This is a genomic window from Paenibacillus sp. FW101-FHT12H11 (genome assembly GCF_058790355.1).
Window position 1 is genome coordinate 576,715 of the sequence record NZ_JBYTCO010000002.1, and the last position, 115,343, is coordinate 692,057.

Consider the following 115,343-nt stretch of genomic DNA (forward strand, 5'->3'; position numbering starts at 1 on the left):
GCCAGCACGAAGCCAAGGAGGCTGTGCTGGATTATAAACTGCTCGGCAGCCAAGATGGTCTCAGCTTGATCCAAATCAAGCTGCATACCGGGCGGCCGCATCAAATCCGCGTGCAGATGGCCGCCATCGGCTGCACCCTGTACGGCGACCAGCGCTACGGCAGCGCGGTCAACAAACCCGGCCAGCAGCTAGCGCTCTGGGCGACGGCTCTGTCCTTTGAGCATCCAACACTCAAAGAGACGATGCGCTTTCGGTCGCTGCCGCCTGTGCAGCGGCCATGGAGTGAATTTACAATCCCAGAATTGTAAATTCAACCCCAAACGGGAGTCGTTACTGCAATTAGTTAGCGACTTTCCCCAACAAATAAATAAGCAGTTTCTGATTATGGGCGGAAACGCGGCTCAGGTAAGTGTCCAGCAGTTGTTCACGGACTAACGTACCTCGCTCGCATTCCGCTTTTCCTTTGTCTGTTACGTGCACCCACACGATACGGCGATCTTTCTCATCCCGCACCCGTACGATTAATTCACTTTTCTCCATACGATCTAATAGCGTTGTAACCGCTGCAGGTGTTGTAGATAGATATTCGATTAGATCTGAAGGCTTCATACGCTCGTTCGTCATAAGCAATTCTAATACGTTAAGTTGCCCTTCTGTAATCGTAGGTGCTAATCCTACTTCCATCTGGCTCTTCAATTCCTTAGACAATTTCAGCCACAGCTTTCCAAACTCATCGGAATACAACCTCACATCAACTCGCTTCCAACATCTACTATAACGCAAGTATAGCACGCATTTTCACTGGTTAAAAGGTTAATGCCGTTAATACTTTCCTACAAAAGCTGCACATTTCCAGGACATGCTGTGGCATGTTGTCGAGCCATCCACAACTTTGTCCGAACTTGAAGAATACCTCCACTTCTTTTTAACATTCCGCCCACATCTTACATATACTGTGAAGCAGTTAGATTAGCAGATCACGCTAAGGAGTGGTTCAAAGTGGACGATTGGAAAATGGAGCTTGGCAAAAAGGCACTTGAGGCCGGCATGCTGAAAGACCCACAGTGGCTGGATCGATTAGACGAACCGATGCCCCTGTGGGTCTTATTAGAGTTAGCTTTTATGCTGATGGAGAAACTGGATCCACCTACGGTCAGTTATGACTGAGGGAACCGCAGCACATCTATAATGGATTCTGTTTTGGTAACAGGGATAAGCTGTTTGCCTTGCGCTTTACGATCTTCCAGTGGCGCTGTCTCCGTCGAGAAGCGAAGCTTCTCTCCATTACTCATCACGGCAGTAATCTGATAATCCATTTTCACAATGAATGTTCGAATTAAACCTGTTCCATTCGGTCTCACGCGCTTGCCTTCTTTAAACTCAAAGGTGAGAATACCTTTTCCTCCACGCCCCTGAATTGGATAATCGACGACAAGGGACCGCTTGGCATATCCGAGGTCGGAGATGACGAGCACTTCCCCCTCATCCCCATAAATCCACTCAGCCGAGACGACATCATCGTCATCTTTGAGTTGGATGCCGCGCACACCCGCGGCTGCACGGCCCATCGGGTTTACTTCTTCCTCGCGGAAGCGGATGCTCATGCCCAGTTTCGTGACTAGCAGGATTTCCTTCGTGTTATCGCTGAGATGCACATGAAGCACTTCATCTTGCTCAGCAAGCTTACAAGCAACAAGTCCATTGGAGCGATTCGTCATGTACTCTTTGAGCTCCGTACGCTTCACTTGGCCCTTGCGAGTGACGAACACAAGTGATTTCGTTGGATCTTCAAAACCTTTGACCGGAATCACATTAACGATGCGGTCTTCTTTGGCGATTGGAATGACATTGACGATCGCGGTACCATTTTCTTTCCATTTGTACTCTGGCACTTGATGGACGGGCAATAAGTAGTACTGGCCTTTTTTCGTGAAGATCAGCAGGCTCTCAATCGTATTCACGTCCAGCAAGAAGCGTAAATAGTCGCCTTCCTTGAGACCTGTATTTTCCAGTTCTCCGCCAGATCGTGTAAACGACAGCTTGCTAGTACGTTTCAAGTAGCCTTCGTTAGAAAGGGTGACGAACACGTCTTCCGGATTGACGAGCACTTCCAGATTAACTTTCAGCTCCTCAACCTCGCCTTGAATCGCTGAACGGCGCTCAATGCCGTATTTCTTACGGATTTCGCCCATTTCATCTTTAATGACACCTAAGAGCTTTTTCAAGCTGCCCAAAATGCCACGCAAATAAGCAATTGTTTTTTCAACATCTTTCAACTCTTTTTCAAGAGTTGTAATTTCTAAATTCGTTAACCGGTATAATTGCAAGACGAGAATGGCGTCCGCTTGACGCTCAGTAAATCCAAATTTCTCCATCAGGTTGTTTTGTGCATCCTGCCGATTTTTGGACGCTTTGATTGTTGCGATTACTTCGTCCAAAATGTTAAGCGCTTTGACTAGCCCTTCCAGCACGTGAGCGCGGTCTTCCGCTTTCTCAAGCTCATATTGCGAACGGAACGTGACAACTTCCTTTTGATGCTCAATGTAAGCTTCCAGAATTTCGCGAATGCCCAATTGGCGCGGCGCTTTATTAACAATCGCCACCATATTGAAATTGTACGTGACTTGCAAGTCCGTCTTCTTCAACAAATAAGCTAAAATCCCTTGCGCATCCGCATCCTTTTTCAGTTCAATGACGATCCGTAATCCGTTACGTCCGCTTTCGTCCCGAACCTCCGCGATACCCTCGACTTTCTTCTCAAGACGGATGTTTTCCATTGCCGTTACAAGGCGCGCTTTCACGACCTGATACGGAATTTCCGTGATCACAATTTGTTGTCTTCCGCCGCGCATGTCTTCGATCGCTGTTTTGGACCTTATGTAGATCCGGCCTTTGCCAGTGCGATAAGCTTCACGAATCCCCTCTTCACCCATAATAATCCCGGATGTAGGGAAGTCAGGACCTTTAACGATGGTCATTAACTCTTCAACTGTCATCTCAGGCTTATCGATCATCGCTGTACAAGCATCAATAATTTCACGCAAGTTATGCGGCGGAATTTCAGTCGCAAAACCTGCCGAAATGCCGCTTACGCCGTTCACAAGCAGATTCGGATAACGCGCTGGGAGCACAACGGGCTCTTTCGTGGAGTTATCAAAATTATCTTTGAACATGACGGTACGTTTCTCAATATCACGAAGCAGTTCCATCGCAATTTCTGAGAGCCTTGCTTCTGTGTACCGCATCGCTGCCGGCGGATCATCATCTAGAGATCCCCAGTTTCCATGGCCATCCACAAGTGTATGACCCATCTTCCAAGGCTGTGCCATACGAACCATACCATCGTAAATAGAGGCATCTCCATGGGGATGATAGTTCCCCATCACATCGCCGACCGTTTTTGCGGACTTGCGGTACGGTTTATCAGGGGTATTCCCTGAGTCGTACATCGCATACAATACGCGTCGTTGTACAGGCTTTAAGCCGTCCCTGACATCCGGGATCGCGCGATCCTGGATAATGTATTTGGAATAACGCCCGAATCGATCGCCAACGATCTCTTCCAGATAGGCCGGTAAAAATTCTTCTAAAATACCCAACTTTCAGTCACCACTCTTTTTGGTCTACTCTACATATTCGGTAAAATCGACGTTCTCGATAATCCAACGTTTACGCGGATCCACTTTATCGCCCATTAAGGTTGTTACTCGGCGCTCCGCTTTCGCAGCGTCTTCAATCTGAACCTGCAGCAGTTGCCGACTCTCCGGATTCATGGTTGTTTCCCATAACTGCTCCGGATTCATCTCGCCAAGTCCTTTGTACCGCTGTAACTCGGTATTCTTGCCAAGCTCTTTCACAACTTGCTGCAATTGGTCGTCGGTCCATGCATATTTATAACCGCCATTTTTGCCTTTTCTTGTCACTTTGTAAAGCGGCGGCTGCGCAATGTACACCTTGCCTGCATCAATCATAGGTTTCATGTAGCGGTAGAAGAACGTCAGAAGCAGCACTTGGATATGTGCTCCGTCAGTATCCGCATCCGTCATAATAATGATTTTACCGTAGTTCATTTCTTCAACTTCGAACTCAGAGCCGACTCCTGCTCCGATTGCCGCAATAATCGCTTTATACTCGTCGTTTTTCATAATATCGAGAAGCTTTGCCTTTTCAGGGTTCATTGGCTTCCCTTTTAGCGGCAGAATCGCTTGATGCTTGGAGTCGCGCCCTTGTTTCGCGGAACCTCCCGCAGAATCTCCCTCAACGACGAATAATTCATTGCGCTGCAAATCCTTGGATTGCGCAGGAGTTAGCTTGCCGCCAAGGTTAGAGCTCTCGCTTTTCCCTTTTTTCCCGCTGCGAATCTCTTCTCTGGCTTTACGAGCAGCTTCACGGGCTTTAGAAGCTTGAACAGCCTTCTTCAGCATCATCTGCGCGATTTGCGGATTTTCTTCCAGAAACACCGTCATCTTGTCCGAAACAACCGCATCCACCGCACTTCTTGCAATAGCGCTTCCAAGCTGGTCTTTGGTTTGACCGACGAATTCGACATCGCCCATCTTGATATTGATTACGACCATCATACCTTCTCTTAGGTCGGTACCGTCAAGGTTTTTCTCTTTCTCTTTGAGAATGCCCGCTTTACGTGCATATTCATTCATGACCCTTGTATAAGCCGTTTTAAAACCCGTTTCATGCGTACCGCCGCCGCGGGTCGGAATTGCATTCACGAATGAGGCGATCGTTTCTGTGTAGCCATCATTGTATTGAAGAGCCACTTCCACTTCAATTTCGTCCTTCTCAGAGGCAAAATGAATAACGGGATGAAGCACCGTCTTCTCTTCATTCAAGAATTCAACGAATTGGCTGGCGCCGCCTTCATACTGGAATGAATCCTGTTTATCCGTGCGCTCATCTTTTAAATTAACCTGTAACCCCGAATTCAAGAAAGCAATCTCTTGCAAACGCTCGGATAAAGTATCGTATGAAATGGTAGTGCCGCCTTGGAATACGCGTTTATCCGGCTTGAACGTAACTTTAGTCCCTGTCCGGTTCGTATTGCCGATCACTTCAAGCTTCGTAACCGGTTCACCCACATGCTCGACACCAGCATCATCGACCCAGTATTCAAAGCGCATTTTGTGCACTTTGCCGTCACGGTAAATTTCAACTTCCAGCCACTCGGAGAGGGCATTCGTAACCGAGGCACCAACGCCATGCAGACCGCCGGACTTCTTGTATCCGGAGCCTCCGAACTTGCCGCCGGCATGAAGAATCGTATACACTACCTGCGGCGTAGGAACTCCAGTCTTATGCATACCTGTCGGAATCCCCCGACCGTTATCTTGCACCGTGATGGACTGATCTTTATGTATGGTCACACTGATTTTGGAACAGTATTTGGCAAGATGTTCATCTACCGCATTATCGACAATTTCCCAAATCAAATGGTGCAAACCGGAAGAACTCGTGCTGCCGATATACATCCCTGGTCGTTTACGAACAGCGACAAGCCCTTCCAGTACTTGAATATCATCGACATCATAATCCGATGTTGGGGCTTTTCCATTAGCAAATTCTAGTTGCTCAGTCATTGAAGCCCTCCTTTTTCTAATATAGGGTTCTTTGATAGGAGTTTCGCGACTCCAAGTATCTTGTTAATTCAATATATCCTTGCGGGAGAAAACAGTAAAGGAAACAATCAGCGAAATCGCGGCCCAAACACTTAATACACTTAACGAGAAGGCCAAATCCATACCTTTTATCGGCGGCAGACCTCCTGTAAGATATTTGGTTAAGTCCAAGTTGACCATAAACAAATACTTCGCTGTTTCCCAAGATGACACCATGTTCGAAAGAATCGTCCCCGAAATTAAGACTGCGAGCATGACCCCCATACCGGCAGCTGTTGATCGAATGAGAACAGAGATCATTAACGACATCAGTGCGACGACTAATGCCGAAAACCAAACTAATCCAAACTCCATCAAGAGGAAGAACCATTGATCAACCGCTCTTACCAGGCTGAAGTCCACATCCGTGCCATTGATCTGAATGCCTGTAAAAATAGGCATCGTCCATCCGTTATAGCCGAAAACAAGGCCAGAAATCAAGTAACACAGCACGCCGGTTGAAAGAACCGTAAGCGAAGTAAAGAAAATAACAGTAATTAATTTGCTCAATAGGATTTTCCATCGCCGGACCGGTCTTGTCAACAATAATTTAATAGTCCCCGTAGAATGCTCGGATGATACGATATCTGCCGAAATGACCATGATGATCAGCGGAATGAATAAAGAGACGGCATTTTTGACAAATTCACGCGTGAAAGTAACGGCATTAGGCGAGCTCGGATCGACATCTTGATCCAGATAATAATTAGCAATCTGAATCTGCACTTTAAGCTGCTGCTTCCATTCGTCTGGCGTACGTGCAGAGCTTAAACGCTTTTCCCAGTCAATAATTTTCTGGCGCTGATCCGCCTTCCAGTCTGTCGTACCAAATTGCTTTTGTGTATTTTGAGCCACTCGCATTTGTGCATAAGTAAACATAGGAATAAGGGCAAGCAGGATCAGGATGATCACATAAAATCGTTTTTTCTTGATCATTTTGATGCATTCATTTTTGACGAGTTCATACAGAATACGCATTTCTTTCACCGTCCCCTATTGTATGGTTTCACCCTCGGTTAGGCTCAAGAACAAATCTTCCAGCGTTGGGTTCTTGATTTCTACAGCGTAGAGGCTAATTCCTGCTTCCATCAATTGCCTACTTATTTGCGGGACATGCTCTTTATCCATCTGGGTAACAATTTGTCTCACTGAATCATGTGTATGCGTGGGATCATCTTGGCCAATTTCCTCAATCGCGTTCACAAGTGGAGACGCATCGAGAAGCCCCTCAGCCTTATCGGCCGGAGACACGGACCAAACCACTTTGCCGCCTTGCGCTATCAACTCATTCACCGCTCCTACTTGAATGACTTGGCCATGGCTAATAATCGCTACACGGTCACACATTTGCTGAATCTCGCTTAATAGATGGCTGGAAACAAACAAGCTCAATCCATCAGCCGCCAAACGCTGAATAAATTCCCTCATTTCCTTGATTCCTTGCGGATCAAGTCCATTGGTAGGCTCGTCCAAAATTAACAAGCTAGGCCGCCCAAGAAGCGCTTGCGCGATACCAAGCCGCTGCCTCATGCCAAGGGAGTAGGTACGAACTTTATCATGAATTCGCCCATCCATCGAAACAATTTCAACAACCTCATGAATTCTCTGCTCGTCAACATCCGGCAGCATTCTTGCAAAATGCTCGAGATTTTCCCATCCCGTTAAGTACGAATACAACTCCGGATTCTCTACAATGCAGCCAACATGACGCATGGCTTGATTGTGCTCCTTGCGAACGTCAAATCCACAAATGTGAATCGTCCCTTCCGTAGGCCGAATCAGATCAACAAGCATTCGAATGGTTGTTGTTTTCCCGGATCCGTTAGGCCCTAAGAAACCGAAAATTTCACCGGCATAGACATCAAAGGAAATTCCTTTGATAATCTCTTTATTTTTAATTTGTTTTCTCAAATTTTTCACGGATAATACGGTATCAGGAACGATTACTGCTTCTGTCACTTTGCCTGCCCCCATTACTTCAGAATTTGTAAAATTCGATCTGCAATCCGCTCATAACCATCCGCATTAGGATGAAAATGATCAGCCGAAGACAAATATTTAATCAAATTTTGTTCAAACAAATCATAAGTTGGGACAATCACCATTTGTGGATAACGATTGATCATTTCGAAAACGCCATTATTCCAGCGCTGCACAATAAGCGAACCTTCCTGTTTCGGATCCATATCTAAAAATGGATGATATAAGCCTACGTACATCACGGTTGCCTTTGGGTTGGCCTTATTAATCGCCTCGAGAATTTTCTGCACTTTATCCAGCGCCGGAGCCACACGACTTACCGCTGCCTCAGGGTTGAACTCTGTCTGATTATCCCCTTGGAAAAGTCCGTCTCCACCTGCAAAAATATCATTTCCGCCGATAGTAAGCAAGATAATATCTGCCTGCGCAAGCGCATCCTGTGTCTTCTTTAGCGCCAGATCAGCTAGCAGTTGGTCGCTCTTATAGCCTGGAATGGCTAAATTATTAAGCACAAATACCGGTTTGCCCGTTTCCTTCTCCAGCTTTTCACGGACGCGGCCCACATAACCTTGGCCTGTATTGTCACCCGTTCCTGCCGTTAATGAATCGCCGAGCGCTACAATTTGCAGCTTTGCTTTGCTTTCAATCATCGATTCCTTCTTCGGAGCCTCTGTCGCCAATTGAAGCGACCCGGAAGCCTTCGGAAACCATATCTGATTCGCCGCGTAAGCAAACCCTACAGCGAAAACAATCGTCGTAATAGATGCGGTTAAGCCAATTGTTCCCCATATGAAGCGAGATGATCTCAAAAATGTCCCCTCCTGCGAATAAATGGCATAATTCATACTAAGAGTATAGCTTCTAGAATAAATTTGCAAACGCTGTAAAAAGACAGTGCCAAAAAAACGATCATATGTTCGTTTGGATAGTATAACATATTTCGCCATAATTCAAACAGCCTCAATTATTTTTTGGTTTGTGTGTTTGATGATTTCCCCTAAGTAGAGACTCCAGGTCCGTTATGATCTGGCTTTGCGGAATTTTCCTCTAGACTTTGTGTGTTTGGTAAGGTGGAAGGTTGCAGATTGGTGAGTAGATCGGTTGGATTGTGGAATGTAGGTAAGCAGCTTGATTTTCTCGGGCTTTGTATTGTGCAAGTGCCTCTGCAAAGGTTAGAGGGGAACAACAGGGCGCTATTTCTTGGAAAATACACGTTTTCCGAGTAAGAAGGGAATTGTGGTCCTCTATTCCACCAATTTCGGCCGAAATTGCTGTCACGGTTCAAAGATAAGACCCTGTAATTCCGCTCATCGAGGAATCTGAATGATATCCTCGAAATAGAGGACTCCATTTCCGCTATGATTTAGCTTAGCGGAATTTTACGCTAAACTTTACGTTTACAAAACTCTAACGGACTCAGCTGCCGCTATTGGTTACTTTTAGAGTTAATTTGGACTTTAACGGACACTGATGACCTTAATCATCTTGAAACTAACTGAAACCACTGTAAATTCGTTAAATAACAGCTCCTCAGTCCGTTAGATTTTCAAAATGGGCAAATTGGGCCGATTAGCGGCTTGTGAGTCCGTTAGCAGCAGATGTAAAGCAATTGAAGAGGGTTGCAGGCATACACCTTTCCCCCACTTTTAGCAAAAAAAATAAACCTAGCGGCAAGAACATCACCGCCAGGTTTATGACTAAACAGCATCCTGCAAAAACTTATACTGCGCTTGAATCAAGCCGTAATAAATTTTCTGCTCCTTCATCAATTCATCATGATTGCCGATTTCCATCATGCGGCCATGATCCAGCACGACGATTTTGTCCGCGTTGCGAATCGTAGAAAGCCTGTGCGCCACGATGAAGGAAGTCCGCCCGGCAAGAAGCGTTTTGAGGGCTTCTTGGATTTTCAGCTCCGTATCCGTATCGATACTGGCCGTCGCTTCGTCCAGAATAAGCACTCGTGGATTCGCAAGCAGTGCCCTCGCAAAGGAAATCAACTGGCGTTGCCCCATGGATAACACATTTCCGCGCTCTTGTACCTCCGTGTCATAGCCATTCGGCAAGCCGACGATAAAGTCATGCGCATGAACGGCTTTAGCAGCCAGTTCAATCTCTTCGTTCGTTGCATCCAACCGACCAAAACGGATGTTATCTCGAATCGTGCCCGAAAAAATAAACGTATCCTGCAGAACGACGCCAATTTGGGAACGCACGCTTTGAATCGTAACATCGCGAATATTAGTGCCGTCAATCAGAATACGTCCCTCTGTAGGATCATAGAATCGGCAAAGCAGATTCATAATGGTACTTTTACCTGATCCTGTGTGCCCAACTAACGCAATAGATTGCCCTGCATGCACATCCAGATTGAAGCCTTTTAAAGCCGGACGACCAGCCTCGTACTCGAATACGAGATTTTCAAACTTCACATTCCCTTTGATGTTAGGCAGGTCTTTCGCGTCTTCAAGCTCAGCGACAGAAGGCTTTTCGTCGATAAATTCGAAGATCCGCTCGGCAGAAGCCATTGCAATTAGCAGTTGCGAATACATTTGACCCAGGCGCGTAATCGGCTCCCAGAAATAACCTATGTAAGTAGCGAAAGCAACCAATAAACCGACTGAAATTTCCTCCGTTTGGATCAAATAAGCACCCATCCAGAAGAGAATACAGTATCCAATTGCTCCTGTAATCTCGATGAGAGGACCGAACGTCTGATTGAGCATCGAAGCGCGATTCCAAGACAAACGGTTAACCATATTCATTTTGGTGAAAAACTGAATATTTTCTTTTTCCTGCGAATAAGCTTGGGTGACCCGTATCCCTTGAATACACTCATTCAAATGGGCATTCAGCCGCGATTGTTTCATCGTTACATCTTGCCAGGCATGGCGAATTTTCTTGCGCAGCTTGGTAGAAATCATGAACATGATCGGAACCGTTACAATAATGGCAGCCCCTAATTTAAAATTAAAAGTCAGCAAAATAATAATGATCCCAACAAGCTGCACGACGTCAATCAACAGGTTGACGACCCCGTTTGTAAACAAATCTTGTAGTGAGTTCACATAATTCGTTACACGAACAAGAACAGATCCTGCTGGACGTGTATCGAAGAATCGGAACGACAGCTTTTGAATGTGGCTGAACAAATCGTGCCGCAAATCGTAAATGACGCGTTGTCCAATCATATTCGTATACTTAATTCGGAACGTGTTTGCCAACCATTGGATGATATATACGCCAAGCATGACACCGACGATGATTAGCAGCAAGTTCGTATTTTTAGGTACAATAGCATTATCAATCGCTTCTCTGATCAGTAAGGGGACTGTCAGTTTAGTGATAGCTCCAACCAACATCATAATAATGATAATCGGGAGCATTTGTTTCTTATAGGGCTTCATATAACTGAATAAACGTTTCAATTGACCCCAATCGAAGGGCTTATCAATCAACTCATCATCCTGGTAGACAAATCGTTGCCCGACTTGAGAATCTTCGTTCTTGGCAGCCGCCTCGGCTTGATTCGATTTCGTACTCAATGTGCTAACCTTCTTTCTTGCAAAGAGGAATGGTTTCGCGCTGTCGCATCTAATTCACTATCTTTGGCTGCAGCAACTTGATCATCTTCAGTCGCTTGCTTAGGTTGATCCGCGTATTGAATATCGTAAGTTTGACGATAAAGGCCTTCCTGCTGCAGAAGCTCGTGATGTTTGCCTCTTTGAACGATTCGTCCTTTATCCAAGACGATGATTTCATCAGCATGCTTCAAGGAAGAAATCCGATGCGCAATAATAAATGTCGTTCTTCCCTTCATGACTTCGCTAAAGCCTGCTTGGATCTCGTGTTCTGTTTCCATATCAACAGCGCTCGTTGCATCATCAAGCACCAGGATTTTGGGATCTTTGATCAGTGCTCGAGCAATGGCAATACGCTGTTTTTGACCGCCTGATAAGCCTAATCCGCGCTCGCCGACAACGGTATCATAGCCTTCCGGCAGCTCAGAAATGAAATCATGCGCTTTAGCCAGTTTCGCTGCTCGAATAATTTCATCCATCGTAACATCTTTGCGTCCATAAGCGATATTGTTAAGAATAGTGGAAGAGAATAAGAACGTTTCTTGGAAAACGGTTGCAATCTGGCTGCGATAGCTTTCAATCTCAAGCGAACGAACATCTTTGTCGTCCAGCATGACTCGGCCGTCTTTCACATTGTACGCTCTCATCAGCAGTGAAATCACCGTCGTTTTACCTGAACCCGTGCTGCCTAGAAGCCCGATAACTGAGCCTGCCGGAGCATCCAAATTGAAGTCATATAAAGCTGGCTGCTTTTCGGGATAAGCAAATGTCACATTGTCGAAACGCACATGCCCTTTCACTTGGCTGCTTGTTACAACGGCTGCATCCGCTTGATCTTTCACATGTAAATATTGATGCAAAATATCGAGAATTTTCTCGCCAGAAGCTTTCGTATTCGTGAAGTTGTTGATATGGAAACCAAGTCCCCACATCGGTCCGATGATGTACCAGATTAAGCTGAAGCAAGCAACCAGCTCACCTAGGGAAATCGTATCCTGGATGACCATGTAACCCCCAACGCCAAGCAGCATAACGACGCTCAGATTCGCCAGAATTTCCATGATCGGAAAGTACTTCGCCCAAATCCCGGAACTTTCAATATTCATCGCCTTGTAGTCCTCGTTACGGGCTGAAAACTTAGTCACCTCATGAGCTTCACGCGCGAACGATTTGACAGTCCGAACCCCTGTGATGTTCTCTTGTACCGCGGTTGTCATCGAACTAAGTGATTGGCGCACCATCCGGAATGCGGGATGAATTTTGCCTTCAAAACGAATGGCTGTAAACGCCAGAAATGGCATCGAAATCATGGTCAGTAAAGCTAACTTCCAATTAATGGAGAACATCATGCTCATACCGAAAATCAACATTAGTAGAACGTTTAATAGTTGAGCGAAACCAAATCCGATGAATTGCCGAATTGCTTCCAAATCAGCCGTCAATCTGGACATTAAGTCCCCTGTTCTTGCTTGATCGTAGTACTGAAAGGATAAGTACTGCAGCTTGTTATAAAGCGCATTCCGCAAATGATACGCAACCCGGTTGCCCAATCGGCCCCCTAGCAAGCCATGCAGGAATTGAAACATCCCTTTCATAGAAACGACAATCACAACAATAATGGCTAATTTCGGAACGAGTTCAAATTGCTTTTTTGCGATCACGTTATCGATGAGATACCGGAGTAAATTCGGATAAACGAGACCTAATGCAGTTGCTAGGGCTAAACATAGAATGGCTCCAAAAAACAGTTTTTTCTCTGGCCAAAAATAGGGCTTCAGTTGCCTGAATACATCCACTTTGGTGACCCCTCCTCAAGAAGGTGAATTTGGAAAAGCTAGGTAAGCGTTTTAATACTTAATGAATCTTAACACCATCCCTATATGCGGGCAATCAGAAGAATGCGTGATATATTCGCTTAAAAGCCCATAACTTCACAAAAACGTGCAGGAATCCACCCTATTCTTTAAAATCATCCCAATAACCATCAATGTAAGCCTTTACATAGCGGTACGTGAAAAAGGGCTGATCACGTTCAATTGAACATGACCAACCCTATTGTTTAAATGTTAAACAAACGACTTTAATTGATGCTGTTTGGATATTAGTTCGTTCAAATCAATCTTCATTTCAAGGGCATCGCGCATCCCTTCAGCGTGCTCATTCAGCTGCCCAAGCAGCTGATTTTTCTGTTTCAGCAACCAATTTTCGAGCTGATTGGCATATGCCTCTTCAAGCTCTGCAGTTTGAAGCTCAACAAACTGAGCAACCGGCGCCGTCATCCGATTTTCCAAATCTGCTCTCAGCTTGCTTTTGCCATCCCCTTCAAAAAATTGCTTCGGATTCTTGAAATGACTTTGCAGCAATTTAAGTGAGATCTCAGGCGCTTCCATTTTGGAGCTGATTTCAGGCGTAACAAATGTGTTGGATTCGTATGAACCGCTCTCGAAGCCATCCATAACTTGGCGAAGCTGCTCTTCCCAACGTTTAACACGATTTCCGGATATCAGATTCATCCGGTTCTCAACACGCAGCGTCGTAGCAAGCACTTCTTGCGAAAGATCATAACCAATCATGCGCAGCAGCTCACCCCAGGCCGACTGGAGCGCTTGCTTCGGATCTCTGGCTTCCTCACGGAACGTGGAAGGATTAAAGGCGTAATTGTACAATTCACCAAACCGGTACATCGTACGCTGCTTCACATAATACAGAAGTTCCTGAATCTCTTTCTTCAATTCTTTGAGCTCCGTTTCGAAAAGCGTACGCTCAAGCAGCTCAGCACACTCCCGCTCAGACTGCTCCAGCTTCCTAAGCTGCTGCTTCCGCTGTTCTTCCCCTGTTTGCGCACTCTCGAGCCATTGCTGCATTGTGGCAATCGCGCGGTGCAGCTCCAGATTCGCTGAGTGTATCGCAACATCGCTCAGTTCATTGAAAGTAAACTGCACAAACTCACCTTCAAACGGACGAATGCCCGACTGCGCGACAAGCGCTTCGTTCCCGTTAATTTTCCCTTCTGCCGCTAAATAACTGGATATCGGATAAATCCGCGGATTGCGGATACCGTGCTGCAGAAGATTTGTTTCCACATGGGTCATCACACCTTGCAATTCTTCCGGGCTTGCTGCAAGATCGGCGGCATTTACGATGAAGAACATTTTATCCATTTCAAAGCTGTCTTTGACACGTCCAAGCTGTAAAAGGAACTCGCGATCCGCCTGCGAGAACGCGTGATTATAATAAGTCACGAAAAGAATGGCATCGGCATTTTTAATATAATTAAAAGCAACGCCGGTATGGCGGGCATTAATGGAATCTGCACCAGGTGTATCAACGAAAATAATGCCTTGTTCCGTCAAGGGATTCGAATAGTATAATTCTATAAATTCAACAAAACAAGACTTTGACTCGTCGGCGACGTAACTTGGAAACTCCTCTTTGGTAATTTTCAGCTCCGTGCCCAAATGATTCTGCGCCAGCTGCCAGCCTTTCTCGACGGCTTTAAGGAAGGAATAATGCGGTTTTCCTTTGGCGGTTACGTCAGCTGGCGAAAGAGCGCCTATACGTTTCAATGAGGACGCCATATCACTAGCTTGCACGCCTAAAATTTCAAGTGAATACAGGACGTCCTGAAGAATCGCGTCCGCTTTCTTCATCTTCACCTTGGCCGTACCATGCGGCCAGCCCTCTTGCGGCGGCATAATTTTATTAATGGCCGCCGTCGTCGGGTTCGGCGAGACCGGCAGCACTCTTTCACCAATCAGAGCATTGGCGAAAGACGACTTGCCGGCGCTGAATGCGCCGAACAGCGCAATTGTGAACGTCCGCTGACGCAGACGTTCCGATTTCTCGCGCATGGCGCGCGCGATCGACCGCATCGACGGCAGTCCGTCGATGATGTCCGAAGCCGCCAGCAAGTCCGCGGCTTTGCGCTCCATGCGCCTGCCGTGTTCACCTGAGGTGAACGCGGTCGGCGCGGATGCCGCTGCCTCCACAGGGGCAGCGGCTGAAGGCCCTGCGGCCGCCGATGCTGTCGCAGCGGCCTGCAGGATCTTATCCATGGAGGTGACATGCAGCCCCCCGCTCAGCGGGGTGGCTGCTTGCTCCTCCATGGGGGTGTACTGCTGCGCGTCCGGCAGCGCCGGCGCAGCTGGTCTTGCCCAGCTCGCCATGCGCAGCAGCTGGGCCGTTGCGGCCGCCTCGGCTTCCTCGAGGCGGCGCAGTTCGCGGGCAGCGCCGAGGCGGCTGCCCAGCGCTTCCAGCTCGGCCGCAAGCGCAGCGGCGGCTACGGCACCGTGCTCGCTGACAGCAGCCGCGATCAGGTCGATCACCGCAAACGCCTGTTTGCGGTACTGCTGTTTAATATCCGACGCAACTTGCTTCATGAAGTTGAGCGTGTATTCGCCCCCGAATGTGGCGCCAGCATTCACTTGCGCTGCAAGCCACTCTGGCGTGACTTCCACGCGCAATGCTTCAATCTGAGCCAAGAGACCCGCATCATGCTGCCCTTGATTTTGCGCAGCTTTCTTCAAAGCGTCCCGCAGATGCCAATCCAGCTGTGCTTCCACCTGCTCCGATAAATCCGCTTGAAACGCGCTCAGCCGTTTCTCCGTTTCCAGAGCCGTCTGTGCCGCTCTGGAGAAGAATCCTACCTTGAACCCGGGCTTGCGGCTCTCTAAATACGCATGAGCCTGATCACGGGTCAAAGCCGGTGTAATGTTGGCATTTTCAATGATTGTGCCAACTTCCTTACGCAGCTGTGCCGTCAATGCTTCCGGCAGTCCCTTCAAGATCGTCAGCTCCTGCTGCTTGGCAGTCGCCAGCGCCTCAACCTCCTGCACATCGCCTTCCTGGCTGATTTGCTCCATAAGTTCAGCCTTCTGCGGCTCATGCTGCTCAGCCAGCCATTTGCCATGTTCGTCGGCAAGATAGCGTGCAGAGGCGTCAATGCTGAAGCTGCGCAGCTCGTCGCCACGTTCAATCAAGCGGCTTAATAACCATTGCAGCTTTCCATACTCATTATGAGGATGATTCGGCTCTTTCATGGTGACAAAAAGCAGATCATCCGGCACGATCCCCCAGTTCAAGAAGGCTTGTTTCGTCCCCTCTTGATACTGCGAAAATGGCAGTTCCCATTCTTTGTGCTTATCGATCATATTGACAATGAGATAGAGCGGTTTGCCCCACTCCTTCATTTTCTTCGTAAACGCAAGATTCACTTCGGACTGTACATGATTGTAATCCATCACATAAAACACGACATCCGCCAAGTGCAGCGCAGACTCCGTAGATTTATGGTGGGCATCGTCCGTCGAATCAATCCCTGGCGTGTCTAACAGCGCTGTATGTTCACCCAGAAAAGCAATGGGATACGATATTTCCACCGTTTCAATATCTGTGCCGTTCACACAATAAGCTTCAAGCTCATCGAGAGGGATCGTATTCGTCTTCCCTTGGAGACTTGCATGTCGATGTGTAACATGAGCGCCAGGTGCCCCATTGCGGATACTCACGATATTAGCGCTCGTTGGTATCGGGGAGGACGGCAGCAGCGGATGCCCGCATAGCTGGTTAATTAAGGTTGATTTCCCCGCTGAAAAATGGCCGCAGAAAGCGATGTTCATTCTGCCTGAATCAATCTTTGCTAGCAGTTGCCCCAGCTTACCAGCATTATCCAGATCCCCTGTTGTTTGCAGATTTACCTGCATCTTCTTGATTGCATCCGGCATGACCGAGATGTTTGTATCGATTGCTTGCGTCATTCGTCCGTTCCGCTCCTTATTTACCGGTCTTCTATCCAATCCTATATCTATGAGGATACAGAAAAAAATCTCCCAGAGGGAGATTTAATTTTTTAGGACATAACCACTTTTTCTTTTTCAGGCAAGAAAATTTCAAAAACATCGCGATGCTGCAAGATCGTAATATCCGATTCTTTAACTTTCATCACAACAACCTCAGTTTTTGTTTTCATCTTGTCTATGTAATTCTGAGGAACTTCACCTGATTCACTGACTGTAATGCCTTCAATGACTTTTTCCTCATTATCGGCTAATGGAGTATTAATCACTTGTTCGAAAATATCAGAGAATTGTTCAAAGCTATTGGTATATACGGCGATGCATTTCATTTAAATCCCATCCTTTGTCTGCATATCATTTGTTTGTAATAGTTTTCCTAGTTGAGCTTGGTTTCATACGTTTCTTACCCTCGCGACAGTTATCCAAAAGAGGACATACCTCGCATTTCGGGTTCTGCGCTTTACAATGATACCGGCCAAAAAAGATCAGTCGATGATGGGTTTGTGTCCACTCTTCTCGTGGAACCTTCTTCATCAGCTTCTTTTCTACCTCAAGCACCGAATCATCGATGCCCGCCAATCCCAATCGCTTGGATACGCGCTCTACATGAGTGTCAACGGCAATGGCAGGTACTCCAAAAGCATTGGAGACAACGACGTTTGCCGTCTTTCGGCCTACACCAGGCAGCTCGACTAAGTGTTCGTGCTTCTCTGGGATCTCACCATCAAACTTGTCCAGTAATAACCGGCACAGTTTTTGAATATTGCTCGCTTTATTTCGAAATAGTCCAATCCGTCTGATGTCTTGCTCCAGTTCCTCCAACGAAACGGCCAAGTAATCTTCGGGGCGCTTATATTTCTGAAATAAATCCAATGTCACCTTATTTACGGTTTCATCAGTGCATTGCGCGGATAGCAAAACAGCAATCGTTAATTCAAAAGGATTACTGTGACGCAGCTCGCAATGTGCATCCGGAAATAGTTCGCCAATCGTATCCAAAATATGCCTTACTAACTTCTGCGTCATGTCTTTGCTTCCTTAGGGTCGTAATATTCTTCAGTTTAGCGAATTGTGACGTTAGAATCAATGCTTGTGAGCGTCAAAATGCGAACATTTTCTAAAAAATTGCCATATTTATTTTAAAAATCATAAAAAAACCGTCTGAAGCAGGAGACTAGCTCCTACGATACAGACGGATGTGACGATAATTTTGTTCAATTCTTACTTCTCAATCTCAACGATTTTATTATCCAGCACATAGATTGTGATGATATCACCGGATACGAATGAAGATGGACCCACTATGTCTGTTCCTTTATGATAATAAGCTCTTGGGTAAAGGCTGTAAGAAGTCTTATCTCCAGCAGAAGTCGCTTTCAAATACATTTGATTAACAACTGAGCTGTAGTTATCAACTTCTCGTTTTGCGGTAGTGGCCACTTGAATCACCAGCTTATCGCTGGCATCTTTCATGACTTGTACGCGATCGCCAACTTTAATGGAGGCGAAATTATAATCCGATCCGCCGTTCAGCTTCACACCGAAATTGGTACCTGCATTGATGACTTGACTTTTCCCAGTAAAGTCTTGAACAGTCAACGAGGAGCTTGCTGCATTCACAGCTGTTACTTTGCCGATTACAGGAGTTGCAATCTCAGCTCTGACAACTTTTGAACCATTGAATGAAAGCTTCACATAATCATCTAATACAAAGTCATTGATCGAACCTGTGCTTTGATCCGGTTTCACAATTGGTACACCATCAAGTGAAATGACATACTGGGAATTCGAATCATCCGACACGGTAATTTGGTTGGAATTCATATTTGTAATAACCGTTTTGTACATAGCTGTTTTACTAGTTGTAATTTTAGTCACGATACTTTGATCGAAGCTAATTTGTAGGGAGATTGTGTCTCCTACTTTTAGATCCGAAAGCGTACTGTTTGGCTTATTCGCCAGTTCCACGACAGGTGCATACTGCAGCTTAAACGACAAGCTTTGACCGCTGTCTGTTTTTAACGTAATATCGTTCGTTTGCAGGTTTAATTGTGTAATTTGTCCGTTTAGCTGTGTGGACATCTGAACTTGTGTAACCTTTTTCTGTGCAACCAGCAAATCTACATATTTGCCTACTGTAAATGTGCCGCTAAAGTTAGATAAAGGAAGCTTCATACCTGCATATGAAATCGACACGCTATCCGTCAAAATATACGCATGAGGCTCACCTTTGTTATCGATAACCGAAAGCAGCTTCAAATTTTGATCATAGCCAACTATTTTAGCAAAATATAAATTTTCAATAGAGCGATTTGCAACTGTAATCAACGTTACTTTATTATTTAGAACTTCCAGTTTCAACTGATCGCCAGCAGCAAGATCGTAAATACTTGCGTTCGTTACTCCATTGATCACGACTTTCACATTCTCCGACAATTCATACGCATCAACAGGTTTACCCGTCGTTTTATTAATCAATAAAGTCGATTTATCTTCAGAAAACTCCTTAAAAGTTCCCTCAATACTTACACCGACATCCGCTTGCTTCTTAACAGAAATCTTCACTACTTCACTGTTCTTAATCGTATATTCGACGACATCGCCAATATGCAGAGAATTCAGATCCGCCAAGCTGTTATCCGTAGAAGTAATAATTAAAGCAGAAGAGAAGCTGTATGATTCAGGTTGACCTGACTCTGTATCCAGCAGCGTAATTTGTGCCGCATCTTTGTTCAGGTTTTGGATTGCTCCATTTGCCGTTTTGTTAACCGGCACTTGTTTAACGATGATAGACGTGTATTTGTCTGTGTTGACAATTTTGCTTTTACGCAATTGAATGGTGCTGCCGGTTACAATGTCCCCAAGACTGAGTCCGCGACCTTCCGTATCCGTTACGGCTACATCCGAAGCCAAATCATAGCTTTCAAAATCATCCAATGTCGCTTTCATCGTGCTCATGTTTAATTTGAGCAATTTGCCCTCTTTAATGTCCATCTGCAATTCGTCTTTAATGATTTCAACATAGTAAGCAACGCCATTTACTTCAACGATTGAAACTTCATAGGTTTCTTGAAGTTCTTTCGGGTCAATTGCCGTATCGTTTTTGTTTCCGTAGAAGACAGTATTTGGCGAGATCTTGTATGTACTTGTATTACCCTCTTTGTCCATTAGTCCAATGGTGCCGCTTGTGAGGGTGGTCAAGTATCCTTTTTTCGCATGTGCAGGCAAAGATGTCAATTCTTTCTGCGAGCGGCTAAGGAATGCAGCCATCTGAGCACGGGTTACTGCGCCTTTCGGCTGGAAGGTCCCGTCTTCAAAACCATCAACAACTTTCAACGCTACCGCAGCATTTACATATCCAAGTGATGTAGCGCTAATGGAGCTGTTATCGTTAAATGTCGTTTGCGTCTCGGATAAGCTTTGGGCAAAAGCGCCTTTGCCGATCGCACGAATAACGATTTCTGCTACCCATTCTCTTGTTGCCTTGCGTTGTCCCCAATTCTCTTTGGACTTATCGCTCGAGCTTCGCTCTTTCTCTTCTTCGTTCGTAATTAATCCTTTTTGAAGCGCGACAGCTACATAATTCCTAGCGTAACTATCAACAAGCATAAAATCAGGGAATACAGTTGTAGATGTCATGTTATTGACTTCATCCTGCAACCCCATCATGCGGACTGCCATAATCAGTACGTCCTGTTGGGAAACCGAGTTTTCAGCGCGGTAGGCACCATCTTCATAACCTTCAATGATTCCTTCGAGAGCCAATTTTGAAATATGGCGAATTCCCCAATAATCTGATTTTACATCCGGGAACGAAAGTTTTACGCTATTTTTGGATGTTCCACTCGTGGAATCAGCGGCCAGAACCGGTGTTCCAGCTAAACTTGTAACAATTAAAGAACTTAAGATTGCGCTTGCCAACTTCTTATTTCTCATCTCTAAATTAACTCCTCTGCTCTTCCATTTAATTAGGTCGTTTGATTGGGTAGGGAAGCTCCAGATGCCCCATTAAGCTGTCTACTTGTTTGCCATCCTTCAGGACGTATAAAGCTTTCACTTCCGGAAATTGAAAAACCGTTTTTTTCAGGGCTTGCAAAAACATTTCTTCCCCAGGGGCGCCCAATTGCGTTTTGGGACCAAACGTCAGGTCCACTTTCAATTCCCCTTTGGTTTTATCAAAGGCTGAACTTGTAAACTTTAAGTCGTCAAATAAAGGAATGGCTTTAGGATCATCGCTCTTCTTAAGAGCGTTCAAGGCTGCACCATACACATCTGCATCCTTTTTGTAAGTGATCGTAACTTCTTTCTCTACAAGCTTCATTTCATCTTGATCGCTATAGTAAGCCTTGATCTTTTTGTGCAGCTCAGGTTCAGGTGTCGGAGTCGCCGCAACTGTTGGCGCAGGACTTTGAACCGTTGACGTTGAGATTGGGTTCGTTGATGTCTGCGGTGCAGAACCGCTTACCAACTGATTCTTTTGACCGCAGGCAGTTATAGACAATGTAATGGCACTCACAAGAAGTGCCCCTTGAATAAAGCGTCTTGTTTGGGTCATTTCACACACTCCTTCGCGTTTTGCATAGCAAAACTAGCATCGTAGCCTAAATTTAGAGTTCTTACCTCCTACTTGAGGTTCAAGTATTCTTTGATAGCAGCAACGAGAGCAGAGGCTAATTTGTCTTGGAACGCATCCTTGTACATCGCACTTTCATCGTTCTTATTAGACAAATACCCTACTTCCAGCAGAACAGCCGGCATGGTCGTTTTCGTGATGACTCTAAAATCAGCTTCGCGTACTTTGCGATCAGGAAACCCTGTTGCCGGAATCGCATATTTGTGAATGACATTCGCAAAAGCTGCGCTTTCCGGTCGGTTATAATACGTTTCTGTACCGGATACCGTAGCCTTGGCACTGTTACCGTGAATAGATAAGAAAAGGTCCGACTGAATGTTATTGGCAAAAGATACCCGGTCATCCAGCGGTATGAACGTATCATCAGAACGAGTCATCAAAACATTAAGACGCTTGTCCTGAAGGAGAAGCTGCTCTACTTTCTTCGCCATAGATAGTGTAAAATCCTTCTCATGTCTGCCAGTTATGGATAATGCGCCAGGATCATTGTCGCCGTGACCCGCATCAATTACGACAGTTAACTGATGTTCGGCAATTGTCGCTTTCCACTGATTAGGCAGCTTGGTAGGCTGAACCTTATAATCAGCAGTACTTTTCAAATCCAGAATAACTCTTACAGTAGCCGGATTATCGTTAAAATTGGAAAAGCGAACTTTCTCCACCAGCGGATGCTTCGAACTCAGCTCTCCCGCATTTTTGACCAGCAGTTTCTTGAGAGGCTCATCCAACACTGTGTTAGGGAAATCCAATACAATCCGATTGGGATTGGCTAATTTCATTGATGTCGGTACAAGCGTGCCGTCTTTGGCCGTTACCGTTAGCTCCTTATCGGTCAACACGATAGATTGCACCAGATGGACATTCGGATCCGGTATGTTGGACCCAGTTCCAGTTCCAGTGCCTGTACCTGTACCACTCCCAGTCTCTGTACCGTCTCCTGGTTTGACTGGATTTGTTGGTGTTGTTGGATTGGTAGGTGTTGTTGTTGGCGGCGTTGTTGGTGTCTTGCCATCTACGACATCAACTGGACCTGTTACTGGCTTGGAATCGCTATCGTCTTTTTTGAACATATGTACGGAAGAAGTGGATGCGTCCCATGTAAATTCAATACCCATTTGCTGTCCAATGAAACGGAGCGGCAGCATCGTATTGCCTTTATCAATGATCGGAGCAACCTCCATGACTTCCTTTTTGCCTTTAATCAACGCTGTTTTGCTATTGATCGTCAATTGAATGTTCACATCGTCTTTGACGATGGTTACTTTGCTCGTGGCCTCATCCCAAGTTACCTTAGCGCCAATTTCTTCAACAATAATGCGCACGGGTACAATTGTATTTCCACTAACAATACGAGGTTGAACTTCACTCGAAACCAATCTTTTCTCATTCATAAAAAGCTTAATCGCATTAGACGCTTCCGCCCCCAATGCCGTAGTAGGCAGCAGCACAGAAATCAGCAACATGAAACAAAATGCAGGAATTTTCATCATTCACCTCTATATATTGTCGGAATTATAGTCGTAATCACAAAAATGAGAACTCTGTCTCTCAAAACCTAGCAGCAATTGTCCTTTATCTCAAATTAGTCACTTAGCCCGACAGCAAAACCCCCGTCCGTTCGACAATCTAGTAATCTATTAGACGTATCAAACTACCAAAAGTTGCATAAAAAATTAACAAAAAAAAGACACATCCCATGGGGTCCCCATAGAGATGCGTCTTCGACCCGAACTTATTTATAAGCCAAACGCTTTGCGTGAGCTTGCTCGTAAGCCGTAATTTTGTCTTCATGCTGGAGTGTTAAACCGATATCGTCCAAACCTTGCAGCAAAAACTGACGACGGTGCTCGTCGATGTTAAAGCTAATTTCCAATCCATAGTCGTCTGTAAGCTTGTTGTTTTCCAGATCAACATTTAGCTTGTAACCTTCATGTTGCGCTGTGCGGTTAAACAAATCATCCACTTGCTCTTCCGAAAGCTTGATTGGCAAAATGCTGTTTTTGAAGCAGTTGTTATAGAAAATATCCGCATAAGAAGGTGCGATGATGACTCGGAAGCCAAAATCTTGAATCGCCCATGGCGCATGCTCACGGGAAGATCCGCAGCCGAAGTTCGCTCTGGAGAGCAAGACGGAAGCGCCTTGGTAGCGATCCTGGTTCAGTGGAAAGCTCTCGATCACGTTACCCGCTTCATCCCATCTCCATTCGAAGAACAGGAATTGGCCGAAGCCGGAACGCTCAATTCTTTTAAGAAACTGTTTAGGAATAATTGCATCTGTATCTACATTGACACGATCCACAGGGCCGACGAGGCCTGTATGTTGTTTGAAAGCTTCCATGTTTTCATTCTCCTTAATCAGCCAAAATTAAGCTTGTTGGTATTCTTTAATTTCCCAATCACGAACATCATAGAAATGACCTTTGATCGCTGCAGCAACAGCCATCGCAGGGGACACGAGATGCGTACGTCCACCGCGGCCTTGACGGCCTTCGAAGTTACGGTTGGAAGTCGATGCACAACGTTGGCCAGGTTGCAGAACGTCCGGGTTCATCGCCAAACACATACTGCAGCCAGCATCACGCCATTCGAAGCCCGCGGCTGTAAAAATTTTATCCAAGCCTTCTTTTTCAGCTTGAATTTTGACGCGGCCGGAGCCAGGTACTACGATTGCTGTAACTGTAGGATCAACGGAGTATCCTTGTGCGATTTTTGCAGCTGCGCGAAGATCTTCGATACGTCCGTTCGTACAGGAACCGATGAAAACATAGTCAACTTTCAGATCTGTCATTGGTGTGCCTGGTGTTAAATCCATATATTCAAGCGCTTTTTCAGCTGCTTTACGTTCATTTTCAGTTTCAAAGCTTTGTGGATCCGGAACAAGTGCTGTTACGCTTGTACCCATGCCCGGGCTAGTTCCCCAAGTTACTTGCGGAATCAAGGAATCAGCGTCAAACTCAACGACCCAATCATACGTCGCGCCTTCGTCGGTTACATACTTGGACCATTCCCCAACAGCTGCATCGAAATCAGCGCCTTGAGGCACGTACTCACGACCGCGCAGATAGTTGAAAGTCGTTTCGTCTGGAGCGATCAATCCTGCTCTAGCTCCGCCTTCGATGGACATGTTACATACCGTCATACGCTCTTCCATGGAAAGGCCGCGAATGGCTTCGCCTGTATACTCGATAACGTAACCAGTAGCAAAATCCGTGCCGTATTTCGCAATAACGCCAAGGATCAAGTCCTTCGCTGTTACGCCTGGTTTCAGGCTTCCCGTAATGCGAACTTCAAGTGTTTTGGCTTTGGATTGTTGCAGCGTTTGCGTAGCAAGAACGTGCTCAACTTCACTTGTACCAATACCGAATGCAAGAGCTCCGAAAGCACCGTGTGTCGATGTGTGGCTATCGCCGCAAACGATCGTTTTACCCGGGTGCGTTAGGCCAAGCTCAGGTCCCATAACGTGTACGACACCTTGGTCGATACTGTCAAGATCGAATAATGTAACGCCGAAGTCACGGCAGTTTTGTGAAAGTGTATCAATTTGTTGCTTGGAAATAGGATCTGTAATATTGAAACGATCCTTCGTTGGAACGTTGTGATCCATCGTTGCGTAAGTCAAGTCAGGTCTACGAACTTTACGACCCGATAACCGAAGTCCTTCGAACGCTTGCGGTGATGTTACTTCGTGTACCAACTGCAAATCGATGTAGATAACGCTTGGTTTGCCTTCTTCCTGGTTAATTACGTGATTATCCCAGATTTTTTCGAACATCGTCTTTTTACTCATATCCAGTCACCTCTTGTCATTATCCGCTCAATTTGTTAATGTCTTACCCTCATAACGTAGTTTAGCACGATTACTATCATTGCTCCAAGATATAATAACTATAAGCTTGATAGATTAATCCTATAATTTAATAAAACGTTGACATAAATATTGATAATGATTATCATTCTCTAAGTGGGATTGAAACACCCATCACTTTTATCCATTTATAGATACATATTATAGGAGGGTTTATTTGTGCTTAAAATTGTAAAACCATTAACGGTTACAGCTTCAATCGTCATGCTTTTCCTTACTGCTGCTTGCGGTAATGCGGCTAGTACAGCCAGTTCAACAGCTTCGCCAGCTGCTGCTTCAGTTAAACCTGCTGCGTCTGCTGTCGCTACGGCTGCTGCTGACACTGTCAAAACCATCACTCATGACCTGGGGACGACAGAAATTAAAGGTACTCCTAAACGAATCGTCACTTTAGAGTGGACCTATGCGGAAGATCTGCTCGCCGTTGGTATTCAACCTGTAGGGTCTGCTGATAAAAAAGGTTATGCAAACTGGGTTAACGTAACGCCTGCTTTGGATGCTTCAGTTGTTGATGTAGGAACTCGTCAAGAACCTAACCTGGAAACTATTACAGGTCTCAAGCCTGATCTCATTATTACCAGCACACTGCGTTCAAGCAAAAACTATGAGGCACTCAAAAAAATCGCACCTACTATCGTTTTTAACTCCTACCCTGCTGAAGGAAAAGGCGATCAATATGCGGAGATGGAAAATACTTTCAAAACGATTGCTGATATTGTCGGTAAAAAAGCGGAAGGCGACAAAGTGCTTGCCGACCTTCAAAAAGCATACGCAGATACGAAAGCAAAACTTGCCGCTGCTAAAAAAGATGGTGCTGAAGTCGCACTTACACAAGCTTTTAGCAATCAAAACAACGCAGATCTTCGCATGTTCCTGGACAACTCTATGGCTGTACAAGTTCTTCAGCGCATCGGATTGAAGAATGTATTTAAGGCTAATAAATTTGAAATGTACGGCTACTCGACCGCTTCCGTGGAAGCACTGCCTGCTGTACAAAACGCCAACTTTATTTACATTGTGCAAGACAACGATAATGTGTTTGAGAAACAACTCAAAGATAATGCCGTTTGGAAAGGTCTTTCCTTTGTAAAAGAGAACAAAACCTACAAGCTGCCTGGCAACACTTGGCCGTTCGGCGGTCCATTGTCCGCAAAACTATTTGCCGAGTTGACAGCTAACGCGTTAACCAAATGAGCCAGATTAAGTTAAAAATAGACCCTTTTACACATCGGCAAACGGCATGGAAAGCCTTTTTCGTATTTGGAGGAGGCCTTCTGGCCCTGCTTCTGGTTCTGTTCCTGAACATCACGCAAGGAGAAGCTAACCTTACTGTTCATACCATCGTGAACGCTTTGCTGCACCCACAAGATACCCCCGACCATCATATGGTTCGGGGGCTTCGCTTGCCGCGGGCGGTCATCGGCCTCCTGGCCGGAGCTTCGCTTGCGGTTGCAGGAGCGCTGCTCCAAACCGTTACCCGCAATCCGCTGGCATCCGCTTCAACACTGGGCTTGAACGCAGGTGCTTATTTTATCATCGTGCTTGCAGCCGTTTATTTCCCTGGCTTAAATTCGGATCATTCACTGCTATTGGCACTCATTGGCGCATGCGGCGCAGCCGTCATGGCTTACTTCATGTCAGGGGGACGCAAAAGTACTCCGCTGCGCATGGCTTTGGCAGGCATGATCGTTTCCCTCGTATTGTCTGCCTTTACAAGCGGTCTGCAAATTATGTATGAGAATGAGACCAACGGTCTGTTTATGTGGGGCTCAGGCGCATTAGGGCAAAATGATTGGCTAGGTGTACGCTACGCACTTCCTTGGGTATTGATTGGGCTAGTTGCTGCCCTTTTGTTTAGTCAAAAGTTGGATATGCTGGAGCTGAATGAGGAAACGGCTGCTTCACTGGGTGAAAATGTAAATTTAATCCGTTTCATGGCGCTTGCTGCTGCCATTTTGCTGGCCGGAGTGACAGTAAGTGTCGTAGGTCCAATTGGCTTTGTCGGGCTCATCGCCCCACATTTGATTCGATTGATCGGCCTCAGACGTCATAGGTTCCTGATTCCGGGCAGCGCAATATGGGGAGCGGTCGTGCTCATTTCGGCGGATACGATTGCGAAAATGTTTCGCAGCACGCTTGGCGAACTGCCTGCCGGCTCCGTCACCGCCGTTCTTGGAGCTCCTTGGCTCATTTGGCTTGCTGTTCGCGGCTCCAAGATGCATGCTTCGCCGGATAGCGGATCTTCGATGGGCGTCGGCTTCATCGGCAGCAAAATTCCATATCCCTTGCTTATTCTGCTGTCATCCGCCTCTCTGCTTGCGCTTATTCTGACCGGATTATCCGCGGGTGCTCTAAAGATTCCGTTTGCAGATGTCCTTGCCGTTCTATCAGGCGGCGGACCTGAGTTGTCGAGCAACGTCATCTTAAACTTACGCTTGCCTCGCGTGCTCGTAGCCGCACTTGCCGGAGCCTCGCTTGCGATTGCCGGCTCCATGATGCAAGGCGCCGTTCGCAATCCGCTTGCCGACCCTTCCGTTGTCGGTGTTACGACAGGTGCTGGCATGGGAGCGCTTCTTGTTCTCACCATCTGGCCAACGGCTTCGGGCATGTGGGTACCGATCGGCGCGATGGCCGGAGCTCTCCTCTCAGCCGGCAGTGTGTATCTGCTGGCATGGAAAAAAGGGCTGAATCCCGTCGTATTAATTCTTGTCGGGATTGCGATATCTGCGCTTGGATCAGCTGTCATCCAGTTCCTGATCATTAAATCCAAACTCGGCGCCGCTCCAGCTCTAACTTGGTTGGCTGGGAGCACCTATGCCAGAGGTTGGTTGGAATTCTGGCAATTGAGCGTAGCCATGGTTATCCTCTTGCCGATCGCTTGGCAGCTTGGCCGCCGTGTGGATTTGCTTGCCTTTGGAGATCTTGTATCGCTCGGACTTGGCCTCAAGCTGCAGAAAACCCGCCTGATAGCGGCAAGCATTGGAGTTATAATAGCGGCGATCGCAGTAGCTTGCGTTGGCACTATATCTTTCATCGGGCTGCTCGCTCCGCATGCCGTTCGGATTTTCATGGGCCAGCGTCACCAGAAATCGGTTGTCCTTTCCGCTTTGATCGGCGCCATTTTGCTAGTCATCGCGGATATAATCGGGAAAGTGATCGCCATTCCCAAAGAAATCCCTTCCGGCATCGTTGTTGCTGTCATTGGCGCACCATATTTACTGTTCCTGATGTACCGGAGTACGGTGAAGAGGTAACATTCGAGGTATGAAGAGGCTGTCCGCAAGTAGATTTAATCTGCTTGTGTGACAGTCTCTTTTTATTTATGGATTATGCTAAAATACGATCATGAGCTATGATAAATAAACACGTTTAACCCTCATCATTCATTTTAGGAGTTGTAAAATCATTGGAATTACGCCAACTACAATATGCCATCCAGATTGCCATTGAACGGAACTTCTCGAGAGCCGCAGAAAAACTTCATATCGCCCAACCCTCACTCAGCCAGCAGTTGTCCAAGCTAGAGAAAGAAATTGGCGTTCTCCTGTTCCAGCGCAGCACAAACTCCGTTGAACTTACGCATGCCGGCTCTTTATTCGTCGAGAAATCACAAAAAATTCTTGATATGGTAGAGCAGCTCAAAAAAGAAATGGAAGACATTTCACAGATGAAAAAAGGACGCCTCGTCGTCGGCAGTATGCCAATTACGGGATCGACCATCCTTCCATTTGTAGTCCCTGCTTTTCAAACCGCTTATCCGGATATAGAAATTTCACTTGTTGAAGAAACTTCAGCGAACTTGGAGACTTTGACCATGAACGGGCAAACCGATATTTCTCTCCTGTCCTTGCCGCTGAGGGAAGAATCACTTATATATGAAACGCTGCTGGAAGAAGAAATTGTCCTTGCCGTGCCCCCGCGCCATCCGTTAACGCAGGCCCAGGAACCGATCAGCATCTCACAATTGGAAAAAGAAGCCTTCATCGCCTTGAAAAAAGGGCAAGGTTTTCGAAAGCTTACGCTTGATCTCTGCCAAAACGCCGGGATTGCCCCTAATATCGTGTTCGAATCCAGCAACATGGAAACGGTCCAATCGCTTGTGGCGGCCGGTATGGGCATCGCATTCGTGCCCTATTTAATCTCAAAACGCAGCTTCAGCGAGTTATCTCCCGTTCACCTTACTTTGGAAGGCCGACCGACCCGAACACTTGTCATCGCTTACCGCAAGGGCAGATACCTCTCCAAAGCAGCCGAAGCTTTCGTCAGCACGATGAAAGAGGTTATGCGAACAATTGGATAGCTTTACACGTACAGGGGGAAACGAACTGTCATGAACAAAACACAGCGTTTGATCCAGCTTATGATGGCCGTTAATGAACGCATGGCTTTCACGACCAAAGAGCTCGCCCAAGAATTCGGCGTTTCGGAACGCACCATGCATCGCGATTTACAGGAGCTAAGCGAGCTCGGAATGCCGCTTTATACGGAGTTCGGCCCGCATGGCGGCTATCGCTTGCTGAAAAAGCGGATGCTCCCTCCTATTCTGTTCACGGAACAAGAGGCAGTCGCGATGTTCTTCGCCTTTCAGTCGCTCCAGTATTATGGAGCGCTGCCTTTTGCTGCAGAATCGACGTCAGCGCTAGGCAAGTTTTATCACTATCTTCCGACGGATACGAAAAAGCAAATTGATGCGCTCAAGAATCGCGTGTCATTTTGGACACCTACCCGCACACAAAGTTCTCCTTATTTGCAGCAACTTCTGGAGGCTTCGATCGATGGGCTTCCCCTTCATATCACCTATGCTTCCAAAAATGGTGCAACGGAACGAACCATACAACCCATCGGCATTTACGCCTCGAATGGCTATTGGTATTTTCCATCTTATTGTTTTCAAAAAGATCGCATCCTCCTATTTCGCACAGATCGCTTGCAAAGCTTGACTCCTGCCGAGCCGGATCACCCTAGCAAAAACCTCATGAACTACACCATTCTTGATTGGTTATCAGGTGGAGTCAATCAGAAAAACGATTTGTCCGAACACATGAGACTTCGCGTCAAACTTACACCTGCTGGTGTCCGAGCATACGAGCGGAGCAATGGCAGAGATGAAGATGTCACGATTCATGCGGACGGGAGCGGAGAATTAGTCAGTGAGATGCACCAGAGTAATCTGCTCCATTTCTCAAAATATTTCCTGAGCATGGGCGCAGATGCCGTCGTTGAAGAACCATCCGAAATGGTGCAATGGATTCGCGAACAACTTCAGCGTATGCTTCACGCATACAGCATCATGGAAGATTCACAAACTTGAACATTTATGCGCCTTTTCAATCCATGACAAGAACTGTCATCGTATAGAGGTAAACTATAAGTGCAAAGTAACTTGGAGAATCACAAATGGAGGTTTAAAAGGATGACGAAAAGTAAACAGCTTCAAGGTCAGGTAGCACTTGTGACAGGGTCTAGTCGGGGTGCCGGCCGTGGAATTGCCTTAGTGCTTGGTGAAGCAGGTGCCACCGTTTATGTGACTGGCCGCAGTACAAGGGCACAATCGACTCATCCAGATCTTACAGGTACGATCGAGGATACAGCGGATGAAGTGACTGAACGTGGTGGCGTAGGAATTGCGGTTCGATGTGATCATACGGTTGAAGCCGATGTTCAAAAGCTGTACGAGCAAATCAAACAGGAACAAGGCACACTTGATCTTGTAGTCAATAACGCTTGGGGAGGTTACGAGGACATTGATAAAGATGATTTTTTAGCGCCTTTCTGGAAGCAGCCTTTGAAACGTTGGGACAGCATGTTTGATGCCGGCTTACGGGCTCAAATGGTGTCCAGCCGATATGCCATGTCCACCTTCTTCCTTGGGCAGAAGCGCGGCTTGATTATTAACACGGGGGTCTACTCCGACATCGGAGGCGATTACCCGGTGAATGTATTTTATGACACAGTGAAACGTGCAGTTGTAAATATGACCCGTGCTATGGCTCTAAATCTCAAAGCAAACCAGTTGGATGTAACCGCATTGGCATTAGCTCCCGGTTGGATGCGAACAGAAGCTGTGTACAAACATTACGGCCTCGAACCTGGCGATCCCGACTTCATGCGAATCGAAGAGTTACACCCGACGGAGTCCGTTGAATATATTGGGCGCGCCGTTGTGGCGCTGGCCTCTGATCCGCAGGTTCAACTGAAAGCAGGACTTCTTCATGAGGTTGGTTCCTTAGCTGCCGAATATGGTTTTACGGATATCGATGGCAGACGAATGCCGCCGTTTCGCGTCTAAATCTTTTGTTATTTCATGACCCATTTCTTTTTAAAATTATGCCAATTCCCCTAACCCTTCCACCTCCTAAAGCATACAATATAATTAAATCTTATCGTTTCTCTAATTAATTTTGATAAAGAGATACCAAGTGCCTAGGAGGCGGAAACCATGATGTTAGTAGAAGCAATTGAGCAGTCATTCTGTAAATTGCAAGAACCCTCATTGGAACAACTAAAATCTGCACTTCAGTCCGTTAACAGCTTATTTCACGAGGTGCCTGATCATAAAACTGAACCCCTGAATCTCGCTTATGGCCGCAATGTCATTTATAGCACGAAAGAGCTTGAAGTCATTATCATCCATATTCCCGCTTCGGCCGCAACAGCCATTCATAATCACGGAGCTTCGATAGGAGCTGCCTGCTTGGTTCAAGGCCATATTGTCAATTCCAAATTCCATCTGGACACGGAAGGTTACCCGGTTGTTCACAGCGATGATTTGATTCGAACAGGCGATTATTTTACAGCTCCGAAGGATCAAATCCATCAGCTGAGCAATCCGTTCCATGAGCCCGCCGTATCCATTCATGTCTATAGTCCACCGCTTACTGACGTTCATCGTTATTTGCCATACAGTGAAGTTCTCGATTACGTCATTTAATAAAAAATAGGCTGACCACAAGGTTTATCTACCTTAATGGCCAGCCTTTTTATATTAAAACTGTAGGGAATTCTCGATGAATGCTTTTAACTCTGAAATTGGCATCCGCGTTTGTTCCATCGTGTCACGATCACGTACCGTTACTTGACCATCCGTCTCGGACTCGAAATCGTACGTGATACAGAACGGCGTACCGATTTCATCGTGACGGCGATATCTTTTACCAATTGAACCTGTATCATCGTAGTCCACCATGAAATGTTTCGCCAGATCAGCAAAAACGGCTTGCGCGCCATCATTCAACTTTTTGGAAAGCGGGAAAATAGCCGCCTTGATCGGAGCAAGGGCAGGGTGGAAGTGAAGCACAGTACGGCTGTCGTCGCCTTCCAGCTTTTGCTCTTCGAACGCGTCAATCAACAGCGCCAACGTTACACGGTCCGCACCAAGGGACGGCTCGATGCAATAAGGAACATAACGCTCATTCGTTTCTTGATCGATATAGTTGAAATCTTCACCGGAATGCTCCATGTGCTGTTTCAAATCGAAATCCGTACGATCCGCAATACCCCAAAGCTCGCCCCAACCAAACGGGAATTTGTACTCAATATCAGTCGTAGCATTACTGTAGTGAGACAACTCATCTTCATTATGGTCACGCAAGCGAAGGTTCTCATCTTTCGCGCCCAGTGACAGCAGCCAGTTGTGGCAGAAGCTTCTCCAGTACTCGAACCACTTCATATCCTCGCCCGGTTTGCAGAAGAACTCAAGCTCCATTTGTTCAAATTCACGTGTACGGAACGTAAAGTTACCTGGCGTGATTTCATTACGGAAGCTTTTACCGATTTGGCCGATACCGAATGGCAGCTTTTTACGCATCGTGCGCTGTACATTTTTAAAGTTAACAAAAATACCTTGAGCTGTTTCAGGACGTAGGTAAACAACGTTGGAGCTTGCTTCTGTTACGCCTTGGAACGTTTTGAACATCAGATTGAACTGACGGATATCTGTGAAATCTTTACTGCCGCAATCCGGGCAAACGATGTTATGCTCAACAATCAGCTTCATCATATCATCGAACGTCATACCGTCTACGATGATTTCGATGTCTTTTTCAGCTAGTTTGTTCTCAATCAGCTTATCCGCACGGTGGCGCGCTTTACAGTTTTTGCAATCAATCATCGGATCGTTGAAGTTTCCTACGTGACCGGAAGCGACCCATGCCTGTGGATTCATCAAAATGGCAGCGTCAAGACCTACGTTGTACGGGGATTCCTGAACGAATTTTTTCCACCAAGCGCGTTTGATATTATTTTTCAACTCAACACCTAACGGGCCGTAATCCCATGTGTTGGCCAAACCGCCATAAATTTCAGAACCCGGGAATACAAAACCTCTGTGCTTTGCTAATGCGACAACTTGATCCATAGTAACACTCATTGTTCATTCGCTCCTTCAGTTTATCAAAATGGGGCTAAGCCCTTAGACGTCCGTTTGGATATGAGCACGCAAAAAAAGCTCCACATCCAAAGGCATCAAATCATGCCTAGGGACGAGAGCCTTACGCACCCGCGGTTCCACCCTAGTTGATACACCTGTAAAAGCCTGTATCCCCTTTATCGTATCGGCTCCGGATAGCCTTTTCCTTGAGCTTCTGTCTGGGCTCCCACCGTCCCCAGCTCGCTGAACAAGAAGTTGTTCAAGTACTATTCATCCTTCACTGCCGCAATTGATCATTCAATTGGCTTTAGTTTACAGAAAAACCGACAAAAAATCAAATGCTTACCGCCTATTTCAATAAAATTAATATAAATGTGGACGGCGGTCCTCGAAGACCGGAATTTTGGCCCTTACACGCACTACTTCCTCCAGATCAATCGTTGCGTGCAGAATCGCTTCGTTCTCATCGCCTTCCACAAGCACTTCGCCCCAAGGGTCAATGACCATGGAATGTCCGAAGAAGCTCGTTGTCCCGCTCGTTCCGACACGATTGCAAGAAACGACGTACATTTGATTCTCAATCGCTCTAGCCATAAGCAGTGTGCGCCAGTGATGCAGTCGCGGATGAGGCCACTCGGCAGGAACGAATAAAATTCTAGCGCCATCCAGCGCTAATTTGCGTGCCAGCTCCGGGAAACGGATGTCGTAGCAAATCATGGCGCCAGCCGGTACGCCTTCGAGCTCAAACCGGCCTAACTGGTCGCCGCTGTGCAGAAATTTCTCTTCGTCCATCAAACGGAACAAATGAATTTTGGAATACTCCGCAATTTCCGCCCCTTCGCGATCAAACGCATAAATCGTGTTCAACACACGATCTTCTTTTTTATCGGCAATCGAACCGCCAATAATATTCACATGGTTCGCTTTAGCAAAATTGCTCAATAGCGCTTTTGTCCGCTCCCCGTTCACATCAGCAAGCTGCTGAATCTCCGTTAAGGCATAGCCGGTGTTCCACATCTCAGGAAAAACGATGACATCCGGTTTCGGATCGTTTTGCACAGCCTCTTGGAGCAACATCTCCAATCGGGCAAAGTTCCTATCTGGTTCACCGATCGTGATATCCATTTGAATGAGTACCAAGTGAAGCTGTTTGGATTCTGACATACTGTAAATACTCCTTCCAGTGGGCGAAAATAGCCATTTCTGTTATCCATCATAATCGAAAATCGGTTTGAACCCAAGTGCTGGCTTAAGACGGCCTGAAAGCTTTCGATTGACCTCTTGCTATGCTAAGCGTTTTCCAGCCTTGTTGGCTGGCCAAGTGTTTGCTCAAGAAAACAATTTGTCCCACATGGTAACCATAATGAGAAACCTGTCGCTGAATGGCTTGAATGACCGTATGCTCTTGTCCGCGAATGCGAATGATGCGCAAAACATCCTCAGGAGTTAGGGAATGCAAGGCATCAAAAAGCACTTTCCATCCTTCTTCCCACAAAGAAAGAAGCTCCTCCCGCGAGTAACGGCTGCTCTCGAATTCCATGTCGCGCTCCCGCGTCTCCTTTTCCCCGTCCGATGTTAGAAAATCAACCCAACGGGATAACATATTCCCATGCATGTGTTTGATCAACACTTCCAAAGAATTCGACTCTTCATCCAAGGTTTGATAGAAATGCTCATCCGCCGCCTGCGCAAATGCTTGATCTGCCAGTTTTTTCATACTCTCAAAAGCACGAATCGACTCCTGCAAAAAAACTTGAGCAACTTGTGATTGGTCTGACATAGCTCTCATCACCTTTCCACAGCTTTTGAATTAACTGTATGATAAGACTAGTCCATTGTAAAATCGATTTTTTTCATCACTATGAAAAATAGACTAATCATGTTACATTTAGGTTATTAATTAAAATCCCGACCTCCGGAGTGTGAATTAAAACCGTGACTACGCTATCTACACAAACAAGTGCTTTCCCCATACAGCCTGCTGAACGTATGAAAGGTTTGCCTACCCAATTTTTTGCTACGCTCGTAGGCAAAGCGAACGAACAAATTGCCTTAGGACATGATGTCATCAATCTGGGACAAGGCAACCCGGATCGCCCAACGCCGCCTCATATCGTAGCTTCGATGCAGGAAGCAGCCGCCAATCCTTTGTATCATAAATACCCGCCTTTCAGTGGTTTTCCATTTCTGAAACAAGCGATTGCACAGCGTTATAAAGAAGATCATCAGGTTGATCTGGATCCGGATACAGAGGTCGCCATTCTTTTCGGCGGCAAAACAGGACTCATCGAGATCGCTCAGTGCTTATTGAATCCTGGCGATGTTTGCCTCGTGCCTGACCCGGGTTATCCCGACTATTGGTCAGGTGTCGCATTAGCCGGAGCGGAGATGGCTTTCATGCCTTTGCGAGAAGAAAATAACTTTCTTCCGGATTACTCGGCATTGAAGCAAGCGGATTTGGACCGCGCGAAACTCATGTTCATCAACTATCCGAACAATCCGACTGGCGCTACAGCACCCGCTTCCTTCTATGAAGAAACGGTCCAATTCGCGCAGAAGAGCGGCGTGGTCGTAGCCAGTGATTTTGCTTACGGTGCCATTGGGTTTGACGGTGAGAAACCAATTAGCTTCCTACAGACGCCTGGCGCCAAAGAAGTTGGCATCGAGTTTTATACTCTTTCCAAAACGTATAACATGGCTGGCTGGCGCGTAGGTTTTGCGCTGGGTAACAAGGAAGTCATCCGCCTCATCAACTTAATGCAGGATCATTACTATTGCTCCTTGTTCGGCGGCATTCAAGCTGCTGCGGCAACGGCCCTTACTGCTTCCCAAGATTGCGTCAGCGAGCTTAGAGATGTCTATGAAAGTCGTCGTAATGCTTTGTACACCGCTCTCGCGAACATTGGCTGGAATGCCCGTCCTTCCCAAGGCTCCTTCTTCTCTTGGCTGCCGGTTCCGAAGGGACACACGTCGCAAAGCCTTGCTGATCTACTACTTCAGGAGGCAAAAGTGGTCGTCGCACCAGGCATTGGCTTTGGTACACATGGCGAGGGTTATGTACGTCTTGGGCTCTTATCTTCGGAAGAAAGATTAGCAGAAGCTGTACAGCGTATTGGAAAGCTGAACCTGTTCGGCTAGTAAAACTAGAGGCATCTGCTTCTTTACAAACGCTTGTACCCCGTGCTATTCTATATAGAACCAAAAAAGGAAGTCTTCCAAAACTTCTATATCGCAATGTTATGATGGGAATAGTAGGAACGATCAGCACGTAAACAGAGAGTAAGCTCCACCGACTGAGAGAGCTTGCCGTGAACCGATTCCGAACCCGCCCCTGAACCGTCAACGATGAGTTGAACAGTCCCCTGCTGTTATCCAGGGAATCCAGAGTTGGGTGCAGCCTTTTTGGCGTGCGCCAATCTAAGGTGGTACCGCGGAAGCTACAGACTTTCGTCCTTATATTATGAGGACGGGAGTCTTTTTTTATATCCATTATTTACATATTGCTCAAACAAAGGATGGGATCGTAATGACACAGCGCATCGTCGTGAAAATCGGCAGTTCTTCTTTAACTTCAGATACGGGTGGTTTAAATCCCGATAAAATCCGCTTTTTCGCATCGGAACTGGCGCAATTGCAGAAGGACGGCAACCAGGTCCTGCTCGTGACATCCGGCGCAGTAGCCGCAGGCTTCACCTCCCTTGGGTACCGCACGCGGCCCAAGGTGCTGCACGAGAAGCAAGCTGCGGCTGCCGTAGGGCAGGCACTGCTCATGCAGGCGTACCATGAAGCATTTGCGTCCCACGGCGTCAGCGTGGCGCAAATATTGCTGACCCGGTACGACTTCTCCAACCGCAAGCGCGTCCAGAACGCGCTGATGACGATCGACGAGCTGCTGCAGCGCGGCGTCGTCCCGATTATCAACGAGAATGACACCGTCTCGGTGGATGAGCTTAAATTCGGCGACAATGATACTTTGTCAGCCTTGGTGGGCAATTTGGTGAAGGCCAGCAAATTGATCATCATTACAGATATGGACGGCCTGTACACGGACGATCCCCGCAAGAACGCGAACGCTCAGCGTATCGATCGCGTAGCCGCCATCAGCGACGAGCTGTTCAGCTTCGCTGGAGGTTCAGGGAGCGCGGTCGGCACCGGCGGCATGCGCTCGAAGGTTGAAGCCGCCCGCATCGCGATGCGCGGGGGCGTGCCGGTCTTTATCGGGCGCGTGCTGGAGCCCAGCGATCTGCCGATGGCCGTTGGCGGCAGCGGCAAGGGCACGTACTTCGACACGGCGCTGAACAATCTGCCGGTGAAGAAACAATGGGTAGGCTTCCACTCGCTGCCCCAAGGCCAAATCCTCGTCGATCCTGGCGCGAGATCGGCCCTGATGAGCGGCGGCAAGAGCCTCCTCCCCGCCGGTATTATTGGAGCTACCGGGGACTTCCACCCCGGCGACGTGGTGGAAGTGCTCAGCAACGAAGGTTCGCTGCTCGGACGCGGTGTTGTCAACTACGCGGCTTGGCAAATACAAGCAGCAGCAGGATTATCAACCGAAGAAGTCCAGAAGCGCGTCGAAGTGGCAAGAATTGAAGTCATTCACCGAGATGAATGGGTTCCTCTTGCTTAAATTGATTAATGAAAGTGAGGCACACCACTAATGAGACAACAACGCATGCTGATCCCGACTTTACGAGATGTCCCGGGTGATGCCGAAGTTACTAGCCACAAACTGATGCTGCGGGCGGGACTGATCCGCCAGTTATCCAGCGGTATTTACTCCTATCTGCCATTGGGGCTTAAAGCCCTTCAACATATCCAAACCATCGTTCGGGAAGAGATGGACGCCGCCGGGGCGCAAGAGATGCTCATGCCAGCGCTTCATCCCTCCGAATTATGGAAAGCTTCCGGTCGTTGGGACGTCTATGGACCCGAACTAATGCGTTTGGAAGACCGGCATGGGCGTGAGTTTGCTCTAGGGGCGACCCATGAGGAAGTGATTACAACGATTGTGAAGGACGAAATTCAGTCCTATAAAAAACTCCCTGTCACGCTTTATCAAATTCAAACGAAATACCGGGATGAACGAAGACCTAGATTCGGCCTGCTGCGCGGACGTGAGTTTCTTATGAAGGATGCCTATTCCTTCGATCGGTCACAGAGCGGACTCGATGAAAGTTATGAGAGCATGTACAAGGCTTATCATCGCATCTTCACGCGTTGCGGGTTAAATTTTCGGGCGGTTGAAGCGGATTCCGGAGCAATTGGCGGTACGGATACCCATGAGTTCATGGCGCTAGCCGACATTGGGGAAGATACCATCGTTCATTGCCCTTCCTGTCAGTATGCAGCCAATTTGGAGAAAGCAGTTGGTCAATTGCCGACGCCAGTTGATACAGTAAGCAATCAATCAGGCCTGCATCCCGAACCTCAAAAAGTGCATACCCCACAAGTGACCAGCATTAAACAGCTTAGCGAGTTCCTTCAAATCTCGCCTAAGCAAATCATTAAATCCATCGCAATTGAAGCGAATGGAGAACCGGTGATTGTTCTCCTTCGCGGTGATTGTGAAGTCAATGAAATTAAATTAAAAAATGCCTTAGACGTTACAGATTTCACTATGCTATCTGAAGCAGGCATTCAACAATTAGGTTCTATAGCTGGATTCATCGGACCGCTTGGACTTCAGAACGTTAAGATCATTGCTGACTCCTCCGTATTCGGCATGCAGGACGCTGTCATCGGTGCCAACGAAGCCGATTATCACCTCACGCATGTCCAAGTTGAGCGAGATCTTGCCCGCCTGGCCTATTATGATTTGCGAAATGTTACCGAAGGCGAGCACTGTCTAACTTGTGGACATGAACTCTCTTTTGCCAAAGGCATTGAGGTCGGTCACGTGTTCAAACTGGGAACTAAATACAGCCGTTCGCTAGGCGCGTCGTTCAGTGACGAGAACGGTGCTTCCGAGTCCATCATTATGGGCTGCTACGGGATTGGCGTTTCCCGTGTGCTGGCCGCCATTATCGAACAAAATTATGATGAGCGTGGCATCATTTGGCCGGCATCTGTTGCTCCATTCGCCGTTCATCTCCTCACGGTCCATGTGCAGGACGAGATTCAGATGAAGTTATCCACAGAGATTTACAAATCATTGACCGATGCCGGCTATTCCGTCCTCTGGGATGATCGTGAAGAACGTCCTGGCGTGAAGTTCAACGATGCCGACTTGTTAGGCTTTCCGCTTCGCATTACAGTAGGAAAGAAAGCTGCCGAACATATCGTGGAATGTAAAGAACGCCTCAGCGGAGATCAATATGAACTTACGGCTGAACAAATCATTGCGCACTGCCAAACTTTTTTCCAAACAGGAGGTCGATCTTCCCATGAGTGAAGTCGTTCAAAAGTCCAAATTAGCCAAACAAGCTGCCCAAACCATGGGCAATCTCACAACGGAACAGAAAAACGCAGCGTTGCTGCTTATGGCAGATGCCCTTGTTACTGAGCAACAAGCTATTATCGAAGCAAATGCCAAGGATTTGGAGCGTGGCAAGCAGCTGGGCACCAGCGCTTCCCTGCTTGACCGTCTTGCTCTTAACGAGTCCCGGATTGCCGCCATCGCTGAAGGATTGCGTCAAATCGCTGAATTACCCGATCCAATCGGGGATACGCTCGAAGATTTTGAACGTCCAAATGGTCTTCGCATTCGCAAAATTCGTGTTCCGCTTGGCGTGATCGGCATCATCTATGAAGCTAGACCCAATGTTACCGTGGATGCCGCAGGATTGTGCCTCAAAACAGGCAACGCTGTTGTGCTGCGTGGCGGCTCTTCCGCTCTATTTTCCAATGAGAAAATCGTCGAGGTTCTGCATGGCGCACTAAAACGCTCCGCTATACCAGCTGACGCCCTACAATTGATCTTAAGTGCAGATCGCAGTTCAGTAGATGAAATGCTGAAACTGAACGGCCTTATCGACGTTCTCATCCCAAGAGGCGGCCACTCACTTATTCAAAATGTTGTCAATAACGCCTCCGTCCCTGTCATTGAAACAGGAGCAGGTGTATGTCATACTTTTATTGACGAAAGCGCACAGCTTGAAATGGCTATCTCTATAGGGCTTAATGCCAAAGCTCAACGTCCTTCCGTTTGCAATTCGATGGAAACTCTGCTCGTACATGAAGCTGTGGCAGCCAAACATTTGAACGCGATCGCGGAAGCTTTCACAGCCGCTAATGTCGAGCTTAGAGGAGACAATCATGCCAGAGATCTGGTCTCCAGCATGCAGACAGCTGCGTCGGCAGATTGGGGAACGGAATACGGCGACTACATTCTTAATGTCAAAGTGGTCAAAGATTTGGATGAAGCGCTTGACCACATTCGCCAATTCGGCACGATGCATTCCGAGTGTATTGTGACGGAAGATGCCGCCAATGCGGAGAGATTCCTGCAGGAAGTCGATGCGGCTGCGGTTTACCACAATGCCTCGACGCGTTTCACAGATGGCTTTGAATTCGGATTCGGTGCGGAAATCGGCATCTCGACTCAAAAACTGCACGCTCGCGGACCGATGGGTCTGCCTGCCTTAACTTCAACCAAATACCGTATCTACGGAAACGGTCAAATACGTCAATAGTTCAACCAATTTGAGGAGGAATGTACGATGTCCACAACTTTATCCCAAGCCAAAATTGCTTTTGTCGGTGCAGGCTCCATGTCGGAAGCCATTATCCGAGGACTGATTCAAACCAAAGTAGCCAATCCACAGCATATTTATGTGATGAACCGTTCTGATCAAGACCGATTAGCTTTTCTTCGTTCTGAGTATGGCCTGCAAGCCACATCCGATCCTGCTACCAAAGAAGCTTACCTGCGCCAAGCAGATGTCGTCGTGCTTTGTATGAAACCCAAAGATGTTGTGACCGCATTTGAGGATCTGAAGCCGCTTTTGAATGAAAATCAGCTGCTCGTTTCCGTCATTGCCGGCCTATCCATCGCCAAAATGGAAGTATTACTGGATTCGAAGATGGCGATCACTCGCACAATGCCGAACACTTCCTCAACGATTGGATTGGGTGCTACAGGAATGAGCTTCTCCGCAAACGTGAATGATACATTCAAGCAGCTCGCAACCCAAATGTTCGAAGCGGTGGGGATTGTATCCATTGTTGAAGAAGAGAAGCTAGAAATTCTTACCGGCGTATCCGGCAGCGGCCCTGCCTACGTCTACTATTTCATGGAAGCCATGATCAAAGCTGGCATCGAAGGCGGCCTAACCGAAGAAGATTCCCGCCAGTTAACCCTGCAAACCGTGCTTGGCGCCGCTCATATGGTCCAGCATACCCAAGAAGATCCGGCTGAGCTTCGCCGTAAAGTAACATCCCCGAATGGTGCTACGCAGGCCTCCATTGAAGCGTTGGATCATTACCAATTTACAGAAGCTATTACCAAGGCCGTATTCCGCTCGGCTGAACGGGCCAAAGAAATGGGCGAGCAAATCGCAGCCCCAAGCCCAGTGAGCAAAACGTCCTGAATGAACGAGGTTTTATTCTAGCAAAGCAGGTGAACATTTACGATGAGTGCATATTGTTTAGCCACATATCGGAGTTTCGATGAGAAAGCCGATTTTCATAAAAAAGCAACGGGCATCGCTGTCGGCCTGACCGTCGGCTCATGGACGGAATTGCCTGAGGCTCAGAAGGCGCAAATGGAAAAACATTTGGGCAAAGTGATTGCCGTGGAGGTTCACGAGCCCGCTCCTGGAGAGTCTATCTCTGCGCGCTATGCGGACATTACGATCGCTTATCCTGACGTCAATTTCAGCCGCGATATCCCTGCGCTGTTAGTCACCGTTTTCGGCAAACTATCCATGGACGGCAAAATTAAACTGATTGACTTGAAATTCTCCACTGACTTCCTTGCTGGCTTCTCCGGACCGAAGTTCGGGATGCAAGGCGTGCGCGACCTTCTTGGCGTGCATGACCGTCCATTGCTGATGAGCATCTTTAAATCCGTTGTCGGCTATGAGCTGCCGGCTCTGCGCGAACAATTTTATTTGCAAGCGGCAGGCGGCGTGGATTTAATCAAGGACGATGAGATTTTATTTGAAAATCCGTTAACTCCGTTGGAGAAGCGGATTGAAATCTGCATGGAAGCGGCAGCGCAGGCATCCAAAGAAACCGGCCAGAAGTTGCTGTACGCCGTGAATTTGACGGGCCCTACTTCGAAACTGGCTGCGCAAGCCAAAAAAGCGATCCGTGCAGGAGCTAACGCCCTATTATTCAATGTATTGGCCTACGGCTTCGACGTTTTGCATGAGCTAAGCGCTGACCCGGAGATTACGATTCCAATTATGGCGCATCCGGCCATGGCTGGTGCAACGTATCCTTCACCGCACTACGGAATCTCCCCTTCTGTGCTGCTTGGTAAATTGATGCGTCTAGCTGGAGCAGATCTGGTGTTATTCCCTTCTCCTTACGGTTCTGTGGTTATGCCGAGAGAAGAAAACCTAGCCATTAAACAAGTCCTGTTAACAAATGATCTACATACCGATTACAGCTACAACGCTCCGGCAGACGCTCATTTGAAACTGGCTGCTTCTTTCCCTGTACCGTCTGCGGGTATACACCCGGGCTTGGTCCCTCTCATTCTAAGAGACTTCGGTCACGACGTGATTGTGAATGCAGGCGGAGGCATTCACGGCCATCCGCTTGGTACAATCGCCGGAGGGCGAGCATTCCGCCAAGCTATAGACGCAACTCTGCAAGGGATACACCTTCGCGATTACGCCCAAACACATCCAGAATTACAAACAGCTATTGACACTTGGGGGATTAGAGAATGAGTAAGGAACGCATCATTTTTTGCGATTTTGACGGAACCATTACCGTAAATGATAACATTGTGGCGATCATGAAACATTTTAACCCGCCAGGTTGGGACGTAATTGTAGAACGCATTTTGAATAAAAGCATATCTATTCGTCAAGGCGTCGGCGACATGTTCGCCCTGCTGCCCACTTCGCGCAAGGATGAAATTGTTGACTATGCCATCAGCAATGCCGTCATTCGGGACGGCTTCAAGGAATTCGTCGACTATTGTAAAGAACAAAATATCAAGCTATTAATTACAAGCGGAGGCATCGATTTCTTTATTTACCCGTTGCTGAAGCCTTTTCCGATTCCACATGAGAACATTTATAGCAATGCCTCCACGTTCGAGGGCAGCGTCATTGAAATACTGTGGCCTAACAAATGTGATGAGCATTGCCAAACGGACTGTGGCATGTGTAAAACAAGTATCATTCGTTCCTATGATGCCAATCGGTATGAGCGAATCATCATCGGAGATAGCGTTACGGATTTCGAAGGAGCTAAGCTGGTCGATACGATTTTTGCACGCTCCCATCTTGTCGAGATGTGTGAGAAGCTCGGATACTCGTATTACCCATTCGAGAACTTCTTCGATATTATGAAGCAATTGGAGGCTGAACCTGTAGCATGAGTATTTTACTGGAAGAAAAACAACGAGCATTCGCTGAACTGCGTGAGATTAAAGCCAATTTGGCTGCAAGAGGCTGGTTTCCGGCGACAAGCGGCAATTTATCCGTTCGTGTAGGCGGCTTCGAGCCTGAGCAATTCACTTTCGCCATTACGTCAAGCGGCAAAGATAAATCCGTGCAGACGCCGGAAGATTTCCTCCTTGTTAATGAAAAAGGGGGAGCTACGGAAGCAACAAGCCTGAAGCCTTCGGCTGAAACGCTGATCCATAGCGAGATTTATCGCTTAACGGGCGCTGGCGCTATTTTTCATGTGCATACCATTTTCAACAACTTGGTTTCAGAGCTTTATTGGGAGCGTAAAAGCATTCCTGTCGACGGCGTTGAGCTGATCAAAGCCTTCAACATCTGGGATGAAGAAGCTCAAATTGAGATTCCGATTTTACCGAACTATGCAGAAATTCCACGCATTGCCGCGCTCGTTGAAGATGCCATCGTCCCACGGATTCCTGGAATCGTTCTGCGCAAGCATGGTATTTATGCATGGGGCGCGAATGCGTTCGAGGCTAAACGTCACTTGGAAGCTTTCGAATTCCTGTTTGAGTACGTATATCGCTCTCATTTGTTGAATAAATAATAAGCTTAATAAACTAAAGAGGCTGTCTCCAAGGTCTGAAATGACCAAAGAGACAGCCTCTTCTTTTTATCTTGATTGCCTGAAACGTTGTGAATATTCCTTCGCTTGATCCACGGTGCCCACGCGATTGCGGCTCCATTCCAGCAGAATGCGGTCAATGTATCGGAAATGGACCTTGCCGGCAAAAACTGCTTCCTTCAATGCCGTCATAATGAGCTCTTCCTTGTATTGATCCTTGTCTAACCATCCGCTGATCGTTTCCAGCTCCATCGGTGTTAATGGACGTGCAAACTCTTTTTCGAACGTAGTGAAAATGTTCCTGGCTCCCTCATCGGTCGGCAATGATGTGCGCACCGCCGATAACTTAGCCAGTTCTTGCTCAGCTACCTGTTTGGCTAACTTACGGTAAAGCGGAGTAAGATTGTATCTCTCACTCCTAATCCCCGTCGATACTTCCATGTCTTCATCAATAGTAATGAATTGCTCATGGATCAACTTCTGCAAGCTGGCAATGACCAGATCAGGAGAAGCCGACATGCGGGATTGAATCTCATCCGGGGTTGGAAAATCGTACTTTTCCTTATCCAAAAAGGAAATGAGATGGATTAGCGTCATGACCTCAACTTCGCTTAACTGGAGGGCACGATAGTTCTTCAGCAGAAGAAGCGGTACCGCGACGCTGCCCTCCTGGAAGCTGGCCAATAGGACGGCCTCGATCTGCTGCTGTGTATGGAACGATTTACTCATCCGGTCTCCTTTCTACCTTTGGTTGATAACGGATTACGGATATAGACGGTATAACAAACGTGGGAATGGAATCGTTTCGCGAACGTGATCCAGACCGCAAATCCAAGCAACGGTACGTTCAAGACCTAGGCCGAAACCGGAATGCGGCACAGTTCCGTACTTCCGCAGATCGAGATACCATTGGTAGGCTTCTTTCGGCAGATCATGCTCTTGGAAGCGTTGTTCCATTAATTCCGGATCATCAATCCGCTGGCTGCCTCCGATGATTTCCCCATACCCTTCAGGAGCAATCATATCCGCACATAATACGACTTCCGGACGGCTAGGATCTGGTTTCATGTAAAAAGCTTTAATTTCCGTTGGCCAATGCGTAATGAACACAGGTGTTTCATACTCTGCGGCAATAGCTGTCTCATGCGGCGCTCCGAAATCTTCGCCCCACTCGAATTCATGGCCGTTCTTTTGCAGGAATTCAACGGCTTGATCGTACGTAATACGCGGGAAGGAGCCTTTGATTTTCTCCAATTTGGACGTGTCGCGCTCTAAGGTTTCCAGCTCTTGCGCACAGTTTTTGAGTACCGTTTGTACGATGTGAGATACGAACTGCTCTTGGACTTCAAGGTTTTCTGCATGGTCTACGAAAGCCATTTCCGGCTCAATCATCCAGAACTCAATCAGATGTCTTCTTGTTTTCGACTTTTCTGCACGGAACGTAGGGCCAAATGAATACACGCGACCAAGCGCCATCGCAGCCGCTTCCATATACAGCTGTCCGCTTTGCGTCAGGAAGGCATCTTCATCAAAGTATTTGGTGTGGAACAAATTCGTCGTACCTTCACAGGAGGAAGGCGTCAGAATCGGCGGATCTACCAGATGGAAGCCGCGATCATTGAAAAATTGCTGAACGGCTTGAATAATCTGCGCGCGAATGACGAGAACCGCACGTTGACGCGGGCTGCGAATCCACAGATGGCGGTTATCCATCAAGAAATCGACGCCATGCTCCTTCGGCGTGATTGGATATTCTTCTGTTACTTGAATGATCTCAACGCCAGTAACATCAAGCTCAAAGCCGCCTTTGCTGCGCGTATCCTCTTTCACTTTGCCTGTTATGTACAGCGAGCTTTCTTGTGTCAGCTTGGACGCCGCTTCCCATACGTCTTCTCCGACTTCACTTTTCACTACAACACCTTGTATATATCCTGAACCGTCTCTAAGTTGTAAAAATTGAATTTTACCGCTAGACCGTTTCTTGTTTAGCCAACAGCCAATTGTAACTGACTCGCCGACATGATGTTTAACTTCACCAATCGTACATTTCATACTGATTTAGTACCTCCTTGAGTTTTCGTGCAAACCTACTCCTGCCGGGTTGCCCCTGTCGCTAATTTCGGCGCTTTTCTATTGTACACTATTTCAAGCAAAGATTCAGTGGGTCGTTGATTGAACCAAATGATAGGTGTCTCTGGCGATAACCCATTCTTCATTCGTTGGTATGACCAGCACCTGCACTTTGGCATTTACGGTTGAAATACGACGTTCCAACCCTCTTCCTGTGCGGTTAGCGGCGTCATCGAATTCGACGCCGAGATAAGTCAGATGCTCGCAAACTCGTTTGCGTAGCACCTCTGAATTTTCGCCCACACCTGCCGTAAATACGATGGCATCCACACCATTCATGGCCGCGGCGTAAGCCCCGATGTACTTGCGTAGGCGATACTCGTACATGTCAAAAGCCAACTTGGCGTTTTTATCTCCAGCCTCCATCGCTTCCGTGATCTCCCGCATATCGCTGGATAACCCCGAGATCGCCTGCAGTCCGCTGTGCTTGTTCAGCATGGACGAAATCTCGCCAAGCGTCAGATCCTCCTTGCCCATCGCATAGGGCACGATCGCAGGATCCAGATCGCCGCTGCGCGTGCCCATCATCAATCCTTCGAGCGGGGTCATTCCCATGCTCGTATCCACTGACTTGCCGCCCTCTATGGCGGCGCAGGAAGCCCCGTTACCGATGTGACAGGTAATGAGCTTCAACTGCTCCAGCGGGCGGCCCAGAAAGGCTGCGGCGCGTTCGCTGACGTAGTTGTGCGAAGTGCCGTGGAACCCGTAGCGGCGCACTTTGTGCTTCCGGTACAGCGCCATCGGTACCGGATACAGGTAGGCCTGCGCCGGCATGGTCTGATGGAAGGCCGTGTCGAACACGACGGCCTGAGGAACATCCGGCATGTTCGCCTCTACGGCGGATATGCCGAGCATATGCGCCGGATTGTGCAGCGGCGCCAAATCAAAGAGCCGCTTGATCTCCTGTTTCACCTCGTGGTCGACGAGGACGGAGCTCTTGAAGCTTTCACCGCCGTGAACGACGCGATGGCCGACGGCATGAATCTCTGCGGCTGACGCGATTACGCCGTGCTCAGGATGAACGAGCAGCGCAAGCACCTTGCGAATCGCTGTGGTGTGCTCCAAAATTTCACTGACCTCGTGAACTTCCGGTTTATCCTTTGGTTCATGCAGCAGGATGGCGGTTTCCATCCCAATCCGCTCTACGCGGCCTTTGGCCAGAACCGTATCATCTTCCATATGAAATAGCTGATATTTGAGCGAAGAGCTACCCGCGTTAATAACAAGAATATTCATAGCCTGTCACCATCCTTGTCATAAAGGAAAAATCCTTCTCCCGTTTTGACGCCTAAATGGCCGGCACGAACCATTTTCTTGAGTAGAAACGATGGCCGATATTTGATGTCCCCATAATCGCGGAACATCCCTTCAAGCGCATCATGCACAGCATCCAAGCCGAATCGATCGCACATTTCTAATGGGCCGTATTTGAAATCATATCCGATCCGCATCGCGGTATCGATATCTTCAGCCGTTGCTACTCCTTCGGATAGTGTGTGCAGTGCCTCATTGATGAGCGTACAAATCAATCTCGACGTTATAAAGCCGGGTGATTCATTGACTTTAATCCCTTTTTTATGAATGAACTCATCTACAAAACGTCTCGTTTGTTCAAAGATTCCGTCGGATGTTTTCATCGCCCGGATGATCTCGACGAGATTGACTTTCGCCACCGGATGCAAGAAATGCAGGCCAATGACCCTTTGCGGATGGGTTGTGATGGCAGCAATTTCAGTTACGCTAAGTGTGGATGTATTCGTTGCTAAAATAATAGAAGGATCGCAGATTTGATTCAATTGGAAGAAAACATGCTTCTTGGCATTCAAATCCTCCGTAATGGTTTCTATGACCATATCGCATGTCGCCATATCCTGCAGGGAATCCGCTTTCTTTATTTTAGTCAAAATGAGCTTCTTCTCTGCTTCCGTCAAAGCCCAACGTTCGATTTGTTTATCTAAACTAACCTGGATTTGCTCGAGCGCGCGATCCAGCTTCTCTACTGTTTTCTCAACAAGCATTACTTCCAGGCCGCTGGCTGCAAGCATTTCAGAAATGCCTTGCCCCATTGTGCCACCGCCAACTACACCAATCGTTTTAAACACCATGCCAGATTTCTCCTTCTTTAAGGCTCATTCTTATCATTCACAACTGAAGGGCAATACAACCTAAGGAGCCCACTCATATCATACAATTTTTACTTCCAGATTTCATTACCCGTCACAAAACCTTGCGGAACCTTTACGAGCTTTGACACAATTCCCCATAGAAAAAAAGGCTGTCCCGCAAGCAGCTTATTTCTCGCTACTTTCGTGGACAACCTCAAGTCTTAATCTTTATGCACTTTGTATAACTGAAGCATCAAATAATTTACGGAACGTGTCGCCTGAGATGACTTCTTCCCCCATTAAAATAGCGAAGGAATGATCAAATACATTTCTCTGCTGCTCCAGCAGCGACTTGGTACGGATCATTAACGCATCAAGAATGGCTGTGTTCTCTTTCATCAGTTGATCCTTGGTAACCATTTCACGGTCAATGATACCTAGCGACGTCAGGCCGGAATCCATCATATTGCGCACCATAGAAAGAGCTTGCTCAAAGTCATTCCGTGAGCCCGTGCTGCGTCCGCCATAGAAGATTTCTTCCGCCGCGGCCCCGCCTAAAGCGATCATGATTTGCTGCTCGATATAATCCTTTGTGTATAAATAATGGTCCTTCGGAGGATTATGACGCACATAACCGAGCGCTTTCCCGCGCGGGCTGACGGTTACTTGCGAAACCGAGCCAGGGCGCACAAGCTCAGCGATAATAGCGTGGCCCAGCTCATGGTAAGCTACGCGTTCTTTCTCATCCTGCGCGGTTTCCTTATCGGTCCGCTCACCCATCATGACTTTATCAATCGCAGATGCCAAATGATGCTGCTCAATTTCCTTTTTTTCCTCACGCATCGCATAAATGGCCCCTTCGTTCAAGACGCCTTCCAGCTGAGCACCTGAGAACCCGAAGGTTTGTTCGGCAACTGTATCTAAAGAAACGCCAACGGCTAACGGCTTATTTTTCACATGAATATTCAAAATAGAAAGACGCCCTTTTTTATCCGGTAAATCAACCTCAATATGACGGTCAAAACGCCCTGGACGAAGCAGCGCGCTGTCGAGCATTTCTTTCCGGTTCGTTGCCGCCATAATCAAAATACGCGGAGCATCATTCGTATGAATACCATCCATTTCGGTTAACAGTTGGTTCAGCGTTTGGTCATACTCGCGCTGTTGCCCCCCGTCACGCTTACCCCCGATAACATCAATCTCATCGATAAAAATAATCGCGTTATCCTTGCCTTCCTTTACGGCGCGACTTCTAGCTTCTTTAAAGAGATCACGCACACGGCTTGCACCTACACCGACGTACATCTCCACAAACTCACTGCCTGAAGCTGCTAAATAAACGGAATTCGTATAATGAGCTGCTGCTTTCGCCATCAATGTTTTACCGGTCCCCGGAGGACCTGTCAGCAGAATCCCTTTGAGAGGACGAATGCCCAACTTCTTAATTTCTTCGTGTTTAATCAAAAAATCAAGAGCCTCGGTTAATTCTTTCTTCGCCCGGTCTTGCCCGCCAATCTCGTCAAACGTGAGAAACGCCGGTGTCCGAGTTTTGCTTTTACGATCGCCGCCACCACCGCCACCGGAAATACCAATGCCGCCGCGGCCTCTAATCATATAAAACAATGAAATGCCCAATACGCCGACAAATAAAATAGGGATAATGTTGACCCCTAAGAAAATTAAGAAAACTAGCAGTACCGGAATAGCGCCTATGCCAATCTCTTTATAAATTTTACTCATTCGGCCACACTCCCATCTGCGTGGATCTAGGAAGCATTATGAATTTAGTGGCATCGCCATCTGTCAATCGAATATAAACATAAGTTTGGTCCATTTCACTTTCAACTTTCATACTAGGCATATCAGAAGCATATTTTTGTAGAGTCGTTGGGATGTCTGCATAATGCTTGGTTTCCATGGCTTGAGCGACTTCAAATAAAGCTTTGGACCACCATTGATCAAGCTTTTCGGACGGATTATCTTTAATTTGAATATTTACTGTACGTTTGCCAATAATCGATGCGCCATCTTTGTTAATCCGCTCAACAACCGTTCTTAAATTTGCATCCGCTTGTAAACTAACATCTATATCAACGCGATCTTTGTCCAATTTCATCGTTGAACTTGTCACACCGGGAACTTTACTAATGATATCTGATAATGGGTTTTCCATAGCGAAACTTGTATACGCGAACCAGCCTCCGAATAATACGCCGGCAGAAATAATTACACTCAGTACAACAGGTAAGAGACGTAGCTTCATCAGTCAACGTCCCCCTTTCTCGATATATTATGTTGCGTCCAACTCCATACGATTAGTATATCATGAGATATATACTGCGACCTTATGAAATGAGTGGAAACAAAAAAAACTCAGCCTATTGAAGGCTGAGTCTGTACGTATCCAAATAAAGTCCATCTTTGAATTTATAATAATCATAAAAATATCTTGTACCGCTATCGTCTGTCTTTTTATAAAAAACTTCCCAAACGTAATCCTGGCCAAGCTTCCCCGGCATGACGCGTTCAATCTCCACACCCGGATTTTTCTTCATTACGGCATCTCGAATTTGTGCCTCCGTGAAGCCTTCAGTAGCCATTTCCGTATGAACATCCTTATCAGAGACCCATACAATGACACCTTGGCCGAGCTTATCTTCCCCATAGACGATCCGAAAAGGCTCATCTCCATAAAAGAAATCCACTTTTGCCGCTTTCGTCATGATGCTTTTCTCATAAGCAGTCTCTACCGCCATGCGTTTGTTATCCCAATGATCCTTCTGCACATTTAAGTAGAAGCGGCTGAGTACGACGCCAAGCGTCAATACAATAAATACGCCAAAAGTAATGATTCTCGTTCGCTTTGCACCCATCAGCGCCGCTCACCTCCCCAACCGAATTGCCGGCACCTTTTTAACCAATTAATCTATCAAAACACAATTCAAATTCGCGTTTGATTTTTTCCTCATCCATCGTTAAGCATTCCCCTTTGCGAACAAGCCAATTGCCGTCTACGCAGACGTCGACGACATCTTTGGCACATGCGGAATACACAACATGCGAAACAAAATCTGTTTTTGGCAGGAAATGAGGCTGGTCGATATCCAACGCGATAAAGTCCGCTTTCATGCCCGGTTGCAGTAAACCTACGTTATCCAACCAAATCGATTCCGCTCCCATCTTCGTACCTAGCATCAATGCTTCAGCAGCGGGTACTGCCAGCGGGTCACCAGAAACGCCTTTGTGAATCAGCGCGGCGAGTCTCATTTCTTCAAACATATCCAAATTATTATTTGAAGCTGCGCCGTCCGTACCAAGTGAAACCTTCACCCCTGCACGAAGCAATTCAGGCACACGCGCTACGCCGGAAGCAAGTTTCAGGTTGCTTCCCGGATTGTGAGAAACGCGAACATCATATTGTTTGAGAACATTGATTTCTTCGTCCGTTAAATGGACTCCATGCGCTACAAGCGTTGGTCGGCTGAACACGCCGATCTTCTCCAGATGAGCAACAGGACGCAGTCCGTATTGATCTACATTTCCTTGCACCTCACGGCTTGTTTCCGACATGTGCGTATGGATCGGTAAATTCAAATCGTGGGCAGCCTGAACGATTCGTTCAATATAATCCGGCGGACATGTGTAAGGCGCATGAGGAGACATCATTGTCGTGATACGTCCATTTGCAGCACCATGCCATGTTTTTGCAAACTCAGTGGCTTCTTGCAGCTTAGCCGTCTGTACATCAACCGGGCACAGTCCGATCACACCGCGGGCAAGAACCCCGCGCATTCCTGATGCCTCAACGGCCTTCGCCACTTCATTCATATGGTCGTACATATCGACAAAAGTCGTAGTCCCGCCCTTCATCATTTCCAAAATGGACAGACTCGTCCCCCATTTCACATCTTGGGCGGTAAATTTCGCTTCCATCGGCCACATTTTCTCTTCCAACCAAATTTGCAGGGCTAAATCGTCGCCGTAACCTCTCAGCAGCGACATCGCGGCATGACCATGCGTATTGACTAAGCCGGGCATGTACAACTTATTCGTACCGTCGATGATTTCATCGTAGTTTTCCTTAAGTTCAGGAATTTGTTCACCGATATATGTAATCAGATCGCCTTCTATGACCATGCAGCCTTTGATTGATGATTTACCTTCAATAGTAGAAATGAAATGACCGTTCATAATTAATGTTTTTTTCATACTAAAAAACCCTCTCTATGCTCATTCTAAGTTAAACACTGCTTTATAAACTTTACATCTTAAGGCTTGTAAAATCAAGGAAGTGTACAATGTTAAGAAATTGTAAAATGTCACGGAATTTTCGTTGCTTTCCGTCCAATTGTTATGATATTTTTAATTTTGTGAGTTTTTTCAACAAGTTGGTCTGTTTATCTTATAAATTCGATCAAAATCTTGTACATATAGTAAATACTAGGAGGCATTTATGACCACGTTATTCACAAAAAAGAACGAAGTCGATTTCTTGCAATTGCTCATCCGCGCTGCAGAAAACGCACTGCAAACTGCACAGCTGTTCCGCACAGCCATGATGGGTGACAAATCCCCCATAGACTACGTTCAATCCATTCACGATCTTGAACATGCCGGAGACTCCATCACTCACGAAATTTTCAAAGGACTCAATAAAGTGTTCATTACACCGATCGATCGTGAGGACATCATGGTTCTTGCCTCCAAAGTGGATGATGTCACGGATGGTATTGAAGCTACAATCGCTCGTTTTGACTATTTGAACGTCTCGCATACGGATACATATATGAAAGACTTCTCGGCTGTCATCGTGGATTCCTGCCAACATATGCTTGATGCATTCAAATTGCTTGCGAAGAAAAAATATATGCAAATTCCTGAACATACAGTTGCCATTAACTCGCTTGAGAATGACGGCGATCGCTTGATGCGTGAAGGAATCCGTCAAATTTTCATCACGCGCAAAGATGTATACGAAGACTTTAAGCTAAAAGAAATTTATGAGCGCTTGGAAGAAACAACGGACGCTTGCGAAGACGTAGCCAATATCCTAGATAGCGTAGTACTTCGTTATTCATAAGACTTAACCGGTCTATGTGTACGAAGATAGTTTTCCGAATGGAAGGCTCTTAGGAGGAAATCATGTTAACTTATTTGATCGTAATTGTTGTACTAGCTTTACTTTTTGATTTCATCAATGGATTTCACGATACAGCCAATGCGATTGCCACATCCATATCTACGCGCGCGCTCAGTCCTCGGGTAGCTATTGCCATGGCAGCGACACTTAACTTTGTTGGTGCGATGGTGTCCTCCAAAGTGGCCAAAACGGTTGGAGGCAGTATCGCAAACCCAGCCCAAATTGCCAATGGCGTTGAAATCGTCATCGCAGCCCTGCTCGCGGCGATCATATGGAACCTTCTGACATGGTATCTTGCGATTCCCTCCTCTTCTTCCCACACCCTGCTCGGAGCTCTTGCCGGTGCGGTGATCGCCGGTGCCGGTGTGCACGCGGTAAATTGGAGTGGTTTTACGCAAATCATTATCATCTTGATTCTTTCACCGATCATTGCGTTCGCCCTTGGTTACGTCATCATGCTTTTGATCAAGTACATCGTCATATGGTCCGGTAATACGTCCAGATCCAAGCTTAATCGTGTTTTCAGGACTTTGCAGATTATTTCTGCCGGGTTGCTCTCCTACTCGCATGGCGGTAACGATGCACAAAAAGCGATGGGTATTATCGTCTTCGGTCTAGTCGCAGCCGATGTTCAAACGACGCTGGACGTTCCGCTATGGGTTAAAATTTCAGCGGCACTAGCAATGGGTCTGGGAACTTCGATCGGAGGATGGAAAATCATCAAGACCGTATCCGGAAAAATTGTCAAAATCGAACCGATTAACGGATTTGCATCCGATCTCACATCGTCACTCGTCATTCAATTCTCCACCCATATCGGAAAACCGTTATCAACAACACATGTTATTTCCTCCGCGATTATCGGGACAGGCAGTGTCATGCGTTTCCATGAAGTTCAGTGGGGAACCGTCAGCCGCATGTTGATTACTTGGGTCATTACCATACCGATCAGCATTGCGCTAGCATACTCCATATACTTCCTTATTTTCAGATTGATCTTCTAAATACAGAAAAACCGTCAGGAAGTCCTGACGGTTTCTTTTTATTTCTTAGTCTAAATAGTACGCCAAACTTTGCAGCTCCGTTGTAAAATCCGCATAATGCACGCGAACTTCCGGAGGAACCTTAATAATGACCGGCGCAAAATTCAGAATAGCTTCAATGCCGCAAGCAACAAACTGATTGGCCACATTTTGAGCTTCACTCGCTGGCACAGTTATAATCCCGATTCGCACGCCTAACTCCGATAAAACAGCCTTCATTTCCCCCATCGGTTGAACCGTCAAATTATTAATCGTCTCTCCGGCTTTGGAGGGCATCGCATCAAAAACAGCGACAATTTTCATATCATTCCGCAGATAAGTATTATAATTGCATAATGCGCGGCCAAGATTCCCCGCTCCAACTAGAGCCACCTGGATATGCCGGTCCAGTTTGAGGATCTGTCTTATTTTTTCGATCAAATAAGCAATATCGTATCCGATGCCTTTTTTACCGAACTCACCGAAATAGGCCAAATCTTTACGAATCTGGGCCGGATTCAGATCAAGTTTTTGACCCAAATCCTGCGAAGATACCGTTGCGACATTTTTCATGGCAAGCTCGTTCAGGAACCGTAGATAGATGGGCAGTCTGCGAACAACAGCTTCCGATATTTTTTGTGATTTCATTTCTACGCCTCCCCCATCCACTGCTCAATCCTTGGTAACATTTGTTCCGTTGTCATATGCTCGATTTTGGGTCCTGGCAGGGAGTAGAGGAAGTGCTTGCCATAGAAGGTTTCGATGACACGCGTATCGTAGATGATCACAATCCCTTTGTCTGATGCGCGTCTAACTAACCGGCCGAAGCCTTGTTTAAATCGAATGACCGCCTGCGGCACAGAAAATTTCATAAACGGGTTCTCGTTCCGTTTCTTAATATTTTCGCATTTAGCCTCAACGAGCGGATGATTCGGAGGTTGGAACGGCAGCCGAATAATGGCCAAACAGCTTAGCGCATCTCCAGGAATGTCTACACCTTCCCAGAATGAGCTGGTGCCAAGCAGCACGCACATCTTGTTATCCTGGAACATACGGGTTAATTTACTGCGATTGCCGCTGTCTACCCCTTGGCCAAGCACAGTAATCCCATAGGCTTTCAAGTAGTCTTTCATCCCGGCATAAATCTGTTTGAGCATCCGATTGGATGTGAACAAGATCAGCATTCGACCTTTGGTCACGATAGCGACTTCACTTAAGGATTCAATGAGGGATGCAATGAAAACGGGATCCCCTGCCCCCTTAATCGTAGGAAAATCTCTTGGAATAACAACCAAAGCTTGCTCACGATAGTTAAAAGGAGAAGGCAATTGAACCGTTTTGAGCTTACCGTTCTCTTCATCCTGCGGAATCACTAGGCCCAATTGATCAGCGGAGTATTGAAAGGATTTGTTCACGGACAAAGTCGCCGAGGTCATGATGATGCTTTCTTTTGTCTCAAAGAAATGCTGTTGAAGCAAGCCGCTGACGTCCGTCGGTACTGAGATCAGCTGAAGCGACTTCGCCCTGGCGTACGTCCCTGCTTCCATCCAGTAGACATAACCATCATCCGCCATTTTCATAAAGAAATGAAGGGCATCTCGATGCTCATAGAGCTCTTTCACGGTGCCGTTAAGATCCGTTACTAAGCCTTGGACCCCGAACACGTCCTGATGCTCCTTCACATCGCTTAACAATTTATCCAGCGTGCGAAGCAAATCATTGGCATTCAGATAAATATTGTCCTCCATGGCCAGCATCTCGTGCCAATTAGCAGGCAATGTCTCCGGCTTCATACGCAGGACATACGTGGAATTCTCCGTTTGCGACGGATCGCTTTTGGACGACAGCAGCTCATAGAGTGATTCGCTCAGCCGATCCCAATCCTCTTTAATCTGCACGATTTTTGGGAAAAGGCCGTCAATCGTATGACTCCATGCCGCTGCCCGTTCTTGCTGCTCATCCGATTTCTGCAATCTAAACCGCAGCATCGGCAGCTGGCCGCTCCGATTATCTTTGTATAGCCAGGTCAAGGAATGATACATCGCTGAGGAGTGCAGCTCGATACCGAGATGTTTACTCGCCACTTCTTCGAAATGATGTGCCTCATCAATCACAAGGTGCTTGTAAGCCGGCAGGAGGCGGTTCTCCGCCTTCATATCGGTAAACAGAAGGGAATGGTTCGTGATGATCACATCAGCCGTATTGGCGTCATTACGTGCGCGATGATAGAAGCACTTTTTGTACCATGGGCACATCCGGTTTAGACACGAGTCTGTATCGCTGGCTACCGAATACCAGAATTGAGCGCCTTTATTCCCAAAATGGATTTCCTCTTCATCCCCGTGTTCCGTTTCACTCAGCCAAACGACCATTTGTGCCGCTGTAATTGGATCCTCTTTGCCATTCTCGTAATCACGCGTTGTCAGTTTCGTCTCAAATTTGCGCAAGCACAAATAGTGACTTCTTCCTTTAAGCACAGCCGCCCTAAAAGGAACCGGAAATATCTCTTTCAGCAGCGGAATATCCCGCTCTCTGAGCTGCTCTTGCAGGTTAATGGTGTGCGTGGAGACAACCACTTTCTTCTCATATTTGATGCCATAATAAAGGGCTGGAATCAAATAGCCAAGTGATTTCCCTGTGCCCGTTCCTGCCTCAATCATCAAATGTTGATCGTTCTCCAGCGATTTCTCTACTTCGTAGATCATTTGCTCTTGCGATTCCCGCTCTTCGAAAATCTCAAACTTCTGCTGAAGCGCCAGCTTCAAGCCTTGATGAAATTGTTTGAAAGAAGCCCCTAACCCATCTTCATCCGAAGGGCCGCGGATGTCATCCTCTTCGCCCCAATCGGTGACATTCAGCGTGAATTGACGGAAATAACGATTCGTATCCGTATCAATGCTCGTAATCGATTCTTTATATAAACATATTTCGTCCAAAAACCAACCCAAATCGCTGGAGCTATTCTCAAAAATATGCTGCAACCGCTGAACCGTAAGGAGAGGCAGTCCAATCAGCCTTTCCAGACATCTGATCCAGATTTCAGCAGTAACCTCTGCGTCGCTATCAGCCTGATGAGGCCGCTCATGGTCAATGCCAAACAAACCGGCTACCATGCTCAACTGAAGACTGGAAATCGATGGGAATAAAATGCGAAGCATATCCATCGTATCCAGTACTCGGCCTGAGAATGGCGGGTACCCGGTTTTGGTCAGTCCCCTTTGCAAAAAAGAAACGTCAAACGCCGCATGGTGGGCCACAAGCACGCAATCAAACAAAAGTGGGAACATATCCGACATCACTTGATCAAGCGTGGGTGCGTCTGCAACCATCTCATCCGTAATGCCAGTAAGTGTCGTAATGGAAGAAGGTATACCCATCCCTGGATGAACCAGAGAAGTATACCTGTCGATAATTTGAAATTGATCTATAATGACCAGTCCAACTTGGATGATCTCATCCGTAGGCTGACTTCCTGTCGTTTCAAAATCCAAAACAGCAAATTTCATGACGTGTATCTTCAATCCCTTCGTCCTGCACTTCTCCTAGCATACCAAATCTTATTAGGAAAAGGGAATACCTGATCGCCATATTGGTTTCAGGACTCGTCCAGATTGATGAGAGGCTCCATACATGAGGGGTCGGTATGGTACGCTTTTTGAAAATACTCGAAAGCTTTTTCTATATTCTGATTCTGCACCTGTATGACTCCCATGGCGTTATAGGAAATAGCTTTCATCTTGGAATTATCCGTTAGAGGCAGGAGGAATTTGAAGTGCCTGTACGCCTCTCCAAACTCCCCTTTACGCAGATGCCCCATCGCCAAATAGACCCTCGCCAACAAAAAATCAGGCTGCCTGCGAATCAAGACCTCAAACTCCTTGATCGCTTGATCATACATATAAAGCTTGTAGTACCCTTGCCCCCGGACAAATTCATCCGTTTGTTTCCCGGACAGATCCAGATCCATCAGTTCTTTATGAAGGGTTTGGGTACTGATCGGGACGGCCCCATAGAACTTTCCCAGTTTCTCCTCAAAAAGCAGCCACGCCTCAATGAACTCATCACTCATTGTTTTCAACACTTGCAATTGTTCGTCAAGCTCCGCTCTTTTCTCCACATCACTATTCGGATATTCTTTTTGGATTTCTTCCAAAACCTCGTTCATTGTGGAAAATAAATGCTTAAACATTTGGCATCCCACCTTTGCTTCGAAAGCTTACCCTCATTCTTTGTAAACAGAGCCGATTTCATGCATGGAAAGGACCATCTTAAAGGATGGTGGAATGCTCCTCTTCTTTTAACAATTGGGCAACTTTATTATTTGCTCCCATGATCGCAACCGTTGGTTGATGCTTCTTGGCTTCTTCGTCCGTCATCATGGCATACGTCATAATAATGACCGTATCTCCTTCTTGCACTAAACGTGCCGCGGCACCGTTCAAACAGACGACTCCAGTCCCGCGTGGGCCTGCAATGATATATGTTTCAAGGCGGGCACCGTTATTGTTATTCACGATTTGCACTTTCTCATTGGGCAGCATGTCAACGAGATCAAGCAAATCCTCATCAATCGTGATGCTTCCAATATAGTTCAAATTTGCTTCTGTTACGGTAGCGCGGTGGATCTTAGCTTTCATCATTGTGCGAAACATAAACTTCACTTCCTCAATTGTATAATGACATTATCGATTAGACGTGTTTTGCCGAATTTAACGGCAAGGGCAAGAATGATTGAATCAATATGAGTGCTGTTCTCAAAAGGGGCTAACGTCGGAAATGCAAGTACTTCCGCATAATCAATAATAGCTAACGGCGCTGTCGCGATATGGCTCTTAACCAGGCTTTCAAGCTCGGCGGCATGGAAGTTAGGGTGAGACTGTACGAATTCCTTTGCTTTATCCAAAGCTTGGGACAAGACTAACGCTTGCTTCCGCTCTTCGTCTGAAAGGTACACATTGCGTGAACTCATGGCGAGACCATCTTGTTCGCGCAGGGTTGGGCAAGGAACGATTTCGACCGGCAAATTCAGATCCTGCACCATTTGTTCAATGACGGCAACTTGCTGGGCATCCTTTAGCCCAAAAAAGGCTTGATCCGGCTGTACGATGTGAAACAGCTTGCTAACCACTGTCGCAACGCCGTCGAAGTGTCCCGGCCTCGAAGCCCCGCAGAGCCTCGAGGTAAGCCCTGACACGGCAACCGTCGTACGTGTCGGGGTCGGATACATTTCACTCACAGAGGGCATGAAAACAAGATCAGCGCCGGCTGCCTCAGCCACCTCGAGGTCCCGCTCCGTATTACGCGGATATCGCTCAAAATCCTCCCCAGGACCAAATTGCAGCGGATTGACAAAAATGCTTAACACGACAAGCCCGCTCTGTGACCGCGCTTTGCGCAGCAAGCTGGCGTGGCCTTCGTGTAAATAACCCATTGTAGGCACAAAACCTACGGATCCATCATTCTTACGTCGGTATTCCCGAATACGGGAACGTAAATCGGCAATCGAATGAATCACTTCCATCGTCTGGATCGCTTTCATGGCCGCTCACTACTCCTTATCGCCGTATAAATATTGAACTACATCATTATCCATGTGGAACGTATTTTCCTGTGTAGGGAACGTCCGCTCTTTCACTTCTTTTACATATTCACGAATGCCCTCACGGATAGTTTCCCCGATATTCGCATAAGCTTTTACAAACTTTCTGGGCGCACTGTCAGAACCATACTGCAACAGATCATGGTAGACCAGAACTTGCCCGTCGCAGTGAACCCCTGACCCAATGCCGATTGTCGGGATCGATAACTGTTTGGAGATCCATTCGGCCAGCTCATCGGTAACCAGCTCCAGCACAATCGCGAAAGCTCCCGCTTCCTCAATGGCCTTCGCATCGCTAAGCAGCTTCTCTGCTTGCTCGGAGCTGCGGCCTTGTACGCGGAAACCGCCGAGTTGATGAACGGACTGCGGGGTTAAGCCAAGATGGCCGACAACAGGCACCCCAGCCTCTGTAATCGCTTTGACCGTTGCCGCGATCTCAGCTCCGCCTTCCAGCTTCACCGCTTTCGCGCCACCTTCTTGCATTAAGCGGGCGACACCTTTGAGGGTAGTATCCAAGCTACCATGGTACGTAAAGAATGGCATATCCGCTACGATAAACGTGTTCGAAGCCCCGCGTACGGCAGCACGAGTATGATAAACCATGTCATCGAGCGTCACAGGCAGGGTCGAATCATACCCCAATACAACATTTCCCAGTGAATCTCCAACCAGGATCACGTCAACGCCGGCTTCTTCCGACAAGCGAGCTGACGGATAATCATAAGCGGTTACCATCGTAATCGGTATACCGTCTTGCTTCATTTTTCTCATTCTGGCTGTTGTTAGCGGCTTTCGCTTTTCCATTTGTATCCCAGCTTCCTCATATAAAATAAAAAACCTTTTAGCTAAGAGCTAAAAGGATCGCATGCAGAAAGAATCCAATGATTCTTCTGTCTCGGTCCCGTAGGCTCAGAGCAGAATCCAACCTCTTGTTTACTCATTATTTGGCTGAGTTGAACATGTTACTACGCTTGTATTGCAGCAAGTGCAGTTCCTTTAAGGATACCGCCTCGTTATTCAATTATACCAAATGTAGCTTCCAATTGATACCTCAACTTTTCTTTTCTACCGTAGTTCAATATCGCCGGAATAAACTTTGATTCTTTCTCCGTCCCCTTTAATCACCGTTAACGCGCCAGTGTCATCCAAAGAGTCTGCAATACCCTCAATTACACCCATAGGTGTGTGCGTGCGGATAGGACGCTTGAGCGTGACACTCAAAGCTTCCCAAAGCAATCGGATCGGGGAGAAACCTTCTTGCAAATACAAAGCATACAGTTCTTCAAATTCTAAAAGAAAGGCTTGTACCAACGTTTCTCTTTTGATATCCGTTCCAGATTCAATCGCCAAGGAAGTTGCAACTGAACGCAATTCCTCCGGATAGTCTTCGACTTTCAAATTCACGGAGATCCCAATCCCGGCAATGACATATTTCAGCCGCTCATCCTCGCCGCTGCTTTCCAGCAGAATACCGCTGACTTTCTTTCCTTTGATCAACAAATCATTCGGCCATTTGATCCCAATGTCCACGCGGCATACTTTCTGAATCGCCCGACAGAGGGCGACCGCGCTCAGCAAGGTTAGTTGAGGCATGAAATAAACTGGCACCTTTGGCGTCAGCACCAGACTCATCCAGATTCCTTTGCCTGCCGGAGAATGCCATGCACGACCCATTCGGCCGCGCCCGGCTGTTTGTGCCTCGGCAAGCACAAGCGTGCCTTCAGAAGCTCCTGACGCTACCAGGGCGTGTGCAATCGTCTGAGTGGAGTCTACTTCTCCGTACACATGCACTTTTTGCCCGAGCACTTTCGTCTTCAATCCTTGCAGCAGCTCGGTTACCTGCCATTTATCCGGTTTGCTCACCAACCGATATCCTTTTCGAGGTGCTGCCTCAAATTCATAACCAGCGGCCCGCAGCTCTTCGATATGCTTCCAAATCGCCGTACGGCTCACATTTAATCTTCGGCTGATCTCCTCTCCAGACACATAAGCTTCCGGAGACTCTTGAAACAGTTCTAAAATCCGCTCATTCATCTTTTTCACTCCAATTAAAGACTAGTTGGAAAAACAAAAGTAAAAAAACCACGCGCACTGCTACTTTGCAGCACGCGCGGCTTGTAAAAGCAATTCTCGCTCGTTCGGCAATTCGCCGAGCGCGGTTCGTTCCAGCAGGTCCTGCAGCAGCTTGCCCATCCACGGGCCCGGCTGCATGCCCAGCTCTGACGCCAAATCCTTGCCGGATATGGCGAGTTCCTTGAGGCTGAAGCAAGGTACCTCGCTCAGCCACTCCTCCCCGCGGCGCACCAGCTCCGGCGCGGTGGTTTCAAGAAACAGCGTGAGCTCGCCGCGCTGGCCGGCTATGGGCTGCAGCGCACGCAGCAGCCGCAACAGCGCGCGGGCGGCGGCTACGCCGCGGCGCACCGCGCCAAGCTTCCAGACCCGCTCCAGCGGAGCAGGGTCTGCAGGTGAGGCGGCCACTGCTTCGCGCAGGGCCAGCACAGCCTCTACCGCGTCGCCGTCGGCGCGGGAGAAGGTCAGCTCCTGGAGCGCCGTGCGGACCACGTCCGCCGGCACCTCCAGGAGCATCAGCAGCATGGACCAGCGGTCATGCTGCTCTTCCAGCGCGCTGACGGCGTCCAGCGCGTCATCCCAGGCGAGCCAGCGCTCAAAAGGCAGCGGAAGCTGCTTTTTGAGGTGCGCCGTCAGGCGGCTCGCCAGAAGCAGCCGGACAGCCCGTGCAGGGGCTGGGCCGTCAATCATGCGCTGGAGCTCGCTGCGCACGCGCTCCATGGCAATGTGGCGCAGCAGCGGAGCTTGCGCAAGCAGCGCCTGCCACGTGCTCTCCTCGACCTGCAGATCATAGGTCGAGGCAAAACGAATGCAGCGAAGCATGCGCAGCGCATCTTCGCCGAAGCGTTCCTCCGCTTTGCCTACGCAGCGGAGCACACCTAAAGCGAGATCCTTTTGCCCTGCAAACGGATCGATCACTTCGCCTCCGCGGTCCATCGCCATCGCGTTCATGGTGAAATCGCGCCGCTTCAGATCCTCCGTCAAGTCGGAGATATAGGCGACGGAAGCCGGGCGGCGAAAGCCCTCGTACTCCGCCTCCTGGCGGAACGTCGTCACTTCATATGTCCCCTGCTGCAGGATGACGGTGACCGTTCCGTGTTGAAGCCCTGTCGGCGCCGTCCGCGGGAAGGTGGCAATCACTTGCTCCGGCAAGGCAGACGTAGCGATATCGATATCTTTAATCGGTCGATCAAGCACGGCATCCCGTACGCAGCCGCCTACGAGGTAAGCTTCATAACCTGCCTCCGTAAGTTTAGCCAACACATAGGAGGCCCCACGATCTTCCTCCAAAATTTTCCCAGCATCCAACATGTTACTCCTAACCAGCTTGCATCCTCTTATTGACAGGACGAGGCTGTAATCCGGTGAGATTCCGGAAGTTCTCTTCCCAATACGCGATAATAAATTTCTTCATACTGTTGTGTGGTGATATCATTACAAAACGTGTATCTGGCACGGTCCAAACAATTCTGCACCACTTGCTCATACAGTACTTGGTTGCTGAGCAGGTTCACGACATGATCCGCCATTGCTTCCGTATCGCCGACCTCGGCTAGATAACCGGTTTCCCCATGCGTAATCAGTTCTGGAATTCCTCCAGCATTTGAACCGATGGTAGGCACACCGCAAGCCATAGCTTCCAAGGCAACCAATCCGAAGCTTTCTTTCTCCGATGGCAGAAGCATAACATCCGCCAGGGAAATTACCTGGGAGACGTCATCCTGCTTGCCGCAGAACGTGACCTTATCGGTAAGGCCCAGTTCCTTTACCTTGGCAATCATTTTAGACAGATCAGGACCTTCTCCGACAAACAGAAGCCTTGAAGGAATTCTCTTGCTAACATTCGCAAAGATATCCACGACATCCTGGACGCGCTTTACCGGTCTGAAATTGGAGATATGAATGAGGATCTTCTCTTCCGGTCTGGCAAACTCTCCACGAAGTTTCGTAACGTCTCTCGGGTAATACACTCGTTTATCAACAAAGTTATAGGTCAAATCGATATCACGTTCAATATCCAGTAATTCCCTAGTTTCCTTGATTAAATCCTTCGATACTGCCGTAACCGCATCGCTCTCATTAATCGCATATTGAATTAAATCTGAAATGGATTGATCTTGGCCCAGCACGGTGATATCCGTTCCGTGAAGCGTAGTGACGACCTTCAGCTTGCTGCCAACCATTTGTTTGGCAAGCAGTGCACACACGGCATGTGGAATAGCGTAGTGAACATGAAGCAGATCAAGCTCTTCCATCTTAGCCACTTGGGCAAGTTTGCTTGCAAGGGAGAGATCATAAGGAGGGTAACGGAAAACATAGTACTGACTGACTTCCACTTCATGATAAAATATATTTTTATGGAATTTCCCCAAGCGAAACGGCATGCTGTGCGTAATAAAATGAACCTCATGCCCTTTTTCGGCAAGCAGCTTGCCGAGTTCTGTTGCTACAACGCCTGAACCGCCTAACGTCGGATAACACGTAATTCCAATTTTAAGTTTATCGCTTTTAAGTTTGTCGCTCATTTTGCACCTCTTTTCCAGATCAATCGAATCGATCAACCACCATAGGCAGTTTAGAAACAAAACCTTCTGCGTACTGAAGCATCCGCTTTTGTCCCAATAAATGGTCACGGGCCACTACACGTTCTACATAGCCTTGATTCAACGGTGTCGCTACGGTACCTTGCCCCGTTGTAAACTGCGAACGATAAGCGCTTAGCGCAGCCTTTTTGGTCTCATAATAATCGGTTACATTGACAATAAAGTCAGCTTCATACACATCATTTATAAAATAAAAATACATGTTCTCCACATGGACTGGATCAGACTCCGGCAAATATTTGCGCAGTTTGGCATTAAAGACAGCTTCTTGAACAAGCGCCGAGCAGGCAATATGATCGGGATGGCGATCCTGCCAATAAGGAGCGAAGACGATTCTAGGTTTGTATTTCCTAATTTCCGCCGTAATTCGTTCAATATGGTCGGGTGTCACGAACAAGCCACGATCCGGCAACCCCAGATTGGTTCGCACCGTCAATCCTAACTGTTGTGCCGCTAGCTCCGCTTCTTCTTTCCTTGTCTCGACCGTCCCATTAGAGGACATCTCTGCATAGGTCAAATCACAAATGCCAACCCGGTAACCCAATGCGGTATGCTTCGCAATCGTCCCGGCCATTCCAATCTCAGCATCATCTGCATGCGCGCCAAAAATAAGAATATCTAATTGTTCGCTCATCTTATTCAAGACCCGGTTTATATTTATGTACGAGTTCTCTCCAAGCAAAATCCCCGCGATCGAGCGCTTTAACGAGGATTTCCGCCGTGGCAATATTGGTGGCACAAGGGATTCCTTGAACATCGCATAAGCGCAATAAAGCGATGATATCCGGCTCATGCGGCTGCGCCATTAACGGATCGCGCAAAAAGATGATCAAATCCATTTCATTTTGAGCAACCAAAGCACCGATTTGCTGGTCACCGCCAAGTGGCCCCGACATAAAGCGATGGACATCGAGTTTCGTATTATCCATGATTCTCTGTCCTGTCGTGCCTGTTCCATATAAGTTATGACCTGCAAAGACATGTTCATACGCCGTAACGAAATTGACCATCTCATCTTTTTTACGGTCGTGAGCGATTAGCGCGATATTTAACATTCTGACTTCCACTCCCCTAGGTCTTTCTTAATCTATAAAATGCTCGAATCCATAAATCATACCGCTATATGTCATTACTTTGCGAACAGCAATCGCTACGCCCGGCATGTAGGCAGCACGGTCATAAGAGTCATGTCTAATCTTAAGTGCCTGCCCTTGTTCAGCCATAATGACTTCCTGTTGAGCAAAAATACCCGGCAGACGTACGCTATGTATTCTAAACCCATTGTAATACCCGCCGCGCGAACCTTCAATCGTTTCTTCCTCTTTCGGATTCCCTTGTCGGATCTCTTCTCTTACTTCAGAGATCAGTTCTGCGGTTTTCACGGAAGTTCCTGAAGGCGCGTCAAGCTTCTGGTCACCGTGATATTCGATAATTTCCAAGTGAGGAAAGTATTTGGACGCTTGCGCAGCAAATTTCATCATCAGAATAGCTCCAATGGAAAAGTTAGGAGCAATAATTCCACCGATTCCTTTTTCCTGACACTGCTTGTCCAACTCAGCAATATCCTGCGGAGTAAAACCCGTAGTCCCCATTACGGGACGAATGCCCAACCGAATCGCTAAACTGGTATGCGAAAAGGCCGTGTGCGGACCTGTAAAATCTACTAATACATCCGGTTTGGATTCGGTTAGCGCAAGCTCCAAATCGTTGCTCATTTTAACGCCGCATTCTTCAAATCCTACCATTCTTCCAAGATCAATTGGGCCTGAGGAGCGGTCTACCCCCGCCACTAATTCCATATCGGACTCCGTGAGCACGGTCTTAACGACCTCTCTCCCCATTCTTCCACTTGCCCCAATGACGGCTACTCGAATTTTACGATCCATGACGATGTTTCTCCTTTGTGTATGTTTCAGACTCTATTTTTCATCTTTTGCTGGTAGCGAGCAGCCTGCTGCTTAGCTAGTTCGTGATTTGGCTCCAGTCGAACGGCTTCCATGACCGTTTGATAGGCTCTCCCGTAATCATTTCGGAAAGCGAAGGCTTCCCCAAGTATGAGATAAGCTTCAATCGTCAAAGGATCGAGCACAATCGCTTCCTTCAGCAAGAAAATCGCTCGTTCCGCATGTTCGGATTCTGTGCTTAACTGCCTGCGAGCTTTATCAACTAATTCTCTGGCGTGCAGCACTTGCAAATGATAACGGTACACTTGATTGTCTTGTTCCAACTGAGTAGCTATTGACGCGTGTTCAATGGCATTGCTCAACTTATTGCTTCTTCCATAAGTTATCGATAGTTTGTAGTGATAGGCAGCATTGTCGGGTTCTGCGATTATCGCTTTTTCAAACCATTCGATGGCTTTTTCGAAGTCTTGTGAAAGTATAGATTCGTACGCTTTCTGTATTTGATCTTCTCCATTCATCTGCCCATCCTCCTTATCGAAAGAGAGTCTCCCTTCAGAGGGGATGGTATAGTTTATGAAGCTTATGTAATTTCGGTGTTAATTTTAGTCCATCTACCCGCATCTCTCGTATTGAACTTATGCATGATTTTATCATGCGCTTCCGTCAAATCAATCCCCAGTGAGTTTGCGAAACAGATCGTAATAAACATAATATCGCCGAGTTCCAACTCAATGGAGTTGTCCGCTTCCGTGCTTTTTTTCGGTTTCTCACCGTAGGTATGGTTCACTTCGCGGGCTAACTCTCCCACTTCTTCGGACATTCTTGCGAGCATAGCTAGAGGACTGAAATATCCTTCCTTGAACTGGGAAATATAAGTATCGACTTCTTTCTGTATATCTTTCAGCGTGCGTTCCGACATGTTCACCCTTCTTTCCTTCTTCTTCACCAAGATATCATTACTATGTTAAACTAAACAAGAAAAGTTGACAAATTTTTTTGACAGAACCGAAGTATGAGGTTTGGAGGAACCGAAATGATGTTCAAGGAAAGATTATCCGATCAGTTTACAAATGTACTTGCTATTACAATTGGCACCGCAATTTATGCATTTGGTTTACATTACTTTGTTATTTCAAATGAGCTCATGGAAGGCGGCGTTACGGGCGTAGCTTTGCTGCTGAAATATGTGTTTAATGTTCCTCCATCGATATCAACCTTGGTATGTAATATCCCCTTATTTTATCTCGGGTGGCGTGTTTTCGGAAAAGGCCCGATGCTGTACACGATTTATGGCGTAGTTTCCTTGTCGTTTTTCCTCTGGGTGATGGAACAGCTCATACATAACAATTGGATAATCCCATTTCATACCACCCAGGATTACTTTCTGGCTACATTATATGCCGGGCTTACATTAGGTACCGGACTTGGCTTAGTCTTTCGATTCGGCGGCACAACAGGCGGCTCAGACATCCTCGCTCGTATCGGCAATAAGAAGAGGGGCTGGAGCGTCGGACAAGTCATCTTAATTATTGACGTTATCGTCATTGGATCTTCCTTTCTCTATTTGCCGAAGGAAAAAGTCCTCTACTCACTCGTAGCCGTCTTTGTGACTTCTCGCCTTATTGATTACATTTCCGAAGGCGCTCATGCTGCTAAGGCTTTTACGATCATAAGCGATCAAGCCGTGCCTTTATCTGAAGCAATCACAAAGGAATTAGACAGAGGAGTGACTTTGTTCCCTGCCAGGGGCGCATATTCGGGTAACAACAAAGAAGTATTGTATTGCGTCGTGTATCGCCATGAGACAAGACGTCTTCGCGAGCTCATCCAATCCATTGATGCTCGCGCTTTTATCATCATTGGGGAAGTCCATGACGTGATAGGCGAGGGCTTTAAAGCACAATAAAAAGGTTGAGCAGATTTGACTATCTGCTCAACCTTTTTATGTTAATCGCCAAATTCCTGTTCCCGCTCTCTCGAATGCTTGATTGGAACGATGTGCCGACCGGATTGGTACATTCGCCACCCCACGAAAGATAAAACGCTGACGATGATCAGTCCAATCCCAGCAGACCAGATGATCGGATGCTTAGGATCAGTGATAGGGACAAAAGCAATGGCATCTTTGTTTTTCAAAAATAATTCGTCCAGCACTTGGCCCAAATGGTCCAGCCCTGTTTCTACTTGACGGCCAATCATTGGTTGGCTATTAATATTTTTCCTTAAAAACACAATGATGGAGTCAAGTTTCTCGACAGAGGAAGCATCCCTGCTAATTAGTAATGATGGATGAATAATGGCGATATGCTGAGAAAGCTTACCGAAGTCCGCAATGCTCTCTTGCTGTTTGCCAGCTTTGACAGCTTGTGTCAATGCAGCTGTGTCATTTTGCAGCACTTTATAATATTGCAGCCACATGGGCTGATTTTTATGGGTTAGGGCATCCGTTGCAAGTCGAATTTTGGCTACAGCCATCTGAGCTTCTTCCGGTGAGTAGCTCGCGGCGCTATAGACTCTCTTGGCCTGCGTAATTGTTTCGGTAAGTGCATTAAGCCCCTCTACGGAGGTTATTCCTTCAAATTGGATCTTTGGAATTTGATCTGACATTTGCATCAGCTTATTCCGTGCCTCAAGCACTTGCCCATCCATCGTTTGCTTGTACATTTCATCAGCAATTTGATTCAAGAACTCAACCCGCTTCAACTGTTCCGGATCTACGGGTTTAGCAGCTTGTCCTATCGTGCTGGTGCTGGCTGCGCATGCAGAGCTTATACTTACGACTGCTGCCAGCAAAAGAGTGACCGTCAGTCGTTTAATTCCCCCGGTAAACATAAACATGGGACATCCCCTCCTTCACCATCATCATATGGAGGTTCGTCCCAATTTAGACCATCGGTTATGTGATTATCGTTGTTTCTTCTGACGCAAACCCAAACAGATGAAAGCTATCAAAATACCTATAACGCTTAAGCTGATTGTAAAGCCTTCTATTGTTCTGTAGTAGTTGTTTACAAGCACTTCAGGCAATCTAGGGAATACCCCTCGTTCATAATCCATGAAGTCGTTCCACAGCGTCCAGCAGGCAACAAGCAGGATAGCCGGGATCCGGTAAGTATACCATCTAACAAACAATAACGCTTCCACTGCCATTGCCAAATGGGAGCACGTAAGCATCCAGCCATCCCAGCCAACAGGAACATCTAGCCAAGCGCCTGCCCAAATCATGGTAACGGCCCATATGCCATATTTAAATGAAGTAATAAGAGCAAAGGCTTCCACAAAGCCTCTAATGGCTTGATACACTTTACCCGCCCGGCTGCCCCGTGAGCGATCTATTAGTAAGTAACCGACCGACAAAGTGAAGAATAAACTGGCTGTCGGGCTATCTGGTACAAAATAGACGTACCAAAGCGGTTTTTCGGCTATGGTGTCCACCATTTGAAGCCAATACCACTCATAACCATACACAGTGCCAAGCAGATTCATAATGAAAAACAGCCAGAGCATCGTTTTGCTTAACAAAAAATCCTTACTCCAAAAATATGAAATGGACACGCCTTGATGCAAGTAAGCTCCTCCTCCGGTGATTTAAAAAAACCTGACCGCTTTCGCGATCAGGTTTCCCTATTTTATTGGGCCTTTTGTTTGGATAACCATTCAGTCAGCTTTGTGATATCGGCATCTGTTAAGCCTTTATCAATGTTGGCTTGATATTGTTTACCCATGTTCCCTTTACCGTTCTTAACAATGTTCAAAATCTCATCTTGCGAATGCTTGTCACCTACGCCAAGCAATGCTGGTACGCCTGAAGCCGGCATCCCTTTAAGTCCAGCACCATGGCAGGACAAGCAAGTTGCTTTTTTGTAAATTTCAGCGCCCGGATCATCTGCTGCTACGATAGCAGGAGCCTTCTTCGTATCCTTCGCCGCGCCGCCGCCAGCAGCTGCGCCTTTGTTAGCGTGCAATTCTTCTTCACGCTTAATGTGCTCAGGAATGATGTTTTTCTCTTTCAACTCAAATTGGTAGTGATCCCAAGATGTGTACGTCAGGTATGTACAAGCGATTAGAGATAAAATCATCAAGCTTGAAGCGATTGGTCTTCTGTAGAAACGACGCTCTTTGCCTGTATCCAAGAAAGGAGCCAGCATCAAGCCGCCGAACAGCAAACCAGGTACAACAACCGCTCCAAGTACTACGTAATCTCCGGATGTATACGGGTATTTCAACAATTGATACATGAACAAGAAGTACCAGTCAGGCATCGGAATAAACGCTGTATTCTTAGGATCCGCAGGATAACCTAGCGGAGCCGGATCGGACATGACTAACACTAACATTCCGACTAGTACAACGACCCCTACCATCCACTCTTTTAACAAGAAGTTTGGTATGAAGGCTTCCGATTTTCCCGGATACGCAGAGTAATCGCGAGGGATTAATCTTTGTTCTTGTGTTTTCTTAATTACGCGGGAATCCCCAACGTAAACGATTTTCTCGTCTGACTTATGACCATGCGCCACGCTATTCGCCCCTCCCTAATTTATAGCGGTCCGGAAATACCTTGTTTGCGAATCATGAAGAAGTGTCCAGCAAGCAAAGCGAGCAGAACGCCAGGCAGGAAGAACACGTGAATGGCAAAGAAACGAGTTAGTGTTTGCGCACCAACGATGCTTCCGCCTTGCAGCAACGTTTCAATGTACGGACCCGCTAAAGGTACGGACGCTGCAATTTTCATACCTACTTGTGTAGCAAAGTATGCTTTGTTATCCCATGGAAGCAGGTATCCCGTAAAACCTAGACCTAACATAACGAAGAAAATGAGCATGCCTACTACCCAGTTCATTTCACGTGGTGCTTTGTAAGAACCTGTGAAGAACACGCGCAGGGTATGTAAGAACATCATTACGATAACTAAACTAGCTCCCCAGTGGTGCATACCTCTGACGATAACACCGAAAGCTACTTTATGTTGTAAGTAGTCAACGCTTGCATAAGCATTGATGATATCAGGTGTGTAATACATCGTTAAGAACATACCTGATAAGATTTGAATGACTGTAATGAAAAACGTCAATCCGCCGAAGCAATACACGAAAGCGGAAAAATGATGAGCAGGGTTTACGTGTTCTGGAACCTCATGATCTGCTACATCCCTCCACATAGGCGTAATATCAAGACGTTCGTCAATCCAGTTGTATACGTTTTTAAACATCTGACTGTGACGCCTCCTTATACTCTTGTGTTAGCATGCAGTTGTCCCACATAAACGAACCCATTCTCAACTTTGGTTGTGTATTCATCCAATGGTTTTGGTGCGACAGCAAGGTTTTTACCATCTTGCGTATAGTGAGCACCATGACAAGGGCAGAAATACTGATCTTTGTAAGCCGGGTTATCGTTCCAGTTAACCGTACATCCAAGATGCTTACAAGTAGGATTCAATGCAAAGAGCTTGCCGCTGCTGTCTTTGGAAATCCACGCAACCAATTCAGCGTCACTTTCGTACCAACCATCCACTTGATGAACTTGGAACGTAAACGATTGTGGTACATTTGTAATTTTACTTTCTTCGACAACTTTAACCCAATCTGATTCTGACTTCTTCTGAAGCACAGGATCTACCGCAAACCGAATCATCGGAATAATGATGCCGGCCCCCATGAATCCTCCAGCGCCACCTAGGGTGTAGGATAGAAATTGTCGACGAGACATTTCGCGTTTAGTCCCGGGTTTCTTCCCATGCTGTTCTTCATTGTGATTGTTATGATCACTCATTCTCAGGTCTACCCTCCTACATTGGCCGATGTCCAACCCTCTCGGACGTCAGTTACCTCTATCACGTGTCGTTCGACATTACACTACATAACTAGGACATTACTAATAATATCCTACGACTACTAGGTCGTCAAGAATCCAGAACTCCTTTTGAGCCATTGAAAACTTGGCGTTTGGACAAATTTTAACGAAATTGTCACAACTTTTTGGCAGCCAATGTACGCCATTACTTCCCTTATCCTGTGCAATTTTTTTTCCAATAATACGCTTACCAGCTAAAGTTAATCACTATGCTGCCATAAGTGCTGAACTTGCTTAGAAATACTTGCTTTGATCTGTTCGGCTTTGCTCTCCCACTGCTCCATGTCGACAGCAATCAACAAATCGGTTTGTTCTGCCTTCCAGCTTGCAGCTTCCGTATGTATAGTCAGTACGATGACGTAGCGGAATCCCATTCTTTTTAAATGAAGAGAAAGGGCTTCAAGCTGGTCCCTCATGCTCACCGCCGTCATATAATGAAGCGCCGGGTACGTTACTACCCTACCTTTGTATGGAATTTCGATGGTTTCCAGTGCATCTCGGAGCTGTTCCAACGCCAAAGTTACTTGTGCGGGGTCTTCGAATCCGGTCAACCCCGTTACTGGCAGCAAACATGTGTCCAAGTATGGTTTTAAATCGTACCATTCTTGCGCAGAAATCTCATTAAACTTCAACCGTGCTTCCCCCTCTATCTTTTACCAAAAATGCGTTTGCTATGTAGCAATAGCCATCGCTTCTTGTACACTTTAATCTGTCTGCAAATGGCTGTCAATTGAACTGTCGATCGAGCTGTCGAATGTACGGTTACTCAAGCTGTCCGTTTGTCCGCGCAATGCTTCCAGCGCTTCCTCCAAATCCTGCTGTTTCACGACCAGGTAAGGACTCTCCCATGTCCCATCCAGATGAATGTACTGGACATTAGCCGGCTTATACTCACGGTACGATTTGGTTAATGTGCGAAGTTCGTTCGCCGGGATGTCTGTTTTAATGGAACTTCCCATAATATCAAGCACTTTCCCCCACGCGGTTACACCATTAAGTGAAGTTAATTTATCAAGTAATTCATTAAGCACAAATTGTTCTCGCTGATTCCGTTCCAAATCGGACGATTCCGCTGTACCCATATTCGATTTGCGGTAGCGAATATAATCAAGCACTTGTTTGCCATTTAAGCGCTGCGTGCCTTTTTTCAAATTAATATTTGTTCCGTCACTCTCATCTTGATATTTCATATCCATATCGACATCAACCGTCATACCGCCTAACTGATCGATAAGCTTGCGAAATCCATCAAAATTAATAACAGCCATATGATCAATCGGAACTTGATAAATCTTGCTGAACAACTGTTTTGTCTCATCAAGCGCCGTTTCTTTGTTCTTATTATAATTATAAGCATAGAAATAATTAGCTTTATGCGAGGTTTCTAAACCGGATTTTTCTGCTGATACTTCAAGGTCTCTAGGAATCGATACTACTGTACCCTGATGCGTTACCGGATCAATTCGAAAAAGCATCATGACATCCGTATTTAACGAGCCTTCGCTACCTGATCGCTCGTCAATTGCCGTTAATAGCAGGGTAAGCGATTTCTCTTCGTTCTCTGTCGCATCGGATGTTTGGGACGTCTGCGATACAGGATAACCGCTTGTGTCGATTTCGTTTGAAGCAGGAGCGATAGGAGCGGCTATTTGATCCAAGGCATGGTTCCATTTATTCATCAGAAAAGCGGCGTAGCCGGATGCTGCCCCGACAACGAGTAAAGTAAATAGAAGAAACGATGATAAGACTTTCCGTTTCCGCATGGTTTTCAAGAGCTTTCTCATTTGTATTCTCCTTTTGCGTCGCATTATAGTCTAATTAATCGACGTATGGAGTAACAAAATAGTTCTTTTTTATCACCTTTCCTGCAAAAAAAGACATGTGAACTGGTTTCACATGTCTTTTGTCCCTATTGTGGCTGCCACCACGATCATTATCCTGAAGTTTTCAGCATTTTAAGCTCAGATGTAAGAGCAAGGAAGGTCGGTTGATCCCCTTTTGCTAACGCAAGATCAATCTCTTTGTAGAGATTTTGTTCTTTATATTTGCGAATGGCATCATCCCAAACCATTTCCGCGAAAAGTGCCAGCAGCGCGTTGTTAGATACATTCATTTTTCCCATGAGACCTACCTCCAAATGTGTACGCGGTTTGTCAGGAGCTTCTTTTTCGCAAAAACATGAAAGTCCGTTCCTAGGTGTCTGCCAACCCCTGTGTGCTCCTACTTTTATCATATTCAATCCGTACATTCGCGCTTCGTTCAAAAGCCCGATTGATTAGGAATGTGTCTTTACCTACTACTTATTATCCCCTTTGAACCTTGCGCTCTCTTGGTCCAGAAAAAGGACCACCTTATCTTCTTCCGCAACAAAAGTACCTTGAATCACTTTAGAGCCCACCTTAGTCGCTTGCACGACCATGCCGTTCTCCAGATCTTCTCCAATACGTATAAGCCCAAGATGCATCATCATTTGTAAAATACGCTGTTCTACGATGGATTCCGAACTGTCATAATAAAATGGCTTGACCAATTTACATAACACTTCGCTTAAAGAGGCTAAAGTGACCCACTGGCCGCTTAGGCGGTCAACCCAACCTGCGAGGCTTTGTACATTGGGAATAGGGTTCTTATAGAGCCTGAGCCAGAACTTATACACATCCGCCAGATTCTCTTTTTTCCCTTCCAGCAAACGTGATTTTCCTTCCTCCGTCAAACTGAGCATTTGGCCTTGCTCACTGATTAGCTGCCGATAATAGCAGTAATCATAGATGAATGAAAATCGGTTCGGATAGTCTTTGAACATGCGTCCGTATCCGAAGCGCCAAGCTCCTTTGGACACCATTTCCTCCTGCACAGACATGCGATCCAGTATTTGCTGAAGCTGCCTCTTGTACATGGATCCTTCAACTGTCAAAGGCAATTCCTGCACCTGAGAAAGGAACGTCAAAAAATGAAAGATATCCTCAATAATGAGTAACTGCTCGTCTCGATAAACGTTAGGCTCTGGAGTTTGTTTCAAGCTCTGTTTGAACTGTCCTGTAAGCACATCGCTAAATTTCCGTTTCAAATCATTTGGCACATGAAACAAAAATTTGGTTTGTTGGGAATACCCATTAAACAACCAGCCGAGTTTCTTAAATTTAATGACCATGTCGCGGGGATTCCATTCAACGGATTCATCTTTCTGAAACCGTGACTGTTGAACTCTAGCGATCAGTTCTTCAATACTGAAGGCGTTGCGAGGATCGAAGAGGAGAGAATTCAAAAATCGGATGTCCTCCAAGTTCAAGCTTTGAATATGCTTCTCGAAAATCTCTCTGCGCAGGGCTGTACTCAAAATCGACTGAATCAACTCGTTTTTTGAATGGCCATTGCACTCACACTCATAGGTGTTTGCGATTCGGCCTAGCTCGTGGATATCGGCGTAGCTGAGCATGTCCGCTAGGTTCATTTCCATCTACATCCCCCATTTGGCGAAGCTTTCAGCTCCGTGGTTTCTAGTAATCATTATGGGAATTTTTCCCGAAAATATTCCAAGGCACGCAAAAAAAGCATGACTCTATAACAGAGTCATACTTCTTATCTCGCAATTATTCGTGTACAATTTCCAGATGAGATAAACAATTGTACAGCTGAAGCTCCCACCCTTTTTCCTGACGCAGCAGGATGGTTAGGGACGTATTTTGCAGGAATTGCTCGCTATCCATACGCAATACTCTGAGCACCTGCACAATGAATCCCCCGTGTGAAACCAGTAATATTCTCTTATTCGGATAAGCTTCTAGCAGCTCACTTTCTAATTCGGACCATCGTTTCCACAGTTCATCATCCGACTCCTGGCCTAAATCCTGAAGCTTCCATTCTGGCCCCCAACGTTCTTCTCTTTCGGCTACTGTCGTTCCTTCGACCTGGCCATATCTCCGTTCACGAAGCCGGCTATCCGTCCCGATAATCGGAATTTCCGATAGCTGAGACACGATTTGGGCCGTTTCCTTAGCTCGTTTTAGATCACTCGAGATGATCCCGTCCCAGGATTCGTTGGCTAATCGGATTCCAAGCAGCCTGGCCTGCTCTCTTCCTTCATCGGTCAAATCCGTGTCCAACTGCCCTTGCAGCTTCCCTAATCGATTCCATTCCGTGCTTCCATGCCGGATAAATCCAATCGTTGTCATTCCCTATTCCTCCATTAGTCAATAAAATGAAAAATGCCCCTTCCGGAGCACTAGGCTTTTGTTCGCGATAACCAGTTCATGATGATGATTGTTGCAATTAGACCCAAAATGGATACAACAAGCAAATAATGCGGATATGAATGAATTGGCCCTACATGGAATCGCAACGGCTCCATAAAACTGGGGTTAAGGCTTGCTACGGCATCTACCATCTTATGGCCATTCATCGTTTCTGAGCCCGTCGACTTCATTGCTTGCGGCGCTTGCAAATCAAATAGCGTATTGTCGGCCGCAGCTATCGACGACTTGGGCGTACCGTCATAGACAACAGCGAATAAAAAGCTGAATACGAATAACGCTAAACAAAAAGCAATGACAGCGGTAAGATTGCGGCGAAGCTTGTAAGAGATTGTATACATGCGCTCGGAAACCGGAATACGCCATGATTCATCCTCATAAATTCGACTCATGACCTTGCCTGAGACCATCGGTTCATAATCAGGAAGCTCGCTCTCGATTGCAGCAGTACGTATGAGGATCGTACTTTCTTCCCAAATCTGAAATTCTTCCGCACATTCGGCGCATGTTGCAATATGCTCATCCACCGCGGTACGTCGCAGGTCATCATTCGGCAAGTCCCAATAAACCCCAAATAATTCCTGGATCTCACTACACTTCATCGCTGTTTCATCCCTTCGATTCTTCGAATATCGGTTCACTGAAGTAAGGGTCCAACTGTAGCTTGACGGATGCTCTGGCTCTAAATAAAAGAGACTTCACCGAGCTTACGGTTTGACCTAAAATGTTGGCGATCTCCTGATAATCCATCTGATCATACTCTCTTAAGATCAGAGCAGATCGTTGTTTCTCTGGCAAACTGTTAATCGCATCTCGAACCATCGACACTTTCTCGTTTCGCAGCATGGCTTGCTCCGGCATGGCATCAAACGAAGCATGGGGCGTCAATCCGCTTTGCTCTAACGAGACTTGCACACTTTTATTTTTGCGCAGCTCACTCAAAACTGTATTCCGGGCAATTGTATACAACCAGGTAGAAAAGGAGGCTTCAACTTCTCGAAAAGAGTGCAAACTGCGGTACGCTTTATAAAACGTTTCGTTACACAAATCTTCAGCAATAGCTTCCATTTGTGTACTTTTGAGCATATGAAAGATGAATGCAAGGATTTTACGCTCGTAACGACGCATAAGCTCGTTATAAAGCTGAACATTTCCATCCTTGATTTCTCTGATCAACTGGGAATCGGTCATTACGTGGCGACCCTCCTAACGGTTCCCGGGTACCACTCCAACTGCTCATACATGTTGTACGGCAATTAGAGTGAAAAGTTGCGTTCATTTGTAAAATAAATGTGAAAGGATCAATATGTAAATTATGACCTATTAAATTCTTCTCGATGAATTGCGAAATTCCTGCTCCATTCGACAATTTGTTGAAAAAAATTCACATTCTAAGCTTGTCTGTTGAAAGCAACAACCCACCCTATCCATTATATATGAATATCAGAAAAATATGGTATTTATGAACAAAAAAAAAACCGCCAAATTGGCGGCTGCACTTATGGTGCGATTATCGGATAGGAGTGGAGAGAAACCATACTGTACTTTTATTATATGTATACGGTTTCATTCTGTCAACACTTTTTTGAAAACGTTTACCTGGTCTTTTTTTGCATGAAGAAATGCTCTATTTCAGTTGATGCCTTATGGATTGATTAATTAAATTATTAATGGAATGAGGCCGAATATATGGGCTGCCTGCATTAATTCGCGGAATCTGCATCGGATCCGTTTGTATGGAAGTTAATCCCGCTTTGGTCGTGAACGCATATTTAACTCCGACTTCATTCAGATAGGAAATGGTAAAATCATCATAGCTGCCAAACGGGTAAGCATAGGAATCGATAGATTTAGCGGCATCCAACTCCCGAAGCTTTGCCATACATGTATTCGTATCCGACATAACCCTCTGTCTGAGGTCTTCCTGCGTCTCGGTAACGCCATTCGTTGTCATTCTGTTATTCAGCATCGGCTTTCCGTCTTTCATTGCGTGCAATTGATCCGAATGAAGCTGAAAATCAATATTTGAGAATTCTTTTCTCATTTTCCGAATTTGATCCCTGGACAAGGATGGCAGCAACGTTGCTGTCGGGTTATCCAAGTCTTTGGTAATCACAAAATTCACCGCTGGTATTCGCATTTTTTTGAGAATCGGATACGCATTCGTATAAAAACTTTCATACCCGTCATCAAAAGTGATGAGAACAGCGTTGTCCGGTATTTTCGCCCCATCTTTCATAAAACTCTTAAACTGATCCATCGTGATAAAATTGTACCCTTGACGCTGTAATGCACCCAGCTGCCGCTCAAATAATTTGGTTGAAATGGTCACAGAGCCCTCGACCTGATCATCGATGTGATGATACACAAGAACTGCAACTTCCTTCGAGTAGATGACATTGTTCGCACTTACAAATGAGGGGAAAAAATTAACAAAAATAACAATAACAATTAACGTGCTTTTTACCATCATCCACAGCTTCATCTCGTTCGCCCCACACTTAGAAGTTTGTAATATTAATATGAACGTTGTCATTATAGCACGAAGTTTTTTATTTGAGAATCGATTTCAATAGAATAAAAGATAAGCTGATTTCTTCTCTTTTGGGACGTTCTTCAAGAGGAGAAATCAGCTTATTTGTGTGTACAATTTCAGTTATACATGAACCGCGTAAGGCCCGCTTAACAGCTCCGAGGCGCGATCTGCATCTTCCTGATTGCGGAAGGACAGACGCAAAATCCCAGGCACATCTTCGCGGCTCTCAATAATTTGGATATTGCTCAAATTAATTCTAGCATTACCTAATAATGTTGTAATTTGACCAATAATGCCGGGATGATCCGGAATATCGACATAAATATCAAACAATGATGTAATCATGCCTTTTCTGCGCTCCGGCAGTTGGCTTCTGAATTCACCGGCAATGCGGAATTGTTCAACAATTCCCTCGCCATCACTATTCTCAATGAGCTCAATAAAACGAGAAATTTCTAGATTCCAATCCGCAAGCAATTTGAGCAGCACCTGCCGATTGTTCACTAATATATCCCGCCAGATCATCGGCTCGCTTGAGGCAATGCGTGTGATGTCTCTGAAGCCCCCCGCAGCCAGATTCTGATATAACGGGTTGGATTCGTTATATCCTCTGACTTGGTTAACCAGCGCAACCGCAATAATGTGCGGCAGGTGGCTGATCGCGCCCACGATATCATCATGCTCACGTGCTCCGACCTGCACGATTTGTGCTTTCGTCGTCTTGAGCAGCTCGGTTAAGCGGTCAACCTCTGCCTGCGGTGTCCCCTCTGCCGGGGTCAGCACATAGAAGGCATTTTCAAAAAGATGCGAAGACGCTGCCTCAACGCCGTGACGTTCGGAGCCTGCCATTGGATGACCACCGATAAAGAAAACGCCATCTTTTACCATGGTTTCTGCGCTTTCCGTAATGGTTGCTTTCGTGCTCCCCACATCCGTGATGATACAGCCTTTCTTGAGCGGAAGATTCATCAACTGCTGAACATACTCTTCTAACATCCCAACTGGCACGCATAGAAAAATGTAGTCAGCCCCGTCTACCGCCTCAGCCATATTCGTTGTTGCAGCATCAACCACGTTTCGTTTGAGCAGTTTCTCAACGGATTTCGGATTCGGAGAATGGCCGACAACGGTAAAACCCGGTTTTCCTTTGTAACATAAGGCCAGTGAACCGCCGATAAGCCCTACACCAAATATCGCAATTTTCGTCATAAGAGATCAACCTTTAATTTGTATTAGGCTTGAACGGCAACCTCAGCCAGCACTTGCTGCAAAGCTGCAATGAATTTCTCATTTTGTTCACGTGAGCCGATGGTAACGCGGATGGATGTCGGGAAGCCAAGCATATGTCCGCCACGGACAATAATGCCTCTGCGCAGCAAACCATTAAATACTTCTGCCGCTGGGCGTCCGACATTCACCATAACGAAGTTACCGTGTGCAGGGAAAGCCTTTAACCCCATTTCGTTAAACTGCTCCGTTAAATAATTCAAACCTGCTGTATTCGCTTCGCGGCAGCTTGCGATGAAGTCTTGATCTTTAATCGCAGCTAAAGCAGCAGCTTGAGCAAATCTGGTCGTGTTGAAAGGCTCACGAACTTGGTTAATGGATCGGATCACATCGGGGTGCCCAATGCCATAACCGATTCGTAATGAAGCTAAACCGTATATTTTCGAAAAAGTACGCAGTGCGATGACATTGCGGTACTGACCAATCAGCTCAATGCTATCCGGGAATTCTCCCGTCGTATTGTACTCGCAGTAAGCTTCATCCAGAACGACCAATACATGCTCAGGAACTTTGGCTAAAAAGGCTTTGATTTCAGCATCCGTATTCATCGTACCTGTCGGATTGTTCGGATTACAGATCCAGACGATCTTCGTACGTTCTGTAATTGCAGCCAGCATGCCGTCCAGGTCATGAGTGCCATCTTTCAATGGGACTTCGATGGACACAGCACCCTCAATCTCACAATTGTGCTTATATTGCGGGAAGGTATGAGAAGCCATCACCGTTTCATCGCCTTGTACGAGGAAAGCGCGTGCCAGCATGAGGATAACCTCGTCAGAACCTGCACCGAAAATGAGTTGATTCGTCGCGACGCCAAGATACTCAGCCACTGCTTCTGTCAGCTGTACAGCCCCACCGTCAGGGTACAAGCTGATGTTAGCGATTTCCGCTTCAATCGCCGCTTTTGCTTTTGGAGACGAGCCAAATGGATTTTCGTTGGACGCGAGTTTAATCACTTCCGTTAATCCAAGCTCTCTTTTTACTTCTTCAATAGGTTTACCCGGTTGATAGACCGGCAAATGTACAATCGTTTGTTTCGGTTTCATTGGTAGCCACCTCATCAATTAGTTGTCCGAATTTTGTAATTGTCCCACAAAACTAGTACCGTTGTAAAATGTGGTTCCTTTTTATGTAGAAGGAATATTGCTTTAGCCACTCATTGCAGACAAAAGTCTCAATGATCAACACATAATAGTGTACTGCTTTAACGCTTAACAGTAAATAGGTAATTTTAGAAAATCCCCCTAGACCAGTGTCTAGAGGGATTTCATTATCTGCCTTTTAGCTGGCCTACAAAGCCACCAATCTGCTGCAACCCTTCTGGATGAGCAGCATCTTCTTGGAAATGGTGCAGCGCGCTTTCAATCGTGCGTACAATCGCACTCCCCACCACAACACCGTCGCAGAGCTTCTCGAACCGCTCAACCTGCTCCCGGTTGGAAATACCGAATCCGACAACGATCGGCACGTTTGCCGCTTCTCGCACTGTAGATAGAAAATCTTCAATCCCCCCGAAAAATTCAGCCCGTTCACCGGTTACACCAAGTGAGGAAACACAGTAAACGAATCCACGAGCTCCAGCTGCAATACGTTTCACACGTTCATTCGAAGTCGGCGCAACCAATGGAATCAAATGGACACCATAAGATTCTGCAATCGCTCTCGTCTCGCTATCCTCTTCCAACGGTAGATCTGGAATGATAATGCCACTGATTTCATTTTCCTGCATCGTTTTGAAAATGCGTTCCAACCCGATTTGCAGAACAGGGTTATAGTAAGTAAATAGAATGAATGGCAGCTTGGAACCTCTGCTCCGCGCCCGGCGAGCAACATCTATAACATCAAAAATCGTAATCTTACGAAGCAGCGCACGTTCAGATGAACGTTGGATGACAGGGCCATCGGCTAGGGGATCCGAATATGGAACACCCAACTCGATTAAATCAGCGCCAGCCCGCTCCATTTCAAGAATAAGCTCTAATGAAGCTTCAATCGTTGGATCACCAATGGTCAGGAAAGGGATCATAGCTGTTTCCCCACGCTCTTTAAGCTCAGCAAAACGCTTATCAATTAGGTTCATGGCTTATTCCTCCCCTGCGTCAAGATAGCTCATAATGGATTCTACATCTTTATCGCCACGTCCAGACAGGCTTACGACAATAATTTGATCCTTGGACATCGTTGGAGCTAATTTTACCGTATGAGCAATCGCATGAGCGCTCTCTAAAGCTGGAATAATACCTTCCGTACGGCTTAACAATTGAAGTGCATCAAGCGCTTCTTGGTCTGTAATTGGATAATACGTAGCGCGCTCAATATCTTTCAGGTAAGAATGCTCCGGTCCGATACCAGGGTAGTCCAACCCCGCCGAGATGGAATGAGCCGGCAGCACTTGCCCGTATTCATCCTGCAAAAGGTAGCTCAGCGAGCCCTGAAATACGCCAGGCGAGCCTTTGGTCATCGTGGCGGCGTGCTCTTCCGTATGGATACCGCGTCCAGCAGCTTCAACGCCGATGAGTTTAACCGTTTCATCCTGAACGAACGGATAAAAAATCCCCATGGCGTTACTTCCGCCGCCTACGCAAGCAACAACGGCATCCGGCAGCCTGCCTTCGGTTTCCAGAATTTGTTCGCGCGATTCGTCACCGATAATGCGCTGAAAATCACGGACCATCATCGGGTAAGGATGAGGACCTGTAACGGAACCCAGGATATAATAAGTATCCTGTACATTGCTGACCCAATAACGCAACGTTTCGTTGCACGCATCTTTCAATGTACGAGTGCCTGAAGTAACGGGAATGACTTCAGAGCCGAGCAATTTCATCCGAAAAACGTTCAATTGCTGTCGCTTCGTATCTTCTTCGCCCATGAAGACCTTGCATTCAAAGCCCATCAATGCGGCGACCGTTGCCGAGGCAACACCGTGCTGGCCTGCCCCCGTCTCAGCGATGATTTTCTTTTTCCCCATCTTTTTCGCGAGCACAGCTTGTCCGATGGTGTTATTAATTTTATGAGCGCCCGTATGATTCAGGTCTTCTCGTTTTAAATAAATTTTGGCTCCGCCCAGCTGCTCAGAGAGTCTCTCTGCGTAATAAAGGGGAGTTGGTCTGCCGGAATATTGCTTTTGCAAATAGCGAACTTCAGCAATAAATGCTGGATCGTCTTTATATTGGTTGTAAGCCTCTTCCAGCTCCGTCAAAGCATTCATCAATGTTTCTGGTACGTAACGGCCGCCGAATTTGCCGAATCTGCCGTGTTTATCAGGTACTTGCGTCACTTTCCGGTCACCCTTTCCACAAATGCGGTAATTTTCGCAATATCTTTCACACCATCTGTCTCTACACCGCTGGACACATCCACGCCGTCAGGACGATAGGCTTCCACTAGTTGATCCACATTGTCAGGCTGCAATCCGCCTGCTACTAGCAATTTGACACCTGCTGTACGAGCCCACTCCTGATAAACAGGAATACAGTCCCAGGCAAAAGTTTTCCCGGATCCTCCGCCATATACGGGGTCAAAAGTATCAAGCAATACGGCATCAACCGATCCGATGTACGGATCCAACTGAGCAGCTACCTCTGCGCTGGACGGAATTTTATTCTCTGATTTGGAAATGGACACGGACTTGAACACCTGGACATCCAACTGTTCACGTACCCATTTACAGAACTCAGGAGTTTCCTGACTATGCAATTGAACGATGTCAAGAGGAGCAATCGCCATGATTTCCGTAAGCTGCTCTTGGCTCGGATTCACGAACACACCTACGGTTAGTGGAACGGAAACACCTTGATCCGCTTCACTTCTCAAGTAGGAAACAAGCTCCGCAGCCTTATCTGGCTTGACTTGACGTTTGCTTGGAGCAAAAACCAATCCGATATGATCAATTGGCAAATGTATGACTGATTTTAACACTTCAACGCTTTGAAGTCCACAGATTTTAACCGTTGGCATCGTGTCTGTTGGCATCCTATTCGCCTCTTTCTAAACCGTCTGATTCGTTGTATTGACAATTGGCCCCATCAGATCGTGAACCGCTTGCTCGACAACAGGCTGGCGCATGAAATGTTCGCCGATCAACACGGCTTGCGAGCCGATTTGCTGCAGATAAGCCATGTCTTGGACGGATGAGATTCCACTCTCACTAACGATGGTTTTGCCGGCCGGAATGTATTGAATCAACTCTTCCGTTGTTTTCAAATCGGTAACGAACGACTTCAAATTCCGGTTATTGATCCCAATTAATTGGGTGTCCAGTTCGAGCGCACGCTCCAATTCTTCACGGTCATGCACTTCAACCAACGCATCCAAACCAAGATCACTTGCTAGCCTCAGATATTGCTTCATCTGGTCAGTCGTCAAGATTGCCGCAATCAGTAAGATCGCATCTGCCCCAATCAAGCGCGCTTCGTAGATTTGTTTCGGATCGATCGTGAAATCTTTCCGCAGCAAAGGCACATTCACCGCTTGGCGTACAGCCTTCAAGTAATCATTGCTTCCTTGGAAATAATCCACATCCGTAAGCACCGAGATGCAGTCAGCTCCCGCACGTTGATAGGAGCTGGCCAGCAATACCGGATCAAAATCCTCACGGATCAAACCCTTGGACGGAGACGCCTTTTTAACTTCAGCGATCAAACCCATCGCCCGATTTTTACGTGTCGTCAAAGCTTTTTCAAAACCTAAGCAAGACGGCATCTCAGAAATGGTCTTCTCCGCTTGCGCAATGGAAAAATTGCTCATGGCTTCAACTTCAGCTCGTTTGGTGGCAACAATTTTATCAAGAAACATGGCATAGTTCTCCTGTGAAATGAATTAAGTCGTTCAACTTTTGTTCCGCACGGCCCGAATCGATGACGTCAGCCGCAAATTTAACCCCTTGCTGTAAGCTTCCAACATGGCCAGTCACGTAGAAGCATGCGGCTGCATTCGCAAGCACGATATCGCGATGAGGCCCTCGCTCGCCGGCAAAAATATGACGGATGATTTCTGCATTCAGTATCGCATCTCCACCGCCTACATCCTTAATACTGTGAGCTCTTAAGCCAAGATCATCAGGTGTAATGGAATACGTGCTAATCCGATCTGCTTTCAGCTCCGTAACTTTAGTCGGCGCCGAAATGCTGAATTCATCCAATCCATCTTCGCTCGCTACAACCAAAGCCCGCTTCAGTCCTAAAGCTTGCAGCGCTTGTGCGACTAATTCCGTCTTCGTACGATCGAACACGCCCAGCACTTGACGATCCGCTCCCGCAGGATTCGTAAGCGGGCCCAGCAAGTTGAATACCGTACGGAAACCAAGCTCTCGGCGTGGTGCCGCGACATGCTTCATGGATTGATGATAAGCTTGCGCGAACATGAAACAAATGCCCGTTTTATCCAAGCATTTCGCCGCTTGCTCGCTGCTTAGTGTAATCTTCACGCCAAGAGCTTCCAGCACATCTGCGCTGCCGCTTTTGGACGACATCGCTCGATTGCCATGTTTGGCTACACGAATGCCCCCCGCTGCAGCAACAATCGCCGCTGTCGTTGAAATATTGAACGTCTCTGCTCCGTCGCCGCCTGTGCCGCATGTATCCAACAGATCATGCTGCCGCACATTCACCTGGATCGCTTTGTTCCGCATTGTTTCAGCAAAACCTGTAATCTCTTCCAGCGTTTCGCCTTTAATGCGAAGAGCTGTCAGCAAACTGCCGATCTGAGCAGGTGACGCCGCGCCTTCCATAATTTCCGACATGACGCCGCGCGCTTCCTCCCTGGAAAGATGGCTGCCGCTAATTACTTTACCAAGCGCTTGCTGTATCTGAATAAGTTCACTCATGACGTTATTCCTCCTCTACTTCTTCCCTTAAGAGTTAACAAAGTAATCTTTGTTAATATCGCTTACAGGCCTAGGTTCTGGACTAAACATGGCTTCTGCCATTCGAATCGATTTGAGCAAAGCTGTTGCTTTATTCACCGTTTCCTGGTATTCGCTCTCCGGTACGGAGTCCCACACAATTCCCGCGCCTGCTTGCACATAGGCTTTGCCGTGTTTGAAAACAATCGTACGAATCGTGATGCATGTGTCCAAGTTTCCTGAGAATCCTAGATAACCAATAGCCCCTGCATAAGTACCGCGTGCTTCTGGCTCCAGCTCAGCAATAATCTCCATAGCTCGCAGTTTCGGCGCTCCAGACACCGTCCCTGCTGGCATGCAGGAAAGAAAAGCATCGAAGAAATCTTTATCCTTCGCAATTTTTCCAGATACGTTGGAAACGATATGCATGACATGTGAGTAGCGCTCGATATCCATGAATGTATCGCACTTAACCGTGCCAAATTCCGATACGCGGCCAATGTCATTACGTCCCAAATCTACTAGCATCAAGTGTTCAGCGCGTTCTTTCTCATCCGCTAGCAGCTCTTTTTCCAAAGCTAAATCTTGTTCCGGCGTCTTACCGCGCGGTCTTGTTCCGGCAATTGGGCGAGTTTCCACTTTTTCCTCTTCAACCCTAACAAGCAGCTCGGGTGATGTGCCAACGACGACTTCATCATCCATTTTGAGCACATACATGTAGGGAGATGGATTCATCGTACGCAGGACCCGATATACCTGCAGCGGTGAGACCGTAGTTTCCATCTCAAAACGCTGTGACAGCACAACCTGGAAAATATCACCGGCACGAATATATTCCTTCGCTTTATTCACATTGGCAATGTACTTTTCCTTTGTGATATTCGAACGAATGTCGCCTAGATCCGGCTCCACTACAATCGGATTGTGCGTCATCGTTTCCGTGCCAAGCGGCCTTTTAATCTTCTCGATCGTCGCATCGATTTTCTCACAAGTCGCATGATAAGCTTGAGCGATCTCTGCATCCGTTGCAAAAGGCTTCACGTGTACGTTAGCAATCACTTTGATTTGCTGTTTAAAATGATCGAAAACGATAACTTGATCACAGAACATGAATTGAATGTCGTTCATTTGCAAATCATCAATTTGATGAGCCGGCAGCTTCTCATAGTATTGCAGAAGATCGTATCCAAAGAATCCGACAGCGCCGCCCGTGAACCTCGGCAGATCCGCAAGCTGAGGACTGGAGTAGGATCTTAGGTACGCCTTCAACACATCGATGGGTTTCTCATCCGTCACCTTGTTTTCGGTTTGTGTCTCAACGACCGTTTTCCCATGTTTCGCCTTAATCATCAGGAAAGGATCGCTTCCAATGAAGGAATATCGAGCCCATTTCACGCCGCCCTCTACGCTTTCCAACAGGAACGCACGCTTCTCTTGGTACAAGTGTTGAAAAACACGAATCGGGGTTTCTGTATCGGCTAATAGATGGCGTACCACAGGAATGAGGTTATAGTCTTTGGATAATCGAATCACTTCTTGAATTTCAGGTGTATACATGGTTACATCCCCTCTCAGCTTGTGAGCCTTCCGTCGTTCTCCGAGGTGCTCCAAACTCTAATTGAATAACAAAAAAGCCTCTACCGAAGTAGAGGCTGGCTTTTAGTTTTATGTAGTAGATTAAGAAGAATATGAAAAATAAACGTTGAATGTATGACAAAACAAACGTCTCCGAATGAGTCGTGTTCATCTTCATACAGTTCTCTGCTATCATTCTCATCTCAACTGGGCTCTGCTCTACTCAACTAAACTTGCTCTGCTCTACTTACCTAATCTCATCTAACTACACTATACTACCGTGCAGCTTCATTTGTCAATTTAACAATATCAGGGCGAAGCGCTTTGGCTTCTTTTAAATAAATATGGTTGATTTCCGATTGGCTCTTCGTTGTGTTCACTTGAACCATGAGACGGATACATTTTGGCAATGAATTTTCAACCGGAACTTCCAATGAACACATTAACGGCACGAGTTCCCAGCCAACCATCGTACGAATGGCCCGTGCAGGGAATGTTGCTGTAATGTCTTCCGTCACTGTAATAAAAACGGAACAAATATCCTCTGGGCGAAAATCATTCGCCTCTACGATGGCGCGAAGCAGCTCTCCCGTAGCAGTCAAAATTTCTTCCGCTTCATTGTGTTCAACTGTCGTTGCGCCACGAATTCCCCTACAAAACATCGGCTACACTCTCCCCTTTCAGAAGCTCGACAATTTGTCTAACTTGTTCTACTGTAACATCCTTACGAATTTCGACTTTACCAATTTCCATAGGAATAATGTAGACCATTGTTCCCTCTTTGAATTTCTTATCGTGCATCATCGCGCTCATAATGCTGTCCGTGTCCAAATGACGCGGAATGCTGACAGGCAGTCCGTATTTCAGGAACAGGCACTTGGTTACTTCATGGATTTCTTCAGAGTACCCAAATTCCTGGGCCAGCTTGGCAGCCCCAACCATACCGATTGAGATCGCTTCCCCATGCAGCAGCTCGCCATAACCAGCCACTGCTTCCAAAGCATGGCCAATCGTATGTCCTAAATTTAAGATGGCGCGCAAATCGTTCTCCCGTTCATCTTGAGAGACGACGATCGCTTTCACTTTGCAGCCTATATAAAGCGCATAACTAAGCGCTTCTGGATCAAGAGATAACAACCGCTCCGCATTGTCGTCACACCACTGCGTGAACGCAGCATCCCAGATCAAGCCATGCTTGATCACTTCGGAGAGGCCCGCCTTCACTTGGCGCGGCGGCAAAGTCAGAAGCAAGTCGATGTCGAAGAGAACGAGCTCGGGCTGATGGAACGCCCCGATGATGTTCTTCGCCATCGGGTGGTTTACGGCAACCTTGCCGCCGACAGAGCTGTCGTGGGCAAGGATTGTCGTCGGGATCTGCACGAAGCGGATCCCGCGCATGAAGCTCGCCGCTGCGAAGCCGGCGAGATCGCCAACCACGCCTCCTCCAAGGGCGACGATCGCAGAACTGCGATCAAGGCCCGCCTGGAGGGCTGTGGTCACAATTCCCTCGAGCTGTGCGAGGGATTTGGAGGTTTCGCCTGCGGGAACGACGCAGGACGTTGCGGCGAAGCCGCCTTCGCGGAGCAGCGCCATGACGCGCTCCAGGTGCAGCGGAGCCACCTCGCTGTCGGTGACAACGAGCAGCGGCGATTTGCGGCTGAGCTTCGCGCGGTCGAACAAAGCCGTGATATCGTTCAGGACGCCTTGACCAATGTAGATCGGATAAGAACGTTCGCCAAGCTCTACCGTAAGCTCTCTCATATTAGTAGTTCTCCACTTGTTTCAAGAAGTTGTTGAGATTCGCACGAATTTCCTCAATGGAGTCCCCGCCGAACTTATCCAAGAAGGCATTCGCCACTTCCCAGGCAATAACATTCTCCATAATGACGCCCGCAGCCGGGACTGCGCAAGTATCGGAACGCTCAACCTGCGCTGTGAATACTTCTTTCGTATCGATATCAACGCTTTGCAGCGGTTTGTAGAGAGTTGAGATCGGCTTCATCACACCGCGAACGATAATTTGCTCGCCAGTCGTCATCCCGCCTTCGAATCCGCCTGCACGATTCGTTCTGCGTCTAAAGCCGCTTTCTTCTGTATATAAAATTTCATCATGGACATTCGATCCTCTGCGCTCCGCAGCTTCAAATCCAATTCCGAATTCCACGCCTTTGAATGCTTGAATAGATAGAACCGCTTGCGCAATTTTCCCATCCAATTTGCGATCCCATTGTACGTGGCTGCCCAATCCAACCGGCACGCCTTCAATGATGACTTCAACGATACCGCCAAGTGTGTCGCCGTCCTCTTTGGCAGCGTCGATCGCCGCGATCATTTTGGCTTCCGCTTCTTTGTCAACGACACGTACCGGTGATTCTTCGGTAATTGCAATCAGTTCATCGATCGGAAGCTCTTGACGCTGTGCCTCTACATCCCCGATGCGGATGACTTGTCCAGCTACCTTGATTCCGAACTCTGCCAGCAATTGGCGTGCTACAGCCCCAGTCGCTACGCGCATGGTCGTTTCGCGGGCACTTGAGCGCTCCAAAATGTTGCGCAGATCTTTTTGATTGTATTTCAGACCGCCATTCAAATCGGCATGCCCTGGACGAGGACGGTTCACGCGGCGTTTGCCTTCGTTATCCTCTTCGACCGGCTCAATGCCCATAACGGTTGTCCAATGCTTCCAGTCATTGTTGACAACAACCAACGCTATTGGAGCACCTGTTGTTTTGCCATGGCGCACACCGCCGGCAATCGTAGCCGTATCTTTCTCGATTTGCATCCGACGACCACGGCCATACCCTTTCTGACGTCTATGTAATTGAAAATTCAAATCCTCAAAGTTAAGAGTTACATTACTTGGAAACCCTTCAATAATCGCAGTGAGCTGCGGTCCATGTGTTTCTCCAGCCGTTAAATATCTCACAATCCGTTACCCCCTATAATTTGGTGAAGCATTTGCTTATAAGTGCTGCCAAGATGAAGTTACTGCCGTTTCAACTTGAAATTGTTTCCAAACGCTTTAGCGCTTTGACGCGCGATTATCTTTTAGTCATTATAGTATAGGTACTCTGGTTTGGCAACAGCACAAACGCAAAAACACGCTTTGCATATAAGGGGTATTCCCTTAGGCGCAAGCGTGTTAACATCGGCTCAGGAGCAATGGTTACCCGTGCATGGGCTGCTTTTGGACAACTCTTGGAAGTTCTGCCATTTGTGGGTCATTCATCAAACCCATGATTTGCGACGAATCTACTCCCAAAATTTGTGCACATTCCTGAATGGAGATCATTCCCCTGCGATAAGCGGTTATCACTTTGCGTTTGTCCATAAGAGCCCCCTAAGAGTTGCATCATTTTTATGTATTGTACTCATTAACGTTCACTGAGTTTTGCTACATCTTAGTATTGGAAGATATGGAAGATCTTATACACCCTTTTTCCGATAAAAGAAAGTATCAGCCGGTTCTAAGTCATATTGCCCTGGCGAAAAAATTTGCTCAGTCGACCCAACGAATAGTAATCCTCCTGGCTTTAATGCTTTTGCAAATTTCTGATATAACACATGCTTCGCTTCTTCAGTAAAATAAATAATCACATTTCGGCATACAATCAAATCGAACCCGGTATCAAACGTATCGACAAGCAGATTCTGCTTTTGAAATTTTACCGTTTTTTTCAATTCATCTGAAACATGATACATAAGCTGATCCTGCCGAAAATATTTCTTCACATATTTCTCGGGAACATCTCGCAAGGAGCGATCGAGGTAGGCCGCTTTACGCGCCTTATCCAGAGCGCCCTCATCGATATCCGTCGCTAGCAAATGGACATCGTTCAAGGCCCCTTGCTCCGCCAGAATCATGGCTAACGTATAAGGCTCCTCACCTGTAGAACAAGCAGCGCTCCAAACCTTCAGTCTTCGATTCTTTTTGAGCATTTCGGGAATGAATCTTGATTCCACCAGCTCCCAGCGATTCGGGTTCCGCCAAAACTCGGAAACGTTGATCGTCATCCGATCCAGAAATTCATAAAAGAGTTCTTTATTTTTCATCATGGCATCAAAAAAGGAAACAAACGTTTGATAACCACGTTTCATTCGAAGTGTTGTCAGACGTCTTTTCATTTGTGCCTCTTTATAAAGAGCAAGATCTATGGACGTATGTTCTTTTACTTTTTTTATAAATAACAAAAAATCCTGATCTTCTTCCATGCTGCCCACCTACCTTGGTCTTTGTCTAAATAACATACATTCTTTCATTCGTTGCCAAATTCCTTCAAAGCACGACAAAAAAAGAACCTGCATCTGGAAAGATGTCAGGTTCTTCAGGTTTCGAATGGCTAAATCCACTGTTGAATGACTTTGGTATAGTCGTGGAGCTCGTCCGTTTTAAAGAAATTACCGATCTCGCGTTCAGCGCTTTCCGGTGAATCCGAGCCATGAATGAGATTGAAGTTCGTATGTACCGCATAATCGCCACGAATCGTGCCAGGTGCCGCTTCCAATGAATTCGTTTTGCCGATTAACGTGCGGGATAAAGGAATAACTTGATCTCCCTGCCAGACCATTGCGAAGACAGGACCGGAGGTAATGAAATTAACGAGTCTTTCGTAGAAATCTTTGCCTTCATGTTCAGCATAATGAAATGCGGCTTGTTCTCTCGAGACCATCGTCAATTTGCTGCCAATTAATTGAAAGCCTTTCTGTTCAAAGCGCTTTACAATTTCACCGATCAGGCCGCGTTGTACGCCATCCGGTTTTACCATCAAGAATGTTTTTTCCATGTAACGATATCCTCCTTAGCGTTTTCTTTAGAAAACTTGCTTCATAAGCAACTACTGAGTTTTCGTTAGAAAACTGACTTCCATCGTAGGCCTGTACGCCCAAAAGGGTTAAATCTTATGTATTCCCTCTTAGTTTACACTTTCTGGCAGCTTTTCTCAAATCACTTTAGTACGAGCGATTGCCGATGAAATGTGCAACTTCGATTAAATCTCTTTTGGCTTGCCCGTTCGGCAGCTTATCCAAAGAAGCAATTGCCTTGTCAATGTATTTCTGCGACAGCGTATCTGCCATAGCAATACCTTCACTGTGACGGATGATATCCAAAAAAGTGCTAACATCAGTTTGTCCATCTAATTTATGTATACGGTCTAATTCAGCCAAAATAAGCGGTTTAAGGGCGGGGTCCTGCATAGCAAACAAGACAGGAATCGTAATGTTACCTTGCTTCACATCGGAACCTGGCGGTTTCCCGATCTGCTTCTCGGTCCCGATAAGATCCAGAATATCGTCTCTGATTTGGAAAGCCATCCCCACGTTGTAGCCAAAACCATAAAGTTTATTGCTAATCCAATCCGGCGCATCTGCAGCCATTGCACCCAATTGGCAGGAAATAGCGATAAGCAGCGCTGTTTTGCGCCTGATCCTCAATAAGTAATCACGAATTGTTTGCTCGGAGTGAAAAAAGAAGCGAATTTGTTCCATCTCACCGATGGACATCTCTACAATCGCTTTAGACATGATCTGATGTACTGCTGGCTTGTGAATTTGAGTGATGACGCCTAATGCCTTTGCGAATATGTAATCCCCTGTATACATCGCAATCCGATTATCCCATTTGGATCGGACTGTTAATTGCCCGCGTCTTGTGTTCGCATCATCAATAACATCATCGTGAACGAGCGATGCCATATGAATGAGCTCCAACGGCACGGCCACGCGCTTCATCGTTTCCAACTGATAGTTGCCGAACTCGCCCGAAAGCAGTACAAAAACAGGACGAATTCGTTTGCCGCCAGCTTTCAATAGATGATTTGACGTTTCTCTCAACATAGCGTGATCGGAGTATACGCTTTCCTCCAGCGTTTTTTCAATAGCCGCTATATCTTTTTTCTTTCTTGAATAAATATCGATTAAATTTTTCATTCTGTCACCCGTGCCACTTTATTCTCTGACCATAAAGCGATGCTTACCGGCTTCGGCAGGAACCCAAGCTCATAACAATACTTGTAATAGGAGGCAAGACCTTCCCATTGTTCCTGACCAAAATCATAACATAACGTATGAAAGTAATGATGCCAATAGGAAGCCGTACCGCCAACGGAAGCTTGCGCCTCCTCAATCATTTCTTCCGGATTACTATGTGCTTTCGCTTTACTTGCCATGAATGCATTAAACACATTTGCCACAAGCTCCGGATACTGGTCTGCCGTCTCCCTGCGTATCGCCCATACGGCAAACGAAATCCATTGTCCTGTCCATTTCGCCCATTCTTGCCCAAGATCCGTAATCATATACGTTTTATTGCGCCAACTCTCTTTAATTGCATCATCTCCGATGAGCAGTGCACCGTCCCCATGCGCCATCATCTGCTCGACATCGGGTGTTGCATATTCATAGCTGGGTTTCCCCTCGTAAAATTTCTCAAGGATGATCTTGAGCAAATTTACCGATGTAGCTGAAGTTGTGGGCAGCAAAATATGCCCGTTCGCAATCTCGCGGAGCGGCTTCTCATGAAACAACAAGATGGAATTTACTTCTCCATATGCACTTACGGAAAGATCCGGATATAACAAATAATTCTCAAAGGACTCTCCATAAGCAAATGAGGAGATTGGCCCCATATCAATGTCACCGGCAGCCATCGCTTTATTCAACGAAGTCGGAACTTGCTCAATAATATCGACCTCGGACGTGTTCATCAGTTCAGGAAAATAATAATAGATCGGCCAAACGTTGGTATAATTGATACGGCCAATTCGAATTTTCGGGTCAGAGCTATTCATCGTTATCACCCCATCTTCGGTACAAGGAATGCTCAATGTCCATACTGTCCAGCACCTTGCCTACCAAGAAATCGACCATCTCCTCAATAGAGTTTGGACGATGATAAAAGGCTGGCATAGCCGGAATCATACGTACGCCCATTCTAGACAAGGTCAGCATGTTTTCCAAATGTATGGCATGCAATGGCGTTTCCCTTGGAACCAGAATTAATTTTCTTCCTTCTTTCAGCATCACATCGGCTGTCCGCTCCAGCAAATTATCGGATGAGCCATGCGCGATGCCAGATAACGTGCCCATCGAGCAAGGGATGACAACCATCCCCTTTGTCCGAAAGGATCCGCTGGCAACGGTTGCTCCAATATCAGCAATCGGATGGTGCTCGAATGAGCCTGCACGGCCGCCAAAATGCTCTTGCAGCATTTCTTTGCGTTTACTTGCCTGCCAGCCCATCTCATCATGCAGCACTCGCCAACCGGCCTCTGTGACAATCAAATGCACATCCAAGCCTTGATCCAGCATGACCTGGCACAACCGAACGCCATAAACAGCTCCGCTTGCCCCAGTAATCCCTACCACCCAATTGCCGCCGCTCATAGGTACTCTCTCACAAGCACATCAAGCAGTGTAAATGCAAACATCACAAGACTAAGCACACCGTTCATTGTAAAAAAGGCTGTATTCAATTTAGATAAATCCTGTGGCGAAACAAGTCTGTGTTCTTTGTACAAAATAAAATAAGCGATTACGAGTCCTACTAGATAAAACCAGCTCAAATGAGTAATAAAGAATAAGGTAACCAGACCAACCGCTGTCAGTACATGCAGGATACGCGCTGTGTTCAATGCTGCCTTGATGCCAAAACGGCTAGGCAAAGAATGAAGACCTTCATTACGGTCAAATTCTGCATCCTGACACGCATAGATGAGATCAAATCCAGCGCTCCAGCAAACGACCGTCAAATAAAATACGATGGATGCCCATGTGAATTGGCCTGTTACGGCAATCCAGCCGCCAAGCGGTGCCAAGCCTAAAGTCAAACCGAGCACAAAGTGGCAGGTCCAGGTAAATCTTTTGGTATATGAGTAAAAGACAAGAAAAAACACTGCGATAGGCAGCAGTTTCATGGATAACGAACTTAGATTGGAAGTTGCCCAGAAGAGCAAAACAAAAGAAATAATAATATAAATAATGACTTGCGGAATGGAGATTAACCCGGCGGGTATTGCGCGATTCTCGGTGCGCGGGTTTTTCTTATCAATCGCTTTATCAATTACACGGTTTAAGGCCATCGCAGCGGTTCTAGCTCCCACCATGGCTAGTGTGATCCAGCCAATTTGAGCCCAACTCGGCAAATGTCCATTTAATACTACGGAACCCAGAATCGCTCCCATGAATGCAAAAGGCAGTGCAAAGACACTGTGTTCGAATTTAATCATTTCCAGAAAGATTTTTAGTTTAGTAAACATATGCGCATTACTCTCCTGATTTCGTATTCCCCTTGGTGCCAATATGCAAGGCCGCAACCCCGCCTGTTAACGGGTAAGCCTGTACACTCTTTAATCCTAGGTTTGTAAATATAGCCGCTAATTGCTTGTGGTCGGGAAAATGAATTAATGATTCCGGCAGCCATTTGTACTGTTCGTATTTCTGGGCAATCATCTTACCTAAGAAAGGCAGGACGCGTTGGAAATAAAAATAATAGATGGACTTAAACGGTTGCCATGTCGGTTTGGATAATTCCAGAGACACAACTAGTCCTCCTGGCTTAACGACACGCTGCATTTCACGAATGACTTGCTCCAAATCAGGTACATTACGGAGTGCAAATCCGATCGTTGCATAGTCAAACGTGTTATCGTCAAAGGGAAGACTCATCGCATTGCCTTGAATTAACTTAATCTGCTTGTCCAAGTGAAGCTGCTTAATTTTTTCTGCACCATAATCCAGCATATTTTGGCTGAAATCAAGCCCCACCATTTTGCCGGTGCCGCTTGCTTTGGCTAATGAGATGGTCCAATCGCAAGTGCCGCAGCATAAATCAATCGCTGTCTCGCCGGGCTGAACATTCATCTTCTTCATCGTAAATTTACGCCATGCTTTGTGCCTGTTGAAGCTTAAAATATTGTTCATTAAATCATACTTTGGCGCAATGCTCTCGAAGACCGAGTGAACGAACTCTTCTTTCGTTTTCGAGTTTTTAACGGGTGTTTTTGATTTTGTCATATTCATCTGTCAATTCACCTCAAATTTCTTCCAGCACTTTGGGCTGCTTGGCTAAAAAACGCAGGAACGGCTCGCCTATGTGAAACAGTTCACTTATTAGTTTGTCCGATTCAAGCTGCTTCACTTTAGCTTGCAGCAGCTTCGTCTGAGAATCCAGCATTTGATACAGTTGCGAAGGGATATGATATTTGTGCACCAGTGTACGGACTTTCGCTTGATCCGACTCCTCGGTTTGGAGCTGCTTCCGCTCATCCTTAGTACCGTGCTGCAAAATGTGCCAGAATCCCCAACTGCCCTTGAAATCCGAAGCAGACTCCAGTCGGAATATTTCTTCGAAGAGCACTTCACATTTCGTATAACTTCTCAAAATCTCCGGCCAAGCTTGGTCATACACCTCAGACATGAACTCCGAGAATGACAAAAAAAGCTGAGATTTAATCTCCACCGTTTGGTGAATGTAATCTTCTGCCGATAATTTCAGTTGCTTCATTTTCATGTACGTATTCATCTTTAACCTGTTGACATCACAAATGGCATTCGACAATTGCTTAATCATGTCAATTTGGCCGGCACCGGCAAGGAGATGATAGAAGCGAGAACTGAAATAATCTCCAGCAAGCACTTTAAGCTGTCTGGATCTTGCCGCTTTTTTCTCTTTAATGTCATTTGAAGCCGTAACCAATTCATGGGTGTCGAGCGCAAGCTGCACAAGCGATGTCGCTAACGTGTACAACTCACTGGAGGTGCTCAATTTACTATTTCCGTTCAAGAATGCAAACAACAGACGGGTGCGCAGCTCCGGGAAATCGGGCAAGTCTGTGTGAATTTGGATCATATCATACTCCGTGTACTGCTTAGCGATCTCTGGGATCCGATAAGAATTCATGCAAAAGCCTCCGTAACCGTGTGCCAAATCTCATTAGGGTTGGTCAAGTTTCAATTCAAATCATTATATCATAACACGTAAAGAGACGCACAATTAATTATAAAGGATATCTTTGCTGCCATTTCGAGGTATACGTAATCCGAAACCGATTCTGCAGCTCCTGTTCAAGTTGAATAAGGCTGAGCTCATTTGCGCCCTTCTCCATATCCTTCCCAGATTCACGCTCGGCAACCATAGCAAGAACAAGCTGTGTTGATGCGCTATCCGAGGCATTGGAATAATCGATCACCCGAACCCAGACTTGGTTCACATTTTTTGTTTTCATCAGCATAGTCTGAGCGATTGTGTATAAATCCCGGTAGACGGCTGCCGAGTCTGCATTTTTAGGCAAACTCAAATCAAGCGACATGCGGGCGTTGGTCAACTCGACTTTGCGAATCCGCATTTGCAGAGGCACTTGAACAAGTAGATCCGGTAAATTATTATCCGTCACTTGCCCGATTCGATTGGTTGGCCAGCGGTAAGGTGAGCTTAATCCCATTGAACTATCCATTTTGGGCAGTAAAGATAAACAAACGACAATGACAATAGATACCGCTAATGTCATCACGATACGCATCGACCATCTCATATCATATTGCACCTCCTGGCTATTCAGCAAGAGCAAATCGGAATATAACCATTGCTTCTGTTACAAGCTCTATACACCATTGTACAAAGAAAAAAAGCAGGCTATGCCTGCTTTATCAATAATAAATTATTCTTCGGTATCAACAGTGCCGTATTTCGTAATGATAAGCGCTTTACCTCTGACCTTAACTGCGGAGGTGTGCTCTGTAAACTGGGCAATCATAACCTCGCCCTTGTCCAATTTCTCCGTATGATGAAAGCGTGTGTCCTGACCGCGTGTTAGTCCAATAACATGAACGCCATTATCTTTGGCTTTGATAACGAAATATTCATTGCCGTTCGTATTCGATTGGTTCATTTTGTTCGTATCGTCCATTCTCATCCTCCGTTCTTGCCTTCACTTCATATATCCTTACCTAATGATGCCAAAAAAAGCATCCCGAAGTCAACTAACCTACATTGAAACTTCATTTGAAGTCGTTTGCAGGCCATTGCCGTAATATTTTTTGAATCTGGCTGGCAGCACGCGCGTAGAACCCAATCGAATAAGGAAATCCGATAGTTTGACCGTCCCATAAGCGAATAGCATGCCGGCAAATACATCGATTAACCAATGGATTTGCAGATACAGCGTTGAGAAGATGATCGCAGCACAGTAAGTCACCATCATCGTTTTGAAAATGCGATCTTTCTCTCGTAAGGCCAGAAGAAGCATAGCAAAGGAGATCGAAGTGTGCATACTCGGAAAACAGTTCATCACGGCTACAAGCAATGAGTTCTGATCCGCAAATACACGATTTAATAAATCCGGCTGCTTATTCACATACCACACTTCGTGCAGCAAAATAAGGTTGTAGAATGGCAAAATTAACGGAAACTGCAGCATATGACCGGATAATGCGTAGGATAGCATTTTCTTGATACTGCGTGTCCAAAAGCTTCTCACAATGCAGATCCATAGGGATAATACGAAGCCATAATTATAAATCCAAACCATGGCTTTATCCAGGGAAGGAGTAGCAATCAATCTCGCCCATCCGCCCGTGTTCAGAGGAATCGCATTCATATATTCATCCCAGTGCCAGGGATGGCGGTTATTTTCAAACATCCAGTTAGCGATTTTCCACCAAAATCCGTTGCCAGACCCGTAGAAATAATAAAATACGCCGAGCAGCGGTATACCGAAAAGAAAAAACCGCTTCCAATCCACATCAATTTGATCTTTGCGAACACCTAGCAAGCAGATCAACAACAAGATCCAACATTCTTTACTCCAGTTGCCTACCACGCCAATTCGCCAAACCAAGTAAATCGATGCAATAATACCGAACATTGTCCAATCTTGGGACTTTACTAGCTCGTTCAGTTTCACCTTATTCAAGACTGTTCCCCCTAAATCATCTAAGAAGTGCTTATTAATCGGAACAAGCCTCTGCAAGAGAAAAAGACATCGGACTTTCGATGTCTTTTTCATAATCGGAGTAACACGATTCGAACGTGCGACCTCACCCACCCCAAGGGTGCGCGCTACCAGGCTGCGCCATACCCCGTCTGTATCCCCAAGCTACTTATTCACTTTGTAATTATAGTGGGAGATTTTCGAATTGTAAAGGCATTTTCTGCCTATAAATGAATAAAACCGTGACAGCAAAATGCGGCCACGGCTTTGTTGTTATATAACGTTCAATAGTATGTAATACGCAATTATTGAATGCCATCTTTAAGTGCTTTACCAGGTTTGAAAGCTGGAATTTTGCTTGCTGGGATTTCGATTTCATCACCAGTCTGTGGATTACGTCCTTTACGAGCGGAACGTTCACGAACTTCAAAGTTACCAAACCCAACTAATTGTACTTTATCCCCGCCTTGCAGCGCTTCGGAAATTGCTTCAAAAACAGCATCAACTGCTTTCGTTGCATCTTTCTTGGAAAGCTCAGAGGTTTCAGCAACCTTGTTAATCAATTCAGATTTATTCATGCCATTCACCTCCCCCCAAGATTTCTTACTTCCGTTACTTCCTGTTTTCACCGTTTCGTCAGAAAATATACATGAATCCATGAAAAAACGTTGATTTTCTTAGTAAAAATGAACATCGAAAGCAGACGAATAAACTCATAGTAATATACTACGACATCAATTACAAGTATCGTTTTCCATTTTATGTGGGTATTTTTGCTATAAAACGACAAAAAACACTCTCGCGAGTGTTTTTTTGTCTACTTTCTTACAAAATTATGGCAATTAAACCGCCAGATCCCTCGTTGATAATACGGCCAAGTGTTTCTTGCAGTTTGTAGCGCGCATTGTCCGGCATTTGCGCAAGTTTACCTTGAATGCCTTCACGCACAATGGAATGCAAGGATCTTCCGAAAATATCGGATTCCCAAATTTTGAGCGGATTATCTTCAAAATCCTGCATCAAATAGCGGACAAGTTCTTCACTTTGCTTCTCGGTTCCAATAATTGGAGAGAATTCAGACTCGACATCCACCCGAATCATATGAATCGACGGAGCTGTTGCCCGTAAACGGACACCAAATCTAGAGCCTTGACGGATCAATTCCGGCTCATCCAGCGCCATCTCTGCGAGCGTTGGAGGTGCGATACCGTAACCGGTTGTTTTGACCATTTCCAGCGCCTCAGCGAATTGATCATACTCTCGTTTGGCGTGCGTGAAGTCCTGCATCAACTGCAGAAGGTGATCTTTGCCGCGAATTTCAACGCCGACCACTTCCACCAAGATGCGATCATAGAGTTCATCCGGCGCAAAGAGATCAATCTCGGCCACACCCTGACCCATATTAAGCCCAGCAAGTGCCGCTTTGTCAATAAACTCGTATTCAGCAAACTGGCTGACGACACGATCCACGTCGCGCAAGCGTCTAATATCTTGAACCGTATCACGTACGGAGTTTTCGAATTGAGTACGCAGCCAATGATTCTCGTCTAGAACCATGACCCAGCTTGGCAAATTCACATTCACTTCATGAACAGGGAACTCGTAGAGCACTTCACGCAGGACAGAAACCATTTCTTCTTCGCCTGCGCTTGCCACGCTCATTGTCACTACCGGCACATCATAGCGGCTTTGCAGCTCGCTGCGCAGCTCAAGAGCTGGTTCGCTGTTTGGCTTCTGAGAGTTGATAATGACGATGAAAGGTTTGCCCACTTCCTTCAGCTCATTAATCACTCTTTCTTCCGCCAGCACATAGGATGACCGTGGGATATCCGAGATCGTACCATCGGTAGTCACCACAACGCCTAGTGTTGAATGCTCCTGAATCACTTTGCGAGTTCCGATTTCAGCCGCTTCCTGGAATGGAATCGGTTCATCGAACCACGGCGTATTGATCATGCGCGGACCGTTTTCGTCTTCATAGCCTTTGGCGCCATCAACCGCATAACCTACACAATCAACAAGGCGCACATTCACATTCAGCCCTTCGGCCACAGAAATTTGGACCGCCGTATTCGGCACGAACTTTGGCTCCGTTGTCATAATCGTGCGGCCAGCAGCGCTCTGCGGGAGTTCATCGGTAGCCCGGATCCTATCCGCTTCGCTTTGAATGTTCGGAAGCACTACAGATTCCACAAAACGCTTAATAAAGGTTGATTTGCCTGTACGGACTGCTCCAACAACCCCCAGGTAAATGTCCCCTCCCGTTCGTTCTGCAATGTCCTTAAAGATATCCACTTTCTCCAAGAGAATCCCTCCTACAGTTTGGTCGTCAACTGACTTTGAGACGTTAACAATTGACTACTCGTACATTCATTTGGACTAGTAAGAAATATATGTACTTTCGATAGAAATATGATAGATGTTGTATATCTTTTTTTACCGCTCATATTTTATGAAGCACATATAGGGCTTTCCTCACCACATTGAAAAAATATATGATTGCATCGACGGCGATATTCTGAAAAATGAAAAAAACCTCTTACAGAATACTGTAAGAGGAATCGATATTTATGGCGCCACTTGGGGAAGTGGCTGATTATTCTGCCAATGATAAGGAAAACTGCGAATCGGCACGAAGTAAGATTTGTTCACGAGAATCTCTCGTAAATCCTGATCCTGTTTCAGGGAACTGGCTAAACCCTGGTCTTGAATGAACTTCATGATATCCATTGCATAATCGATAGCAACATCGCCCGTTTGCTTATTCACCAAATAGGTTACGAGGTTCTGGCGGTTATAAACCGACTTGATTTCAGGTGGCTTCATCCCCAGATTATTGAAATCCACATACTCGAACGCTTCATTGATAGCAATTCCAACAGGCAATTTTCCATCATGGCTTGCTTTATAATCATTTATTTTCTTTTGGACATCTTCCACGCTTTGATAAGCCGATAAATCCATCAGCTTCACCGTCGGTTTCGTTTCCGCGTCAACGAGCACGTAGATGAAAATACCACCGCTTTCAAAAGCGTTCGCCGGTACGGTACTTAAATAGTTTGACTTTTTCAACTTTGCAAAATCAATGACATATTTCTCATAAAGCGGCGTAGTCATATCACTATTTTTTATAGGCAGAACGCCGGTTTTCTCATGGAAAAGATCAACGGCTTGCTGAACAACAGTAATAAACTCAGCAGGGTTAATTTGATTCTCCTTACGCAGTTCTTTCGGATATGCGCAACCGCTTAACAGCAGAACCATACTAAGAATAATGCCTATCCATCTGCCATATCCAACGCCTCGAGCTATTTTCACGCATCCATCATCCTATCTTTGTTCTCTAAAATAAATCATCTTCTTCGGCTTGTCTGGCAAGCTGAGCACGTATAGCAGCCTTCAGAGGGTCCTCCGGAATCGTCACCTGTACAGGGCCAACCACACGAGCCTGGCAGGCGAGGCGGTAGCCTTCCTCCGCTTGTGAGCCAAGCTTCAGCCGTTCATTCACATTCATGGGGGCAAGCCCCTTGCTGCTGGCGTCATTCACCTTCACTTTGCACATCAGACAAGCGGCTTTGGCTCCGCATCGTGTGCGTATATGGACCTTGGCCTTCCGTCCGGCATCCAATAAAGTCGTGCCTGCCCGAACACTTATTTTCTTGTCGTCTGGCCAGAAATGCACTTCAAATCCACTCATCAGGTCCACCTACTTATCTGTCAACTTCCTACTCTCAGTGTGAATCTAGTAATTCCTCAAGCTTGTGCTCCAACGCTAGTCCCCAACTATTTCTTTGCAATAAAGCATGTAATGCCGGTATGTGCAGCTCTGGAGCAGCCTTCATCGTTTTATAGATAGCTTCGTAACGATCAGGCCGCTTTCTCAATAAATTAAATAGTAGTTCATGAGCTAACGGCATTACCTTCACTTCCAAGCTGCCGATCATAGCTGTATGGCTATGGTCCTCCCATAGGTACGAAGCCTCCACTTGATAGGAGGAATCCAGTGCTTGAACCTTGAAATCCCCTACTACTTCAACCGCATCTCCATGAATTTGATAATGGCTGAGGATCGAAGCATATATGTTTGTTTGACTATACACAGGTGTATCGACGGAATAATCCTGAAGAGAAGCATGAATAGCGGATACATCTTTCTTATCCACATAAATATCCAGATCTCTCGGACTTCTTCCAATATCTACGTTTTGCATAAGCAGTCCGCAGCTGCCACCGATGAGCCATCGTACGCTAGGTGCTTGCAATAATTGTGTATGAATGGTCGTAATCGTTGGTACTAACGGTTCCAGCAGGACCAAGATGCCCACACCTTTCAGGCAGATATTTTAAAAATAGGGCTTGTGTGTAACGGAAATGACACCTGTTTGCTTAATCGTGCATTGGCAAGCAAGTCGATAGCCCTGTTCGATTTCTTCGGGCTCCAGGCGATTCTCTTCCGCATCGGAAGGTAGGGAAAGCAGCTCACGTCCAGCAGCTACGTAACAGCGGCATCTGGCACATGTGCCTCGTGTACATGAGAAGCCCCATTCCACGTCGTTTTTGAGCGCATGATCCAAGATACTTAGCCCAATTTCCGGCTCCACCGTTTTTTGCGCTTTGCGCGTTTTTAATTCCAGCATGTATGTATCGCCTCCAAGTTAGAACAATGATAGCAGCATATAGAGTAAAATGGGAATGAATAAAATAAAGGCAACAGTCGATAGAACGACACGAACCCATCCTTGGGTACGCGTTCTTGCGTACGAAATCAATAATGATGCGACAACCATGAGTCCAATGGCTACAAAAGACGCCCACATTTTGTCCAAACTTGACATATTTTTAACCCCTTATGTATAATCTTTCAAATTATCAACAGTAAGTATAGCATAGGATGAGAAAAAAAGCATAAAGGGCAGCAAGCTCCCCTTCATGCTTTTTATTTTTTGCCCATCATCATATTCATAAGCTGCTGCATGTTGTTGCTGTCGAGCTTAGAGCTTTTCACAGCCTGAATGATATCGTTGATCGTTTCTTCGGATACTTTAACATTGACAAGGCCAGAGACTTGTTTGATCAGCTGACGCAGCTGAGTCTCGCTTTGAAGTGTTGAAGGTTTCACACCGCTAGCAATTCTCTCGATATCTTTAGGCGAAACGGATTTCCCTGTTTTCTTCTTCACCACGTTCAATACGTCTTTAGACATATCTTTATTTGCCAAATGTGCCGCCTCCTTATACCTGATAAGAACTAAATACTTATACGGTATAGTATGAGTGCGGGAAGCATGTGGTGTAGGCTACTTCAATACATTTGTAATGGCATCCGTAGCCACTTCTTCGATCTCATGCGTTCTGACACGGCCCATAAGATCCTGCGCGGCTAACTGCGGCGACTTTCCATCGAAAAGCACCTTGTACAGCTCATCAGTGATCGGCATTGTCACATCATATCTGCGAGACAACTCATAAGCAGCTTTCGTTGTCTTCACGCCTTCCACGACCATTCCCATCTCTTGCAGAACCGCATCCAGAGGCATGCCTTTAGCCAATTTATTTCCAGCACGCCAATTCCGGCTGTGTTGACTCGTACAAGTCACAATCAAATCACCGATTCCAGCTAATCCGGCAAAAGTCAAAGGGTTAGCCCCCATCGTTGTACCTAAGCGAGCGATCTCGGCCAGTCCTCTGGTCATCAGCGCAGCTTTGGCATTATCGCCAAAGCCCAAGCCATCTGTCAGCCCTGCACCCAGGGCGATGATGTTTTTGAGTGCTCCGCCGACTTCAACGCCTGCAACATCGGGATTCGTATAAACGCGGAAATACGAGTTAATCAATAAATCCTGCGCGGCTTCAGCAGCTTCCAGATCTTGGGCCGCGACAACGACGGTGGTCGGGCATTTCCGTATGACCTCTTCTGCGTGACTGGGACCGGAAAGCACCACAAGCCGATTCGGATTGATGTCAGGCAGTTCATCCGCCAATACCTCGGTCATCCGCTTGAGGGATCCCGTTTCAAAGCCTTTGGTCGCATGAATCAGCAAAGCATCCTTTTTCAAAAAGGGACGCAAGTTGGATGCCACCTCACGCATTCCGGACGAAGGAACGACCATAATAATCGCATCTGCTCCTTCTACCGCCTCCTGCAGCGAATTCGTCGCTACGATTAGCGGTGATAACTCCACATCTTGGAGAAAACGGCTATTCCTGTGTTGTTCGTTGATCTCTTGCACTTGCTCCTCATTACGAGACCATAACAGCACTTGATGTCCGTTATCCGCCAGTACCGTAGCAAGAGCCGTTCCCCAGCTGCCTGCTACTAGAACCGATACTTTGTTTGACATGGTTACCCCTCCTAAACGTTATGCATTGGAATTACCGGGTGATGTAAGATCAGACTATGCTCTTTTCTGGCCCAGTTTATTCTCTTTGCCCTGAACGAGCTTCACAATATTGGTACGATGGCGCATAAAGGCAAACGCGCATAGCAGTATACTAATCCACAAAACCGGTAACGGTCGATCCATTCCCCAAATAAGAAAAGGTAAGAGTGCAGTTAGAATCAAGGAGCCTAACGAGACGAAACGGGTTATAGCAATAATGACGATAGCCGTTAAACCTGCAATTAACGTAGGAATGAAGCAAAGCGTGGCCATAACGCCGATTGTCGTGGCAATCCCTTTGCCGCCGCGGAACCCGTAATACACCGGCCAGTTATGCCCAATGATGGCAGCAAGTCCGCACAATACGCGTACCCACATATCGTCCGGTCCGGGAGCTGCCCAAATGCCAAGGCAAACGGCAGCAACCCCCTTCAAACCGTCCAAGAGCAATACCATGATCGCCGGACCCTTGCCCAATACGCGAAGTGTGTTGGTTGCGCCTGCATTGCCGCTTCCATGCTTGCGGATATCGATGCCTTTAAACCATTTTCCAAATAAATAACTAAAACTGATAGCCCCTAATAAATAACCTGCTACGATTGTTATTATGGAAATTAAAAGCAAGCTGCAACATCTCCTTATTCTTTGTCCGAAGTCTTTCTACGGCTTAGGATACGAATCGGCGTTCCTTCAAAACCAAAGGCTGCACGAATTTTGTTGTCCAAATACCGTTCATATGAAAAGTGCATGAGCTCAGGCTCATTCACGAATAACACAAAGACAGGAGGCTTAACGGCAACTTGAGTCACATAGTTAATCCGCAGTCGCTTGCCTTTATCCGTTGGAGGCGGATTATAGGCTACGGCATCGGAGACCACATCATTCAACAAATGCGTTTGAACACGCAGGGCATGATTTTCCGCCACTTGAACAACAACCGGCAACAGCTTATGTAAGCGTTGTGTTGTTTTGGCTGATACAAAGACAATCGGAGCATAACTCAAGAACAAGAAATGATCGCGAATGGTTTGTGTAAAATGCTGCATGGTTTTATCGTCTTTCTCAACGATATCCCATTTATTTACGACGATGACAATCGCTTTTCCTGCTTCATGCGCATATCCAGCGATGTGCTTGTCCTGATCAATGATGCCTTCCTGGCCATCAATAACAACGAGCACAACATCTGCGCGTTCGATTGCTTTCATTGCGCGCATGACGCTATATTTCTCCGTGTTCTCGTAAACCTTGCCTCTTTTGCGCATACCAGCGGTATCAATAATAACAAATTTCTGGTCATCCCGCTCAAATGGCGTATCGATGGCATCGCGTGTCGTGCCGGCAACATCACTGACAATAACACGTTCTTCGCCGAGAATGGCATTCGTCATGGACGACTTGCCGACGTTCGGACGGCCGATCAGCGCAAATTTAATGACTTCTTCCCCATATTCGTCATCCTTTTTGTCAGGGAAAAGCCCACAGACAACTTCGAGCAGGTCGCCGATCCCAATCCCGTGCGAACCCGAGATCCCAACCGGATCGCCGAATCCCAGAGCGTAGAATTCATAGATATCATCTTGGCGCGCCAGGTTATCCACTTTGTTCACGGCAAGGACAACCGGTTTCTTGGAACGGAACAGCAGCTGAGCTACTTCTTCATCCGATGGGGTTACACCCGCTTTAGCATCTACCATGAACACAATAACATCCGCTTCTTCAATCGCAAGCTCAGCCTGCACACGAACAGATTTGAGGATTGCATCCTCGCCATCAATTTCAATACCGCCTGTATCAATCACGCTGAATGACGTATTCAGCCATTCGCCCACACCATAGAGTCGATCACGTGTTACACCCGGTTTATCTTCTACAATCGCAAGGCGATCGCCTACGATCCGATTGAAAATGGTGGATTTTCCGACATTCGGTCGGCCGACAATTGCAAGTACTGGTCTAGCCAATTCTCATTCACTCCTCCTGATTCCATGATCAGCCATGGAAAAATACGCAACTTACATCATAACAAAAAAGACACGGATTGGCTAATCTCTTTTGAGACTTATCGCCAAATTGATCATAACAAAGCAACCTTTCAGGTATGTTTGACCAAAATCATCGTGCCATTTTTCAAATCATGCGCGTTCGCATCCAATATTTTTTCCAGCGAGAAAGAAACTTTCTGCAGGTCATCCTCCTGCTCTACCACGAATATTGGCGCACCTCCGCCAACCCGATCCTTCGTTAATGTCACAACAGCAAGAATTTGCGACATGGCGAGTCAAGCCCCCTTATTTTTGTTTACGCCGGCCTCAGACGGCATACGCACGGCGCTCTCCAGCACGGGAACCCGATGCAAAGCAACAAATGTTTTGTCAACATCCTGCTCTTGCGGCAGCAGCAGCACTCCAAGAATGCCTGTATTCATATCCAACTTGGCCATAGGCCGCAAAGAGGGCTCCCCCTCATCTCGATAAACGCCAAATAGCGTAGAAATATCGTGTAATATCGCCTGTCTTTGACCCAGATTCGCCAGAGTTACGCGAGAATTACGATTTTTAGGTTTGATCAGAAAACCTACCCCATGCTCTTGAATCTTACTTCGGCTATCCTGCAGCCCCACATTCATGATATACACGGATCCAACAAACAAATCAGGTCCATCCATCCGAATCGGAACAGCTTCAATATCCGCAATATCCCCTAGCTTTTTACCCGATTTAAAAAAGTGCGCAATCCAGATCGAGAAAATGCCGGCAAGAACTCCCCAGTACCAGGCAAACAAAATGCTGAAGAGGGACGCCAGAAATGCCGAGAAAATGACCAGATAATTTCTTCCCTCGAAAACCATGGCAATGCCCTCGATATATGCAGCACCTCTGGGAACTAACTCCAGTTCATCCACTTTCGTTAAGCTCTGTCTCTCCATATTACGCACATCACGGAACTGCTGCGCAGCTAAGGAAAGAAACGTAACCGCTGTATAGTTTTTGTCGAGCAAAGCAGGCACTGCAACAGCACCTAAACCTGCCGCGATGACGCCAAGGGAAATATGTATGATTTTTCCATGCGGATATGTCGGGTATTGTCTGTAATCTGTTCGAAGCATATTGAGCCTGGCTAAAATTCCAAAGATAACACCTACCACAATACCAATCGTATACCGGTGTGAATAAAACCAGTCCATTACTTTCTCCAGCCTCCTCTTCGCTCTATCCAGCTTCTCACCATACTTCGGCAGCCCGTGTAGACCGCTTGCAGAATAATCGTCATTGTTCGCGCAGCAAAGACAGATAACCACCATTGATCTTGAAATGTCGAATGGCCGACATGGTGGTAACCCTCTACGGGATGGATACTCGCCTGATACATATCACCAAGCAAATAACCCATCGAGAGAGCGGCGATTTGCTCCAAAGGATTGCGTTGTAAAACAACCGCTATGAAAGCGAGCAATAAGGCAATGTCCCAATCTGAATTGCGCACAATAAGGATCGGATCCATCTCCAGCAGCTGCTGCAATAAGAAATGAAGCGAACCCAGCAGAAGCCCGATAGACAGCAAATGAAGCTTATGTATGAAGCCTTGAATCACGAAAAGAATAGCAATGCTAATGGCAAAAACCAAGATATAGACGAGTTGGATATGCACATGCTTAATCGTCACGGATAGGCACGAACTTGCAATCCACAGGGCAAAAAAAAGAAGCATGCCCTTATGCGATATACTTCTGACGTACAGTTCCTTCCATCCGCTGGCAAACAAAATCAACGTGATGCAAAGGAGAATGAGAGACAAATAACCGGAGTTCATAATCTGACCACCCTACAAGGCATTGGCGAACCGATGATAGCTATCACCGCTTGCCTGCGGATCTACGGCTTCCACTCTTCTTAGTAGAGGGAAGCACATCTTGATCCTTAGTATGGCAATCTTTCGATTATTTACTCCGATTGGTTTTATCTGCGTATGAAGTTAAATCAATTCCACGGGTGCGGCACCATTCCGCCGTTTCTCCCATAATGACGACGGGGCAATGCCCCAAATCCTTAATTGTAGGGGCGCCTAGCGCCGTCATAATTAAGATAAGTCCTTGGTGAAGCTCGTCTGCAAAACGATGAAGACTGTGGGTGCCTTGCTCGCGCAGCACCTTCAGAAATACGCCCGCCATACCGACTGCTGAGGCGCCAAGAGCAAGCGCTTTGGCCGCTTCCAAAGCGTTCGTAATACCCCCTGAGGCGATGACTGCGCCTCTTGGAAAAACAGACAGAGCCTCCAAAAGCGAGATGCTTGTCGGGGTTCCCCAGTCGTTCAGCCACTCTATCGCCGCTGGACGTCTGGCATTCTCGATGGCGGCGAAATTCGTGCCGCCGGAACCGCCAACATCCAAGACGCGGACACCGATGTCTTGTAATTGCTTGGCGTTATCCTTCAAGATGCCGAAGCCGACTTCCTTGACAATGACCGGCACCTGAACGTGCCGAACAATGGCCTCAATCCGCTTCAGCATGCCTACGAAGCTGCGATCTCCTTCGGGCATGATCAACTCTTGCATAACGTTCAAATGAATTTGCAGCGCATTGGCTTCAATCATGTCAATGGCTCTAACAGCTTGGTCAACGGTGGCTTCGCTGCCCAAATTCGCAAACACGACACCCTTCGGGTTTTCGCGCCGTACGACTTGGTAGCTGGACGCTACCTCGCTGTTTTTTAGCGCTGACATTTGGGAGCCGACGGCCATCGCCATGCCTTTCTCCCTTGCCATAGTCGCTAGCTCGCGGTTGATGCTCTCTGTTTCATGAGCTCCTCCGGTCATCGCATTAATTAAAATCGGCGAACTCATAATGAGATCGCCGATTTCAGTCGTTAGTGCAATGTGATCCGTTGAAGTCTCAGGTAAACAGTTATGCACAAGCTTGATATCCGACAGCCCTTGCTGTCTGGATTGACCAAGCTCCAGCGCGTAATGGACATGCTCCATTTTGCGTGAGATGCGCATTCCTTTGGTCCCCCTAAAATTCAAGTATCACTTATTTTTTAAATTTAGCCAGTTTGTCGCCGAAACGCTCGCCAAGTGTCATGGACAAACCTTGGTTGCTAAGAGAAACGTTCTCGTTGCCAGCGATTTCTTTTTGATGGCTAGCGCTGTTACCGCGGTCACGGTCGCCTCTTGGTTGTCTTTCTCTTTCCGGTTTCGCAGCGGACGGAGCAGCTGCGCCAGCAGGAGCTTCAGGAGCTTCTTCTGTTTCTTTGATGCTTAGGCTAACGCGTTTCTCGGAAGCGTTGATTTCCAAGATTTTCACTTGAACTTCTTGGCCTTCTTTCAACACTTCATGTGGTGTTCCGATGTGGCGGTGTGCGATTTGAGAAATATGCACAAGACCTTCAACACCAGGAGCCACTTCAACGAATGCGCCAAATGCAGCAAGACGTTTCACTGTACCTGTTACGATATCGCCAGCTTTGAAATCATTCTCCACATTGGACCAAGGGCCTGCTTGTGTAGCTTTGATGCTTAGGCTGATTTTGTCGTTGGACGGGTCAAGTTTAAGGATTTGCACTTTAACTTTGTCGCCTTCTTTTACAACGTCAGAAGCTTGATCTACATGGTGCCAAGCAAGCTCGGAAATGTGTACCAAACCGTCGATGCCACCGATATCGATAAATGCACCGAATTGTGTCAAGCGTTGAACCGTTCCATCAAGAACTTGTCCTACTTGCAATCCTTCGATGATTTTCTTTTTGTTTGCTTCGAATTCTTCATCCAATACATCTTTTTGGGAAAGGATGACTTTGTTTTTCTCGCGGTCGATTTCTTTCACGCGAAGGCGCAATGTGCGGCCTTTGTAGGAGGAGAAATCTTCAACGAATTGACGCTCAACCATGGAAGCAGGTACGAAACCGCGCACGCCGATATCCACAACCAAACCGCCTTTTACAACTTCAGCAACGGAAGCTTCGATAATTTCTTTGCTTTCCAATTGGCCTTGTAGCGTTTCCCAAGCTTTTTCGCTGTCTACAACACGTTTGGAAAGAACCAATGTTTCTTTCGCATCGTTGATGGAAACAACTTTCAACTCAACTTCTTGTCCAAGCTGTACCGCTTGACCAGCATCTTCCAAGCTAACGGAAGACAGTTCGCGAACCGGAATAACACCATCGTATTTGTAACCGATATCCACGAAGGCTTGATCTGCGTCTACCTTAACGATTTTGCCTTTCACGGTAGCGCCTTTCTTCAGCACAGCAACATTGTTCATGGCATGCTCCGCTTCTGCTTGAGATACGGCTGTTTCTTGAGCTTCTTGCGTTTGATCTTGAACTTTTACTTCATCTGACATGAGATTAGCCTCCTCTAATTACAACCAACAAAAAATAATTTATAAGTCACAAAGCAGTATGTAAGCTTCTACTCTGTTTCAAACAAAACAATCATCATTCGCTTTTGAAGATAGTATAATTCCAAGCTTTCATTTCCATACATGTGGCCTATGCCTTGCTATATGTACTGTGTAAGCGGCGAATTTCTTTCATAATGGCTTCCGTCGCGAGCTCCAAATCTTCTGAGCTGGCTCCCGCGTAAGCACTCAAATCAAGCGGTTTGCCGTACACAATGGTCATGCGGCGGAATAAAGAATAAGTACCAACAATTGCCACAGGAACGACAGCAGCTCCGGATTTCAATGCAAGAGAAGCAGCGCCCTTCTTGCCCATTCCCCCAGCGTTATTACGCGAGCCTTCCGGGAAAACGCCTAACATATTGCCATCACGGAGCAATTGCACCGCGAGGCGGATCGAATCTCTGCTTACACCACCGCGTTTAACTGGAAAAGCGCCTACTTTTGAAATAACCGCGCCCAGAACAGGAATGTCGAAGAGTTCGGCTTTTGCCATAAAATGGACCATACGTTTGAGCGGTGTTCCTAATAATGGAGGATCCAATAAACTTGTATGATTGCCGCAAAGTACTACTGCACCATGTTTAGGGACATTTTCCATGCCGATGGCACGCAACCGGAAAAACAAGGTGAAAAAGCAGCGAAACAAGGCCCTGCCGATGCGATATAGCATCTTATTTGCCACCTCCGACTTTGTCTTTACAAAGCCCAAGTATCTCGTCCACAACTTCTTCGATTGTCATTGAGGTACTGTCCATCAACACAGCGTCATGAGCACGTCTGAGCGGAGAAATCTCTCGATCTTGGTCCAATTGGTCCCTACGAGCGATGTCCTGTTCAAGTTCGGAGAGCGTCAGTGTACAAGTACCGCTGCTCTGCATTTCTTTGAAGCGTCGCTCTGCGCGTTCCTTCACGCTGGCTGTCAGAAACACCTTGATTTCTGCATCCGGCATCACATGGGTACCGATATCCCGGCCATCCATAACAACGCCTTTAGAAATCGTCATTTGTTTCTGCAAATTGACCAACAGCTCGCGTACCGCGCCATAACTGGCAATTTGGGAAACATGATCTGTAATGGCAGTCGTACGGATTGCTTTCGTCACATCGACGCCATCGACAAAAACTTGTTGACCCTCTTCTCCAGGAATGAGCTCAATCTTCATACGATTGGCCAAAGCAGCCACTTCTGCCTCTTGATCAGGTAGCAGCCCTTCTTGCTGTACTTTCCATGTTACTGCCCGATACATGGCCCCTGTATCCACGTAAACGAATCCAAGTGCTCCGGCAACAAGCCGAGCAATGGTACTTTTACCGGCACCAGCAGGTCCATCAATGGCAATATTGAACTTATCCAAGCTGCTGTTCCTCCCAACGATACTCCACAATACCTTACGAACAAAAAAGCAGGCACTGCCTGCTAATTGATTCAAATTATATCACACTACCTAGGTATATGCAAAACTTGGACGCATAATAGATTGCAACCCAGCCTGCTTAAGAGCGCTCTCCCTTAGCATTTTGAGGCAGCATATAAGGCTTGCCTTCCAGAGGTTCAACCCGTGTAAAATGCTTGCGTACATAAGGAATTTGGAGCAATAACTGCACGCAAATAAGCACGATAAAACATACGAGAGTCGTTCGAATAATGACCTTTTCTACTTTCGCAGAAAAGAGA

At 46.6% G+C, this 115,343-nt stretch carries 115 protein-coding genes and 1 tRNA gene (2 of these 116 only partly in view); 19 read left to right on the plus strand and 97 right to left on the minus strand.

The features are described 5' to 3' along the window. Positions 1-308 carry the final stretch of an RluA family pseudouridine synthase gene (locus AC3WTJ_RS08240; protein WP_492521414.1) on the plus strand. The gene continues 406 nt to the left of window position 1, outside the view, so the window shows 308 of its 714 coding nt (coding positions 407-714); its start codon lies off the left edge, out of view; the stop codon is at positions 306-308. A gap of 31 nt (positions 309-339) precedes the next feature. On the opposite strand, the gene AC3WTJ_RS08245 is transcribed toward AC3WTJ_RS08240, so the two are convergent. After that, positions 340-744 carry a MarR family winged helix-turn-helix transcriptional regulator gene (locus AC3WTJ_RS08245; protein ID WP_127451825.1) on the minus strand — a complete coding sequence of 135 codons (405 nt, stop codon included), beginning with the start codon at positions 742-744 and terminating at the stop codon, positions 340-342. Positions 745-999: 255 nt separating this feature from the next. Here AC3WTJ_RS08245 and AC3WTJ_RS08250 point away from each other — a divergent pair, with 255 nt between their 5' ends. Beyond that, positions 1,000-1,167 carry a hypothetical protein gene (locus AC3WTJ_RS08250; protein ID WP_157324573.1) on the plus strand — a complete coding sequence of 56 codons (168 nt, stop codon included), beginning with the start codon at positions 1,000-1,002 and terminating at the stop codon, positions 1,165-1,167. Here AC3WTJ_RS08250 and gyrA read toward each other — a convergent pair. The 15 genes from gyrA to leuC form a co-directional block, all read right to left on the minus strand. Next, positions 1,158-3,599 (minus strand): DNA gyrase subunit A, encoded by a 2,442-nt coding sequence (gene gyrA, locus AC3WTJ_RS08255; RefSeq protein WP_492521415.1) that lies wholly within the window; start codon positions 3,597-3,599, stop codon positions 1,158-1,160. The genes AC3WTJ_RS08250 and gyrA overlap by 10 nt on opposite strands. Before the next feature lie 24 nt (positions 3,600-3,623). Next, positions 3,624-5,591, minus strand: a complete 1,968-nt coding sequence (gene parE, locus AC3WTJ_RS08260) for a DNA topoisomerase IV subunit B (RefSeq protein ID WP_492521416.1) — start codon at positions 5,589-5,591, stop codon at positions 3,624-3,626. A gap of 63 nt (positions 5,592-5,654) precedes the next feature. Next, entirely contained in the window at positions 5,655-6,647 is a 993-nt protein-coding gene (locus tag AC3WTJ_RS08265) for an ABC transporter permease (RefSeq protein WP_157324828.1), read from the minus strand. Between the two features lie 15 nt (positions 6,648-6,662). Beyond that, the gene (locus AC3WTJ_RS08270) at positions 6,663-7,643 is read right to left on the minus strand and encodes an ABC transporter ATP-binding protein (RefSeq protein WP_157324566.1); all 981 of its coding nucleotides are present in this window, start codon (positions 7,641-7,643) and stop codon (positions 6,663-6,665) included. Then, positions 7,643-8,458 carry a GDSL-type esterase/lipase family protein gene (locus AC3WTJ_RS08275; protein ID WP_492521417.1) on the minus strand — a complete coding sequence of 272 codons (816 nt, stop codon included), beginning with the start codon at positions 8,456-8,458 and terminating at the stop codon, positions 7,643-7,645. The genes AC3WTJ_RS08270 and AC3WTJ_RS08275 overlap by 1 nt, the downstream gene beginning before the upstream one ends. An 888-nt stretch (positions 8,459-9,346) precedes the next feature. Next, on the minus strand, positions 9,347-11,194 hold the full coding sequence (locus tag AC3WTJ_RS08280) for an ABC transporter ATP-binding protein (RefSeq protein ID WP_492521418.1): 1,848 nt from the start codon (positions 11,192-11,194) through the stop codon (positions 9,347-9,349). Next, a complete protein-coding gene (locus AC3WTJ_RS08285; protein ID WP_492521419.1) occupies positions 11,191-13,026 on the minus strand; it encodes an ABC transporter ATP-binding protein in 1,836 nt (611 codons plus the stop codon). Before AC3WTJ_RS08285 ends, AC3WTJ_RS08280 begins: the two co-directional genes overlap by 4 nt. Positions 13,027-13,296: 270 nt before the next feature. Next, positions 13,297-16,986 carry a dynamin family protein gene (locus AC3WTJ_RS08290; RefSeq protein WP_492521420.1) on the minus strand — a complete coding sequence of 1,230 codons (3,690 nt, stop codon included), beginning with the start codon at positions 16,984-16,986 and terminating at the stop codon, positions 13,297-13,299. 92 nt (positions 16,987-17,078) lie between these two features. After that, a complete protein-coding gene (locus AC3WTJ_RS08295) occupies positions 17,079-17,354 on the minus strand; it encodes an NAD/NADP transhydrogenase alpha subunit (RefSeq protein ID WP_127451514.1) in 276 nt (91 codons plus the stop codon). 25 nt (positions 17,355-17,379) lie between these two features. Next, positions 17,380-18,051, minus strand: a complete 672-nt coding sequence (gene nth / locus AC3WTJ_RS08300) for an endonuclease III (protein WP_127451512.1) — start codon at positions 18,049-18,051, stop codon at positions 17,380-17,382. A 195-nt stretch (positions 18,052-18,246) separates the two neighbouring features. Beyond that, positions 18,247-20,961: an S-layer homology domain-containing protein gene (locus AC3WTJ_RS08305; protein ID WP_492521421.1), complete on the minus strand. Its 2,715-nt coding sequence runs from the start codon at positions 20,959-20,961 to the stop codon at positions 18,247-18,249. Positions 20,962-20,989: 28 nt separating this feature from the next. Then, a complete protein-coding gene (locus AC3WTJ_RS08310; RefSeq protein ID WP_157324554.1) occupies positions 20,990-21,580 on the minus strand; it encodes a GerMN domain-containing protein in 591 nt (196 codons plus the stop codon). Between the two features lie 68 nt (positions 21,581-21,648). Continuing rightward, on the minus strand, positions 21,649-23,148 hold the full coding sequence (locus AC3WTJ_RS08315) for an N-acetylmuramoyl-L-alanine amidase family protein (RefSeq protein ID WP_492521422.1): 1,500 nt from the start codon (positions 23,146-23,148) through the stop codon (positions 21,649-21,651). A 242-nt stretch (positions 23,149-23,390) separates the two neighbouring features. Then, positions 23,391-23,996, minus strand: a complete 606-nt coding sequence (leuD, locus tag AC3WTJ_RS08320; RefSeq protein ID WP_127451503.1) for a 3-isopropylmalate dehydratase small subunit — start codon at positions 23,994-23,996, stop codon at positions 23,391-23,393. Between the two features lie 27 nt (positions 23,997-24,023). Further along, positions 24,024-25,445, minus strand: coding sequence for a 3-isopropylmalate dehydratase large subunit (gene leuC, locus AC3WTJ_RS08325; protein WP_407872199.1), 1,422 nt, complete (start codon positions 25,443-25,445; stop codon positions 24,024-24,026). Between the two features lie 237 nt (positions 25,446-25,682). Between leuC and AC3WTJ_RS08330 the strand changes: the two genes are divergently transcribed. The 6 genes from AC3WTJ_RS08330 (at position 25,683) to AC3WTJ_RS08355 (ending at position 32,454) form a co-directional block, all read left to right on the plus strand. Continuing rightward, the gene (locus AC3WTJ_RS08330; protein WP_492521423.1) at positions 25,683-26,717 is read left to right on the plus strand and encodes an ABC transporter substrate-binding protein; all 1,035 of its coding nucleotides are present in this window, start codon (positions 25,683-25,685) and stop codon (positions 26,715-26,717) included. Next, positions 26,714-28,777, plus strand: coding sequence for a Fe(3+)-hydroxamate ABC transporter permease FhuB (gene fhuB, locus AC3WTJ_RS08335; protein ID WP_492521424.1), 2,064 nt, complete (start codon positions 26,714-26,716; stop codon positions 28,775-28,777). Before AC3WTJ_RS08330 ends, fhuB begins: the two co-directional genes overlap by 4 nt. A 152-nt stretch (positions 28,778-28,929) precedes the next feature. Beyond that, on the plus strand, positions 28,930-29,823 hold the full coding sequence (locus AC3WTJ_RS08340; RefSeq protein ID WP_492521425.1) for a LysR family transcriptional regulator: 894 nt from the start codon (positions 28,930-28,932) through the stop codon (positions 29,821-29,823). 30 nt (positions 29,824-29,853) lie between these two features. Then, on the plus strand, positions 29,854-30,834 hold the full coding sequence (locus AC3WTJ_RS08345; RefSeq protein ID WP_492521426.1) for a helix-turn-helix transcriptional regulator: 981 nt from the start codon (positions 29,854-29,856) through the stop codon (positions 30,832-30,834). A gap of 102 nt (positions 30,835-30,936) precedes the next feature. Beyond that, complete coding sequence (locus AC3WTJ_RS08350; protein ID WP_492521427.1) at positions 30,937-31,812, plus strand: SDR family NAD(P)-dependent oxidoreductase; 876 nt, start codon at positions 30,937-30,939, stop codon at positions 31,810-31,812. Between the two features lie 150 nt (positions 31,813-31,962). Further along, on the plus strand, positions 31,963-32,454 hold the full coding sequence (locus tag AC3WTJ_RS08355; protein ID WP_492521428.1) for a cysteine dioxygenase: 492 nt from the start codon (positions 31,963-31,965) through the stop codon (positions 32,452-32,454). 54 nt (positions 32,455-32,508) lie between these two features. Here AC3WTJ_RS08355 and AC3WTJ_RS08360 read toward each other — a convergent pair whose 3' ends face one another. From AC3WTJ_RS08360 to AC3WTJ_RS08370, 3 genes are all read right to left on the minus strand, one after another. Continuing rightward, entirely contained in the window at positions 32,509-33,891 is a 1,383-nt protein-coding gene (locus tag AC3WTJ_RS08360; protein WP_492521429.1) for a glycine--tRNA ligase, read from the minus strand. Between the two features lie 363 nt (positions 33,892-34,254). Beyond that, positions 34,255-35,055, minus strand: a complete 801-nt coding sequence (locus AC3WTJ_RS08365; RefSeq protein ID WP_492521430.1) for a carbon-nitrogen family hydrolase — start codon at positions 35,053-35,055, stop codon at positions 34,255-34,257. Positions 35,056-35,140: 85 nt separating this feature from the next. Then, positions 35,141-35,671 (minus strand): DUF1572 family protein, encoded by a 531-nt coding sequence (locus AC3WTJ_RS08370; protein ID WP_157320038.1) that lies wholly within the window; start codon positions 35,669-35,671, stop codon positions 35,141-35,143. 155 nt (positions 35,672-35,826) lie between these two features. Here AC3WTJ_RS08370 and AC3WTJ_RS08375 point away from each other — a divergent pair, with 155 nt between their 5' ends. From AC3WTJ_RS08375 to mtnB, 8 genes are all read left to right on the plus strand, one after another. Beyond that, on the plus strand, positions 35,827-37,029 hold the full coding sequence (locus AC3WTJ_RS08375) for a pyridoxal phosphate-dependent aminotransferase (RefSeq protein WP_492521431.1): 1,203 nt from the start codon (positions 35,827-35,829) through the stop codon (positions 37,027-37,029). A gap of 388 nt (positions 37,030-37,417) precedes the next feature. Beyond that, complete coding sequence (gene proB, locus AC3WTJ_RS08380; protein WP_492521432.1) at positions 37,418-38,518, plus strand: glutamate 5-kinase; 1,101 nt, start codon at positions 37,418-37,420, stop codon at positions 38,516-38,518. A gap of 30 nt (positions 38,519-38,548) precedes the next feature. Further along, positions 38,549-40,282: a proline--tRNA ligase gene (locus tag AC3WTJ_RS08385; protein WP_492521433.1), complete on the plus strand. Its 1,734-nt coding sequence runs from the start codon at positions 38,549-38,551 to the stop codon at positions 40,280-40,282. After that, positions 40,275-41,522 carry a glutamate-5-semialdehyde dehydrogenase gene (locus AC3WTJ_RS08390; RefSeq protein WP_492521434.1) on the plus strand — a complete coding sequence of 416 codons (1,248 nt, stop codon included), beginning with the start codon at positions 40,275-40,277 and terminating at the stop codon, positions 41,520-41,522. Before AC3WTJ_RS08385 ends, AC3WTJ_RS08390 begins: the two co-directional genes overlap by 8 nt. Before the next feature lie 27 nt (positions 41,523-41,549). After that, on the plus strand, positions 41,550-42,419 hold the full coding sequence (gene proC, locus AC3WTJ_RS08395; protein WP_492521435.1) for a pyrroline-5-carboxylate reductase: 870 nt from the start codon (positions 41,550-41,552) through the stop codon (positions 42,417-42,419). A 42-nt stretch (positions 42,420-42,461) separates the two neighbouring features. Next, on the plus strand, positions 42,462-43,730 hold the full coding sequence (locus tag AC3WTJ_RS08400; RefSeq protein WP_492521436.1) for a 2,3-diketo-5-methylthiopentyl-1-phosphate enolase: 1,269 nt from the start codon (positions 42,462-42,464) through the stop codon (positions 43,728-43,730). Next, positions 43,727-44,389 (plus strand): 2-hydroxy-3-keto-5-methylthiopentenyl-1-phosphate phosphatase, encoded by a 663-nt coding sequence (locus AC3WTJ_RS08405; RefSeq protein ID WP_492521437.1) that lies wholly within the window; start codon positions 43,727-43,729, stop codon positions 44,387-44,389. The genes AC3WTJ_RS08400 and AC3WTJ_RS08405 overlap by 4 nt, the downstream gene beginning before the upstream one ends. Continuing rightward, on the plus strand, positions 44,386-45,021 hold the full coding sequence (mtnB, locus tag AC3WTJ_RS08410) for a methylthioribulose 1-phosphate dehydratase (RefSeq protein ID WP_492521438.1): 636 nt from the start codon (positions 44,386-44,388) through the stop codon (positions 45,019-45,021). The genes AC3WTJ_RS08405 and mtnB overlap by 4 nt, the downstream gene beginning before the upstream one ends. A 66-nt stretch (positions 45,022-45,087) precedes the next feature. On the opposite strand, the gene AC3WTJ_RS08415 is transcribed toward mtnB, so the two are convergent. The 8 genes from AC3WTJ_RS08415 to AC3WTJ_RS08450 form a co-directional block, all read right to left on the minus strand. Next, on the minus strand, positions 45,088-45,768 hold the full coding sequence (locus AC3WTJ_RS08415; RefSeq protein WP_492521439.1) for a DnaD domain-containing protein: 681 nt from the start codon (positions 45,766-45,768) through the stop codon (positions 45,088-45,090). Between the two features lie 33 nt (positions 45,769-45,801). Continuing rightward, positions 45,802-47,097, minus strand: a complete 1,296-nt coding sequence (gene asnS, locus AC3WTJ_RS08420) for an asparagine--tRNA ligase (RefSeq protein ID WP_127451466.1) — start codon at positions 47,095-47,097, stop codon at positions 45,802-45,804. A gap of 99 nt (positions 47,098-47,196) precedes the next feature. Next, positions 47,197-48,405 carry an acetate kinase gene (locus AC3WTJ_RS08425; RefSeq protein WP_492521440.1) on the minus strand — a complete coding sequence of 403 codons (1,209 nt, stop codon included), beginning with the start codon at positions 48,403-48,405 and terminating at the stop codon, positions 47,197-47,199. Beyond that, complete coding sequence (locus AC3WTJ_RS08430; protein WP_492521441.1) at positions 48,402-49,274, minus strand: 3-hydroxyacyl-CoA dehydrogenase family protein; 873 nt, start codon at positions 49,272-49,274, stop codon at positions 48,402-48,404. Before AC3WTJ_RS08430 ends, AC3WTJ_RS08425 begins: the two co-directional genes overlap by 4 nt. Before the next feature lie 228 nt (positions 49,275-49,502). Next, positions 49,503-51,014 (minus strand): AAA family ATPase, encoded by a 1,512-nt coding sequence (locus tag AC3WTJ_RS08435; protein ID WP_492521442.1) that lies wholly within the window; start codon positions 51,012-51,014, stop codon positions 49,503-49,505. Next, complete coding sequence (locus AC3WTJ_RS08440) at positions 51,007-51,537, minus strand: hypothetical protein (RefSeq protein WP_157320025.1); 531 nt, start codon at positions 51,535-51,537, stop codon at positions 51,007-51,009. Before AC3WTJ_RS08440 ends, AC3WTJ_RS08435 begins: the two co-directional genes overlap by 8 nt. A 115-nt stretch (positions 51,538-51,652) precedes the next feature. Further along, positions 51,653-52,147 (minus strand): cell wall elongation regulator TseB-like domain-containing protein, encoded by a 495-nt coding sequence (locus AC3WTJ_RS08445; protein ID WP_492521443.1) that lies wholly within the window; start codon positions 52,145-52,147, stop codon positions 51,653-51,655. Positions 52,148-52,187: 40 nt separating this feature from the next. Next, the gene (locus AC3WTJ_RS08450) at positions 52,188-53,483 is read right to left on the minus strand and encodes an amidohydrolase (RefSeq protein ID WP_492521444.1); all 1,296 of its coding nucleotides are present in this window, start codon (positions 53,481-53,483) and stop codon (positions 52,188-52,190) included. Between the two features lie 244 nt (positions 53,484-53,727). Between AC3WTJ_RS08450 and AC3WTJ_RS08455 the strand changes: the two genes are divergently transcribed. After that, positions 53,728-54,354, plus strand: a complete 627-nt coding sequence (locus AC3WTJ_RS08455) for a DUF47 domain-containing protein (protein WP_127451452.1) — start codon at positions 53,728-53,730, stop codon at positions 54,352-54,354. Between the two features lie 62 nt (positions 54,355-54,416). Then, positions 54,417-55,418 carry an inorganic phosphate transporter gene (locus AC3WTJ_RS08460; RefSeq protein WP_492521445.1) on the plus strand — a complete coding sequence of 334 codons (1,002 nt, stop codon included), beginning with the start codon at positions 54,417-54,419 and terminating at the stop codon, positions 55,416-55,418. A 45-nt stretch (positions 55,419-55,463) separates the two neighbouring features. Here AC3WTJ_RS08460 and AC3WTJ_RS08465 read toward each other — a convergent pair whose 3' ends face one another. From AC3WTJ_RS08465 to AC3WTJ_RS08530, 14 genes are all read right to left on the minus strand, one after another. Continuing rightward, positions 55,464-56,084, minus strand: coding sequence for a redox-sensing transcriptional repressor Rex (locus AC3WTJ_RS08465; protein WP_127451448.1), 621 nt, complete (start codon positions 56,082-56,084; stop codon positions 55,464-55,466). Between the two features lie 2 nt (positions 56,085-56,086). Beyond that, on the minus strand, positions 56,087-58,942 hold the full coding sequence (dinG, locus tag AC3WTJ_RS08470) for an ATP-dependent DNA helicase DinG (RefSeq protein WP_492521446.1): 2,856 nt from the start codon (positions 58,940-58,942) through the stop codon (positions 56,087-56,089). An 89-nt stretch (positions 58,943-59,031) separates the two neighbouring features. After that, complete coding sequence (locus AC3WTJ_RS08475) at positions 59,032-59,625, minus strand: tetratricopeptide repeat protein (protein ID WP_127451445.1); 594 nt, start codon at positions 59,623-59,625, stop codon at positions 59,032-59,034. A 79-nt stretch (positions 59,626-59,704) separates the two neighbouring features. Then, positions 59,705-60,088 (minus strand): aspartate 1-decarboxylase, encoded by a 384-nt coding sequence (panD, locus tag AC3WTJ_RS08480; RefSeq protein WP_127451443.1) that lies wholly within the window; start codon positions 60,086-60,088, stop codon positions 59,705-59,707. A 5-nt stretch (positions 60,089-60,093) separates the two neighbouring features. Next, positions 60,094-60,957, minus strand: coding sequence for a pantoate--beta-alanine ligase (gene panC / locus AC3WTJ_RS08485; RefSeq protein WP_492521664.1), 864 nt, complete (start codon positions 60,955-60,957; stop codon positions 60,094-60,096). Positions 60,958-60,984: 27 nt separating this feature from the next. After that, positions 60,985-61,839, minus strand: coding sequence for a 3-methyl-2-oxobutanoate hydroxymethyltransferase (gene panB / locus AC3WTJ_RS08490; protein ID WP_157320021.1), 855 nt, complete (start codon positions 61,837-61,839; stop codon positions 60,985-60,987). Positions 61,840-62,100: 261 nt separating this feature from the next. After that, on the minus strand, positions 62,101-63,069 hold the full coding sequence (locus AC3WTJ_RS08495) for a biotin--[acetyl-CoA-carboxylase] ligase (RefSeq protein WP_492521447.1): 969 nt from the start codon (positions 63,067-63,069) through the stop codon (positions 62,101-62,103). A gap of 60 nt (positions 63,070-63,129) precedes the next feature. After that, positions 63,130-64,416 carry a CCA tRNA nucleotidyltransferase gene (locus AC3WTJ_RS08500; protein WP_492521448.1) on the minus strand — a complete coding sequence of 429 codons (1,287 nt, stop codon included), beginning with the start codon at positions 64,414-64,416 and terminating at the stop codon, positions 63,130-63,132. Positions 64,417-64,442: 26 nt separating this feature from the next. Further along, positions 64,443-65,630 (minus strand): N-acetyl-alpha-D-glucosaminyl L-malate synthase BshA, encoded by a 1,188-nt coding sequence (bshA, locus tag AC3WTJ_RS08505; protein WP_407872171.1) that lies wholly within the window; start codon positions 65,628-65,630, stop codon positions 64,443-64,445. Positions 65,631-65,649: 19 nt separating this feature from the next. Next, the gene (gene bshB1, locus AC3WTJ_RS08510) at positions 65,650-66,342 is read right to left on the minus strand and encodes a bacillithiol biosynthesis deacetylase BshB1 (protein WP_492521449.1); all 693 of its coding nucleotides are present in this window, start codon (positions 66,340-66,342) and stop codon (positions 65,650-65,652) included. A gap of 1 nt (position 66,343) precedes the next feature. Next, complete coding sequence (locus AC3WTJ_RS08515; protein WP_157320016.1) at positions 66,344-66,763, minus strand: methylglyoxal synthase; 420 nt, start codon at positions 66,761-66,763, stop codon at positions 66,344-66,346. Between the two features lie 27 nt (positions 66,764-66,790). Beyond that, a complete protein-coding gene (gene dapB / locus AC3WTJ_RS08520; RefSeq protein WP_492521450.1) occupies positions 66,791-67,594 on the minus strand; it encodes a 4-hydroxy-tetrahydrodipicolinate reductase in 804 nt (267 codons plus the stop codon). Between the two features lie 26 nt (positions 67,595-67,620). Next, positions 67,621-68,130 carry a tetratricopeptide repeat protein gene (locus tag AC3WTJ_RS08525; RefSeq protein ID WP_127451813.1) on the minus strand — a complete coding sequence of 170 codons (510 nt, stop codon included), beginning with the start codon at positions 68,128-68,130 and terminating at the stop codon, positions 67,621-67,623. 62 nt (positions 68,131-68,192) lie between these two features. Continuing rightward, positions 68,193-68,531: a nucleotide pyrophosphohydrolase gene (locus AC3WTJ_RS08530; RefSeq protein WP_127451427.1), complete on the minus strand. Its 339-nt coding sequence runs from the start codon at positions 68,529-68,531 to the stop codon at positions 68,193-68,195. Between the two features lie 114 nt (positions 68,532-68,645). Here AC3WTJ_RS08530 and AC3WTJ_RS08535 point away from each other — a divergent pair, with 114 nt between their 5' ends. Further along, complete coding sequence (locus tag AC3WTJ_RS08535) at positions 68,646-69,518, plus strand: YitT family protein (RefSeq protein WP_492521451.1); 873 nt, start codon at positions 68,646-68,648, stop codon at positions 69,516-69,518. A gap of 41 nt (positions 69,519-69,559) precedes the next feature. On the opposite strand, the gene AC3WTJ_RS08540 is transcribed toward AC3WTJ_RS08535, so the two are convergent. From AC3WTJ_RS08540 to AC3WTJ_RS08815, 56 genes are all read right to left on the minus strand, one after another. Further along, on the minus strand, positions 69,560-70,450 hold the full coding sequence (locus tag AC3WTJ_RS08540) for a sporulation protein YpjB (protein ID WP_492521452.1): 891 nt from the start codon (positions 70,448-70,450) through the stop codon (positions 69,560-69,562). A 66-nt stretch (positions 70,451-70,516) separates the two neighbouring features. Beyond that, positions 70,517-71,179 carry a DUF1405 domain-containing protein gene (locus AC3WTJ_RS08545; protein WP_492521453.1) on the minus strand — a complete coding sequence of 221 codons (663 nt, stop codon included), beginning with the start codon at positions 71,177-71,179 and terminating at the stop codon, positions 70,517-70,519. 62 nt (positions 71,180-71,241) lie between these two features. Then, the gene (locus AC3WTJ_RS08550; protein ID WP_181646563.1) at positions 71,242-72,132 is read right to left on the minus strand and encodes a menaquinol-cytochrome c reductase cytochrome b/c subunit; all 891 of its coding nucleotides are present in this window, start codon (positions 72,130-72,132) and stop codon (positions 71,242-71,244) included. Positions 72,133-72,152: 20 nt separating this feature from the next. Next, positions 72,153-72,824, minus strand: coding sequence for a menaquinol-cytochrome c reductase cytochrome b subunit (qcrB, locus tag AC3WTJ_RS08555; protein ID WP_127451419.1), 672 nt, complete (start codon positions 72,822-72,824; stop codon positions 72,153-72,155). 17 nt (positions 72,825-72,841) lie between these two features. After that, positions 72,842-73,387, minus strand: coding sequence for a QcrA and Rieske domain-containing protein (locus AC3WTJ_RS08560; RefSeq protein WP_127451417.1), 546 nt, complete (start codon positions 73,385-73,387; stop codon positions 72,842-72,844). A gap of 281 nt (positions 73,388-73,668) precedes the next feature. Then, positions 73,669-74,100, minus strand: a complete 432-nt coding sequence (locus tag AC3WTJ_RS08565) for a DUF2487 family protein (protein WP_492521454.1) — start codon at positions 74,098-74,100, stop codon at positions 73,669-73,671. Between the two features lie 72 nt (positions 74,101-74,172). Beyond that, positions 74,173-75,252, minus strand: coding sequence for an LCP family protein (locus tag AC3WTJ_RS08570; RefSeq protein WP_492521455.1), 1,080 nt, complete (start codon positions 75,250-75,252; stop codon positions 74,173-74,175). Between the two features lie 149 nt (positions 75,253-75,401). Continuing rightward, positions 75,402-75,590 carry an IDEAL domain-containing protein gene (locus tag AC3WTJ_RS08575; RefSeq protein ID WP_157320009.1) on the minus strand — a complete coding sequence of 63 codons (189 nt, stop codon included), beginning with the start codon at positions 75,588-75,590 and terminating at the stop codon, positions 75,402-75,404. 174 nt (positions 75,591-75,764) lie between these two features. After that, positions 75,765-76,919, minus strand: a complete 1,155-nt coding sequence (locus tag AC3WTJ_RS08580; RefSeq protein ID WP_492521665.1) for a hypothetical protein — start codon at positions 76,917-76,919, stop codon at positions 75,765-75,767. 139 nt (positions 76,920-77,058) lie between these two features. After that, positions 77,059-77,640, minus strand: a complete 582-nt coding sequence (locus tag AC3WTJ_RS08585; protein WP_492521456.1) for a histidine phosphatase family protein — start codon at positions 77,638-77,640, stop codon at positions 77,059-77,061. 50 nt (positions 77,641-77,690) lie between these two features. Continuing rightward, the gene (locus tag AC3WTJ_RS08590; RefSeq protein ID WP_127451407.1) at positions 77,691-78,320 is read right to left on the minus strand and encodes an anti-sigma factor family protein; all 630 of its coding nucleotides are present in this window, start codon (positions 78,318-78,320) and stop codon (positions 77,691-77,693) included. A 7-nt stretch (positions 78,321-78,327) separates the two neighbouring features. Then, a complete protein-coding gene (locus AC3WTJ_RS08595; protein ID WP_127451405.1) occupies positions 78,328-78,909 on the minus strand; it encodes an RNA polymerase sigma factor in 582 nt (193 codons plus the stop codon). A 436-nt stretch (positions 78,910-79,345) separates the two neighbouring features. Beyond that, positions 79,346-80,203 (minus strand): polysaccharide deacetylase family protein, encoded by an 858-nt coding sequence (locus tag AC3WTJ_RS08600; protein WP_492521457.1) that lies wholly within the window; start codon positions 80,201-80,203, stop codon positions 79,346-79,348. A 171-nt stretch (positions 80,204-80,374) separates the two neighbouring features. Continuing rightward, positions 80,375-81,463 (minus strand): prephenate dehydrogenase, encoded by a 1,089-nt coding sequence (locus AC3WTJ_RS08605; RefSeq protein WP_492521458.1) that lies wholly within the window; start codon positions 81,461-81,463, stop codon positions 80,375-80,377. A gap of 23 nt (positions 81,464-81,486) precedes the next feature. Beyond that, the gene (gene hisC / locus AC3WTJ_RS08610; protein WP_492521459.1) at positions 81,487-82,587 is read right to left on the minus strand and encodes a histidinol-phosphate transaminase; all 1,101 of its coding nucleotides are present in this window, start codon (positions 82,585-82,587) and stop codon (positions 81,487-81,489) included. Between the two features lie 224 nt (positions 82,588-82,811). After that, complete coding sequence (trpA, locus tag AC3WTJ_RS08615) at positions 82,812-83,621, minus strand: tryptophan synthase subunit alpha (RefSeq protein ID WP_492521460.1); 810 nt, start codon at positions 83,619-83,621, stop codon at positions 82,812-82,814. A 3-nt stretch (positions 83,622-83,624) separates the two neighbouring features. Further along, positions 83,625-84,821 (minus strand): tryptophan synthase subunit beta, encoded by a 1,197-nt coding sequence (trpB, locus tag AC3WTJ_RS08620; RefSeq protein ID WP_492521461.1) that lies wholly within the window; start codon positions 84,819-84,821, stop codon positions 83,625-83,627. Beyond that, positions 84,818-85,516, minus strand: coding sequence for a phosphoribosylanthranilate isomerase (locus tag AC3WTJ_RS08625; RefSeq protein ID WP_492521462.1), 699 nt, complete (start codon positions 85,514-85,516; stop codon positions 84,818-84,820). The genes trpB and AC3WTJ_RS08625 overlap by 4 nt, the downstream gene beginning before the upstream one ends. A gap of 15 nt (positions 85,517-85,531) precedes the next feature. After that, the gene (gene trpC, locus AC3WTJ_RS08630; RefSeq protein WP_492521463.1) at positions 85,532-86,338 is read right to left on the minus strand and encodes an indole-3-glycerol phosphate synthase TrpC; all 807 of its coding nucleotides are present in this window, start codon (positions 86,336-86,338) and stop codon (positions 85,532-85,534) included. Then, positions 86,328-87,368: an anthranilate phosphoribosyltransferase gene (gene trpD / locus AC3WTJ_RS08635; protein WP_157320001.1), complete on the minus strand. Its 1,041-nt coding sequence runs from the start codon at positions 87,366-87,368 to the stop codon at positions 86,328-86,330. Before trpD ends, trpC begins: the two co-directional genes overlap by 11 nt. Before the next feature lie 27 nt (positions 87,369-87,395). Continuing rightward, positions 87,396-88,943: an anthranilate synthase component I gene (gene trpE / locus AC3WTJ_RS08640; protein WP_492521464.1), complete on the minus strand. Its 1,548-nt coding sequence runs from the start codon at positions 88,941-88,943 to the stop codon at positions 87,396-87,398. A gap of 293 nt (positions 88,944-89,236) precedes the next feature. Continuing rightward, the gene (gene aroH, locus AC3WTJ_RS08645; RefSeq protein WP_157319999.1) at positions 89,237-89,623 is read right to left on the minus strand and encodes a chorismate mutase; all 387 of its coding nucleotides are present in this window, start codon (positions 89,621-89,623) and stop codon (positions 89,237-89,239) included. Then, complete coding sequence (gene aroB, locus AC3WTJ_RS08650) at positions 89,613-90,722, minus strand: 3-dehydroquinate synthase (protein WP_492521465.1); 1,110 nt, start codon at positions 90,720-90,722, stop codon at positions 89,613-89,615. Before aroB ends, aroH begins: the two co-directional genes overlap by 11 nt. Before the next feature lies 1 nt (position 90,723). Then, the gene (aroC, locus tag AC3WTJ_RS08655) at positions 90,724-91,887 is read right to left on the minus strand and encodes a chorismate synthase (protein WP_127451384.1); all 1,164 of its coding nucleotides are present in this window, start codon (positions 91,885-91,887) and stop codon (positions 90,724-90,726) included. A gap of 240 nt (positions 91,888-92,127) precedes the next feature. Continuing rightward, on the minus strand, positions 92,128-92,292 hold the full coding sequence (locus AC3WTJ_RS08660) for a hypothetical protein (RefSeq protein ID WP_167053794.1): 165 nt from the start codon (positions 92,290-92,292) through the stop codon (positions 92,128-92,130). Between the two features lie 95 nt (positions 92,293-92,387). Further along, complete coding sequence (locus AC3WTJ_RS08665) at positions 92,388-93,173, minus strand: CheR family methyltransferase (protein ID WP_492521466.1); 786 nt, start codon at positions 93,171-93,173, stop codon at positions 92,388-92,390. A gap of 128 nt (positions 93,174-93,301) precedes the next feature. After that, positions 93,302-93,745, minus strand: coding sequence for a nucleoside-diphosphate kinase (ndk, locus tag AC3WTJ_RS08670; RefSeq protein ID WP_492521467.1), 444 nt, complete (start codon positions 93,743-93,745; stop codon positions 93,302-93,304). Positions 93,746-93,911: 166 nt separating this feature from the next. Then, positions 93,912-94,889: a polyprenyl synthetase family protein gene (locus tag AC3WTJ_RS08675; protein WP_127451378.1), complete on the minus strand. Its 978-nt coding sequence runs from the start codon at positions 94,887-94,889 to the stop codon at positions 93,912-93,914. Further along, positions 94,886-95,749, minus strand: a complete 864-nt coding sequence (locus AC3WTJ_RS08680) for a menaquinone biosynthetic enzyme MqnA/MqnD family protein (RefSeq protein WP_492521468.1) — start codon at positions 95,747-95,749, stop codon at positions 94,886-94,888. Before AC3WTJ_RS08680 ends, AC3WTJ_RS08675 begins: the two co-directional genes overlap by 4 nt. Continuing rightward, positions 95,742-96,344, minus strand: coding sequence for a UbiX family flavin prenyltransferase (locus AC3WTJ_RS08685; protein ID WP_492521469.1), 603 nt, complete (start codon positions 96,342-96,344; stop codon positions 95,742-95,744). Before AC3WTJ_RS08685 ends, AC3WTJ_RS08680 begins: the two co-directional genes overlap by 8 nt. Further along, a complete protein-coding gene (locus AC3WTJ_RS08690; protein ID WP_492521470.1) occupies positions 96,341-97,216 on the minus strand; it encodes a UbiA-like polyprenyltransferase in 876 nt (291 codons plus the stop codon). Before AC3WTJ_RS08690 ends, AC3WTJ_RS08685 begins: the two co-directional genes overlap by 4 nt. Before the next feature lie 7 nt (positions 97,217-97,223). Further along, on the minus strand, positions 97,224-97,973 hold the full coding sequence (locus tag AC3WTJ_RS08695) for a demethylmenaquinone methyltransferase (protein WP_157320062.1): 750 nt from the start codon (positions 97,971-97,973) through the stop codon (positions 97,224-97,226). A gap of 19 nt (positions 97,974-97,992) precedes the next feature. Further along, on the minus strand, positions 97,993-98,859 hold the full coding sequence (locus AC3WTJ_RS08700; RefSeq protein ID WP_127451372.1) for a heptaprenyl diphosphate synthase component 1: 867 nt from the start codon (positions 98,857-98,859) through the stop codon (positions 97,993-97,995). A gap of 97 nt (positions 98,860-98,956) precedes the next feature. After that, the gene (locus tag AC3WTJ_RS08705) at positions 98,957-99,490 is read right to left on the minus strand and encodes a hypothetical protein (protein ID WP_492521471.1); all 534 of its coding nucleotides are present in this window, start codon (positions 99,488-99,490) and stop codon (positions 98,957-98,959) included. A gap of 126 nt (positions 99,491-99,616) precedes the next feature. After that, positions 99,617-99,865, minus strand: a complete 249-nt coding sequence (gene mtrB / locus AC3WTJ_RS08710; protein WP_492521472.1) for a trp RNA-binding attenuation protein MtrB — start codon at positions 99,863-99,865, stop codon at positions 99,617-99,619. A 78-nt stretch (positions 99,866-99,943) separates the two neighbouring features. Continuing rightward, positions 99,944-100,861, minus strand: a complete 918-nt coding sequence (locus AC3WTJ_RS08715) for a phosphatase PAP2 family protein (protein WP_492521666.1) — start codon at positions 100,859-100,861, stop codon at positions 99,944-99,946. A gap of 104 nt (positions 100,862-100,965) precedes the next feature. Further along, positions 100,966-101,039, minus strand: a tRNA-Pro gene (locus tag AC3WTJ_RS08720). A 154-nt stretch (positions 101,040-101,193) separates the two neighbouring features. Then, on the minus strand, positions 101,194-101,466 hold the full coding sequence (locus AC3WTJ_RS08725; RefSeq protein ID WP_145655310.1) for an HU family DNA-binding protein: 273 nt from the start codon (positions 101,464-101,466) through the stop codon (positions 101,194-101,196). A 247-nt stretch (positions 101,467-101,713) separates the two neighbouring features. Beyond that, positions 101,714-103,192, minus strand: coding sequence for a stage IV sporulation protein A (gene spoIVA, locus AC3WTJ_RS08730; RefSeq protein WP_090821662.1), 1,479 nt, complete (start codon positions 103,190-103,192; stop codon positions 101,714-101,716). A 264-nt stretch (positions 103,193-103,456) separates the two neighbouring features. After that, complete coding sequence (locus AC3WTJ_RS08735; protein WP_492521473.1) at positions 103,457-104,206, minus strand: YphF family lipoprotein; 750 nt, start codon at positions 104,204-104,206, stop codon at positions 103,457-103,459. 25 nt (positions 104,207-104,231) lie between these two features. Further along, positions 104,232-104,585, minus strand: coding sequence for a 2Fe-2S iron-sulfur cluster-binding protein (locus AC3WTJ_RS08740; RefSeq protein ID WP_492521474.1), 354 nt, complete (start codon positions 104,583-104,585; stop codon positions 104,232-104,234). A 34-nt stretch (positions 104,586-104,619) separates the two neighbouring features. Beyond that, complete coding sequence (locus AC3WTJ_RS08745; RefSeq protein WP_492521475.1) at positions 104,620-105,204, minus strand: nucleotidyltransferase domain-containing protein; 585 nt, start codon at positions 105,202-105,204, stop codon at positions 104,620-104,622. 27 nt (positions 105,205-105,231) lie between these two features. After that, positions 105,232-105,525: a 2Fe-2S iron-sulfur cluster-binding protein gene (locus AC3WTJ_RS08750; protein ID WP_492521476.1), complete on the minus strand. Its 294-nt coding sequence runs from the start codon at positions 105,523-105,525 to the stop codon at positions 105,232-105,234. Between the two features lie 18 nt (positions 105,526-105,543). Continuing rightward, positions 105,544-105,723 carry a DUF2768 family protein gene (locus AC3WTJ_RS08755; RefSeq protein ID WP_127451234.1) on the minus strand — a complete coding sequence of 60 codons (180 nt, stop codon included), beginning with the start codon at positions 105,721-105,723 and terminating at the stop codon, positions 105,544-105,546. Between the two features lie 101 nt (positions 105,724-105,824). Beyond that, positions 105,825-106,091, minus strand: coding sequence for a stage VI sporulation protein F (locus tag AC3WTJ_RS08760; RefSeq protein ID WP_127451790.1), 267 nt, complete (start codon positions 106,089-106,091; stop codon positions 105,825-105,827). 93 nt (positions 106,092-106,184) lie between these two features. Beyond that, a complete protein-coding gene (locus AC3WTJ_RS08765) occupies positions 106,185-107,228 on the minus strand; it encodes an NAD(P)H-dependent glycerol-3-phosphate dehydrogenase (protein WP_492521477.1) in 1,044 nt (347 codons plus the stop codon). Between the two features lie 54 nt (positions 107,229-107,282). Continuing rightward, positions 107,283-107,891 carry a glycerol-3-phosphate 1-O-acyltransferase PlsY gene (plsY, locus tag AC3WTJ_RS08770; RefSeq protein ID WP_157319986.1) on the minus strand — a complete coding sequence of 203 codons (609 nt, stop codon included), beginning with the start codon at positions 107,889-107,891 and terminating at the stop codon, positions 107,283-107,285. 14 nt (positions 107,892-107,905) lie between these two features. Further along, positions 107,906-109,231: a ribosome biogenesis GTPase Der gene (gene der / locus AC3WTJ_RS08775; RefSeq protein WP_157319985.1), complete on the minus strand. Its 1,326-nt coding sequence runs from the start codon at positions 109,229-109,231 to the stop codon at positions 107,906-107,908. Positions 109,232-109,362: 131 nt separating this feature from the next. Then, on the minus strand, positions 109,363-109,542 hold the full coding sequence (locus AC3WTJ_RS08780) for a capping complex subunit for YIEGIA (RefSeq protein ID WP_127451228.1): 180 nt from the start codon (positions 109,540-109,542) through the stop codon (positions 109,363-109,365). A 6-nt stretch (positions 109,543-109,548) separates the two neighbouring features. Next, positions 109,549-110,454 (minus strand): YIEGIA family protein, encoded by a 906-nt coding sequence (locus AC3WTJ_RS08785; protein WP_492521478.1) that lies wholly within the window; start codon positions 110,452-110,454, stop codon positions 109,549-109,551. Further along, on the minus strand, positions 110,454-111,080 hold the full coding sequence (locus AC3WTJ_RS08790; protein WP_492521479.1) for a YphA family membrane protein: 627 nt from the start codon (positions 111,078-111,080) through the stop codon (positions 110,454-110,456). The genes AC3WTJ_RS08785 and AC3WTJ_RS08790 overlap by 1 nt, the downstream gene beginning before the upstream one ends. A 127-nt stretch (positions 111,081-111,207) precedes the next feature. Continuing rightward, positions 111,208-112,266: a type 2 isopentenyl-diphosphate Delta-isomerase gene (gene fni / locus AC3WTJ_RS08795; protein WP_492521480.1), complete on the minus strand. Its 1,059-nt coding sequence runs from the start codon at positions 112,264-112,266 to the stop codon at positions 111,208-111,210. Between the two features lie 31 nt (positions 112,267-112,297). Further along, complete coding sequence (gene rpsA / locus AC3WTJ_RS08800) at positions 112,298-113,608, minus strand: 30S ribosomal protein S1 (protein ID WP_127451220.1); 1,311 nt, start codon at positions 113,606-113,608, stop codon at positions 112,298-112,300. A gap of 148 nt (positions 113,609-113,756) precedes the next feature. Further along, positions 113,757-114,338, minus strand: coding sequence for a lysophospholipid acyltransferase family protein (locus tag AC3WTJ_RS08805; protein ID WP_127451218.1), 582 nt, complete (start codon positions 114,336-114,338; stop codon positions 113,757-113,759). 1 nt (position 114,339) lies between these two features. Continuing rightward, positions 114,340-115,023: a (d)CMP kinase gene (cmk, locus tag AC3WTJ_RS08810; RefSeq protein ID WP_492521481.1), complete on the minus strand. Its 684-nt coding sequence runs from the start codon at positions 115,021-115,023 to the stop codon at positions 114,340-114,342. A 139-nt stretch (positions 115,024-115,162) separates the two neighbouring features. Then, positions 115,163-115,343: the 3' portion of a hypothetical protein gene (locus AC3WTJ_RS08815; protein WP_246068972.1), read on the minus strand. Its footprint extends 92 nt past the window's final position; 181 of the gene's 273 nt are visible here — the last part of the coding sequence; the start codon falls outside the window, past its right edge; its stop codon occupies positions 115,163-115,165.

Coding starts and splice junctions, on each gene's coding strand:
- parE (WP_492521416.1), bottom strand. CDS start 5,591: ATGACTGAGCAACTAGAATTTGCTAATGGAAAAGCCCCAACATCGGAT.
- AC3WTJ_RS08265 (WP_157324828.1), bottom strand. CDS start 6,647: ATGCGTATTCTGTATGAACTCGTCAAAAATGAATGCATCAAAATGATC.
- AC3WTJ_RS08270 (WP_157324566.1), bottom strand. CDS start 7,643: ATGGGGGCAGGCAAAGTGACAGAAGCAGTAATCGTTCCTGATACCGTA.
- AC3WTJ_RS08290 (WP_492521420.1), bottom strand. CDS start 16,986: ATGACGCAAGCAATCGATACAAACATCTCGGTCATGCCGGATGCAATC.
- AC3WTJ_RS08295 (WP_127451514.1), bottom strand. CDS start 17,354: ATGAAATGCATCGCCGTATATACCAATAGCTTTGAACAATTCTCTGAT.
- nth (WP_127451512.1), bottom strand. CDS start 18,051: ATGACGCAGAAGTTAGTAAGGCATATTTTGGATACGATTGGCGAACTA.
- AC3WTJ_RS08305 (WP_492521421.1), bottom strand. CDS start 20,961: ATGAGAAATAAGAAGTTGGCAAGCGCAATCTTAAGTTCTTTAATTGTT.
- AC3WTJ_RS08310 (WP_157324554.1), bottom strand. CDS start 21,580: ATGACCCAAACAAGACGCTTTATTCAAGGGGCACTTCTTGTGAGTGCC.
- AC3WTJ_RS08315 (WP_492521422.1), bottom strand. CDS start 23,148: ATGATGAAAATTCCTGCATTTTGTTTCATGTTGCTGATTTCTGTGCTG.
- leuD (WP_127451503.1), bottom strand. CDS start 23,996: ATGGAAGCTTTCAAACAACATACAGGCCTCGTCGGCCCTGTGGATCGT.
- leuC (WP_407872199.1), bottom strand. CDS start 25,445: ATGAGTAAAAAGACGATGTTCGAAAAAATCTGGGATAATCACGTAATT.
- fhuB (WP_492521424.1), top strand. CDS start 26,714: ATGAGCCAGATTAAGTTAAAAATAGACCCTTTTACACATCGGCAAACG.
- AC3WTJ_RS08345 (WP_492521426.1), top strand. CDS start 29,854: ATGAACAAAACACAGCGTTTGATCCAGCTTATGATGGCCGTTAATGAA.
- AC3WTJ_RS08350 (WP_492521427.1), top strand. CDS start 30,937: ATGACGAAAAGTAAACAGCTTCAAGGTCAGGTAGCACTTGTGACAGGG.
- AC3WTJ_RS08355 (WP_492521428.1), top strand. CDS start 31,963: ATGATGTTAGTAGAAGCAATTGAGCAGTCATTCTGTAAATTGCAAGAA.
- AC3WTJ_RS08360 (WP_492521429.1), bottom strand. CDS start 33,891: ATGAGTGTTACTATGGATCAAGTTGTCGCATTAGCAAAGCACAGAGGT.
- AC3WTJ_RS08365 (WP_492521430.1), bottom strand. CDS start 35,055: ATGTCAGAATCCAAACAGCTTCACTTGGTACTCATTCAAATGGATATC.
- AC3WTJ_RS08370 (WP_157320038.1), bottom strand. CDS start 35,671: ATGTCAGACCAATCACAAGTTGCTCAAGTTTTTTTGCAGGAGTCGATT.
- proB (WP_492521432.1), top strand. CDS start 37,418: ATGACACAGCGCATCGTCGTGAAAATCGGCAGTTCTTCTTTAACTTCA.
- AC3WTJ_RS08385 (WP_492521433.1), top strand. CDS start 38,549: ATGAGACAACAACGCATGCTGATCCCGACTTTACGAGATGTCCCGGGT.
- AC3WTJ_RS08390 (WP_492521434.1), top strand. CDS start 40,275: ATGAGTGAAGTCGTTCAAAAGTCCAAATTAGCCAAACAAGCTGCCCAA.
- proC (WP_492521435.1), top strand. CDS start 41,550: ATGTCCACAACTTTATCCCAAGCCAAAATTGCTTTTGTCGGTGCAGGC.
- AC3WTJ_RS08400 (WP_492521436.1), top strand. CDS start 42,462: ATGAGTGCATATTGTTTAGCCACATATCGGAGTTTCGATGAGAAAGCC.
- AC3WTJ_RS08405 (WP_492521437.1), top strand. CDS start 43,727: ATGAGTAAGGAACGCATCATTTTTTGCGATTTTGACGGAACCATTACC.
- mtnB (WP_492521438.1), top strand. CDS start 44,386: ATGAGTATTTTACTGGAAGAAAAACAACGAGCATTCGCTGAACTGCGT.
- AC3WTJ_RS08415 (WP_492521439.1), bottom strand. CDS start 45,768: ATGAGTAAATCGTTCCATACACAGCAGCAGATCGAGGCCGTCCTATTG.
- AC3WTJ_RS08425 (WP_492521440.1), bottom strand. CDS start 48,405: ATGAATATTCTTGTTATTAACGCGGGTAGCTCTTCGCTCAAATATCAG.
- AC3WTJ_RS08430 (WP_492521441.1), bottom strand. CDS start 49,274: ATGGTGTTTAAAACGATTGGTGTAGTTGGCGGTGGCACAATGGGGCAA.
- AC3WTJ_RS08435 (WP_492521442.1), bottom strand. CDS start 51,014: ATGAGTAAAATTTATAAAGAGATTGGCATAGGCGCTATTCCGGTACTG.
- AC3WTJ_RS08440 (WP_157320025.1), bottom strand. CDS start 51,537: ATGAAGCTACGTCTCTTACCTGTTGTACTGAGTGTAATTATTTCTGCC.
- AC3WTJ_RS08445 (WP_492521443.1), bottom strand. CDS start 52,147: ATGGGTGCAAAGCGAACGAGAATCATTACTTTTGGCGTATTTATTGTA.
- AC3WTJ_RS08450 (WP_492521444.1), bottom strand. CDS start 53,483: ATGAAAAAAACATTAATTATGAACGGTCATTTCATTTCTACTATTGAA.
- AC3WTJ_RS08455 (WP_127451452.1), top strand. CDS start 53,728: ATGACCACGTTATTCACAAAAAAGAACGAAGTCGATTTCTTGCAATTG.
- AC3WTJ_RS08460 (WP_492521445.1), top strand. CDS start 54,417: ATGTTAACTTATTTGATCGTAATTGTTGTACTAGCTTTACTTTTTGAT.
- AC3WTJ_RS08465 (WP_127451448.1), bottom strand. CDS start 56,084: ATGAAATCACAAAAAATATCGGAAGCTGTTGTTCGCAGACTGCCCATC.
- dinG (WP_492521446.1), bottom strand. CDS start 58,942: ATGAAATTTGCTGTTTTGGATTTTGAAACGACAGGAAGTCAGCCTACG.
- AC3WTJ_RS08475 (WP_127451445.1), bottom strand. CDS start 59,625: ATGTTTAAGCATTTATTTTCCACAATGAACGAGGTTTTGGAAGAAATC.
- panD (WP_127451443.1), bottom strand. CDS start 60,088: ATGTTTCGCACAATGATGAAAGCTAAGATCCACCGCGCTACCGTAACA.
- panC (WP_492521664.1), bottom strand. CDS start 60,957: ATGGAAGTGATTCATTCGATTGCCGATTTACGTTCCCGTATTCGGGAA.
- panB (WP_157320021.1), bottom strand. CDS start 61,839: ATGGAAAAGCGAAAGCCGCTAACAACAGCCAGAATGAGAAAAATGAAG.
- AC3WTJ_RS08495 (WP_492521447.1), bottom strand. CDS start 63,069: ATGAATGAGCGGATTTTAGAACTGTTTCAAGAGTCTCCGGAAGCTTAT.
- AC3WTJ_RS08500 (WP_492521448.1), bottom strand. CDS start 64,416: ATGTTGGATGCTGGGAAAATTTTGGAGGAAGATCGTGGGGCCTCCTAT.
- bshA (WP_407872171.1), bottom strand. CDS start 65,630: ATGAGCGACAAACTTAAAAGCGATAAACTTAAAATTGGAATTACGTGT.
- bshB1 (WP_492521449.1), bottom strand. CDS start 66,342: ATGAGCGAACAATTAGATATTCTTATTTTTGGCGCGCATGCAGATGAT.
- AC3WTJ_RS08515 (WP_157320016.1), bottom strand. CDS start 66,763: ATGTTAAATATCGCGCTAATCGCTCACGACCGTAAAAAAGATGAGATG.
- dapB (WP_492521450.1), bottom strand. CDS start 67,594: ATGGATCGTAAAATTCGAGTAGCCGTCATTGGGGCAAGTGGAAGAATG.
- AC3WTJ_RS08525 (WP_127451813.1), bottom strand. CDS start 68,130: ATGAATGGAGAAGATCAAATACAGAAAGCGTACGAATCTATACTTTCA.
- AC3WTJ_RS08530 (WP_127451427.1), bottom strand. CDS start 68,531: ATGTCGGAACGCACGCTGAAAGATATACAGAAAGAAGTCGATACTTAT.
- AC3WTJ_RS08535 (WP_492521451.1), top strand. CDS start 68,646: ATGATGTTCAAGGAAAGATTATCCGATCAGTTTACAAATGTACTTGCT.
- AC3WTJ_RS08540 (WP_492521452.1), bottom strand. CDS start 70,450: ATGTTTATGTTTACCGGGGGAATTAAACGACTGACGGTCACTCTTTTG.
- qcrB (WP_127451419.1), bottom strand. CDS start 72,824: ATGTTTAAAAACGTATACAACTGGATTGACGAACGTCTTGATATTACG.
- AC3WTJ_RS08560 (WP_127451417.1), bottom strand. CDS start 73,387: ATGAGTGATCATAACAATCACAATGAAGAACAGCATGGGAAGAAACCC.
- AC3WTJ_RS08570 (WP_492521455.1), bottom strand. CDS start 75,252: ATGAGAAAGCTCTTGAAAACCATGCGGAAACGGAAAGTCTTATCATCG.
- AC3WTJ_RS08575 (WP_157320009.1), bottom strand. CDS start 75,590: ATGGGAAAAATGAATGTATCTAACAACGCGCTGCTGGCACTTTTCGCG.
- AC3WTJ_RS08580 (WP_492521665.1), bottom strand. CDS start 76,919: ATGAACCTAGCGGACATGCTCAGCTACGCCGATATCCACGAGCTAGGC.
- AC3WTJ_RS08585 (WP_492521456.1), bottom strand. CDS start 77,640: ATGACAACGATTGGATTTATCCGGCATGGAAGCACGGAATGGAATCGA.
- AC3WTJ_RS08590 (WP_127451407.1), bottom strand. CDS start 78,320: ATGAAGTGTAGTGAGATCCAGGAATTATTTGGGGTTTATTGGGACTTG.
- AC3WTJ_RS08595 (WP_127451405.1), bottom strand. CDS start 78,909: ATGACCGATTCCCAGTTGATCAGAGAAATCAAGGATGGAAATGTTCAG.
- AC3WTJ_RS08600 (WP_492521457.1), bottom strand. CDS start 80,203: ATGAAGCTGTGGATGATGGTAAAAAGCACGTTAATTGTTATTGTTATT.
- AC3WTJ_RS08605 (WP_492521458.1), bottom strand. CDS start 81,463: ATGACGAAAATTGCGATATTTGGTGTAGGGCTTATCGGCGGTTCACTG.
- hisC (WP_492521459.1), bottom strand. CDS start 82,587: ATGAAACCGAAACAAACGATTGTACATTTGCCGGTCTATCAACCGGGT.
- trpA (WP_492521460.1), bottom strand. CDS start 83,621: ATGAACCTAATTGATAAGCGTTTTGCTGAGCTTAAAGAGCGTGGGGAA.
- AC3WTJ_RS08625 (WP_492521462.1), bottom strand. CDS start 85,516: ATGCCAACAGACACGATGCCAACGGTTAAAATCTGTGGACTTCAAAGC.
- trpC (WP_492521463.1), bottom strand. CDS start 86,338: ATGTTTCTTGATAAAATTGTTGCCACCAAACGAGCTGAAGTTGAAGCC.
- trpD (WP_157320001.1), bottom strand. CDS start 87,368: ATGAGTGAACTTATTCAGATACAGCAAGCGCTTGGTAAAGTAATTAGC.
- trpE (WP_492521464.1), bottom strand. CDS start 88,943: ATGTATACACCTGAAATTCAAGAAGTGATTCGATTATCCAAAGACTAT.
- aroH (WP_157319999.1), bottom strand. CDS start 89,623: ATGTTTTGTAGGGGAATTCGTGGCGCAACGACAGTTGAACACAATGAA.
- aroB (WP_492521465.1), bottom strand. CDS start 90,722: ATGAGAGAGCTTACGGTAGAGCTTGGCGAACGTTCTTATCCGATCTAC.
- AC3WTJ_RS08660 (WP_167053794.1), bottom strand. CDS start 92,292: ATGGACAAACGCAAAGTGATAACCGCTTATCGCAGGGGAATGATCTCC.
- AC3WTJ_RS08665 (WP_492521466.1), bottom strand. CDS start 93,173: ATGGAAGAAGATCAGGATTTTTTGTTATTTATAAAAAAAGTAAAAGAA.
- ndk (WP_492521467.1), bottom strand. CDS start 93,745: ATGGAAAAAACATTCTTGATGGTAAAACCGGATGGCGTACAACGCGGC.
- AC3WTJ_RS08675 (WP_127451378.1), bottom strand. CDS start 94,889: ATGAAAAATTTAATCGATATTTATTCAAGAAAGAAAAAAGATATAGCG.
- AC3WTJ_RS08680 (WP_492521468.1), bottom strand. CDS start 95,749: ATGAATAGCTCTGACCCGAAAATTCGAATTGGCCGTATCAATTATACC.
- AC3WTJ_RS08685 (WP_492521469.1), bottom strand. CDS start 96,344: ATGAGCGGCGGCAATTGGGTGGTAGGGATTACTGGGGCAAGCGGAGCT.
- AC3WTJ_RS08690 (WP_492521470.1), bottom strand. CDS start 97,216: ATGTTTACTAAACTAAAAATCTTTCTGGAAATGATTAAATTCGAACAC.
- AC3WTJ_RS08695 (WP_157320062.1), bottom strand. CDS start 97,973: ATGACAAAATCAAAAACACCCGTTAAAAACTCGAAAACGAAAGAAGAG.
- AC3WTJ_RS08700 (WP_127451372.1), bottom strand. CDS start 98,859: ATGAATTCTTATCGGATCCCAGAGATCGCTAAGCAGTACACGGAGTAT.
- AC3WTJ_RS08705 (WP_492521471.1), bottom strand. CDS start 99,490: ATGAGATGGTCGATGCGTATCGTGATGACATTAGCGGTATCTATTGTC.
- mtrB (WP_492521472.1), bottom strand. CDS start 99,865: ATGGACGATACGAACAAAATGAACCAATCGAATACGAACGGCAATGAA.
- AC3WTJ_RS08725 (WP_145655310.1), bottom strand. CDS start 101,466: ATGAATAAATCTGAATTGATTAACAAGGTTGCTGAAACCTCTGAGCTT.
- AC3WTJ_RS08740 (WP_492521474.1), bottom strand. CDS start 104,585: ATGAGTGGATTTGAAGTGCATTTCTGGCCAGACGACAAGAAAATAAGT.
- AC3WTJ_RS08750 (WP_492521476.1), bottom strand. CDS start 105,525: ATGCTGGAATTAAAAACGCGCAAAGCGCAAAAAACGGTGGAGCCGGAA.
- AC3WTJ_RS08755 (WP_127451234.1), bottom strand. CDS start 105,723: ATGTCAAGTTTGGACAAAATGTGGGCGTCTTTTGTAGCCATTGGACTC.
- AC3WTJ_RS08760 (WP_127451790.1), bottom strand. CDS start 106,091: ATGTCTAAAGACGTATTGAACGTGGTGAAGAAGAAAACAGGGAAATCC.
- AC3WTJ_RS08765 (WP_492521477.1), bottom strand. CDS start 107,228: ATGTCAAACAAAGTATCGGTTCTAGTAGCAGGCAGCTGGGGAACGGCT.
- AC3WTJ_RS08780 (WP_127451228.1), bottom strand. CDS start 109,542: ATGTCGCAAATTCTTGCTGTTGTGACATTAACGAAGGATCGGGTTGGC.
- AC3WTJ_RS08785 (WP_492521478.1), bottom strand. CDS start 110,454: ATGGACTGGTTTTATTCACACCGGTATACGATTGGTATTGTGGTAGGT.
- AC3WTJ_RS08790 (WP_492521479.1), bottom strand. CDS start 111,080: ATGAACTCCGGTTATTTGTCTCTCATTCTCCTTTGCATCACGTTGATT.
- fni (WP_492521480.1), bottom strand. CDS start 112,266: ATGCGCATCTCACGCAAAATGGAGCATGTCCATTACGCGCTGGAGCTT.
- rpsA (WP_127451220.1), bottom strand. CDS start 113,608: ATGTCAGATGAAGTAAAAGTTCAAGATCAAACGCAAGAAGCTCAAGAA.
- AC3WTJ_RS08805 (WP_127451218.1), bottom strand. CDS start 114,338: ATGCTATATCGCATCGGCAGGGCCTTGTTTCGCTGCTTTTTCACCTTG.